At 67.9% G+C, this 115,343-nt stretch carries 91 protein-coding genes, 1 tRNA gene, 3 rRNA genes and 3 pseudogenes (1 of these 98 running past the window's edge); 35 read left to right on the top strand and 63 right to left on the bottom strand.

The features are described 5' to 3' along the window. Nucleotides 1–138 precede the first annotated feature (138 nt). On the bottom strand, nucleotides 139–1,488 hold the full coding sequence (gabT, locus tag ACQFZP_RS06940; protein WP_307852779.1) for a 4-aminobutyrate--2-oxoglutarate transaminase: 1,350 nt from the start codon (nucleotides 1,486–1,488) through the stop codon (nucleotides 139–141). Nucleotides 1,489–1,626: 138 nt separating this feature from the next. On the opposite strand from gabT, the gene ACQFZP_RS06945 reads away from it, so the two are divergent. Together ACQFZP_RS06945 and ACQFZP_RS06950 are read left to right on the top strand one after the other, a co-directional pair. Then, on the top strand, nucleotides 1,627–3,081 hold the full coding sequence (locus ACQFZP_RS06945; protein WP_211890794.1) for a PucR family transcriptional regulator: 1,455 nt from the start codon (nucleotides 1,627–1,629) through the stop codon (nucleotides 3,079–3,081). A 48-nt stretch (nucleotides 3,082–3,129) separates the two neighbouring features. Then, nucleotides 3,130–3,642, top strand: coding sequence for a hypothetical protein (locus ACQFZP_RS06950; protein ID WP_179557229.1), 513 nt, complete (start codon nucleotides 3,130–3,132; stop codon nucleotides 3,640–3,642). Here ACQFZP_RS06950 and ACQFZP_RS06955 read toward each other — a convergent pair. The 3 genes from ACQFZP_RS06955 to ACQFZP_RS06965 all read right to left on the bottom strand — a co-directional run bounded on the left by ACQFZP_RS06955 (nucleotide 3,639) and on the right by ACQFZP_RS06965 (nucleotide 6,287). Further along, the gene (locus ACQFZP_RS06955) at nucleotides 3,639–3,998 is read right to left on the bottom strand and encodes a hypothetical protein (RefSeq protein ID WP_104311105.1); all 360 of its coding nucleotides are present in this window, start codon (nucleotides 3,996–3,998) and stop codon (nucleotides 3,639–3,641) included. The genes ACQFZP_RS06950 and ACQFZP_RS06955 overlap by 4 nt on opposite strands. A 64-nt stretch (nucleotides 3,999–4,062) precedes the next feature. Then, complete coding sequence (locus tag ACQFZP_RS06960) at nucleotides 4,063–5,208, bottom strand: branched-chain amino acid aminotransferase (RefSeq protein WP_211890795.1); 1,146 nt, start codon at nucleotides 5,206–5,208, stop codon at nucleotides 4,063–4,065. After that, complete coding sequence (locus ACQFZP_RS06965; protein WP_211890796.1) at nucleotides 5,205–6,287, bottom strand: 3-isopropylmalate dehydrogenase; 1,083 nt, start codon at nucleotides 6,285–6,287, stop codon at nucleotides 5,205–5,207. Before ACQFZP_RS06965 ends, ACQFZP_RS06960 begins: the two co-directional genes overlap by 4 nt. A gap of 73 nt (nucleotides 6,288–6,360) precedes the next feature. On the opposite strand from ACQFZP_RS06965, the gene ACQFZP_RS06970 reads away from it, so the two are divergent. After that, nucleotides 6,361–6,894 carry a hypothetical protein gene (locus ACQFZP_RS06970; RefSeq protein ID WP_179557226.1) on the top strand — a complete coding sequence of 178 codons (534 nt, stop codon included), beginning with the start codon at nucleotides 6,361–6,363 and terminating at the stop codon, nucleotides 6,892–6,894. Nucleotides 6,895–7,006: 112 nt separating this feature from the next. Here the strand turns inward: ACQFZP_RS06970 and ACQFZP_RS06975 are convergent, their stop codons facing one another. The 14 genes from ACQFZP_RS06975 to ACQFZP_RS07040 form a co-directional block, all read right to left on the bottom strand. Continuing rightward, nucleotides 7,007–7,777, bottom strand: coding sequence for a hypothetical protein (locus ACQFZP_RS06975; protein WP_211890797.1), 771 nt, complete (start codon nucleotides 7,775–7,777; stop codon nucleotides 7,007–7,009). Then, a complete protein-coding gene (locus tag ACQFZP_RS06980; protein WP_249312252.1) occupies nucleotides 7,774–9,291 on the bottom strand; it encodes an ATP-binding cassette domain-containing protein in 1,518 nt (505 codons plus the stop codon). Before ACQFZP_RS06980 ends, ACQFZP_RS06975 begins: the two co-directional genes overlap by 4 nt. A 281-nt stretch (nucleotides 9,292–9,572) precedes the next feature. After that, nucleotides 9,573–11,165: a phosphoglycerate dehydrogenase gene (serA, locus tag ACQFZP_RS06985; RefSeq protein WP_104311098.1), complete on the bottom strand. Its 1,593-nt coding sequence runs from the start codon at nucleotides 11,163–11,165 to the stop codon at nucleotides 9,573–9,575. Between the two features lie 181 nt (nucleotides 11,166–11,346). Beyond that, a complete protein-coding gene (ilvC, locus tag ACQFZP_RS06990; protein WP_104311097.1) occupies nucleotides 11,347–12,372 on the bottom strand; it encodes a ketol-acid reductoisomerase in 1,026 nt (341 codons plus the stop codon). An 84-nt stretch (nucleotides 12,373–12,456) separates the two neighbouring features. Then, complete coding sequence (gene ilvN / locus ACQFZP_RS06995; RefSeq protein WP_104252353.1) at nucleotides 12,457–12,963, bottom strand: acetolactate synthase small subunit; 507 nt, start codon at nucleotides 12,961–12,963, stop codon at nucleotides 12,457–12,459. Nucleotides 12,964–12,966: 3 nt separating this feature from the next. Then, nucleotides 12,967–14,772 carry an acetolactate synthase large subunit gene (locus ACQFZP_RS07000; RefSeq protein WP_211890798.1) on the bottom strand — a complete coding sequence of 602 codons (1,806 nt, stop codon included), beginning with the start codon at nucleotides 14,770–14,772 and terminating at the stop codon, nucleotides 12,967–12,969. A 100-nt stretch (nucleotides 14,773–14,872) separates the two neighbouring features. Next, nucleotides 14,873–16,573, bottom strand: a complete 1,701-nt coding sequence (ilvD, locus tag ACQFZP_RS07005) for a dihydroxy-acid dehydratase (RefSeq protein WP_104311095.1) — start codon at nucleotides 16,571–16,573, stop codon at nucleotides 14,873–14,875. A 50-nt stretch (nucleotides 16,574–16,623) separates the two neighbouring features. Next, on the bottom strand, nucleotides 16,624–17,124 hold the full coding sequence (gene mnhG / locus ACQFZP_RS07010; RefSeq protein ID WP_104311094.1) for a monovalent cation/H(+) antiporter subunit G: 501 nt from the start codon (nucleotides 17,122–17,124) through the stop codon (nucleotides 16,624–16,626). Beyond that, nucleotides 17,111–17,395, bottom strand: coding sequence for a monovalent cation/H+ antiporter complex subunit F (locus ACQFZP_RS07015; protein WP_211891490.1), 285 nt, complete (start codon nucleotides 17,393–17,395; stop codon nucleotides 17,111–17,113). Before ACQFZP_RS07015 ends, mnhG begins: the two co-directional genes overlap by 14 nt. After that, nucleotides 17,395–18,102, bottom strand: a complete 708-nt coding sequence (locus tag ACQFZP_RS07020) for a Na+/H+ antiporter subunit E (protein WP_179557220.1) — start codon at nucleotides 18,100–18,102, stop codon at nucleotides 17,395–17,397. The genes ACQFZP_RS07015 and ACQFZP_RS07020 overlap by 1 nt, the downstream gene beginning before the upstream one ends. Further along, complete coding sequence (locus ACQFZP_RS07025) at nucleotides 18,099–19,664, bottom strand: Na+/H+ antiporter subunit D (protein ID WP_104252348.1); 1,566 nt, start codon at nucleotides 19,662–19,664, stop codon at nucleotides 18,099–18,101. Before ACQFZP_RS07025 ends, ACQFZP_RS07020 begins: the two co-directional genes overlap by 4 nt. After that, complete coding sequence (locus tag ACQFZP_RS07030) at nucleotides 19,661–20,350, bottom strand: Na(+)/H(+) antiporter subunit C (protein WP_104311090.1); 690 nt, start codon at nucleotides 20,348–20,350, stop codon at nucleotides 19,661–19,663. The genes ACQFZP_RS07025 and ACQFZP_RS07030 overlap by 4 nt, the downstream gene beginning before the upstream one ends. Continuing rightward, entirely contained in the window at nucleotides 20,347–23,268 is a 2,922-nt protein-coding gene (locus tag ACQFZP_RS07035; RefSeq protein WP_307852780.1) for a Na+/H+ antiporter subunit A, read from the bottom strand. Before ACQFZP_RS07035 ends, ACQFZP_RS07030 begins: the two co-directional genes overlap by 4 nt. A 1-nt stretch (nucleotide 23,269) precedes the next feature. Next, entirely contained in the window at nucleotides 23,270–23,419 is a 150-nt protein-coding gene (locus ACQFZP_RS07040; protein ID WP_249312253.1) for a hypothetical protein, read from the bottom strand. Nucleotides 23,420–23,516: 97 nt separating this feature from the next. On the opposite strand from ACQFZP_RS07040, the gene ACQFZP_RS07045 reads away from it, so the two are divergent. Together ACQFZP_RS07045 and ACQFZP_RS07050 are read left to right on the top strand one after the other, a co-directional pair. Then, a complete protein-coding gene (locus ACQFZP_RS07045) occupies nucleotides 23,517–24,734 on the top strand; it encodes a DUF418 domain-containing protein (protein WP_211890799.1) in 1,218 nt (405 codons plus the stop codon). Between the two features lie 5 nt (nucleotides 24,735–24,739). After that, nucleotides 24,740–25,705, top strand: coding sequence for a magnesium transporter CorA family protein (locus ACQFZP_RS07050; protein WP_211890800.1), 966 nt, complete (start codon nucleotides 24,740–24,742; stop codon nucleotides 25,703–25,705). 155 nt (nucleotides 25,706–25,860) lie between these two features. Here the strand turns inward: ACQFZP_RS07050 and ACQFZP_RS07055 are convergent, their stop codons facing one another. Further along, the gene (locus ACQFZP_RS07055) at nucleotides 25,861–27,240 is read right to left on the bottom strand and encodes a cation:dicarboxylate symporter family transporter (RefSeq protein ID WP_104311304.1); all 1,380 of its coding nucleotides are present in this window, start codon (nucleotides 27,238–27,240) and stop codon (nucleotides 25,861–25,863) included. A gap of 163 nt (nucleotides 27,241–27,403) precedes the next feature. On the opposite strand from ACQFZP_RS07055, the gene ACQFZP_RS07060 reads away from it, so the two are divergent. Genes ACQFZP_RS07060 through ACQFZP_RS07070 form a run of 3 tightly spaced genes read left to right on the top strand, consistent with a single transcriptional unit; the run spans nucleotide 27,404 to nucleotide 30,620 of the window. Beyond that, nucleotides 27,404–29,035, top strand: coding sequence for an ATP-binding protein (locus tag ACQFZP_RS07060; protein ID WP_211890801.1), 1,632 nt, complete (start codon nucleotides 27,404–27,406; stop codon nucleotides 29,033–29,035). Beyond that, complete coding sequence (locus ACQFZP_RS07065) at nucleotides 29,025–29,750, top strand: response regulator (RefSeq protein WP_179557214.1); 726 nt, start codon at nucleotides 29,025–29,027, stop codon at nucleotides 29,748–29,750. The genes ACQFZP_RS07060 and ACQFZP_RS07065 overlap by 11 nt, the downstream gene beginning before the upstream one ends. A gap of 54 nt (nucleotides 29,751–29,804) precedes the next feature. Then, nucleotides 29,805–30,620, top strand: a complete 816-nt coding sequence (locus tag ACQFZP_RS07070) for a sugar phosphate isomerase/epimerase family protein (protein ID WP_179557213.1) — start codon at nucleotides 29,805–29,807, stop codon at nucleotides 30,618–30,620. Nucleotides 30,621–30,853: 233 nt separating this feature from the next. Here ACQFZP_RS07070 and ACQFZP_RS07075 read toward each other — a convergent pair whose 3' ends face one another. The 4 genes from ACQFZP_RS07075 to ACQFZP_RS07090 form a co-directional block, all read right to left on the bottom strand. Beyond that, nucleotides 30,854–33,076 carry a YhgE/Pip domain-containing protein gene (locus ACQFZP_RS07075; protein ID WP_211890802.1) on the bottom strand — a complete coding sequence of 741 codons (2,223 nt, stop codon included), beginning with the start codon at nucleotides 33,074–33,076 and terminating at the stop codon, nucleotides 30,854–30,856. Continuing rightward, nucleotides 33,073–36,033 (bottom strand): MMPL family transporter, encoded by a 2,961-nt coding sequence (locus tag ACQFZP_RS07080; protein ID WP_104311083.1) that lies wholly within the window; start codon nucleotides 36,031–36,033, stop codon nucleotides 33,073–33,075. The genes ACQFZP_RS07075 and ACQFZP_RS07080 overlap by 4 nt, the downstream gene beginning before the upstream one ends. A gap of 22 nt (nucleotides 36,034–36,055) precedes the next feature. Then, the gene (locus ACQFZP_RS07085; RefSeq protein WP_179557210.1) at nucleotides 36,056–36,658 is read right to left on the bottom strand and encodes a TetR/AcrR family transcriptional regulator; all 603 of its coding nucleotides are present in this window, start codon (nucleotides 36,656–36,658) and stop codon (nucleotides 36,056–36,058) included. A gap of 94 nt (nucleotides 36,659–36,752) precedes the next feature. Then, nucleotides 36,753–38,273, bottom strand: coding sequence for a choice-of-anchor G family protein (locus ACQFZP_RS07090; RefSeq protein WP_146080733.1), 1,521 nt, complete (start codon nucleotides 38,271–38,273; stop codon nucleotides 36,753–36,755). Nucleotides 38,274–38,590: 317 nt separating this feature from the next. Here ACQFZP_RS07090 and ACQFZP_RS07095 point away from each other — a divergent pair, with 317 nt between their 5' ends. Together ACQFZP_RS07095 and ACQFZP_RS07100 are read left to right on the top strand one after the other, a co-directional pair. Continuing rightward, nucleotides 38,591–38,782 (top strand): hypothetical protein, encoded by a 192-nt coding sequence (locus ACQFZP_RS07095; RefSeq protein WP_068476980.1) that lies wholly within the window; start codon nucleotides 38,591–38,593, stop codon nucleotides 38,780–38,782. Nucleotides 38,783–38,913: 131 nt separating this feature from the next. Beyond that, nucleotides 38,914–39,543, top strand: coding sequence for a hypothetical protein (locus ACQFZP_RS07100; protein ID WP_146080732.1), 630 nt, complete (start codon nucleotides 38,914–38,916; stop codon nucleotides 39,541–39,543). Between the two features lie 94 nt (nucleotides 39,544–39,637). Here ACQFZP_RS07100 and ACQFZP_RS07105 read toward each other — a convergent pair whose 3' ends face one another. Both ACQFZP_RS07105 and ACQFZP_RS07110 read right to left on the bottom strand, forming a co-directional pair. Further along, nucleotides 39,638–40,288 carry a vitamin K epoxide reductase family protein gene (locus tag ACQFZP_RS07105; protein WP_104311078.1) on the bottom strand — a complete coding sequence of 217 codons (651 nt, stop codon included), beginning with the start codon at nucleotides 40,286–40,288 and terminating at the stop codon, nucleotides 39,638–39,640. A gap of 12 nt (nucleotides 40,289–40,300) precedes the next feature. Beyond that, entirely contained in the window at nucleotides 40,301–41,092 is a 792-nt protein-coding gene (locus tag ACQFZP_RS07110; protein ID WP_104311077.1) for a DsbA family protein, read from the bottom strand. Nucleotides 41,093–41,235: 143 nt separating this feature from the next. On the opposite strand from ACQFZP_RS07110, the gene ACQFZP_RS07115 reads away from it, so the two are divergent. Beyond that, nucleotides 41,236–42,489: an MFS transporter gene (locus ACQFZP_RS07115; RefSeq protein WP_249312314.1), complete on the top strand. Its 1,254-nt coding sequence runs from the start codon at nucleotides 41,236–41,238 to the stop codon at nucleotides 42,487–42,489. Nucleotides 42,490–42,582: 93 nt separating this feature from the next. On the opposite strand, the gene ACQFZP_RS07120 is transcribed toward ACQFZP_RS07115, so the two are convergent. After that, nucleotides 42,583–43,890, bottom strand: coding sequence for a D-arabinono-1,4-lactone oxidase (locus ACQFZP_RS07120; protein WP_179557206.1), 1,308 nt, complete (start codon nucleotides 43,888–43,890; stop codon nucleotides 42,583–42,585). Nucleotides 43,891–44,060: 170 nt separating this feature from the next. Beyond that, nucleotides 44,061–44,133 (bottom strand) — tRNA-Lys (locus ACQFZP_RS07125). Nucleotides 44,134–44,222: 89 nt separating this feature from the next. On the opposite strand from ACQFZP_RS07125, the gene bcp reads away from it, so the two are divergent. After that, nucleotides 44,223–44,702, top strand: coding sequence for a thioredoxin-dependent thiol peroxidase (gene bcp, locus ACQFZP_RS07130; protein WP_211890804.1), 480 nt, complete (start codon nucleotides 44,223–44,225; stop codon nucleotides 44,700–44,702). Here bcp and ACQFZP_RS07135 read toward each other — a convergent pair. Continuing rightward, on the bottom strand, nucleotides 44,699–45,115 hold the full coding sequence (locus tag ACQFZP_RS07135; protein ID WP_211890805.1) for a hypothetical protein: 417 nt from the start codon (nucleotides 45,113–45,115) through the stop codon (nucleotides 44,699–44,701). The two genes, bcp and ACQFZP_RS07135, sit on opposite strands and share 4 nt — an antisense overlap. Before the next feature lie 179 nt (nucleotides 45,116–45,294). Here ACQFZP_RS07135 and ACQFZP_RS07140 point away from each other — a divergent pair, with 179 nt between their 5' ends. Then, nucleotides 45,295–45,543 carry a WhiB family transcriptional regulator gene (locus ACQFZP_RS07140; protein ID WP_068476994.1) on the top strand — a complete coding sequence of 83 codons (249 nt, stop codon included), beginning with the start codon at nucleotides 45,295–45,297 and terminating at the stop codon, nucleotides 45,541–45,543. A gap of 48 nt (nucleotides 45,544–45,591) precedes the next feature. On the opposite strand, the gene ACQFZP_RS07145 is transcribed toward ACQFZP_RS07140, so the two are convergent. From ACQFZP_RS07145 to ACQFZP_RS07155, 3 genes are read right to left on the bottom strand one after another with little or no spacing between them, the layout of a single operon-like run. Beyond that, nucleotides 45,592–47,094, bottom strand: a complete 1,503-nt coding sequence (locus ACQFZP_RS07145) for a sensor histidine kinase (RefSeq protein WP_211890806.1) — start codon at nucleotides 47,092–47,094, stop codon at nucleotides 45,592–45,594. Nucleotides 47,095–47,103: 9 nt separating this feature from the next. After that, the gene (locus ACQFZP_RS07150) at nucleotides 47,104–48,642 is read right to left on the bottom strand and encodes a MinD/ParA family ATP-binding protein (protein ID WP_211890807.1); all 1,539 of its coding nucleotides are present in this window, start codon (nucleotides 48,640–48,642) and stop codon (nucleotides 47,104–47,106) included. 1 nt (nucleotide 48,643) lies between these two features. Further along, on the bottom strand, nucleotides 48,644–49,270 hold the full coding sequence (locus ACQFZP_RS07155) for a hypothetical protein (protein ID WP_211890808.1): 627 nt from the start codon (nucleotides 49,268–49,270) through the stop codon (nucleotides 48,644–48,646). Between the two features lie 125 nt (nucleotides 49,271–49,395). Between ACQFZP_RS07155 and ACQFZP_RS07160 the strand changes: the two genes are divergently transcribed. Then, complete coding sequence (locus tag ACQFZP_RS07160) at nucleotides 49,396–49,707, top strand: helix-turn-helix domain-containing protein (protein WP_211890809.1); 312 nt, start codon at nucleotides 49,396–49,398, stop codon at nucleotides 49,705–49,707. Between the two features lie 26 nt (nucleotides 49,708–49,733). Here ACQFZP_RS07160 and ACQFZP_RS07165 read toward each other — a convergent pair whose 3' ends face one another. Further along, nucleotides 49,734–50,330, bottom strand: coding sequence for a hypothetical protein (locus ACQFZP_RS07165; RefSeq protein ID WP_146080729.1), 597 nt, complete (start codon nucleotides 50,328–50,330; stop codon nucleotides 49,734–49,736). Nucleotides 50,331–50,468: 138 nt separating this feature from the next. Here ACQFZP_RS07165 and ACQFZP_RS07170 point away from each other — a divergent pair, with 138 nt between their 5' ends. After that, a complete protein-coding gene (locus ACQFZP_RS07170) occupies nucleotides 50,469–50,936 on the top strand; it encodes an Rv3235 family protein (protein ID WP_179557199.1) in 468 nt (155 codons plus the stop codon). 94 nt (nucleotides 50,937–51,030) lie between these two features. Here ACQFZP_RS07170 and secA read toward each other — a convergent pair whose 3' ends face one another. The 8 genes and pseudogenes from secA to mtrA form a co-directional block, all read right to left on the bottom strand. Next, the gene (gene secA / locus ACQFZP_RS07175) at nucleotides 51,031–53,979 is read right to left on the bottom strand and encodes a preprotein translocase subunit SecA (RefSeq protein ID WP_211890810.1); all 2,949 of its coding nucleotides are present in this window, start codon (nucleotides 53,977–53,979) and stop codon (nucleotides 51,031–51,033) included. Nucleotides 53,980–54,121: 142 nt separating this feature from the next. Beyond that, the gene (gene hpf / locus ACQFZP_RS07180; protein WP_104252325.1) at nucleotides 54,122–54,790 is read right to left on the bottom strand and encodes a ribosome hibernation-promoting factor, HPF/YfiA family; all 669 of its coding nucleotides are present in this window, start codon (nucleotides 54,788–54,790) and stop codon (nucleotides 54,122–54,124) included. A 138-nt stretch (nucleotides 54,791–54,928) separates the two neighbouring features. Beyond that, nucleotides 54,929–55,678: a ComF family protein gene (locus ACQFZP_RS07185; RefSeq protein WP_211890812.1), complete on the bottom strand. Its 750-nt coding sequence runs from the start codon at nucleotides 55,676–55,678 to the stop codon at nucleotides 54,929–54,931. 76 nt (nucleotides 55,679–55,754) lie between these two features. Beyond that, nucleotides 55,755–57,473 (bottom strand): LpqB family beta-propeller domain-containing protein, encoded by a 1,719-nt coding sequence (locus tag ACQFZP_RS07190; protein WP_104311066.1) that lies wholly within the window; start codon nucleotides 57,471–57,473, stop codon nucleotides 55,755–55,757. Next, nucleotides 57,470–57,853 carry a hypothetical protein gene (locus tag ACQFZP_RS07195; protein ID WP_249312255.1) on the bottom strand — a complete coding sequence of 128 codons (384 nt, stop codon included), beginning with the start codon at nucleotides 57,851–57,853 and terminating at the stop codon, nucleotides 57,470–57,472. Before ACQFZP_RS07195 ends, ACQFZP_RS07190 begins: the two co-directional genes overlap by 4 nt. A 72-nt stretch (nucleotides 57,854–57,925) precedes the next feature. After that, a pseudogene (locus ACQFZP_RS07200) lies at nucleotides 57,926–57,991 on the bottom strand (hypothetical protein); the annotation flags it as partial. Nucleotides 57,992–58,046: 55 nt separating this feature from the next. After that, nucleotides 58,047–59,501, bottom strand: a pseudogene (gene mtrB / locus ACQFZP_RS07205) (MtrAB system histidine kinase MtrB); the annotation flags it as partial. Between the two features lies 1 nt (nucleotide 59,502). Beyond that, the gene (gene mtrA / locus ACQFZP_RS07210) at nucleotides 59,503–60,192 is read right to left on the bottom strand and encodes an MtrAB system response regulator MtrA (protein WP_104252322.1); all 690 of its coding nucleotides are present in this window, start codon (nucleotides 60,190–60,192) and stop codon (nucleotides 59,503–59,505) included. A gap of 118 nt (nucleotides 60,193–60,310) precedes the next feature. Between mtrA and ACQFZP_RS07215 the strand changes: the two genes are divergently transcribed. The 5 genes from ACQFZP_RS07215 to ACQFZP_RS07235 are packed head-to-tail and all read left to right on the top strand — an operon-like array spanning nucleotide 60,311 to nucleotide 65,885. Further along, nucleotides 60,311–61,609, top strand: a complete 1,299-nt coding sequence (locus ACQFZP_RS07215) for a hypothetical protein (protein ID WP_211890814.1) — start codon at nucleotides 60,311–60,313, stop codon at nucleotides 61,607–61,609. Then, entirely contained in the window at nucleotides 61,609–62,286 is a 678-nt protein-coding gene (locus ACQFZP_RS07220) for a DUF4129 domain-containing protein (RefSeq protein ID WP_211890815.1), read from the top strand. Before ACQFZP_RS07215 ends, ACQFZP_RS07220 begins: the two co-directional genes overlap by 1 nt. After that, nucleotides 62,283–63,572 carry a DUF4350 domain-containing protein gene (locus ACQFZP_RS07225; protein WP_211890816.1) on the top strand — a complete coding sequence of 430 codons (1,290 nt, stop codon included), beginning with the start codon at nucleotides 62,283–62,285 and terminating at the stop codon, nucleotides 63,570–63,572. The genes ACQFZP_RS07220 and ACQFZP_RS07225 overlap by 4 nt, the downstream gene beginning before the upstream one ends. Beyond that, entirely contained in the window at nucleotides 63,569–64,522 is a 954-nt protein-coding gene (locus ACQFZP_RS07230; RefSeq protein WP_104252318.1) for an AAA family ATPase, read from the top strand. Before ACQFZP_RS07225 ends, ACQFZP_RS07230 begins: the two co-directional genes overlap by 4 nt. 55 nt (nucleotides 64,523–64,577) lie before the next feature. Continuing rightward, the gene (locus ACQFZP_RS07235) at nucleotides 64,578–65,885 is read left to right on the top strand and encodes a DUF58 domain-containing protein (protein ID WP_211890817.1); all 1,308 of its coding nucleotides are present in this window, start codon (nucleotides 64,578–64,580) and stop codon (nucleotides 65,883–65,885) included. Nucleotides 65,886–65,976: 91 nt separating this feature from the next. On the opposite strand, the gene rrf is transcribed toward ACQFZP_RS07235, so the two are convergent. The 4 genes from rrf to ACQFZP_RS07255 all read right to left on the bottom strand — a co-directional run bounded on the left by rrf (nucleotide 65,977) and on the right by ACQFZP_RS07255 (nucleotide 72,923). Continuing rightward, nucleotides 65,977–66,093 (bottom strand): 5S ribosomal RNA (rrf, locus tag ACQFZP_RS07240). Nucleotides 66,094–66,223: 130 nt separating this feature from the next. Beyond that, nucleotides 66,224–69,337 (bottom strand): 23S ribosomal RNA (locus tag ACQFZP_RS07245). Between the two features lie 436 nt (nucleotides 69,338–69,773). Beyond that, nucleotides 69,774–71,293 (bottom strand): 16S ribosomal RNA (locus ACQFZP_RS07250). The 16S, 23S and 5S rRNA genes sit together here, the layout of an rRNA operon. Before the next feature lie 634 nt (nucleotides 71,294–71,927). Next, nucleotides 71,928–72,923 carry a stage II sporulation protein M gene (locus ACQFZP_RS07255; protein WP_104312786.1) on the bottom strand — a complete coding sequence of 332 codons (996 nt, stop codon included), beginning with the start codon at nucleotides 72,921–72,923 and terminating at the stop codon, nucleotides 71,928–71,930. Nucleotides 72,924–72,939: 16 nt separating this feature from the next. On the opposite strand from ACQFZP_RS07255, the gene ACQFZP_RS07260 reads away from it, so the two are divergent. Then, nucleotides 72,940–73,806: an RDD family protein gene (locus ACQFZP_RS07260; RefSeq protein ID WP_211890819.1), complete on the top strand. Its 867-nt coding sequence runs from the start codon at nucleotides 72,940–72,942 to the stop codon at nucleotides 73,804–73,806. An 88-nt stretch (nucleotides 73,807–73,894) separates the two neighbouring features. Here ACQFZP_RS07260 and ahcY read toward each other — a convergent pair whose 3' ends face one another. The 3 genes from ahcY to ACQFZP_RS07275 form a co-directional block, all read right to left on the bottom strand. Next, on the bottom strand, nucleotides 73,895–75,367 hold the full coding sequence (ahcY, locus tag ACQFZP_RS07265) for an adenosylhomocysteinase (RefSeq protein ID WP_179557962.1): 1,473 nt from the start codon (nucleotides 75,365–75,367) through the stop codon (nucleotides 73,895–73,897). A gap of 77 nt (nucleotides 75,368–75,444) precedes the next feature. After that, a complete protein-coding gene (locus ACQFZP_RS07270) occupies nucleotides 75,445–76,887 on the bottom strand; it encodes a phosphomannomutase/phosphoglucomutase (RefSeq protein WP_211890821.1) in 1,443 nt (480 codons plus the stop codon). Continuing rightward, nucleotides 76,884–77,090: a DUF3499 family protein gene (locus tag ACQFZP_RS07275; protein ID WP_104252264.1), complete on the bottom strand. Its 207-nt coding sequence runs from the start codon at nucleotides 77,088–77,090 to the stop codon at nucleotides 76,884–76,886. The genes ACQFZP_RS07270 and ACQFZP_RS07275 overlap by 4 nt, the downstream gene beginning before the upstream one ends. Before the next feature lie 35 nt (nucleotides 77,091–77,125). On the opposite strand from ACQFZP_RS07275, the gene ACQFZP_RS07280 reads away from it, so the two are divergent. Continuing rightward, nucleotides 77,126–77,587: a hypothetical protein gene (locus ACQFZP_RS07280; protein WP_179557960.1), complete on the top strand. Its 462-nt coding sequence runs from the start codon at nucleotides 77,126–77,128 to the stop codon at nucleotides 77,585–77,587. Nucleotides 77,588–77,611: 24 nt separating this feature from the next. Here the strand turns inward: ACQFZP_RS07280 and ACQFZP_RS07285 are convergent, their stop codons facing one another. From ACQFZP_RS07285 to ACQFZP_RS07305, 5 genes and pseudogenes are all read right to left on the bottom strand, one after another. Next, nucleotides 77,612–79,099, bottom strand: a complete 1,488-nt coding sequence (locus ACQFZP_RS07285) for a DUF5719 family protein (protein ID WP_211890823.1) — start codon at nucleotides 79,097–79,099, stop codon at nucleotides 77,612–77,614. Further along, on the bottom strand, nucleotides 79,086–82,067 hold the full coding sequence (locus ACQFZP_RS07290; protein WP_211890825.1) for a glycosyltransferase: 2,982 nt from the start codon (nucleotides 82,065–82,067) through the stop codon (nucleotides 79,086–79,088). The genes ACQFZP_RS07285 and ACQFZP_RS07290 overlap by 14 nt, the downstream gene beginning before the upstream one ends. A 239-nt stretch (nucleotides 82,068–82,306) precedes the next feature. After that, a complete protein-coding gene (locus ACQFZP_RS07295) occupies nucleotides 82,307–82,624 on the bottom strand; it encodes a WhiB family transcriptional regulator (RefSeq protein WP_104252260.1) in 318 nt (105 codons plus the stop codon). A 217-nt stretch (nucleotides 82,625–82,841) separates the two neighbouring features. Further along, nucleotides 82,842–84,152: a mannose-6-phosphate isomerase, class I gene (manA, locus tag ACQFZP_RS07300; protein WP_283245161.1), complete on the bottom strand. Its 1,311-nt coding sequence runs from the start codon at nucleotides 84,150–84,152 to the stop codon at nucleotides 82,842–82,844. Next, nucleotides 84,046–84,402 (bottom strand): annotated as a pseudogene (locus ACQFZP_RS07305) (hypothetical protein); the annotation flags it as partial. The pseudogene ACQFZP_RS07305 and the gene manA, both read right to left, overlap by 107 nt. Between ACQFZP_RS07305 and ACQFZP_RS07310 the strand changes: the two are divergent. Continuing rightward, nucleotides 84,401–85,588 carry an acyl-CoA dehydrogenase family protein gene (locus ACQFZP_RS07310; protein ID WP_211890829.1) on the top strand — a complete coding sequence of 396 codons (1,188 nt, stop codon included), beginning with the start codon at nucleotides 84,401–84,403 and terminating at the stop codon, nucleotides 85,586–85,588. The pseudogene ACQFZP_RS07305 and the gene ACQFZP_RS07310 overlap by 2 nt on opposite strands. Before the next feature lie 78 nt (nucleotides 85,589–85,666). Next, nucleotides 85,667–87,139, top strand: a complete 1,473-nt coding sequence (locus ACQFZP_RS07315; RefSeq protein WP_179557955.1) for an O-antigen ligase family protein — start codon at nucleotides 85,667–85,669, stop codon at nucleotides 87,137–87,139. Nucleotides 87,140–87,152: 13 nt separating this feature from the next. Here ACQFZP_RS07315 and ACQFZP_RS07320 read toward each other — a convergent pair whose 3' ends face one another. Further along, nucleotides 87,153–88,520, bottom strand: a complete 1,368-nt coding sequence (locus ACQFZP_RS07320) for a hypothetical protein (RefSeq protein WP_211890831.1) — start codon at nucleotides 88,518–88,520, stop codon at nucleotides 87,153–87,155. An 80-nt stretch (nucleotides 88,521–88,600) separates the two neighbouring features. On the opposite strand from ACQFZP_RS07320, the gene ACQFZP_RS07325 reads away from it, so the two are divergent. Together ACQFZP_RS07325 and ACQFZP_RS07330 are read left to right on the top strand one after the other, a co-directional pair. Next, nucleotides 88,601–88,903, top strand: coding sequence for a hypothetical protein (locus ACQFZP_RS07325; protein ID WP_211890833.1), 303 nt, complete (start codon nucleotides 88,601–88,603; stop codon nucleotides 88,901–88,903). Beyond that, entirely contained in the window at nucleotides 88,900–90,606 is a 1,707-nt protein-coding gene (locus tag ACQFZP_RS07330; protein WP_211890835.1) for a rhamnan synthesis F family protein, read from the top strand. Before ACQFZP_RS07325 ends, ACQFZP_RS07330 begins: the two co-directional genes overlap by 4 nt. Nucleotides 90,607–90,650: 44 nt before the next feature. On the opposite strand, the gene ACQFZP_RS07335 is transcribed toward ACQFZP_RS07330, so the two are convergent. Then, nucleotides 90,651–92,033 carry a hypothetical protein gene (locus tag ACQFZP_RS07335; RefSeq protein ID WP_104312798.1) on the bottom strand — a complete coding sequence of 461 codons (1,383 nt, stop codon included), beginning with the start codon at nucleotides 92,031–92,033 and terminating at the stop codon, nucleotides 90,651–90,653. A gap of 149 nt (nucleotides 92,034–92,182) precedes the next feature. Here ACQFZP_RS07335 and ACQFZP_RS07340 point away from each other — a divergent pair, with 149 nt between their 5' ends. Then, entirely contained in the window at nucleotides 92,183–93,040 is an 858-nt protein-coding gene (locus tag ACQFZP_RS07340) for an NAD-dependent epimerase/dehydratase family protein (RefSeq protein WP_179557951.1), read from the top strand. A gap of 67 nt (nucleotides 93,041–93,107) precedes the next feature. Here ACQFZP_RS07340 and ACQFZP_RS07345 read toward each other — a convergent pair whose 3' ends face one another. Beyond that, complete coding sequence (locus ACQFZP_RS07345) at nucleotides 93,108–94,400, bottom strand: glycosyltransferase family 2 protein (protein WP_211890837.1); 1,293 nt, start codon at nucleotides 94,398–94,400, stop codon at nucleotides 93,108–93,110. 84 nt (nucleotides 94,401–94,484) lie between these two features. Between ACQFZP_RS07345 and ACQFZP_RS07350 the strand changes: the two genes are divergently transcribed. The 3 genes from ACQFZP_RS07350 to ACQFZP_RS07360 all read left to right on the top strand — a co-directional run bounded on the left by ACQFZP_RS07350 (nucleotide 94,485) and on the right by ACQFZP_RS07360 (nucleotide 98,558). Beyond that, nucleotides 94,485–96,362, top strand: a complete 1,878-nt coding sequence (locus tag ACQFZP_RS07350; RefSeq protein ID WP_211890839.1) for a rhamnan synthesis F family protein — start codon at nucleotides 94,485–94,487, stop codon at nucleotides 96,360–96,362. Nucleotides 96,363–96,506: 144 nt separating this feature from the next. Further along, nucleotides 96,507–97,355: an ABC transporter permease gene (locus tag ACQFZP_RS07355; protein WP_211890841.1), complete on the top strand. Its 849-nt coding sequence runs from the start codon at nucleotides 96,507–96,509 to the stop codon at nucleotides 97,353–97,355. Then, complete coding sequence (locus ACQFZP_RS07360; RefSeq protein WP_211890843.1) at nucleotides 97,356–98,558, top strand: ABC transporter ATP-binding protein; 1,203 nt, start codon at nucleotides 97,356–97,358, stop codon at nucleotides 98,556–98,558. A gap of 149 nt (nucleotides 98,559–98,707) precedes the next feature. Here ACQFZP_RS07360 and ACQFZP_RS07365 read toward each other — a convergent pair whose 3' ends face one another. From ACQFZP_RS07365 to ACQFZP_RS07390, 6 genes are all read right to left on the bottom strand, one after another. Then, on the bottom strand, nucleotides 98,708–102,043 hold the full coding sequence (locus ACQFZP_RS07365; protein WP_211890844.1) for a hypothetical protein: 3,336 nt from the start codon (nucleotides 102,041–102,043) through the stop codon (nucleotides 98,708–98,710). A 268-nt stretch (nucleotides 102,044–102,311) separates the two neighbouring features. Beyond that, nucleotides 102,312–103,376, bottom strand: a complete 1,065-nt coding sequence (locus ACQFZP_RS07370; protein ID WP_211890846.1) for an NAD-dependent epimerase/dehydratase family protein — start codon at nucleotides 103,374–103,376, stop codon at nucleotides 102,312–102,314. 70 nt (nucleotides 103,377–103,446) lie between these two features. Further along, the gene (locus ACQFZP_RS07375) at nucleotides 103,447–104,691 is read right to left on the bottom strand and encodes an alginate O-acetyltransferase AlgX-related protein (protein WP_211890848.1); all 1,245 of its coding nucleotides are present in this window, start codon (nucleotides 104,689–104,691) and stop codon (nucleotides 103,447–103,449) included. Next, on the bottom strand, nucleotides 104,688–105,905 hold the full coding sequence (locus ACQFZP_RS07380) for an acyltransferase family protein (RefSeq protein ID WP_211890850.1): 1,218 nt from the start codon (nucleotides 105,903–105,905) through the stop codon (nucleotides 104,688–104,690). Before ACQFZP_RS07380 ends, ACQFZP_RS07375 begins: the two co-directional genes overlap by 4 nt. Before the next feature lie 108 nt (nucleotides 105,906–106,013). Continuing rightward, entirely contained in the window at nucleotides 106,014–106,646 is a 633-nt protein-coding gene (locus ACQFZP_RS07385) for a hypothetical protein (RefSeq protein WP_104312807.1), read from the bottom strand. A gap of 73 nt (nucleotides 106,647–106,719) precedes the next feature. Further along, the gene (locus ACQFZP_RS07390) at nucleotides 106,720–108,429 is read right to left on the bottom strand and encodes a rhamnan synthesis F family protein (RefSeq protein ID WP_211890852.1); all 1,710 of its coding nucleotides are present in this window, start codon (nucleotides 108,427–108,429) and stop codon (nucleotides 106,720–106,722) included. A gap of 93 nt (nucleotides 108,430–108,522) precedes the next feature. Between ACQFZP_RS07390 and ACQFZP_RS07395 the strand changes: the two genes are divergently transcribed. After that, nucleotides 108,523–109,575 (top strand): glycosyltransferase family 2 protein, encoded by a 1,053-nt coding sequence (locus tag ACQFZP_RS07395; protein WP_179557941.1) that lies wholly within the window; start codon nucleotides 108,523–108,525, stop codon nucleotides 109,573–109,575. 73 nt (nucleotides 109,576–109,648) lie between these two features. Here ACQFZP_RS07395 and rfbA read toward each other — a convergent pair whose 3' ends face one another. Both rfbA and ACQFZP_RS07405 read right to left on the bottom strand, forming a co-directional pair. Next, nucleotides 109,649–110,509 (bottom strand): glucose-1-phosphate thymidylyltransferase RfbA, encoded by an 861-nt coding sequence (gene rfbA, locus ACQFZP_RS07400; RefSeq protein WP_104252242.1) that lies wholly within the window; start codon nucleotides 110,507–110,509, stop codon nucleotides 109,649–109,651. A gap of 2 nt (nucleotides 110,510–110,511) precedes the next feature. Further along, entirely contained in the window at nucleotides 110,512–111,126 is a 615-nt protein-coding gene (locus ACQFZP_RS07405; RefSeq protein ID WP_068479667.1) for a dTDP-4-dehydrorhamnose 3,5-epimerase family protein, read from the bottom strand. A gap of 122 nt (nucleotides 111,127–111,248) precedes the next feature. Between ACQFZP_RS07405 and ACQFZP_RS07410 the strand changes: the two genes are divergently transcribed. The 4 genes from ACQFZP_RS07410 to ACQFZP_RS07425 form a co-directional block, all read left to right on the top strand. Then, entirely contained in the window at nucleotides 111,249–112,190 is a 942-nt protein-coding gene (locus ACQFZP_RS07410; protein ID WP_211890854.1) for a glycosyltransferase, read from the top strand. A 123-nt stretch (nucleotides 112,191–112,313) separates the two neighbouring features. Further along, nucleotides 112,314–113,297, top strand: coding sequence for a dTDP-glucose 4,6-dehydratase (gene rfbB / locus ACQFZP_RS07415; RefSeq protein ID WP_104252240.1), 984 nt, complete (start codon nucleotides 112,314–112,316; stop codon nucleotides 113,295–113,297). Continuing rightward, nucleotides 113,294–114,193: a dTDP-4-dehydrorhamnose reductase gene (gene rfbD, locus ACQFZP_RS07420; RefSeq protein WP_307852784.1), complete on the top strand. Its 900-nt coding sequence runs from the start codon at nucleotides 113,294–113,296 to the stop codon at nucleotides 114,191–114,193. Before rfbB ends, rfbD begins: the two co-directional genes overlap by 4 nt. Then, nucleotides 114,193–115,343: the 5' portion of a glycosyltransferase family 4 protein gene (locus tag ACQFZP_RS07425; RefSeq protein WP_179557938.1), read on the top strand. Its footprint extends 7 nt past the window's final position; 1,151 of the gene's 1,158 nt are visible here — the first part of the coding sequence; it begins with the start codon at nucleotides 114,193–114,195; its stop codon lies off the right edge, out of view. The genes rfbD and ACQFZP_RS07425 overlap by 1 nt, the downstream gene beginning before the upstream one ends.

Raw genomic sequence — 115,343 nt, forward strand, 5'->3', positions numbered from 1 at the left:
AGCGCGGGGGCGGGCGCGGCGCGGATGCCCGCGGAGACACCTCGACGCCCCGGCGGCGCGGAATGTGCCGGGGCGTCGAGATTCTGGTGCCGGGGCTTCCCGGCGGTCTGATGCGCGCCCGTGGCGGGCGCGAGCGGGCTACGCCTGCGCGCGGATGGCGGCTTCGAGCACGTCGAGGCCGTCGTTCAGCAGCTCGTCCGTGATGGTGAGCGGCGGGAGGAGGCGCACGACGTTGCCGTAGGTGCCGCACGAGAGGAGCACGACGCCCTGGCTGAGCGCGTCGGCGACGATCGCCTTCACGGCCGCCGGGTGCGGCTTCTTCGTGGTCGTCGCCGTGCCGGCCTCGACGAACTCGAACGCCAGCATGGCGCCGCGTCCGCGGACCTCGCCGATGATCGTGTTCTCGCCGAGCTCGGCGCTGAGCGCCTCGAAGCGCGTCTTGACGATGGTCTCGATCTCGAGGGCGCGGGCAGCGAGCTGCTCGTCCTCCATGATGCTGATCGTGGCGAGCGCGGCGGCAGTGGCGACGGGGTTGCCCGTGTAGGTGCCGCCGAGTCCGCCGACGTGCACGCTGTCCATGATCTCGGCGCGGCCGACGACGGCCGAGAGCGGCATGCCGCCCGCGACGCCCTTCGCGATCGTGACGAGGTCGGGCACGATCTCCTCGTGCTCGGACGCGAACCAGGCGCCGGTGCGGCACATGCCGGCCTGCACCTCGTCGGCGATGAAGACGACGCCGTTGGCCTTCGCCCACTCGACGAGCGCGGGGAGGAAGCCCTCGGCGGGGACGATGAAGCCACCTTCGCCCTGGATGGGCTCGATGATGATGGCCGCGACGTTGTTGCCGCCGACCTGCTTCTCGATGACGTCGATCGTGCGGGCTGCCGCCTCGGCGCCGGTCAGGCCGTCACGGTACGGGTAGCTCATGGGTGCGCGGTAGACCTCTGGCGCGAAGGGTCCGAAGCCGTCCTTGTACGGGATGTTCTTCGCGGTGAGGGCCATCGTGAGGTTCGTGCGGCCGTGGAACGAGTGGTCGAACGCGATGACGGCGTTGCGGCCGGTCGAGTGGCGGGCGATCTTGACCGCGTTCTCGACCGCTTCGGCGCCGGAGTTGAGGAGCACGGCCTTCTTGGCGTGGCCGCCCGGCGTGATCTCGATGAGCTTCTCGGCGACGGCGACGTAGCCCTCGTACGGGGTGATGCCGAAGGCGGTGTGCGTGAAGTGCGACGCGGCTTCCTGCACGGCCGCGACGACGCGGGGGTGCGAGGCGCCGACGTTGGTGACGGCGATGCCCGCGCCGAAGTCGACGAACTGGTTGCCGTCGACGTCGCGGATGATGGCGCCATCGACGTCAGCCGCGTACACGGGGACTGCGGGGACGAGCGACGCGGAGACGCTCGCCTCACGACGCGCCGTCAGGGCCTGCGACTTGGGGCCTGGAATGGCGCCTTCGAGCTTGCGCTCCTGGGCAATGCGGAACTCCGTCACGATGCTTCCCTTCCTCGGGGTTCGACCTCTTGGTATGGCTTGAAGGCTACGCGGTTCTCCCCTCAGCGACGAATGGGCACGCGCACGACCCGTCCTACCGCGGCTGTGCATCCGTCTAGGCGTGCCTACAATCGGGGCATGCTTGCCACCGTCGACACGCTTCTCGCGGACCGCTCCCTCGGCCTGACCCTGCTCACCGGAGCCCCCGGGACGAGACGGACGGGCATCGAGTGGGTCGCGACGACCGAGCTGCTCAACCCGCAGCCGTTCCTCACGGGAGGCCAGCTGGTGCTGACGACGGGGATGCGCCTGCGCGGCACGCGCGCGTACCGCTCGTTCGTGGACTCGCTCGTCGCGGCCGACACCGTGGCGCTCGGCGTCGGCACCGGCTTCACGCACGAGAACGTGCCGGAAGCCCTCGTCGCCGCGGCCGAGCAGGCCGGACTCCCCCTGTTCGAGGTGGCCTACGAGACGCCGTTCGCGGCCCTCACCAAGGTCGTCACCCAGGCGAGCACCGACGCGCAGCACTCGCGCCTCGAGGGCGAGCATCGGCAGCAGCAGCAGCTCGTCACCGCGCTGCTCTCCGATGGCGGCGTCGCCGGGCTCGCCGCGCGCCTCGGGCGGCTCACGAGATCGCACGTCGCCGTGACGCGTCTCGGCGAGCTCCTGGCGGGCAGCCTTGACGTGCAGGATGAGGCCGTGAGCGGCTGGGACGCGCTCCCCATCTCCACGGGACAGTCGGCCGGCGCGACGCTCCACATCACGAGCCCGCGTGTCAACGAGGGGCTCGTGAACTACGCGCGCTCCCTCCTGAGCCTGCAGCTCATGCAGGACGCGCGCCGCGTGCGGGCGGCCCGCGACGCGTCGGGTCTCGTGCTGCACGACCTCGTGCAGGGGAAGTTCGCGGTCGAGGACGCCGAGCGGCGGCTGACCGCGCTCGGCGTCGCGACGGGGCAGGCCGCGCGCGTGCTCGTCGCCGAGACCGACGATCGGCGCACGGCAGAACTCACCGCGCTCCCGTTGCCCGCCGAGCTGCAGTCGTCGGTCTCCGCGGTGTTCGATGGCCGCCTCGTCGTGATCGCGCCCGAGCGGACCCGAATGCCCGCGGCGGCTGAGGCGCTCATCGGCCTCGCACGGTCGGCGGGCATCGCGGCACGAGTGGGCATCGGCGACCTCTACCCGACGTCGCTCGCGCTGCGCTGGAGCTACTTCGAGGCCCGGGATGCGCTGCGGAACGCCCCGCAGGACGTGGACGTCGCCACGTCGGCCCGCCTCTCCATCTCGTCGCTGCTCCTCGCGAGCCGCGACGTGCCCGTGCTCGAGCTGGCCGCTGAGGTGCTCGGACCGCTCGAGACGCACGACACCGAGCACAGCTCCACTCTCCTCGCGACCCTCGACGCGTATTTCGCGCACTCCGGCCAGATCGCGCAGGTCGCGGAGGAGCTCGGCACGCATCGCAATACCGTGCGCTACCGACTCGACCAGATCGCGAGCATCACGGGCCTCGACCCCCGCGTCATGGCCGAGGGCGTGCAGCTGTGGCTCGCGGGCGCGGCCAGGCGCCTCAGCCCGAGCGGCGGGATGCGCGACTGAGCTGCGCGAGCGGACCCTGCGGGCCGTCCGCTCTGCCAGACTTGGCGCATGCGCACCTCCGTGACCCTCCCGAACGGCGTCGAGATCGAACGAGACGACGCCGTCGACGTCACCGTCGACGTCCTGGAGGTGGAGGACCTCGCCTTCGCGCACGTCTGCCGCTCCCTGCGCCCGCAGCTGCGGCCACCCGCTGGCCTCATCGTGACGATGCCCGCCGGTGACGACGTGCTCGGCTACGTGTATCGCGAGGAGCAGCGCGAGGACGGCCGCCGCGACGAGCTCGACGACACCGACTCGCTGTTCGTCGACATCCACGAGCTCACGTTCGAGTTCGACGCACCCCGAGACGCCGACATGGACGAGGACGGCGTGCGGGGCCTGCTCGCGCGCGCCCGCCCCGAGACCGCGCTCAAGGTCGAGGGCGTCGAACTGCTCGACCTGCGGGACGGCCCCATGTCGCTCATCACGTGCCGTCCGCCTCGCGCGTGGACCTTCCGTCAGCTCGTGCTGGAGGTGCAGCTGCTCCGCGGCTCCTACATGGCCCTGCACTACAAGAGCTAGCGGCGGCGCTGCGTCACCTCTCGCCAGCGGACCGCGCGCGACGGTGCCACGGCGAACGTCAGGAACCAGCCGCCGGAGTATGCGAAGAGCGCGACCAGCCCCATCGCGGCGACCGGACTCGCGAACACGCCGAGCGCCAACATCCCGAGCACCGCCACGATCACGACCACCCGCCGCAGCCAGGCCGGGACGTGCACGAGGTACCTCGTGGTCGCCCACCCGGCGAGGGCGGCGACCACGAGCACGACGGGTCCCAGCCAGAACTCGGCGAGCGCGAGGAACACCGCGAACGCGATCGCCAGGACGAATTCGAGGACCGCCAGCAGCACGAAGCCGCGCCTCGACGGCGCAGCCATGGCCCGCTCCTGATACTCGGCGCCCTTGCGGGCAGCCCACCCGTAGACCATGCGAATGCCGCAGCTACGCCAGTCGCTGCGTCCAGCCCATGAGGTCGGGCAGCTCGCCGTTCTGGATACCCGTCAGCTCGGCGCGGATGCGCATGCTCACCGAGTCCTCCGTGAGCGCCGGGTTCTCGATCGTGAAATCGGGCGACTTGACCCTGCCGATCGGCGAGATGACGGCCGCGGTGCCGCACGCGAAGGCCTCGACGATCGACCCGTCGGCGACGCCCTCGCGCCACTCGTCGATCGTGATGCGCCGGTGCTCGATTCTGCGACCGGCCCGCTCGCACAGCTCCAGCACGCTGTCGCGTGTGATGCCGGGGAGGATGGAGTCGCTCAGCGGGGTCAGGATCGTGCCGTCGGACTTGATGAGCACGATGTTCATGCCGCCGAGCTCCTCGAGGTACCTGTTCTCGGAGGAGTCGAGGAACAGCACCTGCTCGCATCCGTTCGCGTACGCCTCCTCCTGCGGGAGCAGCGACGACGCGTAGTTTCCGCCGCACTTCGCCGCACCCGTGCCGCCGGCACCCGCGCGCGAGTACTCCTGCGAGAGCCAGATGTCGACGGGGCGCGTGGGGTCGGAGAAGTACGAGCCAGCCGGGCAGGCGATGACCATGTAGCGCACCGTCTGCGCCGCACGCACGCCGAGGAAGTTCTCGAACGCGATCATGAACGGGCGCAGGTAGAGGGTCTTGCCCTCGCCGGCCGCCGGAACCCACTGCTCGTCGATCTGCACGAGCTGGCGCACCGATTCGAGGAAGAGCTCCTCGGGCAGCTCCGGCAGCGCGAGCCGCTTCGCCGAGTTCTGCAGGCGCTGCGCGTTGCGCTCTGGCCGGAACCCGAAGACCTCTCCCCCGCCGTGGCGGTACGCCTTGAGGCCCTCGAAGATCTCCTGGCCGTAGTGGAACACCGCCGAGGATGGGTCGACCTGCAGCGGGCCGTACGGCACGACGCGGGCGTCGTGCCAGCCGTCGGCGACCGTCCAGTCGATGATCACCATGTGGTCGGTGAAGTGCTTGCCGAACCCGGGGTCGGCGAGCACCGCCTCCCGCACCTCGGCGGATGCGGGAGCCGGGTTTCGCTCGACCGCGAACTCGAGGGACGCGCTCGCGGTGCGTGCGGCCTGCGTCGTCGTGCCTGGCTGGGTGCTGCTGGTGTCGCTCATGCGTTGGTTCCTTGCGCGGTCAGTCGGGAGATGATGGCGTCGCCGATCTCGGACGTGCTCCTGGATGCCCCGCCTCGCGACGCGAGGTCGGCGCGGCAGGCTGCGTCGAGGGCTGCGGCTGCGTCGATGAGTCCGAAGTGCTCGAGCAGCAGAACGACGGAGAGGATCGCCGCCGTCGGGTCGGCTTTGCCGAGGCCCGCGATGTCTGGTGCCGAGCCGTGGACTGGCTCGAACATGCTGGGGAATTCGCCTTCGGGATTGATGTTGCCCGAGGCCGCCAGCCCGATGCCGCCGGTGATGGCTGCGGCAAGGTCGGTCACGATGTCGCCGAACAGGTTATCGGTGACGATCACGTCGAATCGCGATGGGTTCGTGACGAAGAAAATCGTAGCAGCGTCGACGTGCAGGTACTCGACGGCGACGTCAGGGTAGTCGGCGGAGACCCGGTCGACGACGCGCTGCCAGAGCACGCCGGCGTTGACGAGCACGTTCTTCTTGTGCACGAGCGTGAGGTGCTTGCGGGGGCGGGACTTGGCCTTCTCGAACGCGTACCGCACGGTGCGCTCGACGCCGTAGGCCGTGTTCACGGAGACCTCGGTCGCGATCTCCTGCGGGGTGCCGACGCGGACGACGCCGCCGTTGCCGACATACGGCCCCTCGGTGCCCTCCCGCACGACGACGAAATCGACCTCGCCGGGGTCGCTCAGCGGGGTCTTCACGCCGGGCGAGATCGCGCCAGGGCGCAGGTTGATGTAGTGGTCGAACGCGAAGCGCAGCTTGAGGAGCAGGCCACGCTCGATGATGCCCCCGGCCAGTCGCTCGTCGGCGGGGTCGCCGCCGACGGCGCCGAGGAGGATGCCGTCGTGCTGCGCGAGCGCGTGCAGCTCCGCGTCTGAGATGATCTCGCCGGTCTCGAGGTAGCGGGCCGCGCCGAACGGGTACTCCGTGAGCGTGAGCTCGACGCCTGCCGGCAGCGCAGCCCGAAGCGCGCGCTGCGCCTCGGCGGTGACCTCCGGGCCGATCCCGTCGCCCGCGATGACGGCGATGTCGAGCTTCTCTGGCGCTGCACGTTCCGACACGAGGCGTCCTTTCCTGCCGACGGCGGTCGCGGCTCCCCCAGTTTAGGCCGCAGCCGGGCTAGCGTCTGTCGTCATGACCACCGCGATCCTGCGCCGCAAGGACGATCTGCCGCGTGCGCGCGCCGCCAGCCGCCTCACGGCCTACGTGTACGGCAACATCATCATCCTCGCGACGCTCCTCGGGCTCGTGCACGCGGGCGAGAATCCCGGTGAAGGTGCGATCGTGGTCCTCGCGACCGGGGGCACGACGCTCCTCGCGCACCTCATCGCCGACGCGGTGGGCCACTCCACGAGGGCCGAGGTCGGCGACCGTCGCGAGCGCACGGCGCACATCGAGTTCCTGCACGAGCTGCGGGATGCGGTGCCGATCGCCTCGGCTGCGTCCATCCCGGCCGCGATCCTCGGAGTGGCCGCACTCGGCGTCATCGACGGCGAGACGGCGCAGCTCGTCGCGGAGATCGTGATCATCGTGCGGCTCGCTGCGATGGGCTTCACGGTGCAGCGCATCCGCGGCGAGCGGCCCTCGTTCCGCACCTTCGCCGCCGGCGTCGGCCTCGCCCTGATCGGCGTCGCCATCTCCGTGCTCAAGGCGAACCTCGGGCACTGATCAGCCACACGTCCCGCCCCTCACACCAGCGGCGCGCTGTCCAACTTGCGTGATGGATGCGCCAGGACAGCCTCGCAAAGACCCGCCGACCCGCATCCATCCCGCAAGAGGGTCATGCGCGGACATCCCGTCGACAGATCGCGACGGCTGCGCAGCAGACCAGTGCCACGACCGCGAGGAGGAACACCGCGTAGGCGCTCCCAGGGTCGAGCGCTGCCGCCGGGTTCGCTGCGGTCACGGCGGCAGCATCGAACAGCTGCGCGCCGGCGATCGTGGGCAGGAACTTCGCCCACGGCGTCAGGAAGACCAGGACAAGCGAGAGCTGCGAGACCGCGATGAGCACGAGCAACGGCACCAGAGCCTGGCGGACCAGGACCGCGAAGCTGAACCCGATCAGCGCGATACCAGTCCAGTAGACGACTCCGCCCAGCCAGCGCACCAGGAGCGAGACGGGCACGCCGTCGCTGAGCACACTGAGCGATCCGAGACCGAGCTGACTGCAGATGCTGAGCAGCGGGATCGTCACCGCTCCGAGCAACGTCACGGTGACGGCGAGGACCGAGACCTTCGCGAGGACGAGCCTGAACCGGTTCGGCACCGCGACGAGCGAGGTCTGGATCTGTCCGCCGGAGAACTCACCGCTTCCCGCGAGCACCCCCACGATGATGACCCCGATCTGCCCGAGCGCGATCCATTCGAGGCCGACGACCTCCGGCGTCGTCCCGGCGGCGAGCATCGGGTCGTCGACGCGCAGTCCCTCGCCAACGGAGGGGGCGGTGACTGCGGCCATCAGGACCGGCACGACGAAGCTCACGGCCAGCGTGATGAGGACCGCTCTGAGAGTGAAGAGCTTCCAGGACTCTGACGCCAGCGCCATCTTCACGCGGCATCACCCGCAACATGCTCGGCGCGACCCTGCGTCCAGGCGAAGTACGCGTGCTCGAGGCTGTCGTGCTCCGCGACCAGGCTCGTTGCCGCCCCCGCCCTGATGACCGTTCCGCGCGCCATCACGACGAGGTCGTCAGCCATGGACTGCATCTCCCCCATGAGGTGCGACGAGATGAGCACCGTGCGGCCGGAACCCGCCAGCGAGCGCGCAAGATCCCGTATCCAGCGAATGCCCTCCGGGTCGAGCCCGTTCATTGGCTCGTCAAGGATCACGACCTCCGGGTCCCCGAGGAGCGCGGCCGCGATGCCCAGACGCTGCCCCATGCCCAGAGAGAAGGTCCCGACGCGGCGGTCAGCGACGTCCGACAGCCCGACGAGTCGCAGCGTCTCCGGGATGCGCGTGGGCGAGATCCCGTTGCTCGTCGCCATCCATCGGAGGTGCGCTCTCGCCGTGCGTCCGCGATGGGCACCCGACCCGTCGAACTGCGCGCCGACGCGGGTCAGGGGACGCCGCAGGCTTCGGTACTCGGAGCCGAGCACCGACGCGCGCCCGGACGTCGCTCGGTCGAGGCCGAGCAGGATGCGCATCGTCGTCGACTTGCCCGCTCCGTTCGGGCCGAGCAGCCCCGTCACCCTGCCTGCTCTGGCTTCGAAGGTCACGGACTCGATGGCAGTCCGCTTCCCGTAGATCTTTGTCAGGTTCTCGACTTCGATCATGAACCCACCCCCCTTTTCTGCGTGGTTGACGGCCCAGGAGCGGACCGAGAGAAATCCAGTGACGGCGAAGACGCCGATCCAGCTCAGCAGCACGAGAAGCCCGAGCATCGGCCCCAGGTCCCCGGCAAGCGGAGCGTCCTGGAGGAGCAGTTGAGCGCCCGCCTGGTCGGGCAGGAACCTGGCGGCCGAGGTGAACTCGAGCAGGTACGGCGAGATGGCGAGCGTGAGCGCCAGCATGGCGGTGAGCCCGACGATGCCGCTGCGGAACGCCGACGAGATCAGGAATGAGAGCAGGCTGATGAGCGACCAGTAGATGATGTACCCCGCGAGCAGGCGGAGGTCTCCACCGGGAAGGCTCGTCAGGCTGCCGACCGCGCGGCAGTCGAGGACAGCGCAGCGTGCGGCATAGCTTCCCAGGACGGCGGGAAGGGCGACCGCGACGCCGAACGCGAGCGCGGAGAGGGCCTTCGCGAGGAAGAAGCTGCGCCGGTCGGGGACGGCGAGCAGCGAGGAGGCGACGACACCGTTGTCGCGCTCCTGCGCGAAGACACTCGCCCCCAGGAAGACCGCCCCGATCTGTCCGTAGTGCAGCACCACGAGGAACGCCGGCTGAGATTCGAGTCCGCCGGCAGCGGTGACATCCCCCGAGAGCATCGCCTGGTGCGTCAGCGCGGTGACGCCGTAGGCGACACCGATCACGACCGCGACGGTTGCGAGACTCGCGACCCGCGACGAACGCAGTGAGATGAACTTGATTGCTTCCGCGCGGAGCGCGTGGAGGAACGTGGTCATGGCCTGCCGCCCCCGGTCGAGTGGACGCTCCTGATCGGGTGCCGTGCTGTCCGGTCCATGTGGCTAGCGTGGCACTCGGGTGGTCAGCGGACCATCATTCGAAAGTTCGAGCCCTGGACACCAGCCTGATCCCACAGGACAATGCGTGTTTTGCCCCAAATAAGTCGCGACGAGCACCCCCATTCCGGGCCCAAAGAACAACGCTGCCTGCGTTCCCAACCGCGGCGATCTCTCGCGGGGTTGGGAACGCAGGCAGCGCTTGTGTGGGTGACGCGGGGCGTCTAGCTCTCGACGATGTCGATCTCGTGCAGCTCGGAGGCGCCGATCGCGTCGCGCAGGTGCGCGAGCAGCTCGTCGCTGGCCGGCTCGTCGATCGTCAGCACGGAGAGGGCCTGGCCGCCCTCTTCGTCGCGGGCGATCTGCATGCCGGCGATGTTGACGCCTGCCTCGCCGAGCGCGGCACCGTAGACGGCGACGACGCCGGGGCGGTCGCTGTAGACCATGACGAGGTGGTGCGCGGCGAGGGGCACCTCGATGCTGTAGCCGTTGATGCCGACGAGCTTCTCGATCTGCTTCGGGCCAGTGAGGGTTCCGGAGACGGAGACCGTCTTGCCGTCGCTGAGCGTCGCGCGCAGCGTGAGCACGTTGCGGTACTCGTCGCTGTCCTCGTCGACGTTCATGCGCACGTCGAGGCCGCGCTCCTCCGCCAGGAGCGGCGCGTTCACGTAGGAGACCTGCTCGGTGACGATGTTCGTGAAGAACCCCTTGAGCGCGGCGAGGCGCAGCGCCTTCACCTCGTAGCGGGCGAGCTCGCCGTGCACCTCGATGTCGAGGGCGACGGGAGAGGCCCCGATGAGGCCCTGGAGGAACTGACCGAGCTTCTCCATGAGCGGGATGCCGGGGCGCACGTACTCGTCGATGATGCCGCCAGCGACGTTGACCGCGTCCGGCACGAGCTCACCGGCGAGGGCGAGGCGCACGGAGCGCGCGACGGAGACGCCGGCCTTCTCCTGGGCTTCATCGGTGGATGCGCCGAGGTGCGGTGTGAGCTGCAGGTTCGGCTGGTCGAGGAGGTCGCGGTTCGATGGCGGCTCGGTGACGAACACGTCGAGCGCTGCCCCCGCGATCGTGCCGGACTCGAGGGCGTCGCGGAGCGCGTTCTCGTCGATGATGCCGCCGCGCGAGCAGTTGACGATGCGCAGTTCGGGCTTGGCGAGCGCGAACTGGGCCTCGCCGATGAGACCGGTGGTCTCGGGCGTTCGCGGGATGTGGATGGTGATGAAGTCGGACTGCGCCATGAGCTCTTCGAGGGTGAGGAGCTGCACGCCCAGCTGCGAGGCGCGGGCGGGCGTCACGTAGGGGTCGTAGGCGACGAGGTTGACGCCGAAGCCCTTGAGGCGGTCGACGACGAGCGTGCCGATGCGGCCGAGGCCCACGATGCCGATGGTCTTCTCGAACAGCTCGACGCCCGTGTACTTCGAGCGCTTCCAGTCCCCTGCCTTCATCGACGCGTTGGCGTTCGGGATGTGGCGGGCGAGCGAGATGATGTGGCCGACCGCGAGCTCGGCTGCCGAGGTGATGTTCGAGGTGGGCGCGTTGACGACCATGACGCCGGCCTTCGTGGCGGCGGGCGTGTCGACGTTGTCGAGGCCGACGCCGGCGCGGGCGATGATCTTCAGGTTCGGGGCCGCGGCGATCGCCTCGGCGTCGACCTGGGTCGCGCTGCGCACGAGGATCGCGTTGGCCTCGGCGAGTGCTTCGAGGAGCGCGGGACGATCGGTGCCGTCGACCTGGCGGACTTCGAAGTCGGGACCGAGCGCATCCACGGTTGCGGGGGAAAGCTGCTCGGCAAGCAGAACGACGGGCTTTGACACGTGAAGAATCCTCCAGTGGAGACAGGGAGTCTGCGGGCGCAGGCCGAAGCGATCCTATCGCGAGGCGCGCTTTCGCCTCACGTCGCCGTAACACTGAGCGATCGCTGACGAGGAAGGGCCGGCCGCGAGCGGATGCTCGGGCCGGCCCAACGCAGTTCAGGACTGCAGACGGGAGTGACGCTTAGCGCGCGACCTGTCCGTCGACGTAGTCGCTGTCGGTCTGCTTCCAGGCGAAGAGCTTGCGCAGCTCCTGGCCGGTCTTCTCGATGGGGTGCGACTCGCCCTTCTTGCGGAACTCGGCGAATTCGACGCCGCCGTTGTCCTGGTCGTCGATGAAGCGCTTCGCGAACGCGCCAGACTGGATGTCGGCGAGCACGGCCTGCATGTTGGCCTTGACGCTCGGGTCGATGACGCGGGGGCCGGACACGTAGTCGCCGAACTCGGCCGTGTCGGAGACCGACCAGCGCTGCTTGGCGATGCCGCCCTCCCAGATGAGGTCGACGATGAGCTTGAGCTCGTGGAGCACCTCGAAGTAGGCGATCTCGGGCTGGTAGCCAGCCTCGGTGAGCGTCTCGAAGCCGTACTGGATGAGCTGCGACGTGCCACCGCAGAGCACAGCCTGCTCGCCGAAGAGGTCGGTCTCGGTCTCTTCCGTGAAGGTCGTCTTGATGACGCCGGCACGCGTTCCACCGATGGCGGCCGCGTACGAGAGGGCGGTTGCCCATGCGGTGCCGGATGCGTCGTTCTCGACGGCGATGATGTCCGGGATGCCGCGGCCTGCGACGAACTCGCGGCGCACCGTGTGGCCGGGGGCCTTCGGGGCGACGAGAATGACGTCGACGCCCTCGGGAGCGTCGATGTAGCCGAAGCGGATGTTGAAGCCGTGCGCGAAGGCGAGGGTCTTGCCTGCGGTGAGCTTGTCCTTGACGCTGTCCGTGTAGATCGAGCGCTGGTGCTGGTCCGGCGCGAGGATCATGATGACGTCGGCCCACTCGGCCGCGTCGGCGACGTTCAGGACCTCGAAGCCGTCTTCCTGTGCCTTGGGGGCGGACTTCGAGCCGTCCTTGAGGCCGATCTTGACCTCGACACCGGAGTCGCGGAGGTTCTGCGCGTGGGCGTGGCCCTGCGATCCGTAGCCGACGACGGCTACCTTCTTGCCCTGGATGATGCTCAGGTCGGCGTCGGTGTCGTAGAGGATTTCAGCCACGTGTGTGCTCCTTGGTTGTTGGCGTTTGGCGTGTGGGTTCTTCAGTGCCGGTCGGCACAGGGCAGGTGAGCGCTGGCCGGTGGCTCAGCGTGAGACCCGCTCGGTCATCGACTTCGATCCGCGGCCGACGGCGACGAGGCCGGACTGGACGATCTCGCGGATCCCGTACGGCTCGAGGACGCGCAGGAAGGCCTGCACCTTCCCGGTGTCGCCCGTGGTCTCGATGACCAGCGCGTCCGTTGCCACGTCGACGACGCGGGCCCGGAAGAGGTTGACCGCTTCGATGACCTGCGAGCGGGTCGCGGAGTCGACTTTGACCTTGACGAGCAGGTGCTCGCGCTGGACGGACGCGTCGTATTCGAGCTCGACGATCTTGATGACGTTGATGAGCTTGTTGAGCTGCTTCGTCACCTGCTCGAGCGGGAATTCCTCGACATCGACGACGACCGTGATGCGGGAGAGCCCGTCGACCTCGCTCGCGCCGACGGCGAGCGATTCGATGTTGAAGCCTCGGCGGGCGAACAGCCCGGCGACGCGTGTCAGCAGGCCTGGCTTGTCCTCCACGAGGAGGGAAAGGACGTGCTTCGACATGGTCTACTCCCCCTCGAAGGTCGGGCTGTGTTCTTTGGCGTACTGGACGAAGCTGTTCGAGACGCCCTGCGGCACCATCGGCCACACCATGGCGTCTGCGCTCACGACGAAGTCGATGACGACGCTGCGGTCGTTGGTCTCGAGCGCGAGCTTGATGGCGGCGTCGATCTCCTCTTCCTTCGTGACGCGGATGCCGAGCGCCCCGTAGGCGTCGGCGAGCTTCACGAAGTCCGGGATGCGGACCGTCTCGTGCCCCGTGTTCAGGTCGGTGTTCGAGTGGCGGCCGTCGTAGAAGAGGGTCTGCCACTGCCGCACCATGCCGAGCGACGAGTTGTTGATGATGGCGACCTTGATGGGGATGTCGTTGATGGCGCAGGTCGCGAGTTCCTGGTTCGTCATCTGGAAGCATCCGTCGCCGTCGATGGCCCACACCGTGCGGTGCGGCTCGGCGACCTTGGCGCCCATGGCCGCCGGGATGGCGTACCCCATGGTGCCGGCGCCGCCGGAGTTGAGCCACGCGTTGGGGCGCTCGTACTTGACGAACTGCGCTGCCCACATCTGGTGCTGTCCGACGCCTGCCGCGTAGATCGCTTCCGGCCCCGTGAGCTCGCTGATGCGCTGGATGATGCGCTGCGGCGAGAGGAGTCCGTCGCTCGGGTCGGTGTACCCGAGCGGGAACTCGGCCTTGAGGCCGTCGAGGTAGGTCCACCACTCGTCGAGGCGTTCCGTGTCGGCGGGCGCATGGTCGGTGACGGCGGCGAGGAGGTCGATGGCGACCTCGCGGGCGTCGCCGACGATCGGCACGTCGGCGGTGCGGATCTTCGAGATCTCGGCGGGGTCGATGTCGACGTGGATGACCTTCGCGTTCGGCGCGAAGAGCGCCGCCTTGCCGGTCACGCGGTCGTCGAAGCGGGCGCCGATGGTGATGAGCAGGTCCGCTTCCTGCAGCGAGAGCACAGCGGGCACGGTGCCGTGCATGCCCGGCATGCCGAGCATCTGCGGGTGCGAGTCGGGGAACGCGCCGCGGGCCATGAGGGTCGTGACGGCTGGCGCCCCGGTCTTCTCGACGAGTCGCTGCACCTCCGCGGAAGCACCCGAGCGGACGATGCCGCCACCCAGGTAGAAGACGGGCTTCTTGGCCTGCGCGATGAGCTGCGCCGCGGCGAGGATCTGCTTGCCGTGCGCCTTGAGCACCGGACGGTAGCCGGGCAGGTCGAGCTTCACGGGCCAGACGTACGGCGCCTTCTTCTGCTGCGCGTCCTTCGTGATGTCGACGAGCACGGGTCCCGGACGACCGGTCGAGGCGATGTGGTAGGCGGCGGCGATGGCCGCGGGGATCTCCTCTGGCGTGCGAACCAGGATGCTGTGCTTCGTCACGGGCATCGTGATGCCGATGATGTCGGCCTCCTGGAAGGCGTCCGTGCCCATGAGGTGCGAGAACACCTGGCCGGTGATGGCCAGCAGCGGCACCGAGTCCATGTAGGCGTCGGCGATCGCGGTCACGAGGTTCGTCGCGCCGGGCCCGCTCGTCGCGATGCACACGCCGGTCCTGCCGCTCGCCGATGCGTACCCCTCGGCCGCGTGCCCAGCACCCTGTTCGTGGCGAACAAGGATGTGGCGGAGCTTGGTGCTGTCGAGCAGCGGGTCGTATACCTCGATGATGGCGCCACCCGGCAGCCCGAAGACGTCCGTGACCCCGAGGTTCTCGAGGGTGCGGACGACAGCCTGGGCTCCGGTCAGCATCTCGGGCTCGTGCCCAGCGGAGGGTGATGACGCCGCGGCGATGCGGGCGGCAGTTTCCTGCGTCATGAGATCCGTTCTTCTTCGTGCTCGATGGCTCGAGCGCAGTCGATGAGGCGCAGCCCTGGATCAGAGTCGAGACTCTGGATCAGAGTCGAGACTCTGAGGGCTAGCCCGTGGTCGCGCCCTCGGACGCGCTGCGGACGAGCTTCGAGTATTTCGCAAGCACGCCGCGCGTGAACTTCGGAGGGAGCGGTTCCCAGCCTTCTCGGCGGGAGGCGAGCTCGGCTTCGTCGACGAGTAGGTCGATCGAGCGAGCCGCGATGTCGACCCGAATCAGATCTCCACTGCGGACGAAAGCGATGGGACCTTGGTCGACCGCTTCCGGTGCAATGTGGCCGATGCACAGGCCGGTTGTGCCGCCTGAGAATCGTCCGTCCGTCAAGAGTAGTACATCCTTGCCGAGACCCGCGCCCTTGATGGCCGCCGTGATGGCGAGCATCTCGCGCATGCCTGGTCCGCCCTTCGGACCTTCGTAGCGGATGACGATGACGTCGCCCGCTTCGATCTCCCCGTTCGTGAGGGCATCCATCGCGCCGCGCTCGCGCTCGAACACGCGGGCCGGCCCCTCGAAGACGTCGGCGTCGAAGCCGGCCGTCTTCACGACGGCACCCTCGGGTGCCAGCGAGCCGTGCAGCACCGTGATGCCGCCCGTCGCGTGGATGGGGTTGTCGATCGTGTGCACGACGTCGCCGTCGACCGGGTCCGGGTTGAGGTCGCGGAGGTTCTCGGCGAGCGTCTTGCCCGTGACGGTGAGCGCGTCGCCGTGCATGAGGCCCTCGTCGAGGAGCGCCTTCATGACGACGGGGATGCCGCCGTGGCGGTCGACGTCGTTCATGACGTACTTGCCGAACGGCTTCATGTCGGCGATGTGCGGAACCTTGTCGCCGATGCGGTTGAAGTCGTGCAGGGTGACGTCGACCTGGGCCTCGCGAGCGATCGCGAGGAGGTGGAGCACGACGTTGGTCGAGCCGCCCAGCGCCATCGCGAGCGCGATGGCGTTCTCGAACGCTTCCTTCGTGAGGATGTCGCCAGTCGTGATGCCCTGGCGCAGCAGGTTGACGACGGCCTCGCCCGAGCGGTGCGCGAACGCGTCGCGGCGCCGGTCGGCGGACGCCGGAGCGGCCGATCCAGGCAGGCTGAGGCCGAGCGCCTCGGCGACGGACGCCATCGTGTTCGCCGTGTACATGCCGCCGCAGGCTCCCTCGCCCGGGGCGAACGCGCACTCGATGCGCTTCAGGTCGGCCTCGGACATCTTGCCGGCCTTGCACGCGCCGACTGCCTCGAAGGAGTCGATGATCGTGATGTCCTTCTCGGTGCCGTCCGAGAGCTTGACCCAGCCGGGCGCGATGGATCCGGCGTACAGGAAGACGCTCGAGAGGTTCAGACGGGCGGAGGCCATGAGCATGCCGGGGATGGACTTGTCGCATCCCGCGAGCAGCACGGTGCCGTCGAGGCGCTCCGCCATGACCACCGTCTCGACCGAGTCGGCGATGACCTCACGCGAGACGAGGGAGAAGTGCATGCCCTCGTGGCCCATGGAGATGCCGTCCGAGACGGACACTGTGCCGAACTGCAGCGGGTAGCCGCCGCCCGAGTGGACGCCTTCTTTGGCGCCCTGGGCAAGGCGGTCGAGGGAGAGGTTGCACGGCGTGATCTCGTTCCACGAGGACGCGATGCCGATCTGCGGCTTGTCCCAGTCTTCGTCGCCCATGCCGACCGCGCGGAGCATGCCCCGCGAGGTGGTGGCTTCGATGCCGTCGGTGACGACCCGACTGCGTGGCTTGATGTCGACTTCTGGCTCAGGCATGCCCGCCATTCTACGCCGCGGAGAAGGTCGCCCCGCGCCGCCGGGAGCGCCTACTTCTCGCCGTGCCCGAGACCCTCGTGCTCGGGTGCCGGCTCCTTCTCCGGTTCCCCGGTCCGCACGGCCTGCGCGCGCGTCAGCTCGTCGTCGGTTCGGCGCTGGGCGCTCTCGACCGCCGCGGCGAGCTCGTCGACGTGCAGCGACACGTTGTCGAACTGCCGGCTGCGGTATCCGGCTCGGGCGAGCATCGTCGCGCCGGCCGGGGTCGTGAGCATCTGGAAGAACATGATCGGGATGAGGAACAGGATCGTGGGCAGGTGCGTCTGCTGCACGGCGAGGCCGATGAGCAGGAACATGAGGCCCGCGATCTGCGGCTTCGTCTGCGCGTGCATCCGCATGAGCACGTCGGAGAAGCGCATGAGGCCCACCCCGGCGGCGAGGGACAGGATGGCTCCCAGCCCGAGGCAGACGAGGGAGACGACGTCGAGCGCGTCCACCGGGGCGTTCTCCACGAGCAGCCCACCGGAGGCGAGCAGAGCGTCAGAAGCGCTCATTAGCGTTCGCCTCCTGTCGGGTGACGTGCCTGGCGACGGCGACCGAGGCGATGAACGCGGTCATGGCGAGGGCAAGCACGAGCGGGATCGTGTCGGTGTGTCCGCGGATGATCATGTCGGCGACGAGCACGCAGATGAGGATCGTGAGGAGCGCGTCGGAGGCGACCATGCGGTCGACGATGGACGGACCGCGGATGATGCGGATCACTGCGAGGAGCGCCGCGACGGCGAACATCGCTCCGAAGATCCAGACGAGGACGTCGATGACCATCACTTGCGTCCCTCCTTCGCTGCTGATGCGCCGGCGGATGAGCCCTTGACGACGACGGGCGTGTCGTGCGCGAACTGCTTGTCGCGGATCGCCTCGTGCTTCTTCTGCGCAGGCGACTGGCCGATGGGCTCGAGCCCACGACGCACGCGGTCGCGGTTGACCCGCCAGAGGTCGTCGCGGGTCCCGAGCGCGAGCGCGAGCCCCTCCTCCACGTCGAGCGCGAGCGCCTTGACCGATTCGACGGACTCGTCGGTCGAGGCGTCCAGCACGTGCAGGTAGAGCACGGAGTGCATCCGGTCGACTTCGACGACCATCGAGCCGGGGATGAGCATGTTGACCTCGGCCGTCAGCGTGAGGATGAAGTCGCTGCGCGTGCGCAGCTGCACCGAGACGACGGAGCCGAGCGGCGGCTTCGCTGGCCGGAACGCCAGCCACGCGACGATGAACGACGCGCTGACCAGCCGGTACATGAACTTCACGAAGAAGACGAGCGTCCACCACAGGTTGATGCGGCCGGAGAGGTCGACGGCCGGCAGGTAGAAGACCTCGACGATGATGACCGAGAAGATGATCCCGGTGACGACGCTGATGACGTCGACGTGGCCCCACAGCACCAGCCAGAACGCGACGAGCGCGAGCAGCAGCGGCAGCTGGACGAGGATGGCATGGCGCCTGGGCTTGCGGGCGCTGCCGTCTTTCACCTTCATGGCTTGAGCACCTCCCCGTTGGAGACCGAGCTGATGTACTCAGCCGGGAACAGATCGAACGCGGCCGTCTCGGACCACTCGTAGATGGGGCCGGCGAAGATCGTGATGGCGACGCTCACGGCGACCATGGTGGTCGTCGCGATCGTCATGAGCCGCGACGACGACTTCGTCTCGGTGACGACGGCCGACTCCGGGGTGTCGGAGATGCGCTCCGTCATCGGCGAGGAGAAGTCGACGACCTGCTCCTGCGTGCGCCAGAAGCCCAGGTTCCAGACGCGGATCAGCGCGTACAGGGTGAGGAGGCTGGTGACGGCGCCGGCCCCGATGAGCACGTAGCTGAGCACGCTGCCCTGTGCCGCGCCCGCCGTGAAGAGGCCGAGCTTCCCGATGAAGCCCGAGAACGGCGGGATGCCGCCGAGGTTGAGCATGGGGATGAAGAACAGCACGGCCACGAACGGCGCCCGCTTGAGCATCCCGCCCAGGTGGGTCAGCGACGAGGAGCCCGCGATGCGCTCGATGAGCCCCGTCACGAGGAACAGCGCGGTCTGCACGATGATGTGATGGACGATGTAGAACACCGTCGCGGCGTAGCCGAGCTCGGTGCCGAGGGCGACGCCGAAGATCATGTAGCCGATGTGGCTGACGAGCGTGAACGACAGCATTCGTCGGATGCCGGCCTGGGCCACCGCGCCGAGGATGCCGACGATCATCGTGAGCAGGGCGATCACCATCAGCAGCACGGAGATGTCGTTGTCCCAGAAGAGCAGCGTCTCCGTCCGCAGGATCGCGTACACGCCGACCTTCGTCAGCAGGCCCGCGAAGACAGCCGTGACCGGCGCTGGCGCTGACGGGTACGAGTCCGGCAGCCAGAACGACAGGGGGAACAGCGCCGCCTTGATGGCGAAGGCGATGAGGAGCGGCATGTGCAGCATGAGCTGCACGTCCTGCGGGAGCTCGGCCATGCGAACCGCGATCTCCGCGAAGTTCACCGTGCCGACCGCACCGTAGATGAGGGCGATGGAGCCCAGGAAGATGAACGACGAGACCAGGCTCACGACGATGTAGGTGACGCCGGCCTTGATGCGCTCCGTCGTTCCGCCGAGCGTGATGAGCACGAAGCTCGACACGAGCAGGATCTCGAAGCCCACGTACATGTTGAAGAGGTCGCCAGCGATGAAGGCGTTGTAGACGCCCGCGGAGAGCACGAGGTAGGTCGGGTAGAAGATCGAGACCGGCGTCTCGTCGTCGCCGTCCGCCGCGCCCTGGCCGATCGAGAAGGCCATGACCGCGAGCAGCACGATGCTCGTGACGACGACGAGCATCGCCGACAGCTGGTCGACGACGAGCGAGATGCCGAACGGCGCGAGCCATCCGCCACCCTGGACGACCAGCGCCTCCCCAGATGTGGTGACCGCGACGAGCAATCCGATGCTGACGCCGAGCGCGAGCACGAGCGTCGCCTGGGCGATGAAGATCTGGAGGCGCGCCGCGCGGGCGGCGGTCAGCGCCAGGGCCGCGCCGATGAGCGGCACGAGCACGATGAGGGGAACGAGCCAGGTCATGAGCGCTCCCCCTCTCCTGCGGTGTCGTCGTGCGGTTCGGTGTGGTCATCGGAACCCGAGTCGAGGCCGACCTCGCGAGCTCCGGCAGGCTGCGAGCCCTGCTCGGCGTCCGCATCCTGCTCACCCGCCCGGAACTCCTCGAGCTCCTCGTGCCGGTTGCTCGGCTCTGTGGCCTTCACGGATACGTCGGCGAAGCTGTCCTTGCCCGACCCTGGTTTCGGCCCATCGCCCATGTTGATGCGGGCAGTCGAGACCGCCGCTTCCGCGTACTCGCCGAACTCCGTGTCCCCGGACTCGTCCTCGTCGAACTCCTCGTCGTCCTGCGAGAGGTCCGCGGTGCGCATCGCGATGTCCTCTTCGTCGTCGCTCACCGTGTCCGCCTGCGCGAGTCTCCACGAGCGGTAGATGAGGGCGAGCATGAACGCGGTCACGCCGAAGGTGATGACGATGGCGGTGAGGATGAACGCCTGCGGGATCGGGTCGGAGTAGTCCTCCGGCGCGATGTCGGCGTCGTAGATCGGGGCGAGCCCGAAACTGCCCGACATGAAGAAGATGAGGATGTTCGTGGCGTTGCCGACGAGCAGGATCCCGAGGAGCATCCGCGTCAGGCTGCGCTCGAGGAGCAGGTACACGCCGCATGCGTACAGCACGGCCATGCCGACGAGCAGCACGAGGGACAGGGTCATGAGCGGGTCACCTCCTCGGATCCGACGGGTTCGATGTCGCTCTGATCTGCCTCGACCTCTTCGTTGACACGGGCAAGCGCCCCGGTGTTGTAGCCCGTCTCACCGGGCTCGCCTCCCTCGCCCTGCAGACCGTCGTGCTCAGCGGCCGAGTCCGAGTCGGGAGACGCATCCTGTTCGATCTGCAGGTCGATCTCCGAACCGAGCGAGCGCAGGATGTCGATCACCAGCGCGATGACGATGAGGTAGACGCCGATGTCGAACACGGTGGAGGTGACGAAGACGAACTGTCCCACCCCCGGGATGTCCTGATCGATCCAGGATGAGGTGAACGGCGCCTGGCCGAAGAAGATCGGCACGAGAGCCGTGAGCGTCGCGAGCAGGAAGCCGATGCCGAGGAGACGGCCCGCATCCACCTTGACGGCCTCGTCGAGCTCGGCCCGGCCACCCGCGAGATAGCGCGCAGCAAGGGCGAGGCTCGCGACCGCACCGCCGGCGAAGCCGCCGCCCGGGGTGTTGTGGCCGGTGAAGAGCAGGAAGAGCGAGGCGATGAGCAGCGCGTGGAACACGAGCCGCACGACCACCTCGAGGATGATCGAGCGGTTGCTCGGGGCGAGCGACTTGCCGGCGATGAGCCAGACCTTGCGGCGCTCCCCCTGCAGCTTGTCGGCCCGGCCGAGCTTCTGCCCGGCCGCGCTCACGGCGGCGAGGTCGATGGGTTCGGTGACGGGGCGTGATGCGCGGCGGAACCGCGGCCCGCGCGCCGCGTCGACCCGCGAGCGACCCCGGTTGTTGAGGTAGACGAGGCTCGCAACACCCGTAGCGGCCGCGATGAGCACGGAGAGCTCACCCATGGTGTCCCATCCGCGGATGTCGACGAGCGTGACGTTGACGATGTTGGAGCCGTGGCCGCCCTTGTAGGCGAACTCCGGGAAGAACACGGAGTCTGGGATCGCCTGGCGGGAGGCGAGGGAGATCCACGCGACGATGGCGAGGACGAGTCCGACGGATCCGCCGATGAGCCACCTGAGCCACGACGGCGGGTTCTTGAGCGCCTTGCCGTGGCGGGCAGGGAGCCTGCGCAGCACGAGCACGAAGACGACGAGCGTGATCGTCTCGATGAGGGCCTGCGTGATCGCCAGGTCCGGTGCGCCTGAGAGCGCGAAGAGCCCGGCCATGCCGTAGCCCGTGACGCCCACGAGGATGACGCCCTGGAACCGCTTCTCCGAGGTGGTCACGAAGAACGCCGCGAGGATCATGATCAGGATGATCGCGATCTCCTGCCAGCGGATCTCGGTCTCGAAGGCCGGGACGGGCGTGTCCATGGTGACGAGCGTGAACACGGACGCCACGACGAACATGATGAAGATCGATGCGAGGTAGAAGGGAAGCGAGCCGCGCTGGGTCGTCGCCGTCGTGCGCGCCGCGATGACATCCACGACGCGCATCGTGGTCCAGTAGCCGCGAGACGACTCGATGAGCGGAGGCACTTTCGCCTGCGCGCGGGCTACCCCGGCGCGCCAGACGAAGAGCAGGCCACCGACGATGAACGTGCCGATCGTGATGAAGAGCGCCGGCTCCAACCCGTGCCAGAGCGCCAGGTGGTACGGCTTGACGCCGGGCAGCTCCGGCAGCGTGTCCGCGTACATCGCGAGCACCGGGTCGACGAGACCGGACGCGAAGCCCAAGCCGAGCGAGGCGGCGACGAGGATGAGCGGGGAGAACATGAAGTCGAGGTGCTCGGGCACGTAGCGCACCCGCTCGACGTCCGGCTTCGACGCGAAGGCCCCATAGAGGAACCGGGCCGAGTAGGCGACCGTGAACACGGTGCCGATGATGACGCCGATGAGCGCGATCCACCCCCACACGCTCCCGGCCTCGCCCGCCTCGAGGAGCGCCGTGAGGATCGCCTCCTTGGCGACGAACGTGAACATCGGGGGCACGCCGGCCATGGCCGCGATCGCCAGCGCCGTCATCCAGAACAGGACGGGCGCCGCCTTCGCGAGCCCCGACAGCTTGCGGATGTCGCGGGTACCCGTGCGGTGGTCGATCATGCCGACGATGAGGAAGAGCGCGGCCTTGAAGCAGGCGTGCGCGATGACCATGGCTAGGCCCGCGAGCGCCGCGTCCCGCGTGCCGAAGGCGACGACGATGGTCATGAAGCCGAGCTGGCTGACGGTGCCGTAGGCGAGGATCAGCTTCAGGTCGTGCTGGCGCAGCGAGCGCCACCCGCCGATGAGCATCGTCGCGATGCCGATCGTGACGAGCACCTCTCGCCACCCCGGCATCTCGGCGAAGCCGGGCGCGAGGCGGGCGATGAGGTAGATGCCGGCCTTCACCATGGCCGCGGCGTGCAGATACGCACTCACCGGTGTGGGAGCGGCCATCGCCGCAGGCAGCCAGAAGTGGAACGGAGCGAGCGCCGACTTCGTGACGGCGCCCGAGAGCACGAGCATCACGGCCGTGATCGTGAAGCCGTCGAACTCGGGCGGGTTGGCGATGATCTCGGAGAGCAGCGTCGTGCCGGTCGAGGCGTGCAGCATGACGAGGCCGACGAGCATGGCCAGGCCGCCGAGCGTCGTGACGAGCAGCGCCTGCATGGCGGCACCGCGGCTCGCGCGCTTCGACGAGTAGTGGCCGATGAGGAGGAACGAGAGCACGCTCGTCGCCTCCCAGAAGATGAAGAGGAGGTAGATGTCGTCGGCGAGGACGAGACCGAACATGACGCCCGCGAACGCCAGCAGCACCGCGGCGAAGCGCCCGAGGTCGGGCTCGTCTGGCTTGAAGTAGCGGCCGCAGTAGATGAGCACGAGCGCGCCGATGCCGGTGACGATGAGCGTCATGATCCACGCCAGCACGTCCATGCGCATGGCGATGGCGACGTCGATCTGCGGGATCCAGGGGACGCTCTCGACGAGCACCTCACCGCTCAGGATGCGCGGACCGAGCAGCGCAGTCCAGACGAAGGCGGCGGCGGATGGCGGCGGCGAGGAACGTCACGTTCCGTAGCCACCTGTGGAGCACTGGGATGAGGATGCTCGCGCCGAGGAAGATAGCCAGGAACGCGATCATTCGGCCTCCTGGAGCTCATGCAGCGGTGTGGACGAATCGATTTTACCTGGCAGTTGTCTGCGTGTGTGCCGAATGCCTCGCTCGATAGCGTGAGTGCATGCATGATTCTCCGCCTGGACCCCGGCCGACGGCGACGGGAGCGCGTGCGCTGGCGCCCGATGCCGCGCGTGGTTTCGCTCTGCTGTTCATCGCGATCGCGAACCTCACCGTGTATCTGTATGGCAGGGACCAGGGCATCCTGTTCCGTCCGGTGGATGCCGGACTCGGCGACCGGGTCGCCGATGTCCTCGGCGCGCTGTTCATCGACAACCGGAGTTTCCCGCTGTTCTCGTTGCTGTTCGCCTACGGCTTACACCAGCTCGTGACGCGTGAGGAAGCGCTCGGCACAGCGTGGCCCGTCGTCAGGCGGCTGCTCGTGCGGCGCAACGCGTGGCTCTTCGTCTTCGGGGCACTGCACGGACTGCTCCTCTTCATGGGCGACATCATGCACACGTACGCGCTCGCCGGGTTCGTGCTCATCCTGCTGATGAGGTCGCCGAACTGGGTGCTCTGGCTGGTCTTCGGCATCACGGCCCCGCTCGCCGTGGCCTTCGGCAGCGGTGACGGCGCGGCGGCGTCCGGGCTCGCCGCGGTGGGCAGCGCGGCCGATCCGATGATGCCCTCCGCCGTGAGCGCGACGCTCCTCGACGCTCAGCTCGCGCGAGCCGGTGAGTTCCTTCCGCTCCTCGCATTCGCGCCGTTCACCGTCCTCGGCGTGCTCCCGCCCATGATGCTGGGCCTGCTCATGGCCCGGAGCCAGCTGCTCGAGCGCCCGTGGCAGCACGCTCGCGCGGTCCGCAGCATCGCGATCGGTGGCGTCTCGGCCGCCATCCTCGGGGGCCTCCCCTTCGCCTTCGGCCTGGCGCTCGGGTTCGAGCCGGGCCCCGTCTGGTTCCTCGCAGGCTCACTGCATGCGGCCACCGGCATCCTGGCCGGTGCCGGCTACGCCGCGCTCTTCGCACTCATCGTCGCGGGCACGCAGCGCTCCGGCTCCCGCCCCGGCCCGATGATCGGGGCGCTCACCGCCCTCGGACGTCGCTCCATGTCCGGCTACCTCGCACAGTCGGTCATCTTCCTCGCGATCATGCCGGCCTGGTCGATGGGGCTCGGCGCCACCGTGGGCACCGGTGGTGCGCTCCTCATCGGCACCGGCACCTGGCTCGCAACGCTCCTCGGTGCCGTCCTCCTCGAGCGGATGGGCAAGCCGGGGCCCGCGGAATGGGCGATCCGGAGGCTCAGCTACGGGCGACCACCCGCCAGAGCGGTCGTACGATAAGCCGCATGCAGACCACGAGGCTCTACCGCGACGGACACCGGGTCGGCGGCGAGCACTCGCTCACGAATCTCGCCGAGCACCGCGCATCCGGGGACTGCACGGTCTGGGTCGACCTCACGCTCGACGAAGAAGGCGCCCTGGACGAGCTGGCCTCGCTCCTCGACCTGCACCAGCTCGCCGTCGAAGATGCGAGGTCCCACCTCGAGCGTCCCCGTCTCGCGCGTTTCGACTCCCACCTGCTGCTCACGCTGTCGAGCTCCGACTGCGACGAGCAGGGAGACGTCACGATCTCCCGACTGACGGCGTTCATCCTGCCGGGCATCCTCATCACCGTGCACGAAGCCGGCTTCCCCATCGAATCCGTCGCGAAGCGCCTCGACGAGAACGAGGAGCTCTCCGCGTACCGGGTCCCCTGGCTCGTCTGGGCGCTCCTCGACGTCATCGTCGACAACCACACCGACTCCGTCGAACGGCTCGACGAGGTCATCGAGGCCCTCAGCGACGGGCTCTTCAGCGAGCGGCCCGACACGAGCGAGGTGCAGCGACGCGCGTTCACGCTGCGGCGGAGCGTCTCGAAGCTCCGCCACGCGACGCTCCCCCTGAAAGAGGTGATCACGCTCCTCATCCACCAGGGAGAGGAGAAGGTGGCGCCAGAGCTGCACCCGTACTTCGCCGACGTCGGCGACCATGCGGCGCTCGCCGCCGACTGGTCCGAGACGCTCGCGGATCACATCTCGACGGCCATCGAGACGAGCATCGCCCTGCAGGGCAACAAGATGAACGAGATCATGAAGAAGGTCACGGGCTGGGCTGCGATCATCGCCGTGCCGACCGCCATCACCGGCTTCTTCGGCATGAACGTCGACTTCCCCGGCCACAACGAGGTCGAGGGCCTCATCGCCTCGGTGTCCCTCGTCATCGGCTCGTCGGTCGTGCTCTACATCGTCTTCAAGAGACGCGACTGGCTGTAGCCGCACCGCTGCGCGCCCCGCCACACTTCCCCCGCCTGGCTCCTCCCCCGCCCTGGCGGAAACCGCCAAGAGACCTGTGGGGTGTGCATCCGGTTCTCTCGAAGCGGATGCACACCCCACAGGTCTGCCGGTAGGCAGCGGCGCAGCGGCGCAGGTTACGCGGTGACGCGCTCCTCGTCGATGACCTGCTGGCTCTTCGCGTCACGGGAGTGATCCGTGGAGCCGTGCACGTCCTCGTTCATGGTCGCCTCGTCGAACGGGGCGCCCCCGCTGAGGACGAGGTCGACGCGCTGCTTGTCGATCTCCTTCGTCCACGTGCCCACGAGCACCGTCGCGACGGCGTTGCCCGTGAAGTTCGTGAGCGCGCGAGCCTCGGACATGAAGCGGTCGATGCCGACGATCACGCCGACGCCGTCGACCAGGTCGGGGCGGTGGGCCTGCAGGCCTCCAGCGAGCGTCGCGAGGCCGGCGCCGGTGACACCGGCGGCGCCCTTCGAGGCGATCATCATGAAGATCAGCAGCGACACCTGCTCGCCGATGGACAGCGGCGTGCCCATCGCGCTGGCGATGAAGAGCGACGCCATCGTCAGGTAGATGGCCGTGCCGTCGAGGTTGAACGAGTACCCGGTCGGGATGGTGATGCCGGCGACCGACTTCGAGACGCCCACGTGCTCCATCTTCGCGATGAGGCGGGGCAGCGCGACCTCGCTCGACGAGGTGGAGACGATGAGCAGGTACTCGCGGCCGAGGAACTTCATGAGCTTGAAGATGTTCACGCGGGCGACGAGCCACAGCAGCGTGCCCAGCACCACGACGATGAAGAGCGCGCACGTGATGTAGAAGGCGATCATGAGGGTGCCGAGCGCGATGACCGCGTCGATGCCCGTCGCTCCGACGACCGCGGCGATGGCGCCGAACGCGCCGACCGGGGCGACCCACATGATCATGCCGAGCACGCGGAAGACGAGCGCCTGGATCTGCGCGATCGCGTCGATGATGGGCGCCGCCTTCGTGCCCATCTTCTGCAGGCCGAAGCCGAGCAGCAGGGCCACGAAGAGCACCTGCAGGATGCTGCCGTCGGTGAGCGACGAGAACAGCGACGTCGGGATGATGCCGAGCAGGAAGTCGGCCGTGCCCTCGCTCTTCGACGCATCGGCCTCGTAGGAGGCGCTCGCGATGTTGAGCCCCTCGCCCGGGTGGATGAAGTTGCCGACGACCATGCCGATGGCGAGGGCGAAGGTCGACATCGTGATGAAGTAGAGGAGCGCGAGCCCGCCGACCTTGCCGACCGTCGCCGCCTTCGCGATGGAGCCGACGCCGAGCACGATCGTGCAGAAGATGATCGGGGCGATCATCATCTTGATGAGCGCCACGAACGCCTCGCCGACGGGCTTGAGGGCCTTCCCGAACTCCGGGAGGACCAGGCCGACGGTGATGCCCGCGAGCACCGCGATGATGACGGCGATGTAGAGCCAGTGAGTCTTGTCGATCCCGCGCTTGCGCGGAGCCTTGGTGTCCTGAGATGTGAGCGCCATTGCCTTCTTCTCTCCGTTGAGATCCGACGCGAGCTGCGTCGGGAGCGATGGATCGAGCATCCGCTCACCGGCAGAACTGCCGCGACTTGCGTTCATACTGTTCTCACCGCGCCCGCAGCGGCGAGATCCGACGCGGCACGCTCATCGACGACGAGGAGGAACCGTGCGATTCGCAAGCTGGAGCGTTGCGACGCGCCTCTTCGTGCTGCAGTTCGTCGCGATCCTCGCGCTCACCGGGCTCGGCGTCGTCATCGTGTGGGCGGATGCGCGGCGCGAGGCAGAGGACGACGCGGCGCTGCGCAGCCTGGCGGTCGCCGAGACCATCGCCCACGACCCGTTCGTCGTCGAGCAGCTGGAGACCGCCGACCCGAGCAGCACGCTGCAGCCGTACGCGATCGTCATCTCCGACTCCACGGATGTCGACTTCATCACGATCATGGACACCGACCGCGTGCGCATCACGCACCGCAACCCCGAGGAGATCGGGCGCCTGTTCCAGGGCAACATCGACACGGCGCTCGGCGGCTCGACCTTCACGGAGACCTACACGGGCACGCTCGGCCCGTCTGTCCGGGCCGTCGCCCCGATCTGGGACGACGGCGAGGTGGTCGCCCTCGTGTCGGCCGGTGTGACCGTGTCGAACGCGCACGTCGCGACGGGGTCGCGCATCGCCCTGATCCTCTGGTCGGCCCTCGGCGCCCTCCTCATCGGCGGCGCCGGAGCCTGGGCGCTCAGCCGCTACCTTCGGCGGGTGACCGACAACCGTGGCCCCGAGGACCTCGCCCGCATGTTCGCCTACTACGAGGGTGTGCTCCGGTCGATCGACGAGGGGCTCGTGCTCATCGACCCGAAGGGCAGGATCGTGCTCGCCAACGTGGTCGCCGGCGAGTACCTCGGCCTGCCGCCGTTCGACCCGCGGGCCGCCCCGGTTCCGGTCAAGGACCTGGCCGCTCCTGAGATCCTGCGAGAGGTCATGCTCCGCAGCGATGCGGTCGTCGACGAGATCGTCGTCACCGAACGGCATGTGCTCGTCGTGAACAGCGAAGCCGTCGTGACGCGCGGGCCCGGTCAGGATGCACCGCGCTCGGCCGGCACGGTCGTCACGCTGCGCGATCACTCCCGCATCGAGGAGCTCAGCGGCGAGCTCGAGACCTCGCAGACGCTCGCGGCGGCGCTCCGCTCGCAGGCGCACGAGTTCGCGAACCGGCTGCACACCATCATCGCGCTCATCGAGCTCGGCCGCCCCGAGGAGGCGATGCGGCTCGCGAGCTCGACGCTCGACGTCAGCCAGGAGCTCGCCGACCGGCTCGTGCGAGCCATCGAGGACCCCGTGCTGGTCGCGCTGCTCCTCGGCAAGTCGGCGCAGGCAGACGAGATGGATGTGCGCTTCGAGCTGCACCTGCCCGAGCGGGTTCCCGCGAGCGCCACCGCTCGCGACCTCATCACCATCGTCGGCAACCTCATCGACAACGCGCTCGACGCGGCACGCACGACGCCGGCCCCAGCCGTGCGGGTGCTCGTCGAGGAGCTCGACGGGGAGGTGCTCATCGAGGTGAGCGACAGCGGCGACGGGCCCGATCCGCAGTTCCTGGGCCGCATCTTCGACTTCGGGGTATCCGGCAAGCCCGGCAAGGGGCGCGGGGTCGGGCTCGCGCTGGTGCGGCAGGCCGTGCGCCGGTCGGGCGGCAGCATCGAGGTCGACGGGTCGGCGTTCACGGTGTGCCTGCCGCTGCGTGCCCCGGACACAGCGCAGGCCGGGGCCTCGCGCGACTGGGAGGCCGCGAATGGACGGTGAGCGGGCGACGCAGGCGACGCCACTGAACGTGCTCATCGTGGACGACGAGCCGCTGACAGCGCAGGCGCACGCCTCCTACGTGGACCGCCTTCCGGGGTTCCGCACCGTCGCCGTCGCGGGCACGGCGTCCGCCGCGCTCCTCGCGGTCCGTGCATCCGCCCACGGCGACACCGAGCGCATCGACGTCGTCCTCCTCGACATCAACATGCCGGACGCGACGGGCATCGACGTCGCGAGGCGACTCCGGGCCGAAGGTCACGACGTCGACATCATCGCCGTGACGGCCGTGCGCGAGGCGGCCACCGTCAAGCAGGCGGTCTCGCTCGGCATCGCCCACTACCTGCTCAAGCCGTTCACGTTCCAGACGTTCGCGGAGAAGCTCGAGGCGCTGCGCGAGTACCGCGCCGGGCTCTTCGACCACGTCGTCTCCAGCCAGGATGAGGTCGATCAGACTCTCGCGTCCCTCCGACAGGCCACACCGCACGCGAGCCTCCCCAAGGGGCTGACGAGCGAGACCCTCGCGAGCGTCATCTCCGCGCTGCGCTCCCTCGAGGCGGGAACCGGCATCTCCGCGAAGGAGCTGTCCGAGCAGCTGGCACTCTCCCGCGTCACCGCGCGCCGCTACCTCGAGCACCTCGTCGACACCTCCGCCGCCGATCGCACCCCCAGGTACGGCACCCCGGGGCGGCCCGAGCTCGAGTACCGTCTCGCCTGAGGCGCTCCGGCCGCCGTCACCTTTCGGACAGCCGGGGGGAGTAATCTCCGGAAAATGATCACCGTCGGCATGAGCACCTCCTGCACGTTCCCCAAGTCTGTCGAGACGTCGTTCCAGATAGCCAGGGACGCGGGCTTCGACGGCATGGAGATCATGATCTCGACCGACCAGACATCTCGCAGCGTGGATGCGCTGAAGCGCCTCATCGACAAGTACCAGCTCCCGGTGCTCGCCGTGCACGCCCCCGTTCTGCTCTTCACGCAGTTCGTGTGGGGCCGCGACCAGCGCACGAAGCTGCAGCGCTCCGCCGAGCTCGCCCGCGACATCGGCGCCTCCACCGTCGTCGTCCACCCGCCATTCCGGTGGCAGTCGGGATACGCGGAGAACTTCCTCGAGATCGTCCGCGAGATCAACGCAGACACGGGCACCGAGATCGCCGTCGAGAACATGTTCCCGTGGAAGGTGTCCGGGCGGGCGCTGCAGGCGTACAAGCCCGGCATCGACCCCGTCGACATGGACTGCGACGCCATCACCCTCGACTTCTCGCACGCCGCGCTCTCGGGACGCGACTCCTTGCAGATGGCGAAGGCGGCCGGCGACCGACTGCGGCACATCCACCTCTGCGACGGCCAGGCGCCCGACGTCAACGACAAGCTCTTCGACGAGCACCTCGCGCCCGGCGAGGGAGGGCAGCCCGTCGCCGAGACGCTGCAGTACCTCGCCTCGATCGGCTGGTCGGGCCATGTCGTCGCCGAGGTGAACACGCGCAAGGCGAAGAACGAGGCCGACCGACTGCGCATGCTCCGCGAGACCGTCGCGTTCGCGCACGATCACCTGCAGCTGGGCCGCCCGGTCCCCGACGAGGTCTAGCCGCCCACGCCCGACTCGGGCTGGAATCCTCACTTCGTGGCGGGAAATTTCCCCCAACGAAGTGATTTCCCCATCCCGAGACGCTGCCCCGAGACGCGGGGTCTACGCGGCGACGGCGAGCACCCGGCTCAGCCACAACGCCCGACTCGGGCTGGAATCCTCACTTCGTGGCGGGAAATTTCCCCCAACGAAGTGATTTCTCCATCCCGAGACGCTGCCCCGAGACGCGGGGTCTACGCGGCGACGAGCTCGCGGCGCCCTGCGGCGAGGCCGGCCACGAGTGACGGCTTCGAGCGACGCCGACGTCCGATGACGAGGCTCGCCGCCGCGAACGACACCGCGGCGATGACGAGCATGCCGATGGCCGCCGTGACCACTCCGGAGGCGCTTCCTCCCGAGTAGGCGATCTGCAGCCCCGCGGCGAGGTGCGTTCCGGGCAGCAGCCCGGAGAGCATCTCGACGAACGGCGACTTCAGCTCGAGCGGCACGAGCCCCCGCATGGCGAGTACCTGGATGCTCAGGAGGCCGATCGATGCGACTGCTGCCGCCCGGCGCCCCCAGAGCGTCGTGAAGAGCAGGTGCAGGCCGATGAGGGCGAGCGCGCAGAGTGCGCCGAGGCCGAGCGTCGCGAAGGCCGCGGTCACGGGCACCCCGACGAATCCGTGGGCGATCACGATGACCGCGAAGAGCACTGCGGCCAGTGGCAGGAGCATGCGCCTCGCGGCGTCGAGCAGGATGCGCCCGTTCGTCGCCATCGACGCGTAGGCCTCGGTCGGCACGAGGCGGCGCATGAGGGTCGTCGCGAGGGCGGCGAGCCAGAGCGCGAGGGGCAGGATGAGCGCGGTGAGGATCTCGCCGAAGCTCACCTCGTGCTGCATGGTCTGGTTCGTCTGGACCGGGTTGGCGACGACCTCCGCGAGCGCGTCCGGATCGCCGACGGCGTTCTCCGCCTGCGCGGCGCCGTCGCTCAGTCCGGTCGACAGCTGGCTCGCGCCGGAGGTGAGCTCGCCGACACCCTCCTGGATGGGGGCGACTCCGTCGACGAGCAGCTGCTGCCCGTCGCGGAGCTGCCCGAGACCAGTGGCGAGCGCGCTCGCGCCGGTCTCGAGCTCGGTTCCGCCGGTGATGAGCTGGGATGCGCCGCTCTCGAGTTCGTCGCCCGCGGTCGCGAGGTCGGAGGCGCCCGTGGTGAGGCTGCTGGAGCCTGCCGAGAGCTGTGTGGCGCCGGTGTTGAGCTGGTCGATGCCGTCCGCCAGGGTGACGAGGCCGGTGCCGAGCGTCTTCAGGTCGTCTGCTCCGTCGGTCACGGCGGTCAGCTCGCTCGTAGCCCCGTCGAGGGTCTCGACGAGGCCGTCGACGCCGCCGGTCGTGCCGACGAGGCCAGCGATCTGGGTCTCGCATTGGGTCTTCAACGTCGTGTCGGCGAGGGCCGCGCACCAGGCGACGAGGCCGTCCGTGGAGTCGTTGAGGGCCACGAGCGCCGGCCGGATCTGCTCCTGGTAGGTGGCGGTGCCCTGCGTGACGGCGGTCGAGTATCCCTCGAGCTGTGTGCCCGCGTCCGTGAGCTGCTGTCCGCCGGTGCGGAGTCCTGGCGTCTGCGCGGCGAGCTGGCCGACGCCAGCCGCGAGCTGGTCGGCGCCGCTCGTGTACTGCGTGATGCCCGCGGAGAGCTGGTCGACGCCGCCGGTGTACTGGGTGATGCCGCTTGAGAGCTGGCTGACGCCGGAGACGTAGGTGCTCACGCCGGTCGAGAGCTCGCTGGCACCGTCCGCGCTCTGCACGAGTCCGGTCGAGAGCTCGCTCTGGCCGTCGGCGAACTGGGCAAGGCCGGTGCCGAGCTGCGTGCCGCCGTCGGCGAGCTGGGATGCCCCATCGGCGGCGTCGCGGAGGGAGGTCGCGGTCTGGCCGATACCGTCGAAGAGCTGAACGGCGACCATCTCGGTGACCTGCGTGCCGAACTGGGCGGTGAGCGCATCGGCGAGCCCGTTGGCGATGGCGGGCGAGAGGTAGTCGTGCGACTGGTCGGTGGTCACGTCGATCGTGGCGGGGGTCGCCCCCTCGTCGGCGATGCCCGTGATGCGAGCGGAGAAGTCCTCCGGGATGGTGACGACCACGTACGCCGAGCCGTCTTCGAGTGCCGCCGCCGCGGTGTCGGCGTTGGCGAGCTGCCAGTCGAAGCCGGTCGCCGTGTCGGGATCGGTGAGCGCGCTGACGACGAGCCGGCCCGCGATGACGGTCGTCTCGGTGCCGTCCGGCGCGGTCTGGGTCTGGAGCTGGTCGTTGTTCACGATCATGGCGGGGATCGCCGAGGTGCGGGCCTCTGCGCCGGCGAGGCCGGCGAAGTAGGCGCCGGCGACGACGAGGGGCACGAGGATCGCGACGAGCAGGTTGCGCAGGCGCCGCCGGCGCAGCGCCCCGCGGTCGGCCGTGACGGCGTGGAGGACGGCGGCGCTCATGCGAGTGCTCCCTTGTGCGTGCTGGTTGCGGCGTGCGTGGATGTGGATGCGTCGGCGGATGCGCCCGGCGCGGCGTCGAGGCGGATGCGCCCAGCGGGACGTCGAACCTTGCCGATGATTGCGGCGGGGTCGAGTCCGCTGGGGAGTCCGAGCACGATGGTCGTGTCGGGTGAGGCGAGCGTGCTCACCTCCGCGAGGAGGGAGGAGGCGAGGCGGGTTGCCACCTCGGGTTCGGCTCCTGGGCCGAGATCGACGATCAGGACCTCGGGGTCCTCCGCGAGCGCGATGCGCGCCAAGGCGACGCCCCTCGATGCGGGCCGGAGCTCGCCGAGGTTCGTGCCGGCCTGCACGCGGGGCGAGCCGTCGCGGAGTCTGGCCGCGGCTGCTGAGACCTCGGCGACTCCCTGGTCGACGAGTGCGGCTGGCACCGGTCCCCCGGTGGCTCCGCGTCCGAGGCGCAGCCGCTCTTCGAGGAGGGCACCCACGGTGAGCTCCGCCGACCTGGCGTCCAGCGTCGAGGCGTCCACGACGGCGACGCGTCGCATGAGGGCGCTCTCGTCGCCTGGCGTGAGGTGCCCGTGCGCGTGGGCGTGCCCGGCGACGGGCTCGATGCGTCCCGCGAGGGTGGCCGCGAGCAGCCGCCGCTCGGCGAGCTGTCCCTCCACGAGCAGCACACCGCCGCGCTCGATGCCACCTGTCACGGGGCGCGTGGCCGTCGTCTCGGTTCCGGCCACGAGCTCGCCCATGGCGATGCCGTCGGGCTGCTCGCGCATCCACTCGACGTTCTGGCGGTAGTGGCGAAGGTGCTCGCCCTCGACGTCGAGGTCGGGGAGGATGCGATCGAGCCAGGCTGGGAGGGCCCAGGCGCGCTTCCCGAGCATCGCCATGATGGCGGGCACCAGCGTCATCCGCACGAGGAAGGCGTCGAAGAAGATGCCGGCGGCGAGCCCGAGGGCGATGGCCTTGATGACGCCGGCTCCCTCGGGCACGAAGGCGGCGAAGACGAAGAACATGATGAGCGCGGCCGCGGTGACGACGCGTGCGCCGTTCGCGAAGCCCGTCTCGACGGCGTTCCGCGCGTCGCCGCTGCGCACGTACGCCTCGCGCATGCCGGAGACGAGGAAGACCTCGTAGTCCATGGCCAGCCCGAAGATGATGGCCATGAGCAGGATGGGCATGAAGCTGATGATGGGGCCGGGCACGACGTGCAGGGCGTCGGCGAACCACCCCCACTGGAAGATCGCGACGACGACGCCGAAGGCGGCGAACACGCTCAGGAGGAAGCTCAGGGCCGCCTTGAGCGGGACGAGGATCGAGCGGAACACCATCATGAGCAGGAAGAAGCTGAGCCCGACGACCACGGCCGCGAACGGCAGGAGCGCCTGGTTGAGGCGGTCGGAGATGTCGAGCGCGATGGCGGTCGCACCGGTCACGGAGGTCGCCATGCCGGTCTCAGCTTCGAGCTCGTCGCCGAGGTCGCGGATCTCGCCGACGACTCGGAGCGTCTCGTCGTCGTCCGGGCCCGTCGAGGGCACGACCTGGATGATGGCGGAGTCGACGGTCGTGTTGGGCAGCGGGTCGCCGACGGTGTCGACCCCGTCGACGTCCGCGACGCGGTCGGCGATGAGCTGCAGGTCGTCGAGGAGGGTCTCGTTGTCACCCTGCGTGATGTCGACCATCACGATGAGTGGCCCGTTGGCGCCTGGTCCGAAGTGCTCTGCGACGAGGTCGTAGCCGATGTGCGCCACGCTGTCTTCGGGCTCGGATGCGCCGGACGGGAGCGCGAGCTTGAGGTCGAGTGCCGGGATCGCGAGCGTGCCGAGGATGGCGATGACGGCGAGTGCGAACGGGAGCGGCGCCTTCATGACGAGCCGCACCCAGCGGCGGCCCATCGTCGGCTTCGCATCTGCGCCGGTCTCGCGACGGAACGCGCGCGAGCCGGCCTTGGGGCGCATCCGCTCGCCCGCGAAGCCGAGCAGCGCGGGGACGAGGGTGATGACGGCCGCCATGGCGGTGAAGACGGCGGCAGCCGCGGCGATGCCCATGACGCTGAGGAACGGGATGCCGACGATCACGAGGCCGAGCAGCGCGATCATGACGGTCACTCCGGCGAAGACGACGGCGTTGCCTGCCGTGCCGACGGCGGTCGCCGTCGATTCCTCGGCGTCCATGCCGTTCGCGAGCTGCGTTCGGTGGCGCGAGACGACGAAGAGTGCGTAGTCGATGCCGACGGCGAGGCCGATCATGACGGCGAGCAGGGGGGTGGCGCTCGAGACGACCACGAACTTCGCGGCGAAGAGGATGCCGCCCATGGTCACGCCGACCCCCACGATGGCGGATACGAGCGGGAGCCCTGCGGCGAGCACCGACCCGAACGCCACGAGGAGCACGATCGCTGCGAACACGACGCCGACGATCTCGGTCGGCGTGAGCCCGTACTCGAGGTTCTGGAAGATCTGCCCATCGAACCCGACTTGGAGGCCGGAGTCCTCGAGCGATGTGCCTGCCTCGGTGACGTCGGCGATGAGCTCGTCGCTGATGTCCTCGCTCGTTCCGTCGAACTGGACGCGGATGATGCCTGCCTCGGCGTCGTCCGACACGGCGTCGGTCGCGTACTCCGAGAAGGGAGAGAGGGCCTGGCTGACGCCGTCGAGCTCGCCGATGCGCTCGGACGCGGCGTCGATGGCGCTCCGGTACGGCTCGTCGTCGACGGAGTCGCCCGCGGGAGTCACGACGACGACGCTGGCGCTGGCACCGGCTGCTTCGGGGAACACCTCGCCGAGGCGGTCGAGCGCCGCCTGCGACTGCGTGCCCGGAATCGCGAAGGACTCCTTGAGGGTTCCGCCCGCGGCGACGCCGACGCCGAGGGCGACCGCGAGCAGCAGGAGCCAGGCGGAGAGCACACGCCATGGGTGGCGGTATGAGCCGCGGGAGATGCGGAAGAGGAGAAGGGCCATGAGTGCGGTGTCTGCCTGTCGACTAGCGGCGCGTGGCCGAGATGAAGGTGAGCGCGTCGACGAGCTCGTCGCGTGTCGGCTCCTGCGTCCGCGCCTCGCCTGGGATGTTCTCGTTGGCGAGGCAGTAGGTGACGCCCGCGAGGCCGATGGCGATGCGCAGCGCACGGTCCGGGTCGTCCTCGGACAACGCCGCGACGAGTCGTTCGATGATGGGGTCGACTCGGGTCGCGATGAACTCGCCAGCACCGGTGCTGCGGTGGTTCACGAACATGTGCACGGCCAGGCGGTGCTGGAGGAGGAAGTCGACGAAGGGGCCGACGAGGCGCCTGTCCTCGGTGCCGATGTCGAGGTCCTGCAGGGAGTCGACGAGCTCTTCGAACGCGCCGAGGGCCTCGAGCACGGCCTGCTCGAAGAGGCCCTGCTTGGAGCCGAAGTGGTAGAGCAGGTTGGCCTTCGTGTACCCGGCCTTGCTTGCGATCTCCTGCAGCGAGGCGCCCTCGTAGCCGTGCGCGGCGAATTCGACGAGGGCAGCCTGCTTGAGCAGGTCGGTCGGATGCTGGCGGGACGCCGATCGAGGATGCTCGGGCTGCGTGGGCTCGGGATTCGGCTGCGGTTGCTCGGTCACGCGAGCAGTCTATTGACCGAACGGTCAGAGTTCAACCGATCGGTCAGGATGCGCGAGCGGGGCGCATCCTGACCGGTCAGCTCACCCCCGCGGTTCAGGCGCGGGGCACGTTGGGGCCGGCGACCGCATGACCGATGGAGAGGTCCAGCAGCGAAGCCGCGCCGATCACGCCGACGTGGAGCGCGGTGACCTCGAACTGGCCTGGCACCGTCGACGCGGAGGGCAGCGAACCGGGGAGGTGGTTCTGCGCGTTGACGGTGAGGGCGAGCACATCGCTGAGCAGGAGGAGCGCGGCAGAGAGGAGGTCAGTGATGGCCGTGAGCTCGACCGAGAGGACCCCTGCTGGGTCGAGGAGCGCCTCGAGCGCCGCCTCGACGCTCCCCGCGACCGCGACCATGACACCGCCCATGAGCCCGCCGAGGAGCCGGTCGGTGAGCCTGTTGCCGGTGGTGAAGGTCGCCGTGCCGCTCGCGAACTGCGCGAGCGTGCCGGAGAGCTTCAGAGAACCCGTCGTCACGGTGATGGCCACGCTCGACGCAAGCCGAGCGAGCAGTGCCGAGACCCACTGGTCCAGGATCGTCGAGACGGCCGACACCGGGAACCCTGAGGCGAAGAGCGCCGTGTTCGGTGCAAGCCCGTTGAGCCACCCCGGCGTGCCCGCGACGTACGGCCCTCCGAAGAGGGTCGAGAGGTCGAGCGAGGCCGTCCCGGCCTCGGCATCCAGCGTCAGCGCGGCCGAGCCGTCGCCGGGCAGGGGCTGCAGGAGCGCGTCAGCGGCGATCGACACGGACACCGAGATGTTGGCGGCGTCGAAGATCCCGCCAAGCAACGGTATCGACGAGAGCGGCCCCAGGATTCGCGACGTGTCGACGGCGAGGGTCGGCAGAGCGGCCGTGAGCGCGGAGACGAGCGCGCCGGCCGCTGGCGTGGAGAGCTCGAGCGCAAGATGGCTCATGAGGTACTGACGCAGGGCGACCGGTTCGGCGCACGGATCCGCGATCTCACTGCGAGCGCCGACGGCGCCGACGACAAGAGCGACATCGGAGACCGCACCGACGAGATCCGCCGCGGGGGCGCCCGCCAGGTTCTCGAGCAGCCCCTTCAGCTCGACGCGCGCGAGATCGGGTGCGGCGTAGGGATCGGGGTTGAGGGTGATGCTGCCGCTGTCCGACACGGCTCCGACCGCGCCGAGGGAACCGCCGTCACGGTTCGCGCGCGCGAACTGGTGGACGACGCCGAGGTTCGCATCGGCGAGCGTGAGGATTCCGCTGAGCACAGCGGCGGCGCCGCTGAGCGGGGCGAGGGTGGCGGGCCCTGCCACCGTGACGATCGGCGGGGACCCGGCACTGTTGCTCGCCTGCGAGCCGGTGAGACCCGTGACCGCGTTCAATGACACACCGGCGAGCGACCCGTGGAGCAGGCGCGCTCCCGCACGCGTGCTGTACAGGCCGGACGGGGACTGACACGTCGACGCGGCGGCGAGTGGAGCCGCGGTCGCCGTCAGGAGCACGGGCGCGATCCAGGCGGTGCTGGCGAGCACCCCTCGCCGGGTGAGCCCGGCTTGCTTGTCGGGGTTGGAGTCCATGCGGGTTCTGGGCAGGGAGGGAGGGTTCATCGATGAGACCTTGCGTCAGGGGACACAGCTGCACCGGGGTGTGCAGCTGCCGACATCACTCGCGCATTCGCGCGGATGATGAATGCACGCTAACTTGGCCCGGACCAATTCCACTAGTCGAGGACGACCCGAACGCCTCTCGACGCCGCGAATACGAGAATGTCCCGCCGCTCAGCCGTGGCACCCCACCTCCGCGCAGCGTCGAGATCGCATCCACACTTCATCGGATGGCCAGACGACACCGCTACCCTGACGACGTCAATCAGAACGCTGGCGGCATCACAACGACGCGGCCCCGGCACAAGGGAGCGGAACCCATGCGCAAATTCCTCACCAACGGCGCGATCCTGTCCTCGGTCTTCGGCATCGTGGGTGTCGTCCGACAGACCTCGATGGAGACCAAGCGCTGGCGAGCAGTGCTCGTCTGGCTGGCCTGGGGCATCTCCACGGCCCTGGCGATCAGCGCCGTCATGGACGACGCGAACCAGAAGAAGCTAGAGCTCGACTAACAATCCGAGCGTCGTGCGGCGTGTCTGTCGACACGCCGCACGAACGCCGTGAGACTAGTGCTGTCTCAATCCGCGGCAGACGACCTGTCCCGGTTCACGAGCTCACAATCCAGGTGCAGAAAGGGGACTCCGTGTTCGGTTGGTTCCGCAAGCGGCGACACCCCGAGGGTGAAGCCACGTCGATCGCAGATTCGACGCAGCCCACCCCCCAGCAGACGGCCACGACGCTGCCGTCGCTCCCCCAGCATCAGATGGGTGCCATCCCGGCCCCGATCCCCGCTGCATCCGCACCGTCGGCACGCCCGGCCATGCCCCTGGGCGGCCACCCCAACTTCTCCGGCCTCGAGCGCCCGGGAAGCGAGCTGGAGCCACCGCGCCTGCTCGAGCCCAGCGCGATCATGAGCGACGAGGCCCGCGAGGAGCTCACCCTCCTCCTCGACGACATGTTCGGGGCCGAAGGCCGCTACCGCCTCGAATGGCGCCCAGACCGCGAGCCGGGCGACGACGCCATGTTCTCCGAGATCATGGTCGCCGACCTCGTGCGCCGCATCCAGAACACGTTGGGAACCGTCGCAGCGCTGGAAGCAGGCGACGAAGCGCCGGTGCGCCTCGCTCCTGCGAGCGAAGCGGAACGCCAGAAGGCTATCGAGTCGTTCCTCAAGCCCGAGGAGTCGCTTGAGGACCTCGTCGAGACGGTGACCCCTCGCCCGGCTGACCTCGCAGCGCGAGCATCCCTGGCCGAAGAGCGCAAGATCGCCTGAGCCTCTCTCCACGCGCGCACAGCACTGAGCAGCGCGTAACGAAGAACCCCGGTCCGTGTTCGGACCGGGGTTCTTCGTTACGCGCTGCGTGCGCCTAGATGGCGAAGTACGGGAGGAGCCCCGCGAAGACGACCGCGACGACGACCAGGTACCAGACGATGATGATCGTCACGAGGAACGGTGCGAGCTTCTCCCCCACTCGCTTCGCGCCGGCACCCAGGTGCCCGTGCACGAGGTTGAAGATCGTCCCCGTCGAGACGAGAGGGATGGTCGCCGCCCAGATGATCATGCACCAGAGGCACAGGCGCGCGAGCTCGAAGGCGCTGTACCACTGCAGGTAGCTGACGAGCGCCGCGGCGCCCACCAGACCGACCTGGAAGGCGACCCAGAACCAGCGACGGTAGCTCGCACCCGCGAAGATGCCAGCTCCGATCGCGACCGTCACGGCGAACGTCACGAGGCCGATGATGATGTTCGGGAAGCCGAGGATCGCGCCAGCTGAGGACTGCATGGCCGGACCGCACGTGACGAAGATGCTCAGATCGCAGACCAGCGCCTCGTTCGGCGCCTGCAGCTTGTGGATGTACTCCACGGTGAGGAAGAAGCTCGCGAGGAGCCCCACGCCGCCGAAGACGACAAGCGCCCACGCAACGTTCCGCGGCGTGCGCACGAGCCAGGGCAGGCGGGAGACGCCGCCCTGCTCGTCCGCCGCGCCGGCCTCTGCCGTCTCAGGGGAGCTCGTCATCGTGCGCCGCCGCTACTCGCCGGCGTTCGCGGTGCCGGCGAGCGCCATGAGCGTCTCGACGGTCGGGGGCGTCTGCTGCAGTTCGCCGTCGACGAAGATGCTCGGGGTTCCCGAGACGCCGGCCTCGCGCGACGCAGCCGTGTTCGCGGCGGCCCACCCCGAGAATTCGCCGTTGGTGGCCGCGGCGAGGGCTTCTTCGTTCGTCACACCGAGCTGGCTCAGCGCCGATGCGTAGTCAGCGGGACCCCAGCTGGTCTGCGTCTGGCCTGGGATTCCGAACAGGCCGTCGTGGACCTCGAAGAACGCGGACGGCTGGTAGGCGACGGTGGACGCGATCGCCGCGGCGGCCTCAGCACCGTACGGGGCCACGATGTTGATCGCGTGGTAGGTCACCTGGGCGTCACCTGCGGCGACGAGATCGTTGTAGACCGCCCCAGTCTGCTCGTGGTAGTCCACGCAGTGGGGGCACGAGTAGTCGTAGTAGTAGTCGATCTTGACGGGGGCATCCGCTGCACCGACGACGATCGCCGAGTTGTCGACGACCTCGATGGGCTGCTCGACACTCGAACCGTCGAGGCGCTGCACCGCCACCGTGCCATCGGCGGTCAGCTCGATCTTCTTGCCGAACCAGGTCGAGCCGAAGACGGCAAGCAGCACGATGGCACCGAGCACGACGACGGCCCCGACGATGATGCCCACCTGCGTGAGCACGCGACCGCGCCGGGCGCGCGCCTCCTCCTGCTTGCGGATGGCGTTCGCCTCCTCGCGAAGCTTCTGAATGTGTTCGCGGTTCTTGTCTGCCATTGCGGCTCTCCTCGGGTTCGACGACCGGCGTCATTGTACGTGAGATCATTTTGTGACCTTCACATACATACTTGCGGCCACAACTATTACATTGTGCACCCCGCACATCCGACCACCCCCAGGGAGCAGCCACCGTGAGTTCCATGTTCCGGTCGCTCGGCGAACGGAACTACCGCATCTGGTTCGCGGGGTCCCTGACCTCCAACGTCGGCACGTGGATGCAGCGCACAGCGCAGGCCTGGATCGTGCTCACCGAGCTCACCGACAACGACGCCACCGCGCTTGGCGTCGTCATGGCCCTGCAGTTCGGCCCGCAGCTGCTGCTGGCGCCGTACGCCGGCGTCATCGCCGACCGCTTCTCGAAGCGGAAGGTGCTCATCTGGACGCAGTCGGTCATGGCCGTGCTCGCCCTCGCGCTCGGCGCCATCGTGACGGCGGGCGCCGCGGAGCTCTGGCACGTCTACGTCTTCGCACTGCTCCTCGGCTGCGCGGCCTCCCTGGACGCGCCAGCGCGCCAGGCGTTCGTCTCCGAGGTGGTGGGCCTCAAGCTGCTCTCGAACGCCGTAGCCCTCAACTCGGCGTCGTTCAACGGCGCCCGGATGCTGGGGCCGGCCGTCGCCGGAGTCCTCACGGTCCTCATCGGCGCGGGCCCCGTGATCCTCGTCAACGCGCTCACGTACCTCGCGACCATCGCGGCCCTCCTGGCCATGCGCGGCGCGGACCTGCTCCCCGCTCCCCCATCGAAACGCGGCCGCGGGCAGATCCGCGAGGGCATCCGCTACGTCGCGAGGCGCCCGGACATCGTCGCGGTCCTGGTCCTGGTCTTCCTCCTCGGCACCTTCGGCCTGAACTTCCCCATCTACACGGCGACCATGACGACCATGGAGTTCGGTGGCGGCGCGGATAGCTTCGGCCTGCTCTCCTCGATCCTCGCCATCGGCTCGCTCGGGGGCGCGCTGCTGGCCGCGAAGCGCGAGCGAGCCCGGTTCCGTGTCCTGCTGTCGTCGAGCGTGTTCTTCGCGCTCAGCTGCCTGGCAGCCGCCCTGGCGCCGACGTTCTGGCTGTTCGCCGTGGCCCTCATCCCCATCGGCTTCACCTCGCTCAGCGCGATCACCACGGCCAACGCCCTCGTCCAGGGAAGCGTCGAGCCCTCCATGCGCGGGCGGGTCCTCTCGCTGTACATGGCGATCTTCCTCGGCGGGACGCCCGTCGGCGCCCCCGTCATGGGGTGGATCGTCGAACTGTTCGGGCCGCGCGCGGCGCTCCTCGTCGGCGGCGCATCCGGTGCCGTCGGGGCGATGCTCGCCGCCTGGATCCTGCACCGGGCCGGAGCGTTCAGGTGGCGTGACCGCCCCTGGCGCAACCTGGACGACCCGCGAGCCGACGAGCCCCTGTAGGCGTCCGCGCTTCGACGCGCATCCGCTCATCACGCTCGACGAGCGTCGGCACGGGCCAGCAGACGACTCAGGCCCCGCTCGAACGCGGTCGGCTCAGTGCGCCCCGAGGACGCGCTTGAGGTGTGCGTTGTCGAACACGCCCTCCGGATCCAGTCGTTCGCGCGCCGTGTGGAAGTCGCCGAAACGCGTGATGACGTGCTTGAACTCCTCCGCACGCACCGTGTGGAAGCTGCCCCAATGCGGGAGGCCGCCAAGGCTCAGGAAGAGGTCCTCGGCAGCGGTGAAGATCGCGCGCGCGTCGAGCGTGGACGGCACGCGCACCGTGATGTTCCCGACAGCCCTGCCGTATGCGTTGGACAGGAACGCGTCGTCGGCGGCAGTCGTCGAGATGCGAACGGCGTAGGGGAGATTGAGGTGCGCTCGCTCGAGGGTCTCGTCGAGCGCCCGCAGCACCTCTGGGGTCTCGGCGATGGGGAACGAGTACTCGAGCGACGCGAAGCGCACCGGGGCGGGCTCCGCGAGCGCTCGCATGGGCCCCAGGGTCGACTCGCCGACCGGATGCACGCGGTTCGCGAGCTTGTTCACCGCGGGGGTGAGCAACGGCAGCGACTTCGACAGGCCGATGGCGAGCATCTCGCCGAGCGCGCCGAAGGATGCGGAACGGCGCGAGGGCGTCGGCTCGTCGGCGATCTCGCCGGATTCGCGGAACCCCTGCGTCACGAACACCTCATCGGTGTGCGGCCGCCAGCTCGCCGAGAAGTGGTCAGCGCCTGAGGCGAGCACAGCGAACTCGTCGACGAGTTCGCTCATGCGCATCTGCTCCTCCGAGGTGCGGATGCGGTAGCCGGGCACGATGCGGAACACGAGCTCCGTGAAGATGCCGAGCGCGCCGAGGCTGAGCTTCACCGAAGGCCACAGCTCGAGGTCCTGGTGGGCGCTCACCGTGACGAGCTCGCCGGTCCCGGAGACGAGCGTCGCGGAGACGAGCTGCGATGACAGACTCGCGAAACGAGCACCAGTGCCATGGCTGCCCGTGGCGATCGCGCCTCCGAGAGTCACGGCGGGGTTGTTCGGGATGTTCTGCAGCTGCCATCCGTAGGTCTCGAGCAGGGCCCCGGCCTCGGCGATCGTCGTGCCGGCACCGAACGACGCCTCATGGCTGTCGAGGTCGATCCAGTTCATGCCGCGGAGGCCTCGGGCGTCGAGAAGGATGTCCGGGGCCGCGGCCAGCGCATTCGAGGTGTGGCTCGCACCGACGGGACGCACGTGCCTGCCCCTGCTGTAGGCCTCGGCGACGACCTGCTGGACCTCGAGCGCAGTCCTGGGAGCAACGATGCTCGACGGGTTCGCGCGTGCGGTCCGCGGCCAGTTCGCCCAAAGTTCTCCGGGTGCAATCGTCACGGAATCCGCCTCCTCGTCGTCGGCGCGTTGCGCGCCAAGCCAGTGCATGCCCATTGTGCCAGCACCGCGCCTCCGAGAACGGCAGACCGGTGCCCTCCCAGCCCGAAGAGAGCCTCCCTCGAGGATGCAAGAAGGCCCGGTAGCTGGCGAGAGCTACCGGGCCTATCTCGTACACCCCCTCGGACTTGAACCGAGAACCCATTGATTAAGAGTCAATTGCTCTGCCAATTGAGCTAGAGGTGCGCGTCGTTCCGTTTCCGTGGCGACCAAGAGAGAATAGCACTGTTTTGAACTCGAAGTCCAATCGGCCGCGACATGCCACGATTGAGGCCATGACGACCTCCACTCCGACCCGCCTCGAGCCGGGCGCAGACGCTCCGGACTTCACCCTCACAGATCAGGACGGCAACGCCGTCTCCCTCTCCGACTACCGCGGCAAGCGCGTCATCCTCTACACGTACCCCGAGGCATTCACCCCTGGATGCACGGCTGAGGCGTGCGACTTCCGCGAGAGCGATGCCCCCCTTCGCGCCGCCGGGTACACGATCCTCGGCATCTCGTCGGACGACCCGGAGAAGCTGGCCGAGTTCCGCGACGCCGAGCACCTGGACTTCACGCTCCTGAGCGACGCCGACCACGCCGTGCAGACCGCCTACGGCGCCTACGGAGAGCGCAACAAGTACGGTCGCGTCGCCGTGGGCCCCATCCGCTCGACCTTCGTGATCAACGAGCACGGCAAGATCACCGAGGCCCTCTACAACGTTCGCGCCGCGGGCCACGTCGCCCGGATCCTGAAGCTGCTCGGGGTCTAGCCCCTCGCTTCCACCTCGTCGTCGTCGCGGCGCAGTGCACGGCCCGTCGCCGGATGCACGGCCGCGACGATGCCGAGCAGGCTGATGGCGACGAGCACCCAGCCGGCCCAGACGGCCAGATCGCCCTGGAGGAACACCCAGGCGACTGCCAGCTGCATGATCTGCCAGGTGATGGCAGCCCCGCGGACCCAGGCGCGCAGACGCAGCGTCGACACGGCCACGAGCGCAAGGAGCACGGCCCCCAGCAGCGCGAGCCCAGCAAGCGCAAGGGAGGAGGCGAGGAACCTGGCCTCCTGCGCGGCGGTCTCCACGACGAGGAACGCCGTCACGGCGGCGAGGATCACGGCCTCCACGCCGAGCACCCCGGCAAGCAGAACGACGGCGACCGGGCGCTTGGTCGTGCCTGGGCTCACGAATTACCCCTTGCCTGGAAAATGACGCTGTGGCAAAATCTTTCTCTAGGTAGAGATACCCGGAGGAATGCAAAATCGAGGCCAAGTCTATAGGCCAGTCACCGCATCCCGGGTTCACGAACTTCGCTCCCAGCGGAGCGTTTTTGTGCGCGAGGCGCACTCGATAAGGAGCACCACTGATGGATTGGCGCGATACTGCCGCCTGCTTGGACGCAGACCCCGAGCTCTTCTTCCCGGTCGGGAACACCGGCCCCGCTGTCGACCAGATCGACGCAGCGAAGGCCGTTTGCGCTTCCTGCAAGGTGACCGAGGTGTGCCTTCAGTACGCACTCGACACCGGTCAGGATTCCGGCGTCTGGGGAGGCCTCTCCGAAGACGAGCGACGTGCACTCAAGCGTCGCGCTGCACGAGCGCGACGCGCGTCCTGAGCAGCAGACAACCCGCGGCCTGACCGCGGATCGCCCGACGGGCGGCGTTCACGCGCCGCCCGTCTCGCGTTTCCAGCGGCTGGGGATGAGGAGCTTCACCTGCGTTCCCTCCCCCGGCTCGGAGTGCCATTCGATGGAGCCGCCGAGCTCGCCCTCAACCAAGGTGCGGACGATCTGCGTGCCGAGACCGGCGCCGATGCGTCCGGCGACGAATCCGGAGCCCGTATCCGCCACCGTGACGGAGAGCCCACCCGGCGTCTGCTCGGCCGTGACGGTGACCTCGCCTTCCTGCCCCGCGAGTCCGTGCTCGACAGAGTTCGTGACGAGTTCGGTGAGCGCAAGGGCCAGCGGCGTCGCGTACTCGCTGGGCAGCGTTCCGAATCGACCGCTGACGACCGGTCGGACAACCGTGTTCGAGGAAGCGGACACCTCGGTGATGAGCTTCATGACGCGGAGGAACACCTCGTCGAAGTCGACGGTCTGGGAGAAGCCACCGGAGAGCGTGTCGTGCACGACCGCGATCGAGGAGACCCGACGCATGGCCTGCGTCAGCGATTCCCTGGCCTCGTCGCTCCGCGAGCGTCGGGCCTGGATACGCAGGAGCGCCGCGACGGTCTGCAGGTTGTTCTTGACGCGGTGATGGATCTCCCTGATCGTGGCGTCCTTGGTGATGAGCTCCTGCTGCTGGTGCCTGACGTCTGTCGTGTCTCGGCAGAGCACGATGGCGCCCGTGCGCTCTCCGTGCGCCCTCAGCGGCAGCGCGCGCAGTGTGACGGTGATGTCTCGCGCTTCGACGTCGGTCATCCACGGCGCACGCCCCGTGACGACGAGCGGCAGCGCCTCGTCTACCGTGACGCGGCTCTTGTCGTGCACGAGCGCTGAGGCGACCTCCGAGAGCACTTCCCCCTCGAGCTCTCCCCCGAAGCCGAGCTTGTTCATGGCGCTGAGCGCGTTGGCGCTCGCGAACGTGACGACGCCGTCTCTGTCGAGCCTGATGAGTCCGTCCGATGCTCGCGGTGCGCCGCGGCGTGAGATCTGCGGGGCCTCCGGATCGGGGAAGGCTCCCTCTTCGATCATTGCGAAGATCTCGTCGGCGCAGTCGCGGAACGTCTCTTCCTGGCGGGTGATCGAGCGTGCGCTCCCCAGGTTCGTGTGACGCGTGATGACGGCGATGGGGTGCTGGCTGACTCCCTCACCCGGCAGACGGCAGAAGACGGGTGTCACGAGCAGCTGCGTCGGGATCTCGTCGAACCAGTCCGGCTCGGTCGACCGAACGGTGATGCCCTCCTCGTAGGACCTGCGCACGGCCATCGCCCACTGCTCCCGCACGGACTGGCCGATGAGGTCGCGGTAGAAGAGCGTCGGGGCGCTCGAGGGGCGCCCCTGTGCGACGGCGACGAAGTCGTCGTCCTTCGTGTGGACCCAGAGCACGACATCCGCGCACGAGAGGTCGGTGAGGAGCTGCCAGTCGGCGCTCAGCTGCAGGATCCACGACTGCTCAGCTTCACTGAGGGTTCCGCGGCGCTGGAGTTGCGATGAGAGACTCGACACTCGGTCAGCTTAGGAGTTCTGAGCTTGCAGTTCGCCGCGACCGCGCCAGAATCGACGAAACGCCGAAGTTCGTCGCCTGTTCTCACCCTTTGGCTGCCGGGTCTCGAGGTCACTGCCGGCTGGGGCCAGCAGCGTGTCCGAGACGTAGGCTCCGATCGCACGAGCGAACGCGGAGCGGGGGCTGGCGTACGAGACCGGCTCGCCGGCGAGCAGCGCACGGTCGCACGCCGCCTGGTCGAGTGGGATGAGCGCTTGCGCCTCGAGGCCCGCGAATCGCGAGAGGACGTGCCGGATCTGACCTGCGGCGCCCAGGCCGACCGCGTCAGCTCGCACTCGGTTCACGATGACATCCGTGGGTGTGTCGTCGACGAGGTCGACGAGGTTCGCGCGGGCGCGCAGGAATCTCTGGAGGCCAACCGCCTGCCCGTCCGCGACGGCGAGCACTCGGTCCGCAGCGGTGAGGGCGGTCAGGGTCGCGGCCGAACGACGAGGCGAGAACGCGTCGCTCGCGATCTCGTCGTCGCTCTCGAGACTGAAGCCGACGTCGACGACCACGAGGTCGGCGACCTCGCGGCACTTCTCGAGCACAGTTGCCACCCGATCCCTCGCGAGTTCCGGCCACCTCGCGGGATTCGCGATGCCGGTGAGCACCAGCAGTCCACCCCGGCCGAAGGACAGCGGCACCGCGATGCGCTCGATCTCGGCGACCGTGAGTCGTGCCGCGCCCGCCAAGCGGCAGGCAGCTGCGAAGCCCGGCGCCTCGTCGGTGATGCCCAGCATCGCCGCGAGCGAGCCGCCGTAGCTGTCGGCATCGATGAGCAGCACTCGCTGCCCCATCTCGGCGGCCTTGGACGCGACCGCTGCGGCCACGGTGGATGCGCCCGGAGCACCGTGCGGACCCCAGACCGCGAGCACGACGCCCCTGCCGTCTGCGCGTGCCCGTCGGAGCGGCAGTGCGGTCATGCCCCGCTCGTGCGCCACGGCGCGGGTGCCGACGCGCGTGGGCATTCTGGCCGCGCGTCTGCGCTCACGTCGCCCAGCTCCATCGCTCGTCGGGTGCTCGGGTTCGGACTCGACTCGACTCGCCGGCTCGGGCTCGGCAGGGTCAGGTCGGTCCTCGTCCGAAGGCTGGAGGCCGACGGCCGGGGGCCTCGAGAATGCCACCGATCGCTGCGGAATCGGGCCGGTTGGCGTGGAGCGGGAGGAGTCGCCGGACGTTCTGGCGAGGAGCATCTCGATCTCGCTCCAGCTGACCGCCGCTTCGACGACCTCCGTCGCGGAGAGCGTCTCCGCGTTCCGCCGTTCCAAGTCGCTCGAGACCACGACGATCACACGCGCGCCGAACCGGGCGCACGCCGCCAGGCTGCGCGGAGTCAGCGTCTCCGGCGCCCCTTGCAGCACCACGATCTCGGGTCGCAGCCGCTCGAGCGCCGTCGCGGCGGCGAGCCCACCGGAGACTCGATCGACGATGTCGTGTCCCGCCGCGATGATGCCCTCGAGGAGGCGGGCCTCGATCTCGAATTCGATGGCAAGCAGGATCCTCGACATGTCACTGCCCCTTCTCGCGGAAGACTGGGACGAGGGCCAGCCGCGAATCGTTGCTGATCGCCGCGAGCAGTGCGGGGATCTCGGCCTTCGGCAGCAGCAGCTCCACCCGGTCCGCCTGGCTCGCGGAAAGGGCCCCTTCCCTCGGGAGGATCTTCGCGACCGTCGCATTCGACGAGGTCAGCACTGGCGCGCCGTAGGTCCCGGGGGCTGACTCCTGGCTCGACCAGAGTTCCACCGCACTGCCAGCGCCCAGCTCCGTCGGCAGCCCGCCGGAGACTTCGACGACAACCGACGACCGGCTCGAATCAGCGTCCCCGAGGGCCGACCTCGGCAGGAGCTCACCAGCCTCGACCGCCTGGGTCACGAGGAACTCGCCCGTCGGCACCGTCTCCGTGCTCACGTACGCCTCCGCGCTCGGCCCGAGCACGACCTCGACGGCCAGGAGGTCATCGACCGTGATCAGCTGCCCGGGTGCGATCGTCGAGGCGGCCGCGTAGGCAATTTCCGTTCGGTTCCCGGCGACGAGAACGCCGACGACACCGAGCACCGACGCGATGACGAGGAGGATTCCGAGGAAGAGCCTCGGGTCGACCCAGCGTCTCGGCTTGCGAGCCCTGCTCACGCTCATGCCACTCTTCCCTTCTTCGGTCGCCGCGAGGTGGCGACTCCGCCATCGTGGCGCAGCGAGAGAGAACCTGCAGAAGTTATCCACAACATGCGTCGATCCATGATCTGCGCGCGATAATCGAGGGCATGAACGCATCCGTTGACCCCCAGTCAATCGGCCGTTTCCTGACCCTCGCCGAGGTCTCCGAGGTCCTCAACGTCACGATGGATGTGGCGACCGGTCTCGTGCAGAGCGGGGAGCTGCCCGCGATCCGTATCGGCGGCGTCGGCGAATGGCGAGTGGAACGGACGATGCTCGAGCAGTACATCGACGACCAGTATGAGTACCAGCGACGCGTCGCTGCACTCCGCCAGGGCGAGTTCGCAGACACCGGCGACTTCCTCGAGGCGAACGCCACACAGGATGACACGACCCCGCGCCTGCGGCCGTTGCCGTAGGCAGCCCGTCGCCGGCCCCGGACCGGTCAGTCGTCAGCGAGGATCACGAGACGCAGGTCGTCGAGCGGGATGATGCGGTACGCGACGACATCCCGCGATCTTCTGGCCACCCCGCGCTCGTGGACGGCGACATCGACGTGGTCGCGCGCGACCCGGTCGATGGTGCCCACGATCGTGCCGGTGGTCACCACGAACTCGCACTGCCGGCGACGCCGCCCGAGGTCCCGCAGCGCGAATGCGAGGCCGAGTCGCCCGGACAGGTCACCTGGACCGCTCGCGGCCGGTTCGCGCAGACTTGCGACGAGTTGCTCCTCAGTGAGCACCAGGGACGCGATACCCGCCGTCGGGACGATGCAGACGCGCGCCCGACCCGATTCCGCGAGCAGTTCGGCTGACAGCCAGTCGCTGCCGAACGCCTTCGGGCGCACGGCCACGAGGGAACCGTCCGACAGCTGCAGGGAGATGGGCGCCGAACTGGCCTCCGCGAGCGCGACGAGACGCTCGCGCACGGTCAGTCGACCCACGCGAAGTCGCTCCTCGTCGACGGCGCGCCTGGCGGCCTCGTCGTCGAGCGCCCCCTGCAGCTCGCCCGCGAGGTCATCGAACAGATCGTCCCATCGCACCTCGACAGCGTAGAGTTCACGGCCCGTGCGACCGGAGTTATCCACAGGGGAGTTCACCCCTCGCGAGCACCGGGAGCGACGTGGTTTCATGTGGCCAGGCGGTTCGGGGGGAATCGTCTGAGATCCGACGGGGGCAGTATGTCGCCAACGCGCAGCACCAGGGCGCTCCGCGCCATCGATGCGCCACAATCAACGCTTTCCGCGGCGGCGGGCGAACTCATCGACGCCGACCCGCTCTTCGTCCGGGAACGCACGGCCGCGAGCGACCTTCCCGATCCGGCTCCACTGGTCTCGAATCTGGCCCGAAGCGTCGTCGAGGTCATCTCCGGGGTCCGCGACATCGAGCAGCTGTCCAGGTGGGTGACCGACGACGTCTACCGTCACCTGCTCATTCGCACGCAGCACGCAGCACGAGCGAGGCAGGCGCGACGGCGTCCAACTCGCCGGCCGAACTTCGTCGAGCTGAGCGTGCGCATTCAGGCGACGACGGAGAACATCGTCGATGCCGTCGTCGTCCTCGACTTCGGTGCGCGGGTCAGAGCCGTGACCGTGCGCCTCGAGGGTCTCGACCGGCGCTGGCGGGCATCCGCCATCCACGTCCTCTGAACTGCCCAGCGCGACGAGAACGCCTCGGCGGACGTGCCACCACGAGTGGTGGCGCGTCCGCCGAGGCGTCTGCTCTGCTCCCGGGAGCTGGCCGCTACTTCTTGCGGCGTCGCTGAGCGCGATTGCCCGCGGGCTGCCCACCAGGCTTCGACGTCGCGCCCTTGCCGAACGAGCTGCCTGCGGCCGGGCTGTCGCCGTCAGACGGGGACGCCTGCTCGGCCGCCTGCCGCTTCGCGGGGTTCCCCGAACGCGAGGCTGGCTGGCGCGAGCGTGTTGCCTGCTGTGTGCTGGCCACCGGCGATGCCTGCTCCTCACCGGCCTCACCGCGAGCCTGGTCGAGCGCGGAGGAGGTGCCGAGGTCCCGCTCGCGGCGCTTGGCCTCAGCAGTCGCCCGCTGGTTGAGCTGACCGCGCTCGTTGCGCACCTCGACCTCACCCTGGTCGGTAGCTGCCGAGTAGCTGAGCGCGGTCTGCGCCTTCTCGTCGAGCCCCTTCGCGACGATCTGCACGTCGGGCGTCTCGCTGGCGGACGGCGTCTCATCCTTCTTGACCGTGACCTCGAGGTTGTAGAGGAAGCCGACGGATTCCTCGCGGATGCTGCCGAGCATCTGCTGGAACATCGCGAAGCCCTCGCGGGTGTACTCGACGAGCGGGTCACGCTGCGCCATGGCGCGGAGGCCGATGCCGTCCTTGAGGTTGTCCATCTCGTAGAGGTGGTCGCGCCACTTCCGGTCGATGACGCTCAGCACGACGCGTCGCTCGAGCTCGCGGGTGGCCTCCGTGCCGATCGACGCTTCGCGGCGCTCGTAGGCGTGGCGTGCATCGGAGAGGACCTCCTCCTCGACGAGCTTCCGCGTGAGCTTGCTGCGCCCACCCGCTTCCTCGAAGAGCTCCTCCTCGGTGATGCCGACCGGGTACAGCTGCTTGAGGTCTGTCCAGAGGGCATCGAATTCCCAGTCGTCGCCCGTGCCATCTCCCGTGTGCTCCTGGATGATGTCGTCGATCGCGTCGGTGAGGAAGTTCTGCACCTTGTCGGCGATGTCGTCGCCTTCGAGGATGCGGCGGCGGTCGCTGTAGATCGCTGTGCGCTGCTCGTTGAGCACGTTGTCGTACTTGAGCACGTTCTTGCGGATCTCCGCGTTGCGCGACTCGACCTGCGACTGCGCCGAGCGGATGGCGCGCGAGACGATGCGCGACTCGAGTGCGAGATCGTCTGGCGTGCCGTCGCCGGCCATGATCGCGCGGGTCGCACCGGTGTTGAAGAGGCGCATGAGGTCGTCCGTCATGGACAGGTAGAAGCGGCTCTCGCCCGGGTCCCCCTGACGTCCGGAGCGTCCACGCAGCTGGTTGTCGATTCGACGCGACTCGTGGCGCTCGGTGCCGAGCACGTAGAGGCCGCCCGCTTCCGCGACCGCGTCGGCCTCGCCCTTGACCTGCTCCTTCATGGCGGAGAAGACCTCGAGCCACTTCTCGTCGTACTCGTCGGCGTTCTCCTGCGGGTCGAGGCCGAGGGCGGTCATCTCGGCGACCGCGAGGAACTCGGCGTTACCGCCGAGCATGATGTCGGTACCGCGACCGGCCATGTTCGTGGCGACCGTGACCGCGCCCTTGCGACCAGCCTGAGCGACGATCGCGGCCTCGCGCGCGTGGTTCTTCGCGTTGAGCACCTCGTGCTTGATTCCGCGTTTCGCCAAGAGCTTCGAGAGGTACTCGCTCTTCTCGACGCTGGTCGTGCCGACGAGCACGGGCTGTCCGGTCTCGTGCCGCTCGACGATGTCCTCGACGACCTGGTCGAACTTGACCTTCTCGTTCTTGTAGACGAGGTCGGGGTTGTCCTTGCGCTGCATCGGACGGTTCGTGCGGATGGGCACCACACCGAGTTTGTAGGTGCTCATGAACTCGGCCGCTTCGGTCTCGGCCGTACCGGTCATGCCCGCGAGCTTGTCGTACATGAGGAAGTAGTTCTGCAGGGTGACGGTGGCCATCGTCTGGTTCTCGGCCTTGATCTGCACCCCTTCCTTCGCCTCGATCGCCTGGTGCAGGCCCTCGTTGTATCGGCGACCCTTGAGGATGCGGCCCGTGTGCTCGTCGACGATGTTGACCTCGCCGTTCTGCACGACGTATTCCTTGTCGCGCTTGAAGAGCGCCTTCGCCTTGATGGCGTTGTTCAGGAAGGAGATGAGCGGCGTGTTCGCCGACTCGTACAGGTTGTCGATGCCGAGGGCGTCCTCGACGCGGTCGATGCCGGGCTCCAGGACGCCGATCGTGCGCTTCTTCTCGTCGACCTCGTAGTCGCGACCTTCCTTGAGCTTGCGCACGATGGAGGCGAACTCCGAGTACCAGCGGTTCGCGTCACCCTGAGCGGGGCCGGAGATGATGAGCGGGGTGCGAGCTTCGTCGATGAGGATGGAGTCGACCTCGTCCACGATGGCGAAGAAGTGCTCGCGCTGAACCATGTCCTCGGCACGCCAGGCCATGTTGTCGCGGAGGTAGTCGAAGCCGAACTCGTTGTTCGTGCCGTAGGTGACGTCGGCCGCGTACTGCTCGCGGCGCTCAGCGGGCGACTGGCCGGAGACGATGCAGCCCGTGGTCATGCCGAGGGCGCGGAACACGCGGCCCATGAGATCGGACTGGTAGCTCGCGAGGAAGTCGTTGACCGTGACGACGTGCACGCCCTTGCCCGCGATGGCATTGAGGTAGGCGGGCAGCGTCGCGACGAGGGTCTTGCCCTCACCGGTCTTCATCTCCGCGATGTTGCCGAGGTGCAGGGCGGCCCCACCCATGAGCTGCACGTCGTAGTGGCGCAGACCGAGCACACGCCCCGCGGCCTCGCGGACGGCGCCGAACGCCTCCGGCAGGAGCGCGTCGAGCGACTCCCCCGCTTCGTGCCGCTCGCGGAAGGATGCGGTGATGTCGCGCAGCTCATCGTCGCTGTACTCCTTGAAGGCGTCCTCGAGGCGTCCGACCTGCTTGGCGATGCTCTCGAGCTTGCGAAGGGTGCGCCCTTCGCCCATGCGGAGAATCTTCTCGAGAACTGAGGCCAAGGTCTGCTCCTACTGGTTGACGCAAGCGGCGGGAGAGCGCGCTGAGAGGCACAGCCCATGCTGTGCATATTCGTTGATTCTACGCACCTCGCCCCGACCGATGCTGGACGCATCGACCGGGGCGAGGCTGAGCAAGCTGGGCTCAGGAGACGGGAACCTCGTTCTCGTCGAGCGCGATGACGCCGTAGTCCCAGCCGCGCCGGCGGTACACGACGCTCGGGCGGAGCGACTCGCTCTCGATGAAGAGGAAGAAGTCATGGCCGAGGAGCTCCATGTGATCGACGGCTTCGTCGTTGCTGAGGCGCTTCGGGGCGAACGTCTTCTCGCGGATCACGACGGGCGAGTAGAGCTCGTCCAGCTGCTCTTCTTCCGCAGCGATCTCCGAGGCGGTGCCGCCGTTCTCGACGAGCCTGATCGTGTCCGTGTCAGCGGGAACCACGTCGATCTGCGAGAAGTTGTCTGCGGCCGCCTCTTGGAGGCGGAGGGGCGTGTGCTGCCCGCGGTGGATCTTCTTGCGGTCCTTGTTGCGACGGAGGCGCTCGACGAGCTTGTCGAGCGCGAGATCGAAGGCAGCGTACTTGTCACCGGCTTCGGCTTCTGCGCGGATGAGCGGGCCTGGGCCGAAGAGCGTGATCTCGACCTTGCCCTTGTCGAGCAGGTTGCCCGCGCGGTCCGTGCGCTTGGTCAGCTTGATTTCAGCCGCCTGCGTCTTGCCATCGAGCAACGAGACCTTGGCGAGCGCTTTCTCCGTGGCGTACTCGCGGAAACGGTCCGGGATCTCGGTGTTGCGACCGGTGATCGTGATTTCCATGTCACTCTCCTGTCGTTCTGCACGAGGCCGAGGTGTCACTGCCTCGTGATGCTGTGCCGCAATCGTAGACCCCTATTCACCCGGTGTTATCTGCGACTTCGCAGGCATGCCGTACCCTCCGCGCGTGTCGAGTGCGGCTCACGGGTGATGCGGTGCTCTCCGCCTGGTCTCCGCGATGACAGCGCAGCCGACGACCACCGCCCCAACGGCTTCCAGTGCGCGCACCGATTCCCTGATCGTCGCGCCGCTCGTGACGACGTCGTCGACCAGGACGACCCGCGCACCGGCGAGCCTGGGGTCAGCGACGTAGGCGTCCTCGAGGTTCGCCGCCCTGGCGTGCTGGGAGAGCCCCGCCTGATCGCGGACCCGCCGGGTGATGCGGAGCCCGCCGACGCCGCGCGTCCCGGGCACCGCAACCTCCCAGAGCATGGCGAGGTGGGCGTACCCGCGCACACGACGAGACTTCGGCGAGGAGGGCGCGAGCACCGGAACCCACGCGGGTTGCGGTCCGGTCGTGGATGCGGGGGCTCGCGTGGACTCCGCCAGCGCGCTGATCGCCCTCCGCAGAAGGAGGCCGAGCGGGCGGGCCGCGTCCGTCCTCCCACGTTCCTTGAGCGCCGCGATGAGCGCCTTGGTCGGTCCTTCATAGTCGGACGCGGCGATGACCGGGATGCGGCTGCCGTCGACGGCGACGACGCGCAGCTCGCACGCCCGGACGAACGTGTCGCGCGCGAGGTGCTCAGCGCACCGCCGGCACAGGGCCCGATCGACGGCTCCGCACGCGGCGCATGTGACCGGCAGGACCACCGCGAGCGCGTCGAGTGCATCCGCACGCAGCCGCTCGAGCCACGTGCGCAGAAGCGCGACCTGCATAGACGGCGGCGACATCCTGCCAGCTTGCCTCAGCCTGGTCCGCGGTCTCACCCGGCGGCTGAGACTGTGGAGAACCGCCTCAGCGCATCCGTCACACCTGCGTCAGGATGAAGTCGACGACGGCGTCCGACTGCTGCCACCTGTTGCCCTTCGGCACGTAGATGTGGTGGTCCTTGTCAAGCACTCGCAGCCCGGCAGGGGTGTTGCTTCCCGTGATCTGCTGCCCGTCGAGCACCGCACCGTTGACGCTGACCGTGCCGCCGACCGTCTGTGTCCGGACCTCGGCGGTCCCCTCGCTGCCAACCGCGAGGACGGCGAGCGACGTCTCGTCGACCCAGGCGAGGTCGACCGGTGAGGCTCCGCCCGGTTCGAGGACGAGCGGGACGCCGAGCGCCACTGGTCGATTCGTGCTCGGCTCACGCTCGATCGCCATGACGGCGACGCGCACCCCGACGGAGCTGTTCTCGAGCACGGCCAGCCTCGCGCCGTCGCGCGACACGGCGATGGCCCGGTACCCGGTGGCTCCGACGTTCTCCGCGGGCTCGAGCCAGCTGTGCTGGCGGTCCTCGACGTCGGTCGCGCGGAGCCCGGGCCCGTCCGTGCTCCCCGTCCAGGTGTATCCCCAGCTGTCCAGGCTCATGGCCAACGGACCCGGCCGCGCGTCCACGAGCAGGGGTTCAGGATCGGAGATGGGCGTCGTGAAGACGCCGTTCGGGGTCACGAAGGATGCGACGTCGCCGTCGGCGGAGTAGGCGCCCTTCTGCGGGCTGAGCGAGGCGAGCGCGCCCTGCAGGGCCGCCGTCTCTGGCGATGCCGTGACGTTGACGCCGCCGAGGAAGCCGAGCTCGCCGCTCTTGTACACGAGCGGCGTGCTCGTCACCTGGCGGTTGACCACGACCTCATCCTCCGGAGGAAGCTCCTGGTCGATGGGGACACCCGTGATCGACATGGTGACGCTCGTGATCGCCTCGAAGTCCGCGAAGCTCTCGGTGAGCTGCAGGAGCATCCGCGAGTACTGGTCGGGTGAGGTCGAGGAGAGACTCGACGAGAAGTCCACGTCGGCGACATCCCCTTCGACGGTGACCGCCCCCAGCAGTGAGACACCGGACGGGATGGCGCTGACGACGTTGCCCTCGGCGAGCCAGGGGGCTGGGCCGTTCACGAGCGCGCGGGCGATCCGCGTCAGCGCTGTCTGCTGCGCGTCGAACCAGCGCACGTCCGGCACGAGCCGCGAGAGGGTGTCGTCGTAGAAGTAGAGCGTGTAGCTCTTGAAGAGGCTGCGGAAGTTCTGACTGAGCAGCACGATGCCCGGTGGGGCCTCCGTGATCCTCCACTCGCCGGCGGAGTCCTGGGCGAGCGTGAACTCGAGCCGTTCCGTCGTTCCGCTCTTCAGCTCACTGTAGAGGCCTTCCGAGTCGACGCTCGCCGAGGACTTGTAGCTGGCTTGGATGCTGTCCGGCCCCGCATCGACCACGTCCGGCACGGATGCCGTGATGAGGATGCGCGCGTTCGGGTCCCACTCCTGTCGGTACGAGTCCGCGAGGTACTCTCTCGCGACCTCGTAGTCGTTCTGCGTTCCGGTTCCCGCGTCGAGGAACCCCTCGACGATCTCCTCGCGGCTCATCCCGTCGCGGGGGGCGTCAGGGAAGAAGCTGTAGGACTGGTCGCTCTCCTGCTGCTCGGACTCTCCGGCCAGGACCTGGCCGGAGGTCGGGATGCGGGCGCATCCGGCGAGCACGAGCACGGCGAGGATCACGATCGCGGCGGTCGCGCTCCGCGCGGCGCGACGTCGGTACGCTGCTCGTGTCACTTCGGGTCCTCCTGGTCCTGATCGCGGCTCGCGCCGGCGTTGCCGCTGTCCAGGCCATCGTCGTGGTCGCTGCTGGGAAGCGACGGCACGGAGTCGGGGGCCGAGCTCGTCACGACGACCGCCTCGGCGTCGTCCCAGGGTGCTGGTGCCTGCGTCGGCTCGTCCAGGGAGGCGGTCTCGATGACGTCCATCGAGTTCGTGGGGGCCGAGGAGACGATCGGCTCCGCGTTCGAGGAGCGCATGCCGACGAGGTCAGGGAGCTCGATGGGCTGCGTGTCGACGTCCTCGTCGGTGAACGCCTCGGAGGACACGTCCTCCTGCTCGATCGTGATGGTCGCGGCCCCGGCGTCACCCGGCTCGAGTGGGAGCGGCGACCCCATGATCTTGCCACCCACGAACCGCGGGAGCGTGAGCCGGAAGTTCGTCCCCTTGCCGGGCTCGGACCACACCTCGAGGCGTCCTTCGTGCAGGCGGACGTCCTCGAGCGAGATCGCGAGCCCGAGCCCCGACCCGCCCATCGCGCTTGCGGGACGGATCAGCGCGCCAGAACCGGTCGAAGACCCTCGTCCGCTCCGCCTCGGTCATGCCGATGCCGTAGTCGCGCACCGAGAGGGCGACCGCCGACTCGTTGGAATCGACAGAGACCACGATGGGCTTGGCCTCCCCGTGCTCGATGGCGTTCCCGAGGAGATTGCGCACGACCCGGTTGATGCGACGTGCGTCGAATTCCGACTCGCCGTATCCGCCTGGTGCCTTGAGGACGAGGCGTGTGCCGTGGTCGAGCGCGACCGGGGTCATGGCCCCGATGACGTCGTCGGCGACCGTCGCGAGGCTGTTCGATTCGCGCAGGATCTCCACCGCGCCCGCGTCGTACCTCGAGATCTCGAGGAGATCGGCGAGGAGGATCTCGAACCGCTCGATCTGGTCGTGCAGCAGCTCGACCGAGCGAGCCGTGACGGTGTCGAAGTCATCACGTCGGTCGAAGAGCATCCCACCGGCGAGACGGATGGTCGTGAGCGGCGTCCGCAGCTCGTGCGAGACGTCCGAGACGAAGCGCTGCTGCACCTGGGACAGGTTCGCGAGCCGCTCGATCTGGTCCTGCAGGCTGTCCGCCATCTCGTTGAACGATCTCGCCAGCGTGGCGATGTCGTCCTCGCCGGACTCTGGGACACGCTGCTCGAGGTGGCCGGCGGCGAGGCGTCGGCTCGTCTTCGCCGCCTCGCGGATGGGCTGGATGACGGCGCGCATGACGAATCCCGTGATGACGGCGACGAGCAGGACCAGCACGATCATGGCGACGACGAGGGTGCGCTGCACGAAGTCGAGCGTCTGCTGGGTCTCCTCCATCGAGTACACGAAGTACATCTCGTACTGGCCGAGGTTCTGCACGGTGACGGTTGAGCCGATGACGATGCCGGGGACGACGTTGCCGAGCTCGTCGACGAGCGCGATCGACTGATAGTGCGTCTGCGGGGAGGTCGACGCGGCACCGGTCGCGGTCGTGTCCGCCCCTGCGCTGACCGCTTCCTTCAGCTCATCGGAGACGAGGTCTGCGGACACGGGTCCCTTCGCGAGTGCTCGCAGCTCGTTCGACTGCTCACCCGTCCCTGACCCGCTCTGCATGAAGATGACGCCGTAGCTGTTCGCCGCGGAGTCCTGCGCCGCATCCACTGCGACGGTCTGCAGCGTCTCCAGAGCCGCGCTGTCCGTCTCCTCGCCCGACGCGAAGACGGTCTGGGCCGCCGTCACGGCACGCTCGGTCTCGGAGACGAGCGGCCGAAGCCTCGAGTTGAAGAGGTCGCTCGCGATCGAGTTCGACATGACGAAACCGACCGAGAGCACCGTCGCGGTCGTCAGCGCGACCGAGAGCGCGATCGTTCGGAATGGCAGCGACGTGCGCCAGAGGAACACGAGGTTCCGCCACACGCCGCGGGCGGACCGCCACCGGTAGGGGACGCGGATGCCCTCCGTGTCGACGTCTGAGGACCGAGGAGAGGTGGAGGTCGCGCGCGGTATCACTGCGCTCACGTCAGGAGAATGCGGTGGTGTTCCCAGCGCGGTAGCCCACGCCGCGAACCGTCGCCACGATCTTCGGATGGTCCGGGTCGTGCTCGACCTTCGCGCGCAGGCGCTGCACGTGCACGTTCACGAGTCGCGTATCCGCCTTGTACTGGTAGCCCCAGACCTGCTCGAGGAGCTCCTCGCGCGTGAAGACCTTCTGCGGCTTCGCCGCGAGGGTCAGGAGCAGGTCGAACTCGAGAGGAGTCAGGTTGATCTGCTCGTCGCCTCGCAGGACCTCGTGCGCGTTCACGTTCAGGGTCAGGTCGCCGACGCGGATGATGCTCTGCACCTCCGGCTGGCTGGCGCGAAGTCGCGTCTTGATGCGTGCGACGAGCTCCTTCGGGTTGAACGGCTTGACGATGTAGTCGTCGGCACCGGCCTCGAGGCCGCGCACCACGTCGGTCGTGTCCGACTTCGCGGTGAGCATGATGATCGGGGTCCCGGATTCGGCGCGCAGCAGGTGGCAGATCTGGATGCCGTCGAGCCCAGGGAGCATGACGTCGAGCAGCACGAGCTCCGGCTTGACCCGACGGAACTCGCCGAGGGCAGCCGCGCCGTCACCGCAGAACTCCGGTTCGTAGCCCTCAGCTCTGAGTACGATGCCGATCATCTCCGAGAGCGCGAGGTCGTCATCGACCACGAGGATGCGTTCGCCCACAGAACCCTCCCTGTTCCAGAACCCGCACGAGACCGGGCGGTTCCCTCAGCGTAGCGGGCGTAGCCTCCTCAGAGGCTCAACCCAGAGAGCGCGGCGAGCAGTATGCCACGATGGGCGGGTGACGCATGGCCCATACGAGCACGCACCAGAGCCCAACCACGCGTATCCGCCGCCACCCGGAGCGCCGTCGAGCGGCGGGTTCGAGCAGGGAGCCCAGTGGCCCGCGCCGCAGCCTGCCCCCGGCTCGTCGAACTGGCAGTACGGCCCTCCGCCGGAATCCGGGTACGGGCAGCGGCCCGGTGGCCAGTGGATGCCGGCCCCGACTCCTGGCCTGTTCCCGTTGCGCCCACTCGCGTTCGGGGATGCGCTCGCCGCCACCTTCCGGCTCTTCCGCACGTCCCCCAAGACGACCCTCGGCAGCGCCGTCATCGTCATGGGCGCGACCACGCTCTTCGCGAGTCTCCTTCCGGTGGTCGTCGGCATGCTCATGTTCACGCGCATCCCATTCGGCGGAAGCCAGGAGGACATCACGCCGATGCTGGTGTCCTCCATCACGCTGACCTCGCTCGCCGCGCTCTTCGGCTTGGCCATCGCCGGCGTCGGCTCGGCGCTCCTGCAGGGCATTCTCGTGCGCGTCGTCGCACGCGGGGCGATCGGCGAGAAGCTCGGCTTCAAGGAAGCCTGGCGCGCCGGGTGGCGCGGCATCTGGCGCCTCATCGGCTATGCGCTGATCGTCGGCGTCGGCTCGCTCCTCCTCATCGCCATCGGCTGGCTGCTCATCCCGTTCATCCTGTTCATGGTCCTCTCTGGCTCAGGAGCAGACGAGGCGACGATGGCCGGTTCCATCGGTCTCGGCGTGATCTTCACGCTGCTGCTGGGCGGCGCGACGGTCGTCCTCATGGTGTGGGTGGGCATCAAGATCATGTTCGCTCCGAGTGCCATCGTGCTCGAGGGGCTCGGGCCCATCGCGGCCATCCGGCGTAGCTGGGGTCTCTCCCACGGCAACTTCTGGCGGGTGCTCGGCATCGTGGTCGTCATCCAGGTGATCCTGAACTTCGCGACGGGGGCGGTCTCGACGGTCGCGCAACTGGCCGTCAGCATGGGCCAGGTCATCCTCACGCCGCTCGGCACCGGGCAGTCGACGGAACCGCAGCCCGGCACGATCGTCGCCTTCGCGGTCATCCTGCTGCTCACCTCAGCGCTGCAGGTCCTGCTCGGGGCGATCGTCCTCGTACTCACCAGCGGAAACGCCACGATCCTGTACTTCGATCTGCGGATGCGGAAGGAAGGGCTCGGCGTGACCCTCCAGCGGTACGCGGAGCAGTCGTCAGCTGGCGCGGAGATCACCGACGCCGACTTCGATGTGCAGCGGGAGCAGCACCCGGCGCCCATGACCGCTCCGGGATACGCGCGCTGATGGGCTTTGGCCCCTGGGCCGGCTCCGGAGAGCCCCCTCTGGAGATCGATGAGGACCGAGCCCGAGACCTGCTGCAGGGCGAGCTCGCCAAGAGCGAGTACACGCAGGCCTCGCCGACCTGGCTCGACCTCTGGATCGATGACTTCTGGAACTGGGTCAACGACATCCTGCAGCCCATCGACGGCGTTCCCGGTGGGCTCTCGCCGATCGCGCTCGTGCTCGGCGCGATCGTCGTCCTCGCCGTCATCGCGTTGCTCGTGGGTCGCCCGATCCTCGTTCAGCGCGCGAGGCGCAGGTCGGCGTTCTCACCTGATCTGTTCGACGGTGACGAGCGCTCCGCGCAGGAGCTGCGGGCATCCGCCGCCGCCGCGGGGGCACGGGGTGACTTCGAGACTGCCGTGATCGAGCAGTTCAGGGCGCTCGCGCGGGCCGTGCATGACCGCACCGTGATCGCACTGAGCCCCGGCATGACCGCGACGGCCGTCGCTGAGGCGACGACCTCTGCGTTTCCGGGGCAGGCGCCCGGGCTGCACCGAGCTGCCCGGTCGTTCAACGCGGCCAGATACCTGGGCCTCGGCGCGTCAGAGGACGACTGGCTCGCGTTGCGCGAGGTGGATTCGGCGCTGCAGGCGGCCAAGCCGGTGGCGCTCACCTCGTTCTCGGGTCGCGCCTCATGAGCCTCACGCAGGAAGCGACGCCGACGATCGCAGAGCGTTTGAGGCGAGCACGTCCGTGGCTCCTCATCGCCGTAGGCGCCGTCGTGATCGCCGTGACCAGCGCGCTCATCGCGGGCGGTGTCGCGAGCGCCAACTCCCCCTATCTCGGTGTCGACTCCGCACGCCCCAACGGGGCGAAAGCCGTGTTCACCGTGCTCGGCGAGCAGGGAGTTCAGACGAGCAGCGCGGAGAGCATCGATGACGCCCGGTCGCGGCTCCAGGACGCCGAGGGGGAGACGACGTTGGTCGTGCACGACCGCGACGGCATCGCGGTCGATGAGCTGGCGGCTCAGATCGCTGACCTGGACGCGGACAGTGTTGTCCTGCTCGCTCCGAGCCGCGGCCTCCTCGAAGCCTTCGGCGGGGCGATCACGGTCGGTGGGGTCGGGGCCGCGGGTGAAGCGGGAGATGTCGTCGAGGCGGGCGCGGAATGCGCTGCGCCCCTCTCCGAGCTGGCACCCGAGATCTCGCAGCGAGGAGCTCGGCTCTATCAGCTCGACGACGCTGCCGCGGGCGGCAGCGCCTGCTACGCCGAGTCGGAGCGATTCGCCTACGTCGAGACCACGCTTGCCTCGGGGACGACGCTTTCCGCGCTGGGGGCGACGGACAACCTGAGCAACGGCGACGTGCTGAGCTCCGCGAACGCGGCCATGGGGCTCGCGGTGCTTGGACAGACCCAGTCGCTCGTCTGGTACACGCCTGGAATCTCGGACGCGGAGGCCGTCTTCGGCGTCGAGCCCTCACTCGATGCGTTCGTGCCGCCTTGGCTGACGCCGAGCATCCTGATCGCCCTCGCCACGCTGCTCGCGGTCATGGTCTGGCGCGGTCGCCGCTTCGGGCCGCTCGTCGAGGAGCGCCTGCCGGTGATCGTCGAGGCGTCGGAGACCATGCACGGCCGCGGACGGCTCTACGCCCAGCAGCGCGCGCGTCTGCGCGCGCTCGACAACCTCCGCATCGGCACGACCACCCGGCTCGCGAAGTCGCTCGGGCTGGCCAAAGCCAGCAGCGTGCAGGAGATCATCACCTCGAGCGCGGCCATCCTCGGCGCGAACCGAGCAGCCATCGCCTGGACCCTCCTTGACGCCGTCCCCGGCAGCGAGGCCGAGCTGCTCGACCTCAGCCAGGCCCTGCTGACCCTGGAACGAGCGGTCGCCGAAGCGGCGGACCCCGGCCGCGGTCCCGTCAGCACGGGCCCCAGCACCACCGATCAGAGTTCCACCGCCGAGAAATCCGGAGGCCCAGTATGAGCACCGATGTCCGTGAAGCACTGCAGCGAGTCAGAGGCGAGGTCGCCAAGGCCGTCGTCGGACAGGAGCGAGCGGTTGACGGTCTCCTCGTCGCCCTGCTCGCCGGCGGTCACGCCCTGCTCGAGGGCATTCCAGGGGTCGGCAAGACCCTCCTCGTGCGGACCCTGAGCGAGACGCTGTCGCTCGACACGAAGCGCGTGCAGTTCACGCCAGACCTCATGCCAGGTGACATCACGGGCTCACTGGTCTACGACGCTGCCGCTGGCGAGTTCGAGTTCCGCGAGGGCCCGGTGTTCACGAACATCCTGCTCGCCGATGAGATCAACCGCACGCCGCCGAAGACCCAGTCGGCCCTGCTCGAGGCGATGGAGGAACGTCAGGTGTCCGCGGACGGGGTGACGCGCGCGCTCCCCTCCCCCTTCCTCGTCGCCGCGACCATGAACCCCATCGAGTACGAGGGCACGTACACCCTCCCGGAGGCTCAGCTCGACCGCTTCCTTCTGAAGCTCGTGCTCGAGCTGCCGTCTCGAGACGCCGAGTTCGAGGTGCTGCGCCGGCATGCCGCGGGGTTCTCTCCCCGGGACCTGCGCGCCGCAGGGGTGCGAAGCGCGCTCACGGCCGAGGAGCTCAGGCGCGCTCAGGCCGAGGCGGCGGCTGTCGATGTCCGGGCGGACGTGCTCGCGTACATCGTCGATATCGCTCGGGCCACCCGCCAGTCGCCGTCCGTTCGCATGGGTGTCTCTCCTCGCGGGGCGACCGCCCTCATGTCGGCGAGCAAGGCATTCGCGTACCTCAGCGGATACCAGGCGGTGACGCCCGACCACGTGCAGGCGATGTCGCTTCCGGTGCTTCGGCACCGACTGCAGCTTCGACCGGAAGCCGAGCTCGAGGGGGTCGGCGCGGACGCGATCCTCCGCTCGATCCTCGCGCAGGTCCAGGTACCCATCTGATCCGGCAGCTGCGGGTGCTCGTCGAAGTTGCAGGTCTGAAGGGAAGCGTGAGCGCATGGTGGTGAGCGGACGTCTGGTGCTCCTGACTGCGGTCGGCGCCGTCCCAGTGGTGCTCTTCGGGCAGACAGCGGAGTCTGCGTACGTGACGCTCGCAATCTGGCTGCTCTTCGTTCTCCTGACGTCGATTGCAGACGTCTTGCTCGCCGGCGCCCCGCGCCAGGTCGAGATCGAGCGTGACCTGCCCGCTCGAGTACGGCTGGGGGAACACGCCGTGAGCAGGGTCGCGATCACCAACCGAGGCTCGCGCACGCTCCGGCTCCAGGTCAGGGACGGCTGGGAGCCGACCGCGGGTGCAACGCAGCAGCGACCCAAGCTCGATGTGCCGTCCGGCGAGCGACGTGTGGCGGAGTTCCCGCTTCGTCCTTCGCGTCGCGGCGACCGGAGGTCCGAGCTCGTCACCCTCAGGAGCTGGGGGCCCATGGGCTTGGCTGCCCGGCAGGTGAGCCTCGCCGACCGCGGTGTGCTCCGGGTGCTGCCCCCGTTCAATTCGCGCAAGCATCTGCCGTCGCGTCTCGCGCGGCTGCGGGAGCTGGATGGGGCGACGCGTCTAATGGTTCGCGGGCAGGGGACCGAGTTCGATTCGCTGCGCGAGTATGTCCGAGGGGATGACGTCCGTTCGATCGATTGGCGCGCCACGGCTCGGCGCCAGGACCTCGTCGTGCGAACGTGGCGCCCGGAGCGCGACCGCCGTGTGGTCATCGTCATCGATACCGGACGCACCTCTGCGGCCCGTGTTGCCGACGAGACGCGTTTGGATACGGCGATCGAGTCGGCGCTGCTGCTGGCGGCGCTTGCGACTCGTGCTGGCGATCGGGTGGACGTGGTGGCCTGGGACCGCCGTGTGCGCGCACGCATCCAGGGCGTCTCCGGTGCCGAGCTGCTGAGCCGCATGGTCGAATCCCTCGCGGATGTGGAGCCTGAGCTGATCGCCACGGACTGGCGGGCGATCCCCGGCCTCGTGCGCGGTGTGACGACGCATCGGTCGCTTGTCGTGATCCTCTCGACGCTCGAGACGGGTGGCACGCTCGAACCGGTTATCGCCGCTCTGCCGCAGCTGGCGAGCAAGCACGTGGTGGTGCTCGGGTCGGTGCTGAACCCGGATGTGCACGAGGTGGCGCTCCGCCGGGATACCCGCGAGCAGACGTACGCGGCCTCGGCCGCCGAGCGGGCCTTGCTGGATCAGGAGCGGGTCCGCCAGACGGTTCGTCGTCTTGGCGGGGACACGGTCACGGGTACCCCGTCGGCGCTGCCTCCTGCGATCGCCGACCACTACATCGAGCTGAAGGCGACTGGTCGACTGTAGGCAACGGGGGGGTTCGGGCAACAAAAAAGCCGGGGTTGGTGGGTGAGGAGCATCTCTGCTCACTCACCAACCAACCCCGGCTCATGAAGAAGTCCGGCGGTGACCTACTCTCCCACAGGGTCCCCCCTGCAGTACCATCGGCGCTGAGAGTCTTAGCTTCCGGGTTCGGAATGTAACCGGGCGTTTCCCTCTCGCTATGACCGCCGAAACACTATGGACAAACCATCATGTTTCGAACCACACACCACACCCAAAACGGGCCGGCATGCGGTCGATTCTCGATCGTCTATCGAGAACCACAAAGTGGACGCGAACAGCAACAACATTCATGTGCATGTTTTATCAAATCATCAGCTTATTAGTACCGGTCAGCTCCACACATTTCTGTGCTTCCACATCCGGCCTATCAACCCAGTCGTCTACTGGGAGCTTCTCCCCCGAAGGGATGGAAATCTCATCTTGAAGCCGGCTTCCCGCTTAGATGCTTTCAGCGGTTATCCGTTCCGAACGTAGCCAATCAGCGGTGCTCCTGGCGGAACAACTGACACACCAGAGGTTCGTCCATCTCGGTCCTCTCGTACTAAAGATAGATCTTCTCAAATTTCCTACGCGCGCAGCGGATAGAGACCGAACTGTCTCACGACGTTCTGAACCCAGCTCGCGTGCCGCTTTAATGGGCGAACAGCCCAACCCTTGGGACCTACTCCAGCCCCAGGATGCGACGAGCCGACATCGAGGTGCCAAACCATGCCGTCGATATGGACTCTTGGGCAAGATCAGCCTGTTATCCCCGAGGTACCTTTTATCCGTTGAGCGACAGCGCTTCCACAAGCCACTGCCGGATCACTAGTCCCGACTTTCGTCCCTGCTCGACTTGTCAGTCTCACAGTCAAGCTCCCTTGTGCACTTACACTCGCCACCTGATTGCCAACCAGGTTGAGGGAACCTTTGGGCGCCTCCGTTACTCTTTAGGAGGCAACCGCCCCAGTTAAACTACCCACCAGGCACTGTCCCTGAACCGGATTACGGTTCGAAGTTAGATATCCAGAATGACCAGAGTGGTATTTCAACAACGACTCCACGAACACTAGCGTGCCCGCTTCACAGTCTCCCACCTATCCTACACAAGCCACACCGAACACCAATACCAAGCTGTAGTAAAGGTCACGGGGTCTTTTCGTCCTGCTGCGCGTAACGAGCATCTTTACTCGTAATGCAATTTCGCCGAGTTCGCGGTTGAGACAGCTGGGAAGTCGTTACGCCATTCGTGCAGGTCGGAACTTACCCGACAAGGAATTTCGCTACCTTAGGATGGTTATAGTTACCACCGCCGTTTACTGGGGCTTAAATTCAGAGCTTCGCCGAAGCTAACCCTTCCTCTTAACCTTCCAGCACCGGGCAGGCGTCAGTCCGTATACATCGTCTTGCGACTTCGCACGGACCTGTGTTTTTGATAAACAGTCGCTTCCCACTGGTCTCTGCGGCCATCAATGCGCTTTCAGGAGTAAATCCCTATACGCCTCAGGCCCCCCTTCTCCCGAAGTTACGGGGGCATTTTGCCGAGTTCCTTAACCACGATTCTCTCGATCTCCTTGGTATTCTCTACCTGATCACCTGTGTCGGTTTGGGGTACGGGCGACTAAAACCTCGCGTCGATGCTTTTCTTGGCAGCAGAGGATCACCGACTACCTCACAAAAGTGAGTTCCGCGTCAGATCTCAGGCTTCACGAGTGACGGATTTGCCTATCACTCACCCTACATCCTTGCCCGGATTCAACCAATCACCCGGTTCGGCTACCTTTCTGCGTCACACCTGTTAATACGCTAACCGCACCAGAACGGGGTCGAGCGCTAGGCTTCCCACCCACCCGAAGGCAGACGAGAAGATTCGGACTCTTAGCACTACTGGATTAGCTTGGGCGGTTTTTCGCCGGCCACGGGAATATCAACCCGTTGTCCATCGACTACGCCTGTCGGCCTCGCCTTAGGTCCCGGCTTACCCAGGGAAGATTAGCTTGACCCTGGAACCCTTGATCATTCGGAGGACGGGTTTCTCACCCGTCTTTCGCTACTCATGCCTGCATTCTCACTCGTGTAGCGTCCACGGCTGGTTTCCACCGCCGCTTCACTCGCCACACGACGCTCTCCTACCCATCCACACGACTGGACCACGAAGGCCTGTCTATAAATATGAATGCCACAACTTCGGTGGCGTGCTTGAGCCCCGTTACATTGTCGGCGCGGAATCACTTGACCAGTGAGCTATTACGCACTCTTTCAAGGGTGGCTGCTTCTAAGCCAACCTCCTGGTTGTCTGTGCAACTCCACATCCTTTTCCACTTAGCACGCGCTTTGGGACCTTAGTTGGTGGTCTGGGTTGTTTCCCTCTCGACTATGAAGCTTATCCCCCACAGTCTCACTGCTGCGCTCTCACTTACCGGCATTCGGAGTTTGGCTGACGTCAGTAAGCTTTTGGGCCCCATCGGCCATCCAGTAGCTCTACCTCCGGTAAGAAACACGCAACGCTGCACCTAAATGCATTTCGGAGAGAACCAGCTATCACGAAGTTTGATTGGCCTTTCACCCCTAACCACAGCTCATCCCCCCAGTTTTCAACCTAGGTGGGTTCGGTCCTCCACGAAGTCTTACCTTCGCTTCAACCTGGCCATGGATAGATCACTTCGCTTCGGGTCTAGGACATGCGACTGAATCGCCCTATTCAGACTCGCTTTCGCTACGGCTGCCCCACACGGGTTAACCTCGCCACATATCACTAACTCGCAGGCTCATTCTTCAAAAGGCACGCCGTCACAGCTACAAGGCTGCTCCGACGGATTGTAAGCAAACGGTTTCAGGTACTATTTCACTCCCCTCCCGGGGTACTTTTCACCTTTCCCTCACGGTACTTGTCCGCTATCGGTCATCTGGGAGTATTTAGGCTTATCAGGTGGTCCTGACAGATTCACACGGGATTTCTCGGGCCCCGTGCTACTTGGGATACTCTTCAACGTCAATACACGCATTTCGACTACGGGACTCGCACCCCCTCTGGTCAGCCATTCAAAGCTGTTCGTCTATACGCTACTGTCACGCCCACTGCCTGGTAGAGCAGCATGAAAAGTCCCACAACCCCGACCGTGCAACCCCTACCAGGTATCACACACGACCGGTTTAGCCTGATCCGCGTTCGCTCGCCACTACTAACGGAATCACTGTTGTTTTCTCTTCCTGTGGGTACTGAGATGTTTCACTTCCCCACGTTCCCTCTACCCGCCCTATATATTCAGGCGGGAGTCACCAGGTCACCACAAGGGGCCTGGCGGGGTTTCCCCATTCGGAAATCCTCGGATCAAAGTTCGATTATCAACTCCCCGAGGCTTATCGCAGATTTCTACGTCCTTCTTCGGCTCCAGATGCCAAGGCATCCACCGTTTGCTCTTAAAGATTTGATTTACACATGAGTAGCCAATCATTTCATTCTCAGAAACTCTTGACTAAAATTGCTGAACACCACAAACCCAACCATCCGAAGACGATCAACATTTGCGGCATTCAAGATGCTCGCGTCCACTGTGTAGTTCTCAACATACGATCGGTACCAACCCGACTGACACAAAGCCAACCAAGAAGGCCCAAGAGTCCGATCCACCGCGCTCACCACTCCAAAGAGCGACAACCGCAGCAGGCCCGGTCCCTCAGGACCCAACAGCGTGCACACCAGCACTCACCATCACCCACACGTTTCCAACCCCAAAGGGCGTACTCCGCACGAACGACAACAAGCACCGAATAGTCAAATGTTCCACCCATGAGCGCCACCGGTCGACGTTTGCGACCGAAATGACTTCAGCTCCACACCCCGAAGAGTGCGTGCTAAGTGCTCCTTAGAAAGGAGGTGATCCAGCCGCACCTTCCGGTACGGCTACCTTGTTACGACTTAGTCCTAATTACCGATCCCACCTTCGACGGCTCCCTCCAAAAGGTTAGGCCACCGGCTTCGGGTGTTACCGACTTTCATGACTTGACGGGCGGTGTGTACAAGGCCCGGGAACGAATTCACCGCAGCGTTGCTGATCTGCGATTACTAGCGACTCCGACTTCATGGGGTCGAGTTGCAGACCCCAATCCGAACTGAGACTGGCTTTTTGGGATTCGCTCCACCTCGCGGTATTGCAGCCCATTGTACCAGCCATTGTAGCATGCGTGAAGCCCAAGACATAAGGGGCATGATGATTTGACGTCATCCCCACCTTCCTCCGAGTTGACCCCGGCAGTCTCATATGAGTTCCCACCATTACGTGCTGGCAACATACGACGAGGGTTGCGCTCGTTGCGGGACTTAACCCAACATCTCACGACACGAGCTGACGACAACCATGCACCACCTGTATACCGACCTTGCGGGGCGAACATTTCTGAACGTTTCCGGTATATGTCAAGCCTTGGTAAGGTTCTTCGCGTTGCATCGAATTAATCCGCATGCTCCGCCGCTTGTGCGGGCCCCCGTCAATTCCTTTGAGTTTTAGCCTTGCGGCCGTACTCCCCAGGCGGGGCGCTTAATGCGTTAGCTACGACACGGAAACCGTGGAATGGTCCCCACATCTAGCGCCCAACGTTTACGGCATGGACTACCAGGGTATCTAATCCTGTTCGCTCCCCATGCTTTCGCTCCTCAGCGTCAGTAATGGCCCAGAGATCTGCCTTCGCCATCGGTGTTCCTCCTGATATCTGCGCATTCCACCGCTACACCAGGAATTCCAATCTCCCCTACCACACTCTAGTCTGCCCGTACCCACTGCAGACCCGAGGTTGAGCCTCGGGATTTCACAGCAGACGCGACAAACCGCCTACGAGCTCTTTACGCCCAATAATTCCGGACAACGCTTGCACCCTACGTATTACCGCGGCTGCTGGCACGTAGTTAGCCGGTGCTTTTTCTGCAGGTACCGTCACTTTCGCTTCTTCCCTACTAAAAGAGGTTTACAACCCGAAGGCCGTCATCCCTCACGCGGCGTTGCTGCATCAGGCTTTCGCCCATTGTGCAATATTCCCCACTGCTGCCTCCCGTAGGAGTCTGGGCCGTGTCTCAGTCCCAGTGTGTCCGGTCACCCTCTCAGGCCGGCTACCCGTCGTCGCCTTGGTGAGCCATTACCTCACCAACAAGCTGATAGGCCGTGAGCCGATCCATAACCAAAAAATCTTTCCAAACACAGACCATGCGATCATGTTAGATATCCAGTATTAGCCACCGTTTCCGGAGGTTATCCCAGAGTTATGGGCACGTTGCTCACGTGTTACTCACCCGTTCGCCACTAATCCACCCAGCAAGCTGGGCTTCATCGTTCGACTTGCATGTGTTAAGCACGCCGCCAGCGTTCGTCCTGAGCCAGGATCAAACTCTCCGTAAATGAATAACAACCAAACAACCCGAAAGCTGCCTGATAAACATCACGCCACCACACCGAAGTGCGATGACAAGTTTGAAACTGACAAAAAACAAAACAACACCAAACCCGAAGGCTCAGTACTGACTTGTATTGTCCAAATATGTTTCCAAAAGGAATCCTTACCCCTCCAAAAAGAAGAGGCACGGGATCAAATTGGCATTTGACATAGTGCACGCTGTTGAGTTCTCAAGAATCGAGCGCTTCCCTCTTCAGACCTCACGGCCATCTCTAAGGAGCAATCGCTTGCACTGCAAACCCCGGACAAGAACCACGGACCGTGAGCATGAAGCTCATCCTCCGCACAACCACCTGGAAGAACCAGAGGCCGTTGATCTCGCTACCCGGTGAGGCAGGAGTTCCGAGTGTAGATCATGTTGCTCCAACTTGCAAGAACAAGTGGCAGATGCTGATCTTTCTTTCAGAACTGTCTGGCCCGTGCGACCCGCTCTCGCGTTTCGCTCCGTCGGCCTGACGAGTGATTACATTACGCAGAGACCTAGCGACGCACAACTCGGGGCGATCCCGGGCGTGTCGCCCGCATCCCCTGCTCCACCCACGCTCCGGGCCACCGGTAGGTCAGCCCGCGTCAACGCAGTCAGCCGGCGTAGACGCGCTGAGCTCCACCATCGAACTTCTCGAGGGCCCCGGTCTCCCCCGCCCGAACTGCGCGGCCGCCGAGCCAGAGCGCGTAGACCAGGTAGAGACCGAGCGCCGCGGCGCCGATGCCGATCTTGATCGGCCACGGCCAGTCCTGACGAGTCACGAACCCCTCGACGAGTCCGGAGATGAACAGGAAGATCGTCGTGCCGATTGCCACGACGATGAGCGCGCGGCCGTCGTCAGCGAGCGACTGCATCCGCGTCTTCGCCCCCGGTGCCACCCATGCCCAGAAGATGCGAAGACCTGCCCCAGCAGCGACGAAGACCATCGTGAGCTCGAGCAGGCCGTGGGGCGCGATCCAGAGGAAGAAGACGTCGAGGTGCCCGTGAGCACCGAGGACAGCTGCGCTCTGGCCCAGTCCGAGCGCGTTCTGCACGAGCACCACCGGCACCCACAGTCCTGTGATGCCGAACGCGATGCACTGCGCCGCGATCCACGCGTTGTTCGTGAAGACGCGCGCAGCGAAGCTGGATTCCGAGAACTCGGAGTAGTAGCCGACGAAGTCCTCCTCGGCGTACTGCTCCAGGGCGGCCTCGGAACCGAGGAAGCCGAGGATCTCCGGGTTCGCCACGATCCACCAGTAGCTGAGCGCGGCGACCGCGATCGTGAAGAGGGCCGCGCCAAGCGTCCACCACCTCACGCGGTAGAGCGCAGCAGGCAGCGCCATCGTGAAGAACGCCCCGAGGAGCACCAGGATGTTTCGCCCGGCTCCGGTGAACCTCCCCCGCGCACGCGACAGCTGCACGGAGAGGAACTCCCCCTCCCGAGTCTCCCCGTAGCTCGTGCGCAGCGCCGACAGCTCCGTCGACGAATCCTGGTAGCGGGTGATGAGCTCGTCGATCTCGGCGCCGGTCAGATTGCGGCGCCGAGCGAGCGCCCCCAGGCGCTGCCAATCCGCCGAACGGGCGGTTGTGAGAGCTTCAAGATCCATCTGTTTCAATACTGCCATGGCCACTCAGACGCGACCCAGGGAACGCCTGAGCGTCACCGACGAGCAGCTTGTCGTCGGCGAAGGAGTCCACCTGGACGTGAGACCCGCGGGCTTTGCGCTCCGGGCCGCCTCCTCCGCCCTCGACGCGCTGGTCTACATGGTCGGCTACATCGGGCTCCTCATCCTGACGATGACCATCCTGTCGAGCGACGACTTTCCCGTTGCCATCGACGAAGCGCTGCTCAGCGCCATCGCCATCGCCCTGCTCGTCGCCTGCCTCGTCGTCGCCCCCTGTGTCGTCGAGACGCTCACGCGCGGGCGATCGGTCGGCAAGTTCGCGACCGGCCTGCGGATCGTCCGCGACGACGGTGGCGCGTCCGGGTTCCGTCAGGCATTCATCCGCGCCCTCCTCGGATTCATCGAGCTCTACGGGTCGGCAGGCGGCATCGCCATCATCACCGGTCTCGTCAACTCCCGGGCCAAACGGCTCGGCGACGTCCTCGCCGGCACGACCTGCCAGCGCGAACGGGCCCCGAAGCTCCGCCGCCACCTCGGGCCGATGCCCCCGCAGCTCGTCGGGTGGGCGACGATCGCGGACGCAGGCAGGCTCCCCGACCGCACCTCGCGTCGCATCCTCGACTACCTGGACCAGTCCGCGCAGCTCACTCCGGCACACCGGGACCGGGCGGCAGGCGAGATCGCCCGCGAGACGCTCCCCCACGTGCATCCGATCCCGGATGTCGACGCTGACACCTATCTGCGGGGCCTGGCTGTCCTGCGCCGAGACCGCGAGCTCGCGGCCCTTGCCGAGATCGCCCGGCGAGAGGACGCACTCGCGCCCACCCTCAACGGCATGCCCCACTCCTTCCCCGACCGAGGCTGAACGGCTCGGTCACCGAGCGGCAACGACGAAGCCCGCCAGAACAGCTGGCGGGCTTCGTCGTCTCGGCGATCGGACGTGGCCGAACGGATCAGTATCGGTAGTGGCTGACCTTGTAGGGCCCGCCGACCTCGACGCCGATGTAGTCGGCCTGCTCCGGCGTCAGCTCGGTGAGCTGCACGCCCAGGGCATCGAGGTGAAGGCGCGCGACCTGCTCGTCGAGGTGCTTCGGCAGCACATGGACGCCGATCGGGTAGGCGTCGAGTCGCTGCCAGAGCTCAAGCTGCGCCAGGACCTGGTTCGTGAAGGAGCTGCTCATGACGAACGACGGATGACCCGTCGCGTTGCCGAGGTTGAGCAGGCGCCCCTCCGAGAGGACAAGCACCGAACGCGAGTTCGGAAGGCGCCACTCGTGCACCTGCGGCTTGATCTCGACGCGCGTCGCTCCTTCGAGCCGCTCGAGGCCGGCCATGTCGATCTCGTTGTCGAAGTGGCCGACGTTGCCGACGATGGCCATGTGCTTCATGCCGAGCATGTGCTCGAGCGTCAGCACGCTCTTGTTGCCGGTGCACGTGATCCAGATGTCGACCTGGTCGAGCACGTCCTCGACCTTCGCGACCTGGAAGCCGTCCATCGCGGCCTGCCACGCGCAGATCGGATCGATCTCGCTCACGATCACGCGGGCGCCCTGCCCGCGAAGGGCCTCCGCAGCCCCCTTGCCGACGTCGCCGTACCCGACGACGAACGCCGTCTTGCCGCCGATGAGCACATCCGTCGCACGGTTCAAGCCGTCCGGCAGCGAGTGGCGGATGCCGTACGTGTTGTCGAACTTCGACTTCGTCACCGAGTCGTTCACGTTGATCGCCGTGAACTGCAGCTCCCCGCGCTCGGCGAGCTCGTAGAGTCGGTGCACACCGGTGGTCGTCTCCTCCGTCACGCCGCGCACCTCCTCGGCGATGCGCGTGAAGTGCCCGGCGTCGTGCGCGAGCGACTCGCGAATGGTGTCAAGGACAACGCGCATCTCGGCGCTGTCCTCATCGCTCGCCTCCCGGACGGACCCGGCGAGCTCGGCCTCGCGGCCGAGGTGCACGAGCATGGTCGCGTCGCCGCCGTCGTCGAGGATGAGGTTGGGGCCGACTGCTCCCTCTGCGCTCCAGTCGAAGATGCGCGAGGTGCACCACCAGTACTCCTCGAGCGTCTCGCCCTTCCACGCGAAGACCGGCACTCCGGTCGGGGCCTCGACCGTGCCCTCCGGCCCGACGGCGACGGCCGCGGCCGCCTCGTCCTGCGTGGAGAAGATGTTGCAGCTCGCCCAGCGGACCTCGGCCCCCAGGTCGGTGAGCGTCTCGATGAGCACCGCTGTCTGGACGGTCATGTGCAGCGATCCCGCGATGCGCGCCCCGGCCAGCGGCTTCTGCCCGGCGTACTGCGCCCGGAGCGCCATGAGCCCAGGCATCTCGATCTCGGCGAGACGGATCTGGTGGCGACCCGCGGCTGCCAGTGCCAGGTCCGCGACGACGAACGGACGTTCGGTGGAGAGCTCGATACCCGACGTTGGTGCCATGAGTGCTGCTTCCTTGCTCCGGGGGTGGTGGTGGATGCTGCCGGCCCCGGCCCCGAGAGGGGCGCGGAGGCCCGTTGCTACTGCGCTCGGATGAGGGACAGCACCTGGTCGCGAAGCGACTGCAGGCGTGCCTCGTCCTTGGCTTCGGCGTTCAGACGGAGGAGCGGCTCCGTGTTGGAGGCGCGCACGTTGAACCACCAGAAGCCGGTCTCGTCCGCACCGCGGACCGTGAGCCCGTCGAATTCCTCGAAGTCGGCGATGCCGGCGAAGGCGTCGACGATCCGCGCCAGGGCGGCGGGCACATCCGCGACGGTCGAGTTGATCTCCCCGGACGCGAAGTACGGGTTCTCGAGCCCGCCGATCTCGGAGAGCTGCTTGTCGGATCCGCCGACCGCTGCGAGCACGTGCATGGCGGCAAGCATCCCGTTGTCGGCGCTCCAGAAGTCGCGGAAGTAGTAGTGCGCCGAGTGCTCGCCGCCGAAGACCGCGTCGGTGGCCGCCATCTGCGCCTTGATGAGCGAGTGGCCGACCTTCGTCTGGACCGCCTTCGCGCCCTCCTGCTCGATGGCCTCCGGCACGTGACGGGAGACGATCAGGTTGTGGAGGATCGTGGGCTCGTTCTCGCCGGCTGCGCGCACGCGTGCGATCTCGCGTCGCGCGACGATCGCCGTGACGGCGCTCGGCGAGACGGGCTCGCCGAGCTCGTCGATCAGGAAGCAGCGGTCGGCGTCGCCGTCGAAGGCGAGACCGAGATCCGCGCCGTGCTCGACGACGGCCGCCTGCAGGTCGACGAGGTTCTTGGGGTCGAGCGGGTTCGCCTCGTGATTGGGGAAGGTGCCGTCGAGCTCGAAGTACATGGGGATGATCTCGAGCGGCAGCGCCCCGAGACCGGCCGCGTCGCCGAGCACGGCGGGCACGGTGAGCCCGCCCATCCCATTGCCGGCGTCGACGACGACCTTGAGCGGGCGGATGCCCGAGAGGTCGACCAGCTCGCGCAGGTACGCCGCGTAGTCGGCGAGCACGTCGATGCGCTGCTCCGAGCCCGGCCGATCGACCGCGGGGATACCGTCGTCGAGGAACGCGGCTGCCCTGTCGCGGATCGCGGAGAGACCGGTGTCGAAGCTGAGCGCCTTGGCGCCCGCGAGCGAGAGCTTGATGCCGTTGTAGGCGGCGGGGTTGTGGCTTGCCGTGAACATGGCGGCGGCCGCGTCGTAGCGGCCGGACGCGAAGTAGTCCTCGTCAGTCGAGCAGAGGCCGATGTGCGTGACGTTCGCACCTCGCGCGACGGCACCGCGGGCGAAGGCGGCGGCGAAGCCAGGCGAGGAGTCGCGCATGTCGTGGCCGACGACGACCGTCTGCCCGGCGAGAGCGAATTCGTCGACGAACCCGGCGCCCAGCGCCGTCACGAGCGTCTCCGTGAGCTCGCTGCCCACGAGCCCCCGAACGTCATAGCTCTTCACGACACCAGAGAGAGAACCCCGCTCGTCAGTCGACGCGGGTGCGATAGCCACAGAAGTCATGAACCCAAAACTACCGGACGCATCATGCTCCACCCCTGCGGTGGCGTCGAGCGTTCTGCGTGGCGTGCGCACAGGTCGTAGCTGTGCGGTTCCGCCGCGAGCGCAAGCGGGCCGATGACGGCGAGCTTGTCCTCGTAGTCGAACGTCAGCGTGTACTCCGCTTTGCGGGAGCACGCGACTCGTGAGCATGGTCGATTGGGCATCGGGGCAAGTGTACGCCGGGCGTAAACTCGCAGTCATGCCACGTCGCCGCCGGGAGAAGAAATCCGAGAACGCCAGGAGGCAGGCGCGCCCTGAGCGCGGCCTCGCCCGCGGAAGGCACGGCAGGGGCATCCGCTCGAGCGTCGCGGGCCCCTACCTTCCGATGCTCACCGGACGCGTGGTCAGGTTCGAGAACCATGTCGCGGATGCGATGAACTACCTGCGCGCGGCGAATCCCGAACGGCTCGCGAACGTGCAGGTCGACATCGCCAACGTGCCCAAGACGCTGCAGCACTCCGATGGCATGGACCGCTGGCATGTCGAGGCCCCGAACCGGATCATCCTCTATCGAGTCGCGATCGATCGGCTCGCGCGGCTGCACTGCGAGGACCCGGTGCACTACCGGATGCTCGTGGAACGGTGCGTGCTGCAGGCGGTCGCCGAGCTGCTCGGCTCGGACCCGTGGGACATCGCGCCGGAGCGCTTCGGCGACGAGTGACCTCGCCGGCCGCAGGTCCGGCGCTCAGCGGTAGACGGTGATGACCTCGGCGAGCGGGTTGCTCGCCGAGATGGGGATGGCAGCGAGCTGGCCGTCGCCCGCGTAGGCGAGCTGGACGGAGATCCGATCGAGTCCCTCGAGCCGGTACTCGCGGCCTGCCTCGACGTCGACGGACGTGGTGCCGTGCGCCGGGATGGAGATCGCAGTCTCAGTGCCGTCGTCTGCGATGAGCGTCGCGGTCTTCTCGACCCCGTCGGCGTCGGCGAGCTGCAGCTTCGGTGACGGGCCGTTCGGCACGGCCACGACCTGGCCGCCGCTCAGCGCGGGAACCGGCTGGTACCAGGCCAGGTCCGAGGAGGTCGCCGTGGCCGTCGTCTGCACCGAGGCGACGACGGGGTGGCTTGCCTCGATCTCGAGGGTGTACTGGCCGATCGGGTATCCGGTGAGCGGGATCTCGGTGGTTCGGCCTCCCTGGATCGTCAGCGAGATCGGCTCGAGCGAGGTGCCTGCTGCATCGCGAACGGCCACCGAGAGCTCGGTCTCCTCGTCGCCGGGCGCGAGGACGCGAAGCGTGGCGCCGCGCTCGAGCACCAGGGTGCCCTCCGCCTCGGACGCCGTGCTCGTCGAGGGCACGCCCACGATCGAGAGGGAGGTGCTCGGCGCGTCCTGCGCTCCGATGATCTCGATGCCGCTCGGCGTCGCCCCCGAGGTGCGCGTCTGGTGCAGTGTGGAGGTCACGCTGCCGGAGACGGCTTCGACCTGCACGACGAGGTCGCCCCGGTCGGGCGCCACGCCCTCGAGGCTCACCACCTCACGGCTGCTGGCGGGCACCGCGATCTCGCGGATCGTCGGGGCCTGCACCGTGCCATCCGCCGTCGTCACCGTCACGCGGACCTCGGCGGCTCGGTCGGCGGGGTTCACGATGACCAGCTGCGTGCTGCTGCCCTCGGCGGTGCTCCCCCCGACGAGCCACTGCTCGGCGGACGGCATGCGGCAGGATGTCGCGGCGAAGCCCGCGGCCGAGGGCTGAGCGAGCTCCAGTGTCTGTGCCGCTCCGAACTCGGTCGGGGCGCCGTCCTCGGTCATCCCCGGAACCGTGAAGCGGACCGGCGCGAGCGCCTGCTGCTCGTCGGCGACTGGGGTCGACTGCACGATCGGCTCGACGTCGAGCTCGTCGAGGTCTCCGGCGAGACGGATACTCGTCGTCCCCAGGGTCGCTGGCAGCGTCGGGTCATCCGTCGCTAAGCCGAGCAACGTGAGGGGGCCTGGGCACACGCGCTCCTGCGCGCTCGCGACCGGGCTGACGAGGACAGCATTGGCGGGAGTGGAGAGCACGGCCTCCGGTGCGAGCTGCACCGCCGCGACCACGCCTCCCACGGTCACGAGCGCGGCGCCGACGCTCAGGACCCGCCAGATGGGACGCCGGCCACTCGCGGCAGGTCTGGAAGCCTCGCGGGCGGCGTCGTCCGCGGCACGCGCCTCGGCGATCACGGTCGATTCATCGGGCGTCATGGTCGCCTCCCCGTGCTCCCGTGCCGAGCACGTCGTCATCGTCGTCCTCGAAGTCATCGACGGTGAGCGACGTGACGTCGCGACGCAGCATCCGCTCGCCATCGTCGAAACCGTCACCGTCCAGGTCGTACCAGGGGCGACCGGTGGTCTTCTCGCGGCGGCGCACATCGGCGGCACGCGCCGTGAGGCCCCCGGTCGGGAGGGCAGTGAGGAGGGTCAGCGCGAGCAGGACGCCTTGCACGATGAGCATCCACCGCCCGAGCGTCGTCCCGGTGTTCGCAGTGTCGAGGGGGCCAGCGACGCTCGGGTCGGTGGGTTCGAGCGTGGGTCCGACCACCTGCCAGAGCGCGCCGAACTCCGTTGCGCCCGCCGGACGCAGGCCCGGGTTCGCGTCGAGCGAGGACACGAGTCGGCCCTCCATCGTCGCCGCGTCGCTTGAGCCCTCCGGCACGAGCAGGTACGAGATGCCGAGCGCGTGCAGCTCCTCTGTCGGGCGGAAGAGGGAATCCGAGGCGAAGTTCACGGCCAGTTCAGCCAGGCGCTGGTCACCGGAGGAGAAACCGACGCTTGTCGTGCGCAGCGTCGATTGCGAGTCGAGGCCGTCACCCGTTCCCCGTTCGAGCCGCACCTCGACCGCGCCACTCGGAAGCGGAACGATGACGAGGGTTCCCACCTCGTCAGAAGCTCGCCCCTGGGCGTCGACGATCGCTGGAAGGGACCGGCCGTCGCCTGCGCCGACCAGTGCGTCGCCGCGCGCCACCGCAGTTGCCGGCAGTGCAGCCAGGAGCACCATGCCCGCGATCGTGACGCCGGCGAGGACGTGCGAGGCGCGCGCTCTGATCGCCCCGAGCGTCGCCGCGGCCGCCACCACGGCGCCGAGCCACATGAGCGACTGCGCACTGCCCGGCCACAGGGAGATGCTCTCGACGCCGACGTGCGCGAACCCGAGACGGGTTGCCGCCGCGCTGGTCACGAAGCCGAGGAGAAGGAGCTGGAGACCGAAGAGCGCCGTGCGCCAGTTGCGGCCACCGGGGGCGAGGACCGCGAGAAGGAACAGGGGCGCCACCAGGACGGCGGCGATGATCGGGGCGAAGGGATACGCCTCGAGCTGTCCACCAGCCCAGCTGGGATCGGCGACGAGCGAGGTGGGGAAGCCGAGGAGCAGCTGCCACGCATCCGGCGCCGTGCTCGCGAGCGGGACGCCCGGGTCGGCGAACAGGGCCAGCGGCCGCCCTCGGTTCCATTGCGCGACCGCGAGCGGAGCGAAGAGGACCAGGGTCGGAGCGGCCGTCAGCAGTCGCTGCAGGAACCCACGACCGCCGATCACCAGCCAGACGAGCCAGACGACGGCAAGCGGGACCGCGAGGAGCGGAGCGGATGCGATCGCGACTGCGGCGAGCAGGCCGGTGGCCGCCGCGCGCGACCAGTTCCGCGAAGCGCTCAGGGCGGAGAAGATCAGCCATGGGAGGACGAGGTGCGCGATGACCGCCGCGATGCGCCCCTCGGCCAGCGCCACCAGCAGCGGGGGCGCGAGCATCCAGGCGAACGCACCGAAGGCGCGGAGGCCGGCCCGCTTGGTGAGTCGCGCCACAAGAAGCCAGGCGCCCATCGCGGCCAGCGGGAGGGCGAAGAGCCAGAGCAGCACGATGCTGAGACTCGGGTACCAGAAGGTGAGGGTGCCGAGCACCGCGAGCACATAGGTGAAGGGGTCTGCCACACCGAAGGCCCCGTCACCCACGTCGCGGACGCCGTACCCCGTCCTCCCCCACAGCGCGCCGATCGAGTCGGCGAGGGGAAGGAGTCCGCCACCGGACAGCGTCGTCTGACCGATGAGCGGCAGCGCCAGCCCGAGGCCGAGCAGCGTGGACACGAGCAGCACCCAGAGGCCGCCGGAGCCGACCAGCGAGTACCGCTCGCGCTCCTCGTGCGTGAGCGCACGCAGCTCCTCGCGTTGCAGGCCCAGCGTCTTCTGGTTCTCCTCGGCGCTCACGAGCAACGGCTCGATGACCGTCCACGACTCGGTGCGGGTCTTCGCGAACTGCGCCCTCGAGCGGGCCGCGCCCGTCTTGCCGAACGTCACGCGAGCGGCGGACCTGAGCTCTGCGAGGATACGCCGCGGACGCTTCCGAACGAGGTGCCAGACGCCCTTGAGGATGGCGATCGGTATGAGCAGGAGCCGGAGCACGGCGAACGCGGGCGGCGGGGTCTTCGTGAGACTGCGGTGGACCCTCGCGGTATCGCGCGCCGCCGCGACGGCAGAGGCGCTCATCGAGGGGTTCATCGCGGCCGTGCCCGGAGCCTCCGGGTCGCAGGCGACTCGAGCAGACGGGGTCAGGAGCACACGTCCGCCGGCGAGCCACACGCGCGTGCAGAAGTCGAGCGCATCGTCCACTGCCGGGAGACCGGGGTCGAAACCGTCGAGAGCCAACCACGGTTCACGGCGCACCAGCATCCCACCGGCCGCGACACCGAGCACGTCGGAATCCTGATCGAACTGGCCCTGATCGAGCTCGTCCTCGCGAAGGCGCAGGCTCTCACCGTTCTGCAGCATGGACTGGCCGAACTCCACGAGCGTCGCGGCGTCGTCGCTGCGCACCAGCTTCGGGCCGGTCACCTCGAGCGACGGATTCCGCTCAGCCGTCGCGAGGAGCTGCTCGAGCGCATCGTGCTCCGGGGCGTTGTCGGCCGCGAGCAGCCAGAGCCAATCCCCCTCCGAGTGGAGGCCCTGCTCCTCGAGCACGGCAACGGCTTCGGCGACGGCACCGCCGAAGGTCGTATCGGTCTCCAACGTCAGCAGGATGTCCGGCTCGGACGCCCGCATGATGTCCAGTGTCGAATCCGTCGAGGCCAGATTCACCATCACGACGCGTTCGGGGAGGCGCGAGGAGCCCTCGAGCGCGGCGATGGTGCGCTCGAGCGCGCGCGACGCATCTCGCGCGACAAGGATTGCGGTGACTCCGGGACGCATTGAACGAATGGTATTCGGGTCCCCCGGCCGATCTCGCATTGGGGGCGGCAAGCCGCGACACGCGTCGACGGCGCACTGGCTCGTCTCCCGCTCATGCATCCGGCTCCCCCGCTCATGGATGCACGAAGGGCCCCGCCCGACCGGAGTCGAGACGGGGCCCCGCCTGCTCGCGCGCTCTCACCCGAGACTGACTGGCCAAGACGATGCGGCCCGGGCCTGACGCCCGTGGCCCGCGCCGCTCAGGCTTGCTTGCGGAGCTTGCGCCGCTCCCGTTCGCTCAGCCCACCCCAGATGCCGAAGCGCTCATCGTTGGAGAGCGCGTACTCGAGGCAGTCGCTCCGGACCTCGCAGGAATCGCAGATGCGCTTCGCGTCGCGCGTCGAGCCGCCCTTCTCCGGGAAGAAGGCTTCGGGGTCGACCTGCGCGCACAGCGCGTCTGCCTGCCAGGCGAGCGGGTTGTCGTCTCCGACATTCCTGCGGACTCCTGGGACGCCGAGGACGACCGGGTCGACATACCAGTCTTCGGGAACCGAGGGGTTCCTCCCTGGAATTGCCATATCACGTTCTCCCCACGTTGCTTGCGGGCACCTGCCCGCGCGTCGGAATCATTACATCGTTGTAATTCACCCCGCGTCAAGTCGGAAGCCCTCAACACTAAGCCCGGTCTTGAGACTTTTCGGAGAAGCCGCGCGGGATTCGCGACGGCGTGTCGCCGAGGATCCCCTGAGGGACCAGGAAACGGCGCGTCGGAATGCCCGCGCCGGAAATTCCCAGCTAGTCGGCGTGTCGCATCGGCACCGTGTCGCGCCTGTCGAGCCCCGGACCCGCCGCGAAGAGGTCGACCGAGCCGATCACTCGCACCGGCAGCTCGTCCGGGGTCACGAAGACAGACTCGCCCGCCGAGATGGAGGCAGTCGTCTTGGCTCCCTCGAGACGGGCCTCCCCCTCGAGGCAGAGCAGCATCGTGGGCCCATCGAGGTGGATGGTCTTGACCGTGTCGACAGGACTCGGAACAACCCGCACGAGGCGGAAGTCGGGGATCTCGGGCCGATACTCCTCGACACCGTCCTGGATGCGCGTCGCCGCGATGTACGGCGGGGGCACCGGCGCGAAGTCCAGCCGTGCGAGCAGCTCGGGAATATCGATGTGCTTGGGCGTGAGCCCGCCACGCAGCACGTTGTCGGACGCCGCCATGATCTCGATGCCGAGCCCGCGGACGTAGGCGTGCATGTTCCCGGCCGGCAGGAAGATAGCCTCACCACGACGGATGGTGATGTGGTTGAGCAGGAGCGCGAGCGCGATCCCGGGGTCACCCGCGTACATGCGCGCGAGCGTCGCGATGATGCCGCGCTCACGAGCGAAGCGCTCGGCCTGGTCACCGGCCTCGTCGCCCGCGAGCGCGACCCGGGACACGGCGGCGACGAGTTCATCAACCGCCTCGCCACCCTCGAGGAGCCAGGTGACGAGTTCCCGGAGATCCTCGCCGGTGGCGAGCGAGCGGACCCGAGCGCTGAAGTCTGCAAGCGCCGCGCGCCCAGCTCCCGGCTGCTCTTGATCTGCATCCGCCCGCTGGGCGAAGTCGCCGACCACGGCGGCGACCTCACCGAAATCGCGGAAGCCGGCGAGGGCATCCATCGTCTCGCTCAGCGCGAGGAGCATCTCGGGTTTGTGGAGCGGGTCCTTGTAGTTGCGCTCCGGCGCGCTGAGGGGGATGCCGGACGAGTTCTCTCGATCGAACCCGCGACGGGCATCCGCCAGCGTCGGGTGCACCTGCAGCGACAACGGTGCCGCCGCCGAGAGGACCTTCAGTAGGTACGGGAGCCCCGGCCCATCGCCCTCCCGCAGGCCCATGGCGTACCGCCCGAGCGTGGCCACCGGCTCCTGCGCGATCCAGGCGTCGAGCGTCGTCGCCACCCGCCAGTTCGGGGTCGACGATTCGACTCGGCGCCCCAGGATGCGCACCGAGCCAGAGCTCGGCTTGCGGCACCCCGTCCCAGTCCGCGTCGTCGAGGGTGCAGGCACCGGTCGTGCCGAGGAGCTGCGAGATCGATCCCGGGGCACCCCAGGCGTAGTCGCGGGGCGCATTCTTCAGTGGCAGAAACATCACGCGAAGGCTACCGAATCTCTGTCCGCCTGTGGGAGAGGTGCGACGAACTGCATGGCAGATACAAGGGTGCGCACCCAGCTCGCGTTCGACTTCATGGTTTCCACCAACCCGGTGGCGCACCCGGCTCACCTCTTCGTAAGCTCGCGGAGCGCTCGATTCGTCGCCGGAGGCAACGCCGCCACGGCCTCGCAGCGCCCCACCCCGCTCGACCAGGAACAGGACGGTCATGGACGACAACGAGTTTCAGCTACTGCCAGGCGACTTCACCGGGCTCGAAGCCGAGCTCTCTCCAGAGGAGAAGGGCCTGATCTCGAACCTCCGCGACTACCTCGAGCGCGACGTGCGCCCCGTGATCGACGCGCACTGGGAGGCCGCGACCTTCCCGCGCGAGATCGTCCAGGGCCTCGCCGCGGCCGGCGTCGTCGGCCTCGCCTTCGAGGAGACCAGACGATTCGAGAACTCTGCGGTCTTCCGCGGGTGGACTGCCCTCGAGCTCGCTCGCGTCGATGCGAGCGTCGCGACCTACGTCGGCGTGCAGAACGGCCTGGCCCTTGGCGCCATCGGCCTCTGCGGTTCCGTCGCCCAGCGTGAACGCTGGCTCCCCGCGCTGGCGTCCGGGGAGATCGTCGGCGCCTTCGGACTCACCGAGCCCGGTTCCGGCAGCGACTCCGCCAGGGGGCTCACGACGACCGCCGAGCTCGTCGGCGACGAGTGGGTGCTCAACGGCGCGAAGCGCTGGATCGGGAATGCGACCTTCGCGGACATCGTCGTGATCTGGGCCAAGGACGTGGCGGACGGGCAGGTGAAGGGCTTCGTGGTCGACACCTCCCTTCCCGGCTTCACCGCGACGAAGATCGAGCGGAAGGTCTCGCTCCGCATCGTGCAGAACGCCGACATCACCCTCGACGGCGTGCGCGTGCCCGCCGACGCGAAGCTCGAGCATGCCAACTCGTTCAAGGACACGGCCCGTGTGCTGCGCAAGACCAGGGCCGAGGTCGCATGGCTCGCGACGGGCATCGCCGTCGGCGCCTACGAGAACGCGCTCGCCTACGCGAAGGACCGGCTCCAGTTCGGCGCCCCCATCGCGGCACGACAGCTCATCCAGGAGCGCCTCGTCGACGCGCTCGGACTCATCACCGCGAGCATCACGCTGTGCGTTCGGGTTTCGCAGCTCGACGATGACGACGCCCAGCGCGACGAGCACTCGGCGCTCGCGAAGGCCGTGGCCACGGGAAACATGCGACAGGTCGTCGCCCTCGCGCGGGAGGTGTGCGGAGGCAACGGCATCGTCGCCGACTACGGTGTCGGCCGGTTCTTCGCGGATGCGGAGGCCATCTACTCGTACGAGGGAACCAGGGAGATGAACACCCTAATCGTCGGCAGGTCGATCACGGGCCACGCGGCGTTCGTGTGAGCGGCGCCGGCCGTCGCGCGGCCCTGGCTTCCAGCGGAACAGCACCGATCAGGTCCGCGAGTGAGCGAGAATAGGCCGGTGAGCTCCACCCGAATCCCCGCAGACTCCATCGCGACCGAACGCGCCCCATGGCGTCGATTCGTGTCCCGGGTACCGGGGAGCCCCGGGCTCACCGCCTTCGCGACGTTCACGTTCTTCACGGCCTTCGCCGGCGACTTCTGGCGCAACCTGCTCACCTGGTACGGCTTCGGCGTCGTCGTCGCGATCATCATCGGCATCTCGATCTGGCTCCTCGCCAGCAAGAAGCCCCTCCCGAAGATCATGCATCTCCCGTCGGCGCTCGTCGCCTTCGTCGTCTGGTGCGCCTTCTCCATCATCTGGTCCGCCTACCGACCCGAGTCGCTCCTCGGCTTCGGCATCCAGCTCGTGACGGTGATCGTCGCCCTCGCCCTCGCCGTCTCGCTCACGAAGCCGCAGTTCCTGCGCGCCTTCAGCGCGGCCATGCGCTGGATCCTCGGCCTCTCGCTCGCGTTCGAGGTCCTCGTCGCCATCTTCTTCCCCGGCGGCGTGCTACCCCTCGCCCTCCTCATCCCCGGTCAGCTCGAGCGCGTCTCCGGCATCCCCGGAGCCACCGCCGAGACCGTGCCAGCCGCGTTCCTCTGGAGCCAGGGGCACATCTTCGCGGGCAGCGCCATCCAGGGCATCCTCGGCAACCGCAACCTGCTCGCCATGGCCGCGCTCCTGTGCGTCATCGCCGTCGCCGTGCAGTGGTACGCCAAGCAGATGAAGCGGTGGCCGGCGATCACCTGGATCGTGCTCGGCCTGGTCGCGATCCTCCTCTGCAAGTCGGCCACCGTCTTCGTGGGGTGCGCCGTCGTGCTCCTGGCCGTGGCCCTCGTCTTCATCGCACGCCCGCTCAGCAACGCGCAACGGTGGGGCATGTACGGCGCGGTCTTCGCCATCATGCTCGTCGTCGGCTGGATCGTGCTCCAGTTCAACACGCAGCTCTTCGGCCTCATCAACCGCTCGAGCGACATGTCGGGCCGCGGCGACATCTGGGCCGAGGTCGGTCGGCTCGGCAGCGAGCACTGGCTCACCGGCATGGGGTGGATCAGCTACTGGGCCCCGTGGGTGGAGCCGTTCAAGGGACTCCTCGTCGTCGACGGGGTGCACTTCCTGCAGGCCCACAACGCCTACCTCGACGTGTGGATGCAGACGGGCCTCATCGGTGCGTTCTTCTTCGTCGGCATCGTGCTCTCGACCCTCATCCGCACCTGGTGGCTGGCCGTCGACCGCCCGCAGACCGACGCCAGCGGACCCCGCGACTTCCCGCCGACGGCCATGCTCGCGTTCCTGCTCATGGTCGCCCTCGCGGTGCAGTCGCTGACCGAGTCGCGCCTCCTCGTCGAGGGGAACTGGCTGCTGCTCTGCTACCTGGCGATCTACTCGAAGCTGCGCATCCAAGACCTCCCCGCGCTGCCGAGGCGCACCATCTCGACCAAGACGGGGCCCCTGCCGATCGTCGAGCGCAACAAGCTCGAGGGCGTCTGACGCTTCTCCTCCGCTACTTCCCGGCGTCGCGGAGCAGGTCGTCGCAGGCGAGCACGAAGGACTTGCCGGGCGCGACGGCGAAGACGCGCTCGCCCTCCGGCTCGCCGACACAGGTTGCGACCGCATCGCGGTACTGCGCCGACCAGGCAGGAACGGCGCGGCGATCATCCGGCACGGTCGCCCACTGCGACACCACCGCGGCCCCGACGGCGAGCAGGAGAGCCGCGGCGGCCAAGCGCGCAGCGCGCGGGGCTCGCACTCCCCAGCGCTCGACGATCGCGGACGCCGCGAGCGGGAAGCTCGCGAGCGCGAAGATCGCTGCGGCGGCCCCGTAGCGGATGTCGATCTGCGCAGTCAGCCAGTCACCGCCCTCGAACCGGGCGAACTGGAAGATCGTCAGCGGGTTGACGAGGAGCGTGCCACCGAATGCCGCAGCCGAGACCAGCAGCAGCGCGGCTAGGGCCACGCGCTCCGGTCGCCGCCCAATCGCCATCACGAGCCCCACCGCGAGCGCGAAGGGCACGAAGGCCAGCACCAGGATGCCCGCCCCCTGGCTCGCGAGCGCCACCGCGTTCGACTCGGTGTCGCCGCTCCAGACGGGAAGCAGCGCCGTCGCGCCCCAGCCGACGAGCACATCGGCGACGGAGATGGGCCCATGTGGGGCGTTGAACTGAGGCCGGGGGGCGAGCAGCCACGTCACGAGCTGAGGCAGGACGCCCAGGAGGGCGCCGGTGAGCAGGAGCCACACCGCTTGGCCGCGATCCCAGAGGAGGCGAAGCAGCAGGATGGGCAGCGCGACGATCGCCTGGACCTCCGTCAGGAGGCAGACGAGGACAACCCCGGCCCAGAACCCCCGCTCCGCCCTGGACACGTCGCTTCGGGAGACGAAGATCCACACCACCAGCCACAGGCAGTACGTGTGCAGGTTCGCGAGGTCGCCGAGCACCTCGCGGCTGATGAGCGGCACGAACACGGGAACGAGGGCGACCGCGACGCGCGCAGGCAGCCACGTGACGATTCCCCTGGCCAGGCGGAACGTGCCGGCGCAGACCAGGGCGGTCGCCAGGAGGCTCAGGAACGAGACCGCCACACCGAAGTTGTCGCGCGGGAAGAGCTCCGCGGCGACGATCGTGAACACCCGAGGCAGGAAATGCTGGTAGCCGGCGTACGGATGGAACAGCGTGGCGAGGCTGCCGAGCTCGATCTGCTCGCGCAGGAACGTATCGCCGTCCTCCGCCCAGAGCACTCCGTGCGCCCCGGCCGGCACCCGGAACCACGCCAGCACGAGGGCCACGGCGAAGACACCGGCCAGCCAGGCGGACTCGCGGTGCGGAGCGAGTCGCCACCGTTCCGACTCGGAACCGACTGCTCGCGCGCTCATCCGTCGATGCTATCCGCCGCCGAGCCGACCCCGCGGCGAGGGAGACGAACAAGGGAGTCACCGGCGATATGCTCGTGGCCATGCCAAGCAGCGCACCCGATACCCGAAGCTCCGCAGAACTGGTCGTCGAGGTCGAGGCACTCCGGGAGCGCCTCGACGAGCTCGCCCGCGAGCGGGCTGAGGAGAAGGCCGAGAACGCCGAGCTCAAGGCGAGGGTCCTCGCACTGCAGAACTCCCTGGACGACGCGCACTATCACCTCAACGTGCGGCCGACGACCGCGCAGCGCGCCCGCAACCTCCTGCGTCGTCTCCCCTCGCTGGCCCGGAGCATCCCAAGGCGCATCCTCGCCGTGCCACGGCGCATCCTGGGTGGCATCAAGTGAAGCTGAGCGACCTCAGGTCGCCCAAGCGGCTCGGCATCTTCTTCTTCTTCGACGAGCAGGGCGTCGTCGACGAGTACGTCACGACGCTGCTCGACGGCATGCAGCCGCACCTCGACCACGTCATCGTCGTCGTGAACGGCGAGCTGAACGACGCAGGCCGCGAGCTGTTCACCGCGCGCCCCGGCACCGACCTCATCGTGCGTCCCAACGAGGGGTTCGACTCCTGGGCGTACAAGACCGCGATCGACTCGATCGGCTGGGAGGGCCTCGCCGAGTACGACGAGTTCGTGATGTTCAACTTCACGATCGTTGGCCCGGTCGCCGACATGGGCCTCATGTTCGACACGATGGATGCGAAGGACCTCGACTTCTGGGGCATCACCGTGCACCACGCGGCCCCCTTCGACCCGTTCGGCGTCCTCGAGACGCCGACCCTGCCCGTGCACATCCAGTCGCACTTCATCGCCGTGCGTCGCTCGATGTTCCTGTCCGAGCCGTTCCAGGACTACTGGGATGACCTGCCGGAGATCCCCGACTACTCGCACGCCGTCGCGAAGCACGAGGCGAAGTTCACGTGGTTCTTCGACCGCCTCGGTTTCACGTGGGAGGCCTACGTCGACACGACCGACCTCGAGCCGTACACGCTCTACCCGCTCAACACGTACCCGGTCGAGCTCATCGAAGAGCGCAACTGCCCCATCTTCAAGCGCAAGACCCTCTTCGCGGGCATCCCGTCGACGATCGAGGAGATCGCCGGGTTCAACGCGACGCGGCTCTACGAGTTCCTCGAGACCTCCGGGCGCTTCGACATGGCGCAGCTGCGGCCGCACATGCAGCGCAGCATGGACCAGTACGCGCAGTTCTCCACGCTCCACGACTGGGCGATGCTCGAGTCCACGGCCGCGTCGTCGACGGAGTTCGCGGTCCTCGTCCCAGTGGGCGCAGGATTCGAGGAGCGCCTCGCGCAGGCTCGCCTGATCGAAGGCCGGGCCGCGCTGGTCGTCACCGGAACCCGCACCCGGCTGAGCGACGCGGACGCCCTCATCCAGGCCTCTGGCGCCCTCAGCATCGAGGTGGCCTCGCACTGGTCTGAAGCCGCCGGCCGCATCAGCCAGGACGTCACGATCGTGCTCGGCCCCGACGCGTTCCACCAGAGCGGACGCCAGGCGGACCTCGTCGACGCGCGCGCGTTCGGCGCAGAGACCTTCGGGCTCCCCGACCCGTCGGCGGCCATCGCCGAGTTCGAGCGTGCTTCGGAGCTGGGACTGCTCGTCGCGGCCCCGCTGCTCCACGGCGAGCACTTCGGCGAGCTCGGCCGGGAGTGGGATGACACCACGCCGGCGTTCGAGGGCATCGCTTCGATGCTCGGGATCGCGGTGCCCTACTCGCGAAAGACGTCGCCGTTGCAGGGGTCGGGCGGCACGGTCATCCTCCGCACCGAGGCGATCCGCACATTCGGCGCGTCCGTCGCGTCGGCGCAGTACGGAAGCCTCGTGCAGCTGAGCACCCGCGACTGGCAGAAGCTCGTCGCCCTGGCGGTGCAGACCGCGGGCTTCGTGCCCAGGGTCGCCGTCACGCCGGCGCTCGCGAAGTACCTGCTGTCGATGACCTTCGACCTGCTGCGCCGCATCAACCGCGCCGCCGGGCCGAGCGGCGGTGCGCGCGCGTCGACGCTCGTCGCTCGAGTCGAGTCCCTGCGCTGAGCCGCGGTCGGCCGTGCTCCCTCGCGAGGGCGCACGGCCGCAGATCACTGCCTGACCGTGGCGCGCTCGAGCACGTCTCGGCAGGAGAGGTCGAAGTACCTGATGCCCGGCGCGCTCTCGAAGGTGTAGCTCGACTCCGGCGCGGCCTCGCAGGCGACGACCGCGGCCCCGACCTGCGCGCTCCACGGCTTCGCCATCGTCTTCGCTGAGGCCACCTCCGGCCCCTGGATCGCGATGTAGCCCAGGACGACGGTCGAGAGGACCAGCACGACCGTGCGCGACAGGACCGGGAACCTCGGGCTGAAGCGCATCACGAGCGAGGACGCCGCGAACGGAAGCGCGGCGAGCACGAACAGAGCCGCGGCCGCGCCGTACCTGAGGTCGATGGGCACGAGGAACCACTCGGGGCCCACGAACCGCGCGTACTGGAACGACTCGTGCGGGTTCACGAGAAGGGACCCGCCGAAGGATGCCGCCGAGATGAAGAGCAGGCCGCAGAGCGCGAACCGCTGATACCCCTTGTCGAAGACGAGGGCAGCCAGGGTCGCGAGCACGAACGGCAGCACGGCGAGTGCCAGGATCTTCCACCCGTACTCGGCCAGGAGGATCGAGTTCGTCTCACGGTGCCCGTTCCAGATCGGGAGGACGGCGTTCACCAGCCAGCCGACCACGACATCGGGAATGCCGATCTCGACACCCTCCTTGATGGGGCGCGGCGTCGTGAGCCAGGAGAACATCTGCGTTCCCACGCCGATGAGCGTTCCGGCCGCGATCGCGAGGACTGGAATGCTGCGGTCCCAGAAGAGGCGCACGACCACGAGCGGCACGACGAGCAGCGCCTGCACCTCGGTGAGACAGGCGATGAGCGCGACGACTCCCCAGAGGACGCCCTCGATCTTGCTTGCTGGCTTCGAGAGCGCGACCCACGCCGCCAGCCAGAGGCAGTACGTGTGGAGGTCGGCGAAGTTGCCGATGATCTCGAGGCTCAGCAGCGGCACTGCCACGGGGACGAGCGACATGAGCACACGGCCCGGGATCCAGCGGATGATGCCCCGAGTGAGCCGGTAGGTCGCAGCGGCCGTGAGCCCCGCGAACACGACGCAGACCGTGAAGACGGCGCGGTTGTAGGACTCGAGGGGGACCCATTCGACGACAGCAGCGCTGAAGACCCTCGGCAGGAAGTGCTGGTACCCGGCGTACGGATGCAGGAGCGTGGCAAGCGTTCCCCGCTCGATCTGCTCCTTGAGGAAGATGACCCCGTCCTCAGCCCAGACCACATCGTGATCCGGCAGCGGGATCCGGAACCACGTCCAGACCGTGACCACGAGGAAGACCACCACGACCCAGACCCAGTCCCGCCTGGTCCAGTCCGGGAGCCTGGATGCACCAGGAGCAGGGCTGACCACGCTGGCTGTCGTCCTCGTCATGCGTCTCCTCTTTTGCAAGCGGCCGCGCGTCCTGCGCCGCCTCGTCCACCGCAGCAAACATCATGGCACGGAACGTGTGCCGCCCTTGCTGGCCTCGGATGCCGATCTTCGTGCTCCGTTAGAGTGAGGGCCTTGTCGAAAGGAACGTCATGACAGAACGCCAACGGGTGCTGGTGACCGGCGCTGGGGGGTACATCGGGCGCCACGTCGTGAACGCGCTGCTCGCCGAGGACGCAGACGTCGTGGCCGTCGTCCGACCCGGTGGCGCCGCCAAGGTCAACCCGGCTGCGACGATCGTCGAGCTTGACCTGCTGAGCAGCGACGCCGACTACTCGAGCGTCCTCGAGCCGGCACCGACCTCGGTCATCCACCTTGCCTGGGAGGCGGGCTTCGCCCACAACTCCCCCGTGCACATGCTCAAGCTGTCCGATCACTTCAGGTTCCTGAACTCAGCGGTCGAAGCTGGCGTCAAGCGCCTCGCCGTGCTCGGCACCATGCACGAGGTCGGCAGGCACGAGGGTGCGATCACCGCCGAGACGCCCACCAACCCACTGTCGCTCTATGGCATCGCGAAGGACGCGCTGCGCAAGTCGACGTTCCTCGCCTTCGACGAGAAGGTCACGCTGCAGTGGCTGCGCGCCTACTACATCTACGGCGACGACCGGAACAACCAGTCCATCTTCACGAAGCTCCTCGAGGCCGCGGACGCGGGCAAGACCGAGTTCCCGTTCACCTCCGGCAAGGCGAAGTTCGACTTCATCCACGTCGAGGAGCTCGGCAGGCAGATCGCGGCCGTCGCCCTCCAGGATGAGCTGCGCGGCGTCGTCAACGTGGGCTCGGGTGTGCCCGTCTCGCTCGGCGAGCACGTCGAGCGGTTCATCACCGAGAACGACCTCGACATCTCCCTGAAGTACGGGGCGTTCCCTGACCGTCCGTACGACTCCAAAGAGGTCTACGGCGACGCGAGCGACATCCAGTCGTTCATGGCGACCCGCGCCGGCGCCTGAGCACCGACACAGAACGGGGCGCGCCGTCGATCTCTCGACAGCGCGCCCCTTTTCTCCGTCCTGACGGTCAGCGCCTGAGCACCGACTTCGCCGCGCGGCGCGCCTTCCGTTCGAGCTTGACCGCCGGCATCTGCTCGACCGCCCGCAGCTGCTGGCGGGCCCCGAGCAGCTCGGCGCCGAGCCGCGCCGCCTGTGCGCGAGCATCCGCTGCGCTGTGCTCGGCGGCCGCCGTGCGGTCCTCACGCAGCTGCAGCTCGTAGAGCTTCGTCTGCGCCTCGGCCTCGCGCTGCCCCAGCTCGTTGTACGCCGTCCGCAGACCGACGAGGTCCAGCTCTCGCTGGTACAGCGTCGAGTTGCGCTCGTCGACCTCCTCACGAAGCAGACGCACCTCCTCGTGTGCGACGTCGTCATACCTCTGGAAGAGCGCGGCCCGCTCGCGGAGGCGCAGCAGCTGCTCGTCCGAGTAGACCTCGTCGTGACCGTCGTCCAGCGTCGCGGAGAGCTGCGCGGGCACCACGGCGGCGTCGCCGATCGCGCGCAGCGCGTCGATGATGGATGTGTCCTCGACGTAGCCGCCGTCGGCGAGCTCGGACGTCGTGGGCATGCGCAGCGCGAAGAAGTCCTCGAGCACGCCGGCCTTGTACCGCCGCCAGTCGCGCATGCCATGGTGGTTCGCGCTCGGGCGAAGCCCCGGGTTCGCCTCGAAGCCGAGCGCCATCGCGACCGTCTTCCGCTCGAACTGCGACCAGGAACGCCACGGCACGTGCAGCACCTCGAGCTCGAAGCCCTCCGGCACGTCGCCCTGCTGCTCGAGGGAGACGAAGTGGTTGCCGTGCGCGACCTCGACCTCGTCCGAGCCCACGTGGATGGCGTTGGGAGTCGGGTGCGCGAACACCCCGGCGCGGTTCAGCTGCTCGATGGAGCGCTCGTCCCTGAAGCGGAGGCGAGCGAGCCCGCTGCCTTCGCGCCCGAACGAGCCGACCATGTTCACGACCGGGACGCGGAACGTCGTCAGGTCGGGGCTGTAGTGCTCCAGCGCCTGCCTGACGGTCAGCGAGCGGTCGCGCGCGAACACGAACTCATCGGCATCGCCGTTGATGACCCAGTCAGCACCGTGCTCGGAGTACGCCGAGCGAGCCATGCGCGTCACGACCTGGGCCTGCTGCTTCTTGTGCTCGGGATCGTGCAGGAGGGTCATGACCCCCTTCTCCTCGTACTGCTCGAGGATCTCGCGGGTTCCATCGACCGACGCGTTGTCGGTGACGATGAGGTGGTCGATGCCCTGAGCGAGCGAATGCTCCACGACGGCCGCGATGATGTCGGCCTCGTCGCGAACCATCATGGTCATGACGATTTTCATGGGCCAAGGCTACCCCGCTGTAGCATGGGGCATCGGCTGGCGCCCACCGGCGCCCGGCCCCGACAGACTCCAGCCGGGGTCGCCGTGAGCAGAGCAAAGGACGCCAACCTCATGCGTCGAGTGGTATTTTTCCTCGTCTACGACAAGCAGGGACACGTCGGCGGCTACGTCGAGCACTGCCTCCGCGAGCTGCGCGCCCACGCCGAGCACATCTTCGTCGTGTCCAACTCCCCCCTCACCACCGACTCGCGGCGCCGCCTCGAAGCCGTCGCCGACACGGTGTGGGAGCGCGAGAACGTCGGCTACGACGTCTGGGCGTACCGCGACGCGCTCCGCGAATTCGGGTCAGACCGCCTCCGCGACTACGACGAGCTCATCCTCGCCAACTACACCTTCTACGGGCCCATCGGCTCGTTCGCGCCGCTCCTCGAAGAGGCCGACGCGAAGACCGTCGACTTCTGGGGCATCACCGACCACGCGGCCGTGGTCCCGAACCCCATCACGATGACCGGCGTCATGCACCGCCACATCCAGTCGCACTGGATCGGCGTGCGCCGCAGCATGTTCACCTCAGACGCCTGGCGCTCCTACTGGGACGACATGCCCCGCATCGACTCCTACGACGACTCCGTCATGTTGCACGAGGCGCGTTTCACCCACTACTTCGAGTCGGCGGGCTTTTCCTCGTGGGTCGCCTACGCGTCGGCCCATTACGGCGACCAGCACCCGATCTTCAACCTCGCCGACGTGCTCATCGCCGACGGCTGCCCTATCGTCAAGCGGCGCTTCTTCTTCCACGACCCCATCTACCTGGACGAGCTCGCCATCATCGGCAAGCGCGTGCTCGAGCAGCTCGAAGAGAAGCACTACCCGCTCGACCTGCTCTGGCAGGACATCGGCACGACGGCCAAGCCGCGCATCCTGAACACGAACGCGGCCCTCCTCGAGATCATGCCGGACGTCGACCTGGGCGGCGCCGACCCGAGTGACCTCCGCGTGGTCGTCATCGCGCACGTCTTCTACGAGGAGATGATCGACGAGATCGTCGACCTCGCCAACACGATCCCCGGCGGCTACGACCTCGTCGTGACGACCGCGAACGCCGACAAGCAGACCGCGATCCAGGAGCGGCTCGTGGAGCTCGGCCGCCCGGACGACGACGTGCGCATCGTCGGCTCCAACCGCGGCCGCGACATCTCGGCGTTCCTGCTCACCTGCAAGGACGTCCTCGAGTCGGGACGCTACGACATCGTCGTCAAGCTTCACTCGAAGAAGAGCCCCCAGAACGGCTTCAACTCGGGGCGGCACTTCAAGGAGCACCTGTTCCAGAACCTGCTCAACTCTTCCGGGTACACGACGAACCTGCTCCGCCTCTTCGTCGACCACCCCACGCTCGGCATGGTCTTCCCGCCCATGATCCACATGGGCTTCCCGACGCTCGGCCGCGCCTGGTTCGCGAACCTCGAGCCGGCCAAGGAGCTCGCCGCGAAGCTCGGGATGCGCGTCGAGTTCGACGAGACCAGCCCGCTCGCACCGCTCGGCTCGATGTTCATCGCCCGACCCGAATCGCTGCGCCCGCTCGTGCAGGCCGGCTTCACGTGGGAGGACTTCCCCGACGAGGGGCAGTACGCGGATGGTGGGCTCCCGCACGTGCTCGAGCGACTGCTCGGCTACTCCGCGATCAGCGAGGGCTTCCACGTCCGCACGGTGCTGACGACGCACAACGCCGCCATCTCGCACACGCTCCTCGAGTACAAGGTGCAGGAGATCACGGCAGGCCTGCCCGGCCTGTTCCGCGAGCAGGTCGAGCTCGTGCGTCGGTACATCGCCTCCCAGGCCGAGTCCCCGCTCGGTCGCGCGAAGGGCATCGTGCTGAGCCGGACGCCGGGACTCGCGAACGCGCTGCGCCCGGTCTACAGCCGGTCGCGCGCCGCGTACCGCAACTTCCGGGCAGGTCGCTGACCCGCCCCACCTCGCGCGTGCGGCCCTCGGTGGCCGCGCCGCGAGGCTCCGAATTGGCCCCGAAGCCTGGTGTTAGTCTTGGGCGGCCCCTCCGTGGGGCCAGCGTCACAAGGTGTGCGGAGGACAATGTCTAAGCCTGTTTCTGTGAGGTCCCAGTCTCGGGGTCTCACGTTCAATCTCCTGGTCAATCTCACACTCCGTGAGATCCGGTCGGAGTACAAGCGCACTGCGCTCGGGCGAATCTGGTCGCTCATCAACCCGCTCGCGCAGATCGCGACGTTCTCGCTCGTCTTCGGGCTGCTCTTCGAGATCTCGGCCCCTCCCGGTACGAACTCGGGCGTGCACTTCTTCCCGCTGTGGATCGGCATCGGCGTCGTGAGCTGGGGCTTCATCTCCAACTCCGTCAACGGCGGCATGGGGTCCCTCGTCTCGAGCGCCGACCTGCTGCGCAAGGTCTACTTCCCTCGCTGGGTGCTGCCGCTCTCGCGCATCCTCGCGAACGCGTGGACCTACATCATCGAGATCGCGGTCATCACACTCATCATGTGCTTGATCGGCGGCCCCATGGTGCTGGCCTACCTGCCGCTCATGATCCCGCTGCTGGCCCTCATCATCATGTTCGTGCTCGGACTCGCGCTCATCCTCTCGGTCGTCGTCGTCTACTTCCGTGACATCGAGCACCTCTGGGGCATCCTCACGCAGCTGTGGCTCTACGCCTCCGGCGTCATGTTCCCCCTGCAGATGGTGCAGAACGCGCAGGACAACCTGACCGAGGAGGGCAGCCTGCTCTTCGGCGAGCCGTGGCCGCTCGTCTTCCTCTTCCAGCTCAACCCGACGCAGCGCATGCTCGAGTCGATCAGGAACATCGTCTACGACTACCAGGTGCCGCCACTCGAGAACTGGCTCTACATCGGGGTCTGGGCAGTCGTGATGCTGGTCATCGGCATCCTCGTGTTCACCCGGTTCTCGAAGAACATCGTGGAGGAGCTCTAAATGGCAGGCACAGCAGTCGACGTCTCCGGCGTCTCGAAGACCTTCCGCATCTACCACGACCGCAACCAGTCGCTCAAGGCGACGGTGCTCAAGGGCGGGCGGGCGAAGTACGAGGAGTTCAAGGCCCTCGACGACGTGACCTTCGAGGTCCCGGAAGGCGGCACCTTCGGCCTGCTCGGCCGCAACGGCTCCGGCAAGTCGACGCTCCTCAAGTGCATCGCCGGCATCCTGTCGCCCAACACCGGGACCATCACGACGCGCGGCCGCATCGCCGCGATGCTCGAGGTCGGCTCCGGCTTCCACCCCGAGCTCACGGGTCGCGAGAACGTGTACCTCAACGGCTCCATCCTCGGCATGTCGAAGCAGCAGATCGACAGCCGCTTCGACTCGATCGTCGACTTCTCCGGCATCGAGAAGTTCATCGACCAGCCCGTGAAGAACTACTCGAGCGGCATGTACGTGCGTCTCGGCTTCGCCGTGTCCATCCACACGGAACCGGACGTGCTGCTCGTCGACGAGGTGCTCGCCGTCGGCGACATGGACTTCCAGGCCAAGTGCCGTGCGAAGTTCGCCGACTTCAAGGCCAGCGGCCGCACCGTCGTCGTCGTCTCGCACGGCCTCGAGGGCATGCGGGAGTTCTGCGACCGCGCCGCCTGGCTCGAGCAGGGCGTGCTGCAGGAAGTCGGCCCCGCGACGGCGATCATCGACAAGTACCGGGATTCCGGCAACGTCACGGAGATCATCGAAGGCGGCGGCCAGCGCCACGGCAGCGGCGAGCTCTACATCGACACGATCGAGCTCGTCGGCGAGAGCGGCGCCGTCGACAACGAGATCCGCACGGGCGAGTCGCCCACCATCCGCCTCAACTTCGAGGCCAGGCGCCCGGTCGAGCGCCCGAACTTCAAGATCGCGATCGAGACGCTCGAGGGCGTCCGCATCTGGAGCACCTCCTGCAAGCAGCTGGGCTGGCAGCCCGACTCCGTGCAGGTCGGCCAGGGCAGCATGGACTTCCACCTCGACCGCCTCGCGCTCGCACCTGGCGAGTACGTCGTCAACGCCGAGGTGTGGCGAGACGAGAGCACCACACCCGTCGACAGCCTCACCGGCTCGTTCCGCTTCGGCGTGCACGCAGGCACCCCGTTCGCGCTCGAGGGTGTGCTCGCGATGGACGCCCGCATCGTCGCGAAGCTCCCCGGCCAGTAGCGCCGCACAGCCAACGCAGAAGACCCTCGCCTCGGCGGGGGTCTTCTGCGTTGTCGTCCGATCACTCGAACCCGCCCGTAGAGAGAAGAACCCCCGCCAGGTGAGCATCGCTCACCCCGGCGGGGGTCTTCGTATCGTGCGGTCTGGCGTCAGCCGGCGACCGGCTCTCCGATGCGGAACGTGGAGAACAGCTCTCGTGACAGCTGGAACGTCGTGGGCTCCGTGGTCGCAGTCGGCTCGGCGGCGGGCGTCTCGTCGACGCCAGCACCGGCCTCAGGGGCCTCAGCGGGTGTCTCGACGGGCTCCTCGGTCGAGGTCGCGGTCGGCTCGGCGGTAACCCCGTCCGTGGCATCCGGGCGGCTCGTGTCCGTCGGCGCCTCGTCGGCGCTCGCCGCTTCGGTTTCCGTCGCCTCAGGTGCAGCCGTCTCGGTCGGTTCTGCGGTGGCCGTCGCCGTCTCGGTCACGACGGGAGTCGCAAGCGAGGGGTCGACGGGGTGCAGCACGCCGTCCTTCACGAGGTAGAGCGTTCCGTCTGGGCCGAAGACCCGGTCCGTGATCGGCTCGGCGGTCGTGGAGACCGTGAGTCCCGCACCGACCTCGGGCGAGATGAGCGCGAAGTCGAGACCGAAGGCAGCCGCGTACTCCGGGGTGGCGAAGGGCACGAGCTCTCCGTCGACTCCGATGTAGGAGACGCCGCCGACCGTGACAGCCGAGGTGTAGAGCGGTGAGGTGTTCTCACCGAACTCCGCGAAGTTCGCGTCCGGCACGCTGCGCGGGTTCTCGATGGCGAGTCCGAGCTGCGCCGCTACCTCGGGCGAACCGACCTGCAGGAGCTCGTCGCCGTTCACGATCCAGGTGCCGGTCCCGGCACGGTTGGTGATGACCTCACCGGCCGTGAGCGGGACGGCTGGCTCCGGCGCTGCCGTCTCCGTCGGCTCGGGAGTGCCGGGGGCATCCGTCGACGTCGGAGTGGGCTCGAGCGTGGGGTTCGTGGGCTCCGGAGTCGCACTGGCGGTCGGAGTCGCGGTCGCAGTCGGTTCCAGCGTCGCCGTTGCCGTGGGCTCGGGCGTCGCGGTGGGAGTCGCCGTTGCCGTCGGAGTCGCCGTGGCCGTTGCCGTTGGAGTCGGCGTGGCCGTCTCGCTCGGCGTCGGCTCGCCCCAGCCTGCTGGGAGCTTGGTGAGCTGCGCGCCCGTCGCGATCTGGTCGGCGAACGCGGTCGGGACCGAGATCACGTTGCCGACGGCGCCGAACTCCACGAGGAGCTTCGGGGACGAGATGTGCTGCTTCTCCCCATCCGTGATCAGGAAGATCTTCCCGCTGCCGTCCTTGATGAACTCGGTCATCGAGGCACCCGCGTTCGGGACGACGCCGCAGAGCTGCGCCGAGATCCCCGGGAAGTCGATGCCGTAGGCCGCTTCGAGCTCAGGCGTCAGCTTGTACGCCTCTCCCTCGGTCGCGACGTAGGCGTCGTCCCCGCAGCGGAACTGGTTCGTCGTGATGGCCGTGTCCCGAACCGGGATGCGGTCGAACGAGGCCTGGGTGATGACGTAGGGGCTCGAGCCGAAGCCGTAGTCCTCGGCGAGCTCGCTGCTGGCCACCTTCGTGAGGTGGGCGCCGTCGAGCACGTGGAGGGTGTCGCTGTTCGGGCTCTTGATGAGCGCGCCGTTGGTGATGCCGTTGCCGGTGTCGATGCCGTCGAGCGTTCCCTTCGGCACCGTGTAGATGGTGCTCGAGATGCCGCGCTTCGTGGCCTCGGCCTCTGCGTCGCTCTTCGAGGAGAACTCGACGCGCTCGCCGCCGACGACGAGGTTGATCGTGTCGGATCCGCTCTCCTGCACGAAGTGGGCGCCGGGGACGGAGCCGTTCTTGCCAAGCGAGCCGATGATGCCGGCCGGGAGGGAGACGAACTTCGAAGCTCCGTACGTCGACGCCGGGACCCGCAGGAGCCCGCCATCGGTGTGCACGTAGCTCGACGTTCCGTCGGTCACGAGGGGCTCCGCCGAGAGGGCGTCGCCCTGGGTGAGCTTGCCGTAAGCCGGGCCGAACCTGCCGGACGCCTTGAACGCGCTGAAGTCGGCGAGCGATGCGGGAACGGCATGAGCCGTGAGGTCGCTGTCGAGCACGACCTTGCCCGAGCCATCGAGCTTCTCGACGACGGCTCCGCCGGTGAGGAACGGCTCGCCGTCGCTGAGGAAGTCGATCTTGTCGTCCTTCAGCTTCGTGGTGCCGATGTACATGCCCTGGGCGCCGAGCTCGGCGATGTCCGCGACCTCGCGCTTGGTCGTGCCCTCGATGAAGAAGATCTGACCGCTCGTGTTCTGGACGAACTTCTCCAGCGCGCCGCCGTTGTTGAACTTGTCGAGCTGCTCCTGCGTGATCTTCGCGAGGTCCGAGCCCTGCTGGTAGCCGAAGTCGGCCGCCACGGTCCAGTTGCGAACCTTCCGGAAGACGCCGTCGTCGATGTAGTACGGCGTGTTGTCCGGGCCTACGAGGATCTCCCCGACGTTCGCGCCGGTCGTGTACTTGTCGAGCGTCGATGCCGGAACCGTGGAGACGGCGCCGAGCGCGTACGCGAAGTCAGCGACCTTGGACGCGGTGACCGGGTAGCGGACCTCCTCGGAGAGGAAGTACACCTGCGAGCTGCCCTCGGCCTTGACGAGCCACGGCACGCTGACGGCGCCCTTGGGGTCGCCGAACCAGTCGGTGTACATGCTCCAGAAGTTGCGGTTGCCGTACGCGGAGCATCCATCGCCCTCGCCGTACATGTTGTTCAGCGCGGCCTGGTTGGGCTGGTACGGCGTGTAGTTGTAGAGACCGGCCGTCGCGTAGTTCGAGATGTAGACCGCGGAGGAGCCGCAGGAGAAGTTGGGGTTGTACAGCACGTTGTTCGACGCGAACGGGATGTGGTTGAAGCTGTACGGGTTGGCCTTGTAGTTCTGGAACTGACGCGCCGCGTTGTAGACCTGGTAGAAGAAGCCGCCGTAGCTCTGGTCGCAGGGTGCCGTGTCCGGGCAGCCGAATCCGGTCGCCGCCGCGAGGCGACCGAGGGTCGGGCTCTGCATGGAGACGAGGCTCTGCTCCTTCTCGAGGAGCACGAGCATGGCCTTCTGGCTGAAGTTGCAGGCCTGGCCGACCTTCGCGATGATGTCTGCCGCCGATTCGCCGCCGCCCGCGCCCGAGTAGGCGGAGCAGTACTGCGTGGCCGGCATGGAGGGCGTCGCCTGCGTGTAGTTGCGCAGCGCCGTCGGGGACGACGAACCGTTGCGCGAGACGAGGAACTGCTGCACCTCGGCCGCGGACATCGCGTTGCCGTTGTAGAAGTTCTCATCGCTGATGAGGTTGCCCGGGTCGAAGCCGCTGGCGTCCGCCGCAGCGGCGGCCTCGATGCCGCCGTTCGTGGGGCTCGAGGCGATGAGCTGCAGCCCGAGCAGCCCGGAGGCTGCTACCGCTGCGGTAGCGAAAATGGCAAGAGTACGGCGAAACATGAGTTCCCAACGCGTCGGTCGACTGGGTTGCTGCGCATCCACGGAGTGCACCGAGAAGGCTCAGCAGTTTCCAAGTATGCATACATGCGCCACGGAACTCCACACCCGTCCCAACTTTCACACGAGTCACATAAACAACATCCGTGTCAGCATCGACCCTGCGAAGCCCGGAAACACAACGATCACGGCCCCAGGCAGGTCCGTGATCGTCGCGACACGCCCGAGGAGAGAAATCCAAGGAATCCGGTCGCTGTGCCGTATATACGAGCTACTCGGCCCGTTCGAGTCTCTGCGCGTCGATCCAGTCGCAGAGGAGGCCCACACCCTCATCCACCATGACTCGAGGACTCCAGCCCAGCGCGGCGCTCGCTTCCGACACCTCGCAGGACGCGTGACGGACGTCGCCATTGCGGAACTTCCCGTTGATCTCGGGCGCAGGCGCCCCGTAGTGGGCCGCGATGAGCTCAGCGAGGCGGAGGATCGACGTGCCCTCCCCCGAGCCGATGTCGTAGGCGTTCGCGTTCGAGTCCGACTCGAGCGCGCCACGCACGATGGCGTCGGCCACGTCGTCGATGAAGACGAAGTCTCGGATGATCTGGCCGTCCTCGTAGACGGGGATGACCCGGCCGGCCTTCGCCTCCTGGGCGAAGAACGACACGATCCCGGTATACGGATTGATGAGCGACTGACCTGGGCCGTACACGTTCTGCAGGCGGAACAGCACATCGGTGACTCCGAGCGACAGGCACCACGAGCGGAGGATGTGCTCCTGCGCGAGCTTCGTGGCCCCGTACACGCTCGTCGGCGAGGGCGCCACCTTCGAGGAGACGAACGGGAGCGCGGAGAGCCCGGGGAAGTCCCACTCGCCTCGCTCGAGCATGGCGGCGGAACGCTGGCCCGGGTAGCTCACGGCCCCGTCGGCGTCCACCCAGGCGCCCTCGCCGTAGACCGCGCGGCTCGAGGACAGCACGATCTTGCTCGGCAGCTTGTCGGCGCGGACAAGCGCATCGAGCATCTCGGTCGTCCCGACGACGTTCACGCTCGCGTGGCGCGTGGCCTCAAGCAGCGACTGCCCTGTGCCGGTCTCCGCGGCCAGGTGGATGATGACGTCTGGAGTCACGTCGCCGAGGAGGGCATCCCAGTCGGCCGCCGAGGTCACGTCGCCCTGCACGAACTCGACGCGACTGTCGAGTTCACTCGGGCGCTCAGGGACCGGGTGGATCTGCGGGTGCAGGTTGTCGAAGGCGACGACCCGGTCGAAATGCTCGGGCAGGCGGTGGGAGAGCGCGGATCCGATGAATCCGGCTCCCCCGGTGATGAGGCAGGTCGTCATGGCGTTGCTCCTTGGGGTCTTCCCCCAGGCTAGCGAAGTGCCGTGGCCGGCGACGATGGCGCCTGCCAGGCTACTCGGCTGGGAGGACCGGGATCCAGTTGAGGTACCGCTCCGTCATCTCGAAGATCACGACATCCGGCTGGTAGTCGGCCGCCTCCGCGAGCACATCCGGGATCTGCTCGGTAGCGCTGCCGAGGTTGCTCGTCACCTGCTTGGTCTCGGCGAAGCCGGTCTGCCAGGTCGGTCCGGCGCTGTTGCCCTGACTGTCTCGCACGATCAGGGCGCGCAGGTCGGACTGTGCCCCCTCCGTCACCGTGGTGGCCGGCAGCTGCAGCATGTCGAGCCCCTTACCGGCGTCGACCTCGAGCACGGAGCCGTCGTTGAGCGTGGCCTGCATCTTCGGCGGCGCCTCGTCCAACACCGGAGTGCCCCACCCGATGTCCGTCGTCGGGAACCCGTAGGCCTCGAACTCGCTGATGACCGGCATATCCCCGACGCTCGAGTAGTCCAGCGGGGCGAGTGCCTGGTACTTCGCGTCGACCGCTCCGAGGCAGCCGGCGAGCTGCTCCCAGCCGATGGCGGCGCCGAACGGTGACCAGTGGCTGTTGCCGGGCGCGTAGACCGCACCCTCCTCGGATGCGTCGCGCAGCGCCTGGCGGGTGTCGACGAGCGGCAGGTCGGGATGCGCGTCGACCAGGTAGTCGAACGCCGTCGGCCCGCGGAGCTCTTGCGCCCACTCGGGCAGCTGCTCAGGATGCACCGACCAGTCCGCGGGGACGACCTGGACCACGAAGTCGATGCCCTGTGCGCTGAGGCCCTCGTCGATGGTCCGGAAGTAGTTCGCCCACTCCTCGCTCTCCTCGTCGCTGAGGAAGCCGCGGCCGAGGGCCTGCGAGAAGTTGTTCGCCTGCGTGTCGCCCCAGAAGACCCAGCCGTTCTCCCCTGGGACGAAGAGCTGCGCGTCTGGGTCGGAGCCGATGTGCTCGTCCCAGACCGCCTCGCTGGCCTCTCGCTCCTCGCCCGTCCATGGAGAGGCGGTGACCGGGTCCACGAGACCCGGCTGGCATTGCTCGGCCGGCAGCCGGGTGGCCTCCGACTCGGGAGCCTCCGCGGGTGGCACGAACTCCTCCATCGCTATGGCGTTCCGGGTCTGGTACCCCGCGACCGTCGCCACGATCGCAGCGATCAGCAGCAGGATCAGCGGGATGAGACGCACCCGGTGCCACCGCTGCGCCCAGGTCAGACGCCCCGTCTCGGACTTTGGCTCCTCGAAGCCGCTGTCTGGCCGGACGCCGCTCGGACCGACGGCGGTCATGAGCTCGCCTCCACGCGTCCGGCGCGGATCCGCGCGGCGAAGTTGGACGACGAGTAGGCGGGGTTGACGATCCTGCGCTTCACCGCATCCACCACCGGGGTGCCCCGCTCGAGCAGCCAGGCGAGCCACTTGGGGGTCCAGTTCTTGAGGCTCATCGCGGGGCTCTCGATCAGGTGCCAGGAGATGTACGCGCAGATGTGCGCGGCGACCGCGATGACGAGGTGGTAGACGAACCAGCCGGCGTTCTGCAGGCCGAAGTACGCCCCGAACTGCATGAGCGGCCAGGCGAAGATGTAGATGCCGTACGAGAGGTCGCCGTGCTTCTCCCATTTGTTGAGCCGCGGCGTGCGGATCGCGAACCACATGAGGAAGTACATGAGTCCGTACTGACCCCACATGTTCCAGCCGCCGAACGCGTACGCGAAGCCCGCGATGCCGAGCGCGAGCACCGCCAGCCGGTCATCGATCGGGATCTTGTCCCCGAACAGGGCGAACAGCATCCCGAACGCGAAGGGGGCGAAGAACATCGGGTAGAAGGGGTTGGTGAGGAACGGGCTGAGCGAGGTCATCTCGACCCAGCCGCTCCAGGTGAGGAAGTTCACTCCGATGATGCCGACGGCGATGAGGCCGCCGACGATGCGGTTCGAGAACACGCCGAAGAGCCCGAGGAGCCCGACCATGATGTACGCGCGGAACTCGTAGAACAGGGTCCACGCCGACCCGTTCCAGTCGAAGCCGCCGATGCTGGCGAACGGCAGCGAGCTGCCCATGCCCGCGATGTTGCGCTGGCCGAGCTCGAGCCACATGTTGCTCAGGAAGTACGTGAAGGGCGACTCGGTGTCGGCGTCCCAGTAGCCCGCCATCGAGCCCGTCTCCTGATGCCAGGCGATCGGCGCGAGAATGAACGCGGTCGTGAGCAGCGCGAGCCAGAAGGCAGGGAAGATACGGAGAGCCCGCCGCCAGAAGAAGCGGAAGATCGTCGACTTCCCGCGGCGGCTCTGCGTGATCAGGTAGCCGGAGAAGAAGAAGAACCCTGCGACGGCGACGCCGCCGACGGACTGCTCGCTGGAGATCTGAGTGCCGAGGTCGTGCCCGCCGTAGAACCCTGCGAGGGGTCCCGCGTGCGCGAAGATCACCGCGAAGGCGAGAAGCCATCGGAGGAACCCGATGCTGTTGGCCCGTGGATCGAAGGCCTTGTCGAGCGTCAGCGGCATAGCTTCCTAGGTCGTGGAGTCGTTCGCCCGCAAGCAGGCGGCGCTTCATCCTACACAGAGAGCATAATCGCGATTTCGGGCCGTCAGGGCGGAATTCCGGGGCTTCGGCTAGGAGACGGTGACCGTCATCGGCTCGCTCGAGCCACTGCCAGCCGGGCCCTCGTACTGCATGACGGCCGACCAGTCGCCGGCCTTGATGGCCGGGTCGCGCAGGTTCACGATGCAGCTGGACGCGTCGGTGTCCGCCGAGGTGGGGGCGGTGGCCGTCGCGGTGGCCGCGAACGTCTCGGGACCGTTCTTGAGGACCAGCGTGCACGTGCCGCCCGGGTCCGTGGTCGAGACGAGCGCTGCCGCAGAGATGACGCTCTGGTCCGGCACCCAGTAGACGCGGCTGAGCGAGACCTGCACGCCGGAGGCCTCGGCGGGGTCGCTCGGCTCGGCCGTGGCCGTCTCCGTCACGGTGACGGTCGGCACGGGCGTCGCCGTGACGATGAGCGTCTCCGGAACGGCGACCTCGGTCGCCTGCGGCAGCGTCGTGACGGGTGCCGTGTTGTCGGCAGGAGCGCCTTGGCCGAGTGGGTTCATGAGCACGAACACGATCGCCGCGATCGCCACGGCCGCCGCTATGAGGAGGCCGATGACAAGCCCCCGGCCGGTGCCACGGCGTTCGGCCTGGCTCTCCAGCTCTTCGAGCTCGTCGGGGTCGTACTGCCCGCCGAGCGGCGTCTCGCCGTTGCTCATCTGCCACCTCCAGTCGCAGACACGGTACCCCGGCGCGGGTAACGGCCACCTGATGCCGCGCCGCGAAGCGGGGTCAGCGGATGCGAGCGAGCAGTCCCTTGGCGTCAGCGGCGAGACGCCGCAGCGGCTCCTCCAGCGCCGGCATCCGGTGGAAGAGCGACGCGGCGAGACTCGCGACGCGACTGCCGCCAGGCTTCCGTGCCCGCGCGAGCCGGTGCGGCGCCCGCACCTCAGCGCCGAACTCCGCGACGAGGTCCTCGTACTTCGCGGCCAAGAGGGCGTAGTCGCTCGCGAGCCCGTCGGCTGTCTCCGCCTCCGACACGGCGAACCCTGCATCGAACACGAGGCGGCTCGCGAGCAGGTCGAGCAGCCGGGAGAGCTCGCCGTCGGGGAACCGGGCCTCGAGCGCCGAGAACCCATGCGCGTCCAGGACCGCGGCGAAACCGCGGAGCGCATCCACCCGGTACGCGGCGAAGCCCGCAAACGGCGCGACGGGCGAATTCGCGTCCAAGGGTGCAACCGCACCGAGCGAAGCTGCCAGCGCGGCCGACTTCGCTCGCGCACCCCGCCAGCCGTCGGCGAGCAGCCCTGTGCCGATCGGCGGTGTGACAGGGACGACCATGCCGAGCGTTCGGTGGTCGGCGAACTCCCACGCGAGGGGCTCGGCGCGCTCGAAGATGACCCGGCGCCCACGCTGGCGGGCGAGCAGGGAAGCGCTCGCCGGCATCGAGTCCAGGGACGCGGCAGCGACCGACTCGACGAGCACGAGGTCGGATTCGAGGAGTCGCGCGTCACCGTTCGCCAGCCTGCGCCAGAAGTCACCGCGCACGATGCGGAGGTGGAGCCCCGAGATGGTCGCCGACTCGTCGCCGCTCGCCTCGTCGCGAACCCACTCGTGCGTGACCGCGGTGGATGCGCGGCGCAGGACCCTGGGCCCTGCCCCCACTCCCCCGGCCAGCACACGGCTCGGCGCGAACCTCGCCGTGCTCTCGACGAGCACGTCGATGGGGAACGCGCGACGCTCGAGATCGAGCGCGACATCACGAGCGGACACACCCCGATGGTCGAGTTCGACGGGGTCGTGGACGAAGATCCGGCGCTTCACGAGCGGCGCACCGGCCTCGAGCAGCAGGACAGGCGTCTCGAGGCTCGGATTGGCGACCGGTGCCCCCTCGACTCTGAAGTTGCCCGCCGGGAACTGCGCGCCGACCGAGAAGCCGCGCTCCGCGAAGAACGGCGAGAACCGAGCCTCGTGGTGCCGCACCGAATCGTCGTACGACCGGATCTCCGGCAACGACGCCCAGTACTCGGCCCACGCATCGCTCACCACGACGCTGCGGCGCACGGCGATCCAGTGCGACTGCAGATGTGCTGGCATCGTGCCGCGGCGCGTGTACGGGTCGGGCGTGAGCTGGCCGTGCTCGGTGACGCCCCACACATCGTGCCCCGCCGCATCCGCCCACTCGAACGTCGCGGCGAAGTCGCCGACGGGGCCGAGGAACGTGTAGTTCGCGAGGATCACCTCGTCGAAGGCGGCCAGACGCTCGGCACCGATCTCCTCGAGCGCCGCACGGTAGCCGCCGACGTCGAAGCCCTCATTGGGTCGCTCGAAGACCGAATCGGCGACCGCGCCGAGCGACGCGCGCGACTCGTCGGTCACCGAGCCGTTCACGACGACGAAGAGCTCGCTCGCGTGCGGGCGCAGGCCGCGGAGGGCGTGCAGCACGCCAGCGTCGGCGACGCCAGCCCTGTCGAAGAGCAGGTAGATGACAAGTCGATTCATAGTCGCGGGCGGCCGATACGGCCGACTCCTCCCCTGAGCGCGTGCAGACTCGTGCCAAGCTAGCACCACCGCGCACCAGACCCAGGAGGGCAGATGCCAGCTTCGCGACTCGTCGCCGAACGCCGACCAGAGGACGCACGCGAGCCGCGACTCGGAGACGCCGCCGTCACCGCGGTCGTCTGCACGCACAACGGCGAGAGATTCCTCGAGCAGCAGCTGCTGAGCATCCTGTCGCAGAGCCACCCCGTCGCCGAGATCATCGTCTCGGACGACGCGTCCAGCGACGGCACGGTGGAGCTCGCCCGCCGCGTGCTCGAAGCCTCCGACCGGGCGTTCCGCATCTACACGCGAGACGAGCCGCTGCGTGTCAGCGCGAACTTCAGCTTCGCCCTCGGCGAGGCCCGCACCGAGTACCTCGCGACGAGCGACCAGGACGACGTCTGGCACCCCAAGAAGGTCGAGCACCTCCTCGCAGCCCTCCTCGGTGACGACGAGGCACTCCTCGCCCACTCGGACGCGCTCCTCGTGGACGAAGACGGCGAGCCCATCGGCGGCACCCTCCTCGACTCGCTCGAGATCACGCAGACCGAGTGGCGCGACTACGAGAACGGGCGGCAGCTCGAAGCGCTCACCGCCCGCAACTTCGTGACCGGCGCGACCATGATGCTGCGCGCATCCCTCGTCTTCCGGGCAGGCAACGCGCCGGCCCCCTGGATCCACGACGAGTGGCTCGCGACGACAGCCGCCCTCGTCAACGGCCTCCGCGTCGTCCGCGAGCCCCTCATCGACTACCGGCAGCACACGGACAACCAGATCGGGCAGACCGCGCCGACGCTGCAGGTCAAGATCGCGCAGGCGACGAAGGACGGCTCGGCCGACCAGCTGCGCCGCTACCGCCGCGCCGTCGCCCTCCTCAAGCGCGTCACCGAACTCGGCGGCACGGCAGAGCAGGAAGCCCACGTGCGGCGCAAGGTCGCCCACGAACGGCAGAGGGTCCAGCTGCCGACCGCACGAATCCGGCGCGTGCCCCGCATCCTCAGGTGGACCCTGCGGGGCCGCTACCGCACCTACTCGCGCGGCAGCTACGACATCGCCCGCGACCTCTTCCAGTCACTGCGGGACCGCGACGCGCACACCGGGAGCTGAACCCCGGCTGCGACGCCGACGACGAAGGCCGTGACTCGGACGAGTCACGGCCTTCGCCATCATGAGGGACCCGCTACGCGAGCAGTCCCTGCATGTAGCGTCCGTATCCGCTCTTCTGCAGCGGCTTCGCGAGCTCAGCGAACTCGGCGTCGTCGATCCACCCGGCACGCCAGGCGATCTCCTCGATGCAGCCGATCTTGAAGCCCTGGCGGTCCTCGATGACGCGCACGTACTCGCTCGCCTGCATCATCGACTCGAACGTGCCCGTGTCCAGCCACGCCGTGCCACGGTCGAGGACCTGCACCTGCAGCTTGCCCGCATCCAGGTACGCCGAGTTGATGCTCGAGATCTCCAGCTCGCCACGCGCGGACGGCTCGACGTTCTTCGCGATCTCGACCACGTCGTTGTCGTAGAAGTAGAGGCCGGGCACCGCGTAGTTCGACTTCGGCACCTCCGGCTTCTCCTCGATCGACACGGCCTTGTTATCCTCGTCGAACTCCACGACGCCATACGCGACCGGGTTCGACACGTGGTAGGCGAAGATCAGGCCCCCGTCGAGCACGTTATTGCCGCGCAGCGACGAGCCGAGGCCCGAGCCGTGGAAGATGTTGTCGCCGAGCACCAGCGCGACCGAGTCGTCGCCGATGAACTCCTCGCCGATGATGAACGCCTGCGCGAGCCCATCCGGCGACGGCTGCACGGCGTACTCGATGCGCATCCCGAGCTGCGAGCCGTCACCCAGCAGGGCACGGAACTGCTCGTTGTACTCGGGCGTCGTGATGATCAGCACCTCGCGGATGTCCGCCATCATGAGCGTCGACAGCGGGTAGTAGATCATCGGCTTGTCATAGATGGGCATGAGCTGCTTCGAGATGCCCTTGGTGATCGGCCACAGACGCGTGCCCGACCCGCCAGCGAGAATGATTCCCTTCATGGCTACGCACCCGCCTTCGCGCTGAGCTCCGCGTAGTAGGCGCGAGCCTCTTCCCAGCTGGGGAGAAGACCGGACGCGGCCGCCTCGGCGAGCGAGGGAGCATCCGTGTCCTTCGGGGAGAGCAGCAGCTCGCCGGCCTCCTCGGGGAACCGCAGGTCGACGTCCTTGTCGAGCGGGTTGATGCCGTGCTCGCGCTCCGCGTGGTACGTGTCGGTGACGAGGTAGCTGACCGTCGCGTCGTCAGTCAACGCGACGAACGCGTGACCGAGGCCCTCGGAGAGGTAGATCGCCTTGCGGTCGACGTCATCGAGACGGACCGAGTCCCACTCGCCGAACTTCGGCGACCCCGTGCGGATGTCGATGACGAAGTCGAGCACGGCGCCGCGCGTGCACGTCACGTACTTGGACTGGCTCGGCGGGATGTCCGCGAAGTGGATGCCCCGGACCACGCCACGCGTCGACACCGAGGTGTTCGCCTGCTTGAGGTCGATCGAGTGCCCGACAGCTTCTGCGAGCTTGTCGAAGCGGTACCACTCCAAGAACACGCCGCGGTCGTCGCCGAACTGCTTCGGCGTGATCTCGTAGCTGTCTGGGATGCTGAGTTCGCGAATCTCCATGCCGAGGAGTCTAGTGCGGTGCGTGCAGCGATCGCGCTCCGACGCACTCGGCCATACTTGGGGGCTGGCGACCTGCCCGACCCACAGGGTTCGCCGCACGCAAGAGAGAAAGAGGACGACGGATGCACACCAACGCCGAGTCGCGCACGCCGCCGCGCGTGGCCGTCCTCCTCGCGACGCACATGGGCAGGACCTACCTCGACGAGCAGCTCGACTCGATCCTCGACCAGGCAGGGGCCGACCTCCACGTGTTCGTCTCCGACGACGGATCGACCGACGGCACCCTCGAGCTCCTCGCCGAGCGGGCCGCAGCCGACGCGCGCATCACGATCCTGCCGCCCGAGACCTTCGGCGCCCCCGCCCCCAACTTCTTCCACCTGCTCACGACGATCCCAGTCGAGGAGTACGACTACGTCGGCTTCGCAGACCAGGACGACGTGTGGATGCCGGGCAAGCTCGAGCGCCACATCCGCCTCCTCACCAAGGGCCACGCCGACGGCGTCTCCTCGAACGTGACCGCCTTCTCGGAAGACGGCACGCGCATCCTCATCAAGAAGGACTACCCCCAGCGCCTCGCCGACCACCTCTTCGAGACGCCGGGCCCCGGGTCGACGTTCCTGCTCACGAGGCGCTTCGCGCACCTCGTCGCCGAGCAGCTCGACAACCCCGACTCCCCCGCACGCGAGGCCTTCGCGCACGACTGGCTGATCTACGCCCTCGCGCGCGCCGCCGGTCTGCGCTGGATCATCGACGGCGAGTCGACCGTCGACTACCGGCAGCACGTCGCCAACGCGGTCGGCGCGAACACCGGCCTCGCCCAGGCCTGGAAGCGGCTCCGCCTCACCTCCAACCGCTGGCACCGCGGGCAGGTGCAGCTGACCGTCGAGGCGTGCATCCACATCGCCTCCCCGGAGGAGCTGCCGAGGCTGCAGTGGCTGCACGAGATCCTCGTGGAGTTCACGTACCGGGACGCGCTGCGGCTCGTGCGACGCTGGCGTCAGCTGCGCCGCAGACCGCGCGATCGCGCCGCCCTCGCCACGCTCATCACCGCACGACTGTGGTAGCACGTCGGAGGGCCGCGCTAGAGTAGCTCCGACCGCGCGCGGGCCACACCGCGCCGCTCGAACCGCACAACCATCGGCAAATTTCCATCGGCACAGCCCGGCCGACGATTGAACAGGACAGGTATGAAACTTCTCGTGACCGGCGGGGCCGGCTTCATCGGCTCGAACTTCGTGCGCCGCGCGCTCCAGGACCAGTACGAGGGTCTGGAAGGCGTCGAGGTCGTCGTCCTGGACAAGCTGACCTACTCGGGAAACCTCGAGAACCTCGCTCCCGTGTCCGACTCCGAGCGGTTCACGTTCGTCGAGGGTGACATCACCGACGACGTCGTGCTCGACGAGTGGATCCCGAAGGTCGACGCAGTCGTCCACTTCGCCGCTGAGTCGCACGTCGACCGCTCCGTCCGCGACGCGTCCGTGTTCATCGAGACGAACGTCGTCGGCACGCAGAAGCTGCTCGACGCGGCCCTGCGCCACGAGCTTCCCCGCTTCGTGCACGTCTCCACCGACGAGGTGTACGGCTCGATCGAAGAGGGAAGCTGGAGCGAGACGTTCCCGCTCGAGCCCAACTCGCCGTACTCGGCGTCGAAGGCATCCTCCGACCTCATCGCGCGCTCGTACCACCGCACGCACGGCCTGAACGTGTCGATCACGCGCTGCTCGAACAACTACGGCCCGTACCACTTCCCCGAGAAGGTCATCCCGCTGTTCGTCACGAACCTCATCGACGACAAGCACGTTCCCCTCTACGGCGAGGGCAACAACATCCGCGACTGGCTGCACGTGGACGACCACTGCCGCGGCATCGCGATGGTGCTCGTCGGCGGCAAGCCCGGCGAGATCTACAACATCGGCGGCGGCACGGAGCTCACGAACAAGGAGCTCACGCAGCTCCTCCTCGACGCGACCGGCAAGGACTGGTCGTACGTCGACCGCGTCCAGGACCGCCTCGGCCACGACCTGCGCTACTCGGTCGACATCTCGAAGATCCAGCGCGAGCTCGGCTACGAGCCCAAGGTTCCGTTCGAGCAGGGCCTGGCTGACGTGGTGCAGTGGTACCGCGACAACCGCACCTGGTGGGAGCCGCTGAAGGAGCGCGCTGCCCTGTGACCGATTCGACGTCTGTCCCCGCCGCGGCGGCCGCACCAGCGGCCGCCGCGCGGTTCCTGATCACGGGTGCATCCGGGATGCTCGGCCGTGACCTCCAGCGTGCCCTCGCGGGCCGGGACGTCACCGCCCTGGATCGCGCCGCGCTCGACATCACCGACCCCGCGGCGGTCTCGGCCGCCGTGGCGGGGATGGACGTCGTCATCAACGCCGCCGCCTACACCAACGTGGATGGCGCCGAGACCGACGAGGACACCGCCTACGCGGTGAACGCGACCGGTCCCGCCGTGCTCGCCGCCGCGTGCGCCGAGCACGGCGCGAAGCTCGTGCATGTGTCCACCGACTACGTGTTCCGCGGCGACGCGACGTCTCCGTACGAGGAAGACGCCGACCACGATCCGATCTCCGCCTACGGCCGCACGAAAGCGGCGGGCGAGACGGCCGTGCGCGACGCCCTGCCGGACGCCTCCTACATCGTGCGCACCGCCTGGCTCTACGGGGCCGACGGCCCGAACTTCGCGAAGACCATGGCGCGCCTCGCGGCCACCAAGCCCGAGGTCTCGGTCGTGTCCGACCAGCTCGGACAGCCCACCTCCTCGGCAGACCTCGCGGCCCAGATCGTCGCGCTCGTCGACGCCGACGCACCCGCAGGCACCTACCACGGCACCAACGCGGGCATCGCCTCCTGGTACGACTTCGCGCGAGAGATCTTCCGCCTCGCGGGCTTCGACCCCGCCAACGTGAAAGAGACGGACAGCACCGCGTTCGTGCGTCCAGCCCCACGACCCGCCTACTCCGTCCTCGGCCACGACGCCTGGGCGAGCGCGGGAGTTCCACCCATGCGGCCCTGGCTCGACGCACTCGAAGACGCCGCCGCCCAAGGAGTCCTCAGAACCTGATGGTTACCCTTCGTGTCCTGCTCGATCGCGCCGCCGACGAGCGCCCAGGCGGAACCCGGCGTTACAGCGAGGAGCTCGGACGCCAGCTCATCGTGCGCGCGCCACGCGGATGCGACGTCGAGGCGATCATCCCCAAGCGGTCGCGCGAAGAGGTCGCGCTGCTCGAGGAGCGCGTGCCCGGGCTGACGAACGTCGTGCAGGCTCCACTTCGTCCGGAGCGCCTCGAATCGTCCTGGTCTCGAGGGCTGCTCACGAACTCCGTCGGCGGCGGGTTCATCCACAGCTTCACTCCCCTCGCCCCCATGCGCGACATCTCACTCAGCCAGGGCATCGACCAGACGGTCGTCACCTGGCATGACATGACGGCGTTCACCCACCCCGAGCTCATCAGCTCGCACACCGTCAAGCACCACAAGGCGCTGCTGCGCCGCGCGTTCCGCTACGCGAGCGGCATCGTCGTGCCGACCAACGCCGTCGCCGACCAGGTCATCGAGCACTACGACTTCGGCGACCGCGTACGGGTCATGAGCCCCGCCGCGGCAGCCAGCATCCGCCTCCCCGAGTCCGAAGAGGCCGGCGATGCGATCGCCGAGACGCTCGGACTCCCAGACGACTACATCGTCACGCTCGCCTCGCTGCACAAGCGCCACGGCCTCGCGCAGCTCCTCAAGGCACTCGGCGAGCGCAGCCTCGACGGCGTCAAGCTCGTCGTCGTCGGCCCGACCGAGCGCGGCGACGTCACCCTCGACGCGCTCGTCAGCGAGTCCGGGGTCGCCAGCGAGCGCGTCGTCGCCGTCGGAGCCATCACCGACGAGCAGCTCGCCGTCGCGCTCCAGCGCGCCAGCGCGCTTGTCGTGCCCAGCCTCAGCGCCGGATTCGGCCTGCCCATCATCGAGGCCTTCAAGTTCGGCACCCCCGTCATCACCTCCGACGACCCCGCCCTCGTCGAGGTGGGGCTCGACGCGACCCTCGTCGTGGAACGCGGCGACGGCATCGCCGACAGCGGCTACCCGGAACGACTTGCCGGCGCCATCGCCGGGGTCCTCGGCGACAGCGACCTCGAACGTCGACTGCGCCTCGCCGGCAAAGACCGCGGCGGCATGTTCTCGTGGGAGATCTCGGCCGACCAGGTCTGGAACTTCCACGCCGA

This window comes from Pseudoclavibacter sp. Marseille-Q434 (assembly GCF_050315415.1).
Classification (GTDB): domain Bacteria; phylum Actinomycetota; class Actinomycetes; order Actinomycetales; family Microbacteriaceae; genus Pseudoclavibacter.

Coding starts and splice junctions, on each gene's coding strand:
- ACQFZP_RS07225 (WP_211890816.1), top strand. CDS start 62,283: ATGAGCCTCACGCAGGAAGCGACGCCGACGATCGCAGAGCGTTTGAGG.
- ACQFZP_RS07185 (WP_211890812.1), bottom strand. CDS start 55,678: ATGTCGCCGCCGTCTATGCAGGTCGCGCTTCTGCGCACGTGGCTCGAG.
- ilvN (WP_104252353.1), bottom strand. CDS start 12,963: ATGTCGAAGCACGTCCTTTCCCTCCTCGTGGAGGACAAGCCAGGCCTG.
- ACQFZP_RS07090 (WP_146080733.1), bottom strand. CDS start 38,273: ATGAACCCTCCCTCCCTGCCCAGAACCCGCATGGACTCCAACCCCGAC.
- ACQFZP_RS06960 (WP_211890795.1), bottom strand. CDS start 5,208: ATGAGCGACACCAGCAGCACCCAGCCAGGCACGACGACGCAGGCCGCA.
- ACQFZP_RS07170 (WP_179557199.1), top strand. CDS start 50,469: ATGTCGCCAACGCGCAGCACCAGGGCGCTCCGCGCCATCGATGCGCCA.
- ACQFZP_RS07255 (WP_104312786.1), bottom strand. CDS start 72,923: ATGGATCTTGAAGCTCTCACAACCGCCCGTTCGGCGGATTGGCAGCGC.
- ACQFZP_RS07345 (WP_211890837.1), bottom strand. CDS start 94,400: ATGAAAATCGTCATGACCATGATGGTTCGCGACGAGGCCGACATCATC.
- ACQFZP_RS07360 (WP_211890843.1), top strand. CDS start 97,356: ATGGCAGGCACAGCAGTCGACGTCTCCGGCGTCTCGAAGACCTTCCGC.
- ACQFZP_RS07070 (WP_179557213.1), top strand. CDS start 29,805: ATGATCACCGTCGGCATGAGCACCTCCTGCACGTTCCCCAAGTCTGTC.
- ACQFZP_RS07055 (WP_104311304.1), bottom strand. CDS start 27,240: ATGGCGCTCACATCTCAGGACACCAAGGCTCCGCGCAAGCGCGGGATC.
- ACQFZP_RS07395 (WP_179557941.1), top strand. CDS start 108,523: ATGCCAGCTTCGCGACTCGTCGCCGAACGCCGACCAGAGGACGCACGC.
- ACQFZP_RS07045 (WP_211890799.1), top strand. CDS start 23,517: ATGCATGATTCTCCGCCTGGACCCCGGCCGACGGCGACGGGAGCGCGT.
- ACQFZP_RS07075 (WP_211890802.1), bottom strand. CDS start 33,076: ATGAGCGCCGCCGTCCTCCACGCCGTCACGGCCGACCGCGGGGCGCTG.
- ACQFZP_RS07270 (WP_211890821.1), bottom strand. CDS start 76,887: ATGACTTCTGTGGCTATCGCACCCGCGTCGACTGACGAGCGGGGTTCT.
- ACQFZP_RS07410 (WP_211890854.1), top strand. CDS start 111,249: ATGCACACCAACGCCGAGTCGCGCACGCCGCCGCGCGTGGCCGTCCTC.
- ACQFZP_RS07285 (WP_211890823.1), bottom strand. CDS start 79,099: ATGACGCCCGATGAATCGACCGTGATCGCCGAGGCGCGTGCCGCGGAC.
- ACQFZP_RS07040 (WP_249312253.1), bottom strand. CDS start 23,419: ATGATCGCGTTCCTGGCTATCTTCCTCGGCGCGAGCATCCTCATCCCA.
- ACQFZP_RS07160 (WP_211890809.1), top strand. CDS start 49,396: ATGAACGCATCCGTTGACCCCCAGTCAATCGGCCGTTTCCTGACCCTC.
- ACQFZP_RS07295 (WP_104252260.1), bottom strand. CDS start 82,624: ATGGCAATTCCAGGGAGGAACCCCTCGGTTCCCGAAGACTGGTATGTC.
- ACQFZP_RS06945 (WP_211890794.1), top strand. CDS start 1,627: ATGCTTGCCACCGTCGACACGCTTCTCGCGGACCGCTCCCTCGGCCTG.
- ACQFZP_RS07275 (WP_104252264.1), bottom strand. CDS start 77,090: ATGCCCAATCGACCATGCTCACGAGTCGCGTGCTCCCGCAAAGCGGAG.
- ilvD (WP_104311095.1), bottom strand. CDS start 16,573: ATGCCTGAGCCAGAAGTCGACATCAAGCCACGCAGTCGGGTCGTCACC.
- ACQFZP_RS07195 (WP_249312255.1), bottom strand. CDS start 57,853: ATGGGGTCGCCGCTCCCACTCGAGCCGGGTGACGCCGGGGCCGCGACC.
- ACQFZP_RS07015 (WP_211891490.1), bottom strand. CDS start 17,395: ATGGTCATCGACGTCCTCGTCTGGATCTTCGGAGCGATGTTCGCCGTC.
- ACQFZP_RS07325 (WP_211890833.1), top strand. CDS start 88,601: ATGCCAAGCAGCGCACCCGATACCCGAAGCTCCGCAGAACTGGTCGTC.
- ACQFZP_RS07375 (WP_211890848.1), bottom strand. CDS start 104,691: ATGACCGCCGTCGGTCCGAGCGGCGTCCGGCCAGACAGCGGCTTCGAG.
- ACQFZP_RS07365 (WP_211890844.1), bottom strand. CDS start 102,043: ATGTTTCGCCGTACTCTTGCCATTTTCGCTACCGCAGCGGTAGCAGCC.
- ACQFZP_RS07030 (WP_104311090.1), bottom strand. CDS start 20,350: ATGACCCTGTCCCTCGTGCTGCTCGTCGGCATGGCCGTGCTGTACGCA.
- ACQFZP_RS07235 (WP_211890817.1), top strand. CDS start 64,578: ATGGTGGTGAGCGGACGTCTGGTGCTCCTGACTGCGGTCGGCGCCGTC.
- ACQFZP_RS07220 (WP_211890815.1), top strand. CDS start 61,609: ATGGGCTTTGGCCCCTGGGCCGGCTCCGGAGAGCCCCCTCTGGAGATC.
- ACQFZP_RS07080 (WP_104311083.1), bottom strand. CDS start 36,033: ATGGCCCTTCTCCTCTTCCGCATCTCCCGCGGCTCATACCGCCACCCA.
- ACQFZP_RS06950 (WP_179557229.1), top strand. CDS start 3,130: ATGCGCACCTCCGTGACCCTCCCGAACGGCGTCGAGATCGAACGAGAC.
- ACQFZP_RS07230 (WP_104252318.1), top strand. CDS start 63,569: ATGAGCACCGATGTCCGTGAAGCACTGCAGCGAGTCAGAGGCGAGGTC.
- ACQFZP_RS07390 (WP_211890852.1), bottom strand. CDS start 108,429: ATGAATCGACTTGTCATCTACCTGCTCTTCGACAGGGCTGGCGTCGCC.
- ACQFZP_RS06980 (WP_249312252.1), bottom strand. CDS start 9,291: ATGACCACGTTCCTCCACGCGCTCCGCGCGGAAGCAATCAAGTTCATC.
- bcp (WP_211890804.1), top strand. CDS start 44,223: ATGACGACCTCCACTCCGACCCGCCTCGAGCCGGGCGCAGACGCTCCG.
- ACQFZP_RS07105 (WP_104311078.1), bottom strand. CDS start 40,288: ATGACGAGCTCCCCTGAGACGGCAGAGGCCGGCGCGGCGGACGAGCAG.
- ACQFZP_RS07385 (WP_104312807.1), bottom strand. CDS start 106,646: ATGAGCAACGGCGAGACGCCGCTCGGCGGGCAGTACGACCCCGACGAG.
- ACQFZP_RS07050 (WP_211890800.1), top strand. CDS start 24,740: ATGCAGACCACGAGGCTCTACCGCGACGGACACCGGGTCGGCGGCGAG.
- ACQFZP_RS07370 (WP_211890846.1), bottom strand. CDS start 103,376: ATGACGACCTGCCTCATCACCGGGGGAGCCGGATTCATCGGATCCGCG.
- hpf (WP_104252325.1), bottom strand. CDS start 54,790: ATGGAAATCACGATCACCGGTCGCAACACCGAGATCCCGGACCGTTTC.
- ACQFZP_RS07150 (WP_211890807.1), bottom strand. CDS start 48,642: ATGTCGAGGATCCTGCTTGCCATCGAATTCGAGATCGAGGCCCGCCTC.
- ACQFZP_RS06970 (WP_179557226.1), top strand. CDS start 6,361: ATGACCACCGCGATCCTGCGCCGCAAGGACGATCTGCCGCGTGCGCGC.
- ACQFZP_RS07380 (WP_211890850.1), bottom strand. CDS start 105,905: ATGCCGCTGACGCTCGACAAGGCCTTCGATCCACGGGCCAACAGCATC.
- ACQFZP_RS07115 (WP_249312314.1), top strand. CDS start 41,236: ATGTTCCGGTCGCTCGGCGAACGGAACTACCGCATCTGGTTCGCGGGG.
- mnhG (WP_104311094.1), bottom strand. CDS start 17,124: ATGAGCGCTTCTGACGCTCTGCTCGCCTCCGGTGGGCTGCTCGTGGAG.
- ACQFZP_RS07095 (WP_068476980.1), top strand. CDS start 38,591: ATGCGCAAATTCCTCACCAACGGCGCGATCCTGTCCTCGGTCTTCGGC.
- ACQFZP_RS07290 (WP_211890825.1), bottom strand. CDS start 82,067: ATGCGTCCCGGAGTCACCGCAATCCTTGTCGCGCGAGATGCGTCGCGC.
- ACQFZP_RS07260 (WP_211890819.1), top strand. CDS start 72,940: ATGGCCACTCAGACGCGACCCAGGGAACGCCTGAGCGTCACCGACGAG.
- ACQFZP_RS07140 (WP_068476994.1), top strand. CDS start 45,295: ATGGATTGGCGCGATACTGCCGCCTGCTTGGACGCAGACCCCGAGCTC.
- ACQFZP_RS07280 (WP_179557960.1), top strand. CDS start 77,126: ATGCCACGTCGCCGCCGGGAGAAGAAATCCGAGAACGCCAGGAGGCAG.
- ahcY (WP_179557962.1), bottom strand. CDS start 75,367: ATGGCACCAACGTCGGGTATCGAGCTCTCCACCGAACGTCCGTTCGTC.
- ACQFZP_RS07110 (WP_104311077.1), bottom strand. CDS start 41,092: ATGGCAGACAAGAACCGCGAACACATTCAGAAGCTTCGCGAGGAGGCG.
- ACQFZP_RS06955 (WP_104311105.1), bottom strand. CDS start 3,998: ATGGCTGCGCCGTCGAGGCGCGGCTTCGTGCTGCTGGCGGTCCTCGAA.
- ACQFZP_RS07340 (WP_179557951.1), top strand. CDS start 92,183: ATGACAGAACGCCAACGGGTGCTGGTGACCGGCGCTGGGGGGTACATC.
- ACQFZP_RS07310 (WP_211890829.1), top strand. CDS start 84,401: ATGGACGACAACGAGTTTCAGCTACTGCCAGGCGACTTCACCGGGCTC.
- ACQFZP_RS07065 (WP_179557214.1), top strand. CDS start 29,025: ATGGACGGTGAGCGGGCGACGCAGGCGACGCCACTGAACGTGCTCATC.
- ACQFZP_RS07025 (WP_104252348.1), bottom strand. CDS start 19,664: ATGACCTGGCTCGTTCCCCTCATCGTGCTCGTGCCGCTCATCGGCGCG.
- ACQFZP_RS07320 (WP_211890831.1), bottom strand. CDS start 88,520: ATGAGCGCGCGAGCAGTCGGTTCCGAGTCGGAACGGTGGCGACTCGCT.
- ACQFZP_RS07155 (WP_211890808.1), bottom strand. CDS start 49,270: ATGAGCGTGAGCAGGGCTCGCAAGCCGAGACGCTGGGTCGACCCGAGG.
- ACQFZP_RS07335 (WP_104312798.1), bottom strand. CDS start 92,033: ATGACGAGGACGACAGCCAGCGTGGTCAGCCCTGCTCCTGGTGCATCC.
- manA (WP_283245161.1), bottom strand. CDS start 84,152: ATGCGCCCCGCGACTACGCCTGGGGTGCCCCGGGATCGATCTCGCAGC.
- rfbB (WP_104252240.1), top strand. CDS start 112,314: ATGAAACTTCTCGTGACCGGCGGGGCCGGCTTCATCGGCTCGAACTTC.
- ACQFZP_RS07020 (WP_179557220.1), bottom strand. CDS start 18,102: ATGAAGGTGAAAGACGGCAGCGCCCGCAAGCCCAGGCGCCATGCCATC.
- rfbA (WP_104252242.1), bottom strand. CDS start 110,509: ATGAAGGGAATCATTCTCGCTGGCGGGTCGGGCACGCGTCTGTGGCCG.
- ACQFZP_RS07405 (WP_068479667.1), bottom strand. CDS start 111,126: ATGGAGATTCGCGAACTCAGCATCCCAGACAGCTACGAGATCACGCCG.
- ACQFZP_RS07000 (WP_211890798.1), bottom strand. CDS start 14,772: ATGACGCAGGAAACTGCCGCCCGCATCGCCGCGGCGTCATCACCCTCC.